The organism is Streptomyces sp. XH2 (genome assembly GCF_049725035.1).
GTDB classification, from domain to species: domain Bacteria; phylum Actinomycetota; class Actinomycetes; order Streptomycetales; family Streptomycetaceae; genus Streptomyces; species Streptomyces roseoverticillatus.
Map to the genome: position 1 here is coordinate 1 of NZ_JBMMMZ010000013.1, position 88,510 is coordinate 88,510.

Annotated in this window: 80 protein-coding genes and 1 rRNA gene; 59 read left to right on the top strand and 22 right to left on the bottom strand. The window is 71.7% G+C overall.

Annotation, left to right across the window (positions count from 1 at the left end; genetic code table 11):
• The 7 genes from rrf to ACOTKD_RS25515 all read left to right on the top strand — a co-directional run.
• A 5S ribosomal RNA gene (rrf, locus tag ACOTKD_RS25485) occupies nucleotides 1-75 on the top strand; the annotation flags it as partial.
• An 83-nt stretch (nucleotides 76-158) separates the two neighbouring features.
• Nucleotides 159-1,331 carry an acetoin utilization protein AcuC gene (locus ACOTKD_RS25490; protein ID WP_424891354.1) on the top strand — a complete coding sequence of 391 codons (1,173 nt, stop codon included), beginning with the start codon at nucleotides 159-161 and terminating at the stop codon, nucleotides 1,329-1,331.
• Nucleotides 1,332-1,433: 102 nt separating this feature from the next.
• Nucleotides 1,434-2,324 (top strand): phosphatase, encoded by an 891-nt coding sequence (locus ACOTKD_RS25495; RefSeq protein WP_424891355.1) that lies wholly within the window; start codon nucleotides 1,434-1,436, stop codon nucleotides 2,322-2,324.
• A 128-nt stretch (nucleotides 2,325-2,452) separates the two neighbouring features.
• Nucleotides 2,453-2,662: a helix-turn-helix domain-containing protein gene (locus tag ACOTKD_RS25500; protein WP_123975194.1), complete on the top strand. Its 210-nt coding sequence runs from the start codon at nucleotides 2,453-2,455 to the stop codon at nucleotides 2,660-2,662.
• Between the two features lie 110 nt (nucleotides 2,663-2,772).
• Complete coding sequence (locus ACOTKD_RS25505) at nucleotides 2,773-2,871, top strand: 30S ribosomal protein bS22 (protein ID WP_003948845.1); 99 nt, start codon at nucleotides 2,773-2,775, stop codon at nucleotides 2,869-2,871.
• A gap of 226 nt (nucleotides 2,872-3,097) precedes the next feature.
• The gene (locus tag ACOTKD_RS25510; RefSeq protein ID WP_424891356.1) at nucleotides 3,098-4,144 is read left to right on the top strand and encodes an NAD-dependent epimerase/dehydratase family protein; all 1,047 of its coding nucleotides are present in this window, start codon (nucleotides 3,098-3,100) and stop codon (nucleotides 4,142-4,144) included.
• Between the two features lie 14 nt (nucleotides 4,145-4,158).
• Nucleotides 4,159-5,223 carry a lysophospholipid acyltransferase family protein gene (locus ACOTKD_RS25515; RefSeq protein ID WP_424891357.1) on the top strand — a complete coding sequence of 355 codons (1,065 nt, stop codon included), beginning with the start codon at nucleotides 4,159-4,161 and terminating at the stop codon, nucleotides 5,221-5,223.
• 201 nt (nucleotides 5,224-5,424) lie between these two features.
• Here ACOTKD_RS25515 and ACOTKD_RS25520 read toward each other — a convergent pair whose 3' ends face one another.
• From ACOTKD_RS25520 to ACOTKD_RS25535, 4 genes are all read right to left on the bottom strand, one after another.
• Nucleotides 5,425-6,633: a DUF5667 domain-containing protein gene (locus ACOTKD_RS25520; RefSeq protein WP_424891358.1), complete on the bottom strand. Its 1,209-nt coding sequence runs from the start codon at nucleotides 6,631-6,633 to the stop codon at nucleotides 5,425-5,427.
• Between the two features lie 205 nt (nucleotides 6,634-6,838).
• A complete protein-coding gene (locus ACOTKD_RS25525; RefSeq protein ID WP_424891359.1) occupies nucleotides 6,839-7,675 on the bottom strand; it encodes an ECF subfamily RNA polymerase sigma factor, BldN family in 837 nt (278 codons plus the stop codon).
• A gap of 534 nt (nucleotides 7,676-8,209) precedes the next feature.
• The gene (locus ACOTKD_RS25530; protein WP_424891360.1) at nucleotides 8,210-9,148 is read right to left on the bottom strand and encodes an HAD family hydrolase; all 939 of its coding nucleotides are present in this window, start codon (nucleotides 9,146-9,148) and stop codon (nucleotides 8,210-8,212) included.
• 164 nt (nucleotides 9,149-9,312) lie between these two features.
• The gene (locus ACOTKD_RS25535; protein ID WP_424891361.1) at nucleotides 9,313-9,591 is read right to left on the bottom strand and encodes a glutaredoxin family protein; all 279 of its coding nucleotides are present in this window, start codon (nucleotides 9,589-9,591) and stop codon (nucleotides 9,313-9,315) included.
• 472 nt (nucleotides 9,592-10,063) lie between these two features.
• On the opposite strand from ACOTKD_RS25535, the gene ACOTKD_RS25540 reads away from it, so the two are divergent.
• The 6 genes from ACOTKD_RS25540 (at nucleotide 10,064) to ACOTKD_RS25565 (ending at nucleotide 16,567) form a co-directional block, all read left to right on the top strand.
• Nucleotides 10,064-10,858 (top strand): redox-sensing transcriptional repressor Rex, encoded by a 795-nt coding sequence (locus ACOTKD_RS25540; RefSeq protein ID WP_424891362.1) that lies wholly within the window; start codon nucleotides 10,064-10,066, stop codon nucleotides 10,856-10,858.
• A complete protein-coding gene (locus ACOTKD_RS25545; RefSeq protein ID WP_424891363.1) occupies nucleotides 10,855-12,369 on the top strand; it encodes a glutamyl-tRNA reductase in 1,515 nt (504 codons plus the stop codon). The genes ACOTKD_RS25540 and ACOTKD_RS25545 overlap by 4 nt, the downstream gene beginning before the upstream one ends.
• On the top strand, nucleotides 12,366-13,343 hold the full coding sequence (gene hemC, locus ACOTKD_RS25550; RefSeq protein ID WP_424891364.1) for a hydroxymethylbilane synthase: 978 nt from the start codon (nucleotides 12,366-12,368) through the stop codon (nucleotides 13,341-13,343). Before ACOTKD_RS25545 ends, hemC begins: the two co-directional genes overlap by 4 nt.
• Complete coding sequence (locus ACOTKD_RS25555; RefSeq protein ID WP_424891365.1) at nucleotides 13,340-14,989, top strand: uroporphyrinogen-III synthase; 1,650 nt, start codon at nucleotides 13,340-13,342, stop codon at nucleotides 14,987-14,989. The genes hemC and ACOTKD_RS25555 overlap by 4 nt, the downstream gene beginning before the upstream one ends.
• Entirely contained in the window at nucleotides 14,986-15,978 is a 993-nt protein-coding gene (gene hemB, locus ACOTKD_RS25560; RefSeq protein ID WP_424891366.1) for a porphobilinogen synthase, read from the top strand. The genes ACOTKD_RS25555 and hemB overlap by 4 nt, the downstream gene beginning before the upstream one ends.
• 121 nt (nucleotides 15,979-16,099) lie before the next feature.
• Nucleotides 16,100-16,567, top strand: a complete 468-nt coding sequence (locus ACOTKD_RS25565; protein ID WP_424891367.1) for an ATP-binding protein — start codon at nucleotides 16,100-16,102, stop codon at nucleotides 16,565-16,567.
• Nucleotides 16,568-16,600: 33 nt separating this feature from the next.
• On the opposite strand, the gene argS is transcribed toward ACOTKD_RS25565, so the two are convergent.
• Nucleotides 16,601-18,361: an arginine--tRNA ligase gene (gene argS, locus ACOTKD_RS25570; protein WP_424891368.1), complete on the bottom strand. Its 1,761-nt coding sequence runs from the start codon at nucleotides 18,359-18,361 to the stop codon at nucleotides 16,601-16,603.
• A 161-nt stretch (nucleotides 18,362-18,522) separates the two neighbouring features.
• On the opposite strand from argS, the gene lysS reads away from it, so the two are divergent.
• Nucleotides 18,523-20,271 carry a lysine--tRNA ligase gene (gene lysS / locus ACOTKD_RS25575; protein ID WP_424891369.1) on the top strand — a complete coding sequence of 583 codons (1,749 nt, stop codon included), beginning with the start codon at nucleotides 18,523-18,525 and terminating at the stop codon, nucleotides 20,269-20,271.
• Between the two features lie 81 nt (nucleotides 20,272-20,352).
• Here lysS and ACOTKD_RS25580 read toward each other — a convergent pair whose 3' ends face one another.
• Together ACOTKD_RS25580 and ACOTKD_RS25585 are read right to left on the bottom strand one after the other, a co-directional pair.
• Nucleotides 20,353-21,069: a hypothetical protein gene (locus tag ACOTKD_RS25580; protein WP_424891370.1), complete on the bottom strand. Its 717-nt coding sequence runs from the start codon at nucleotides 21,067-21,069 to the stop codon at nucleotides 20,353-20,355.
• 163 nt (nucleotides 21,070-21,232) lie between these two features.
• On the bottom strand, nucleotides 21,233-22,102 hold the full coding sequence (locus ACOTKD_RS25585; protein ID WP_424891371.1) for a hypothetical protein: 870 nt from the start codon (nucleotides 22,100-22,102) through the stop codon (nucleotides 21,233-21,235).
• Between the two features lie 187 nt (nucleotides 22,103-22,289).
• Here ACOTKD_RS25585 and ACOTKD_RS25590 point away from each other — a divergent pair, with 187 nt between their 5' ends.
• Nucleotides 22,290-23,483 carry an RtcB family protein gene (locus ACOTKD_RS25590; RefSeq protein ID WP_424891372.1) on the top strand — a complete coding sequence of 398 codons (1,194 nt, stop codon included), beginning with the start codon at nucleotides 22,290-22,292 and terminating at the stop codon, nucleotides 23,481-23,483.
• Nucleotides 23,484-23,633: 150 nt separating this feature from the next.
• On the opposite strand, the gene ACOTKD_RS25595 is transcribed toward ACOTKD_RS25590, so the two are convergent.
• The 4 genes from ACOTKD_RS25595 to ACOTKD_RS25610 all read right to left on the bottom strand — a co-directional run bounded on the left by ACOTKD_RS25595 (nucleotide 23,634) and on the right by ACOTKD_RS25610 (nucleotide 25,939).
• A complete protein-coding gene (locus ACOTKD_RS25595) occupies nucleotides 23,634-24,029 on the bottom strand; it encodes a VOC family protein (protein ID WP_424891373.1) in 396 nt (131 codons plus the stop codon).
• Nucleotides 24,030-24,140: 111 nt separating this feature from the next.
• A complete protein-coding gene (locus ACOTKD_RS25600) occupies nucleotides 24,141-24,884 on the bottom strand; it encodes an SDR family NAD(P)-dependent oxidoreductase (RefSeq protein ID WP_424891374.1) in 744 nt (247 codons plus the stop codon).
• 44 nt (nucleotides 24,885-24,928) lie between these two features.
• The gene (locus tag ACOTKD_RS25605; protein WP_424891375.1) at nucleotides 24,929-25,270 is read right to left on the bottom strand and encodes a YnfA family protein; all 342 of its coding nucleotides are present in this window, start codon (nucleotides 25,268-25,270) and stop codon (nucleotides 24,929-24,931) included.
• Between the two features lie 36 nt (nucleotides 25,271-25,306).
• Nucleotides 25,307-25,939, bottom strand: coding sequence for a hypothetical protein (locus ACOTKD_RS25610; RefSeq protein WP_424891376.1), 633 nt, complete (start codon nucleotides 25,937-25,939; stop codon nucleotides 25,307-25,309).
• 129 nt (nucleotides 25,940-26,068) lie between these two features.
• On the opposite strand from ACOTKD_RS25610, the gene hemL reads away from it, so the two are divergent.
• The 8 genes from hemL (at nucleotide 26,069) to ACOTKD_RS25650 (ending at nucleotide 34,567) form a co-directional block, all read left to right on the top strand.
• Nucleotides 26,069-27,397 (top strand): glutamate-1-semialdehyde 2,1-aminomutase, encoded by a 1,329-nt coding sequence (hemL, locus tag ACOTKD_RS25615; protein ID WP_424891377.1) that lies wholly within the window; start codon nucleotides 26,069-26,071, stop codon nucleotides 27,395-27,397.
• Nucleotides 27,398-27,450: 53 nt separating this feature from the next.
• A complete protein-coding gene (locus tag ACOTKD_RS25620) occupies nucleotides 27,451-28,098 on the top strand; it encodes a histidine phosphatase family protein (RefSeq protein WP_424891583.1) in 648 nt (215 codons plus the stop codon).
• Between the two features lie 178 nt (nucleotides 28,099-28,276).
• Nucleotides 28,277-29,488 (top strand): hypothetical protein, encoded by a 1,212-nt coding sequence (locus tag ACOTKD_RS25625; protein ID WP_424891378.1) that lies wholly within the window; start codon nucleotides 28,277-28,279, stop codon nucleotides 29,486-29,488.
• A 97-nt stretch (nucleotides 29,489-29,585) separates the two neighbouring features.
• The gene (locus tag ACOTKD_RS25630; RefSeq protein WP_424891379.1) at nucleotides 29,586-30,209 is read left to right on the top strand and encodes a TlpA family protein disulfide reductase; all 624 of its coding nucleotides are present in this window, start codon (nucleotides 29,586-29,588) and stop codon (nucleotides 30,207-30,209) included.
• A 49-nt stretch (nucleotides 30,210-30,258) separates the two neighbouring features.
• Entirely contained in the window at nucleotides 30,259-30,996 is a 738-nt protein-coding gene (locus ACOTKD_RS25635) for a cytochrome c biogenesis CcdA family protein (RefSeq protein WP_106677460.1), read from the top strand.
• Nucleotides 30,997-31,001: 5 nt separating this feature from the next.
• Nucleotides 31,002-32,777 (top strand): cytochrome c biogenesis protein ResB, encoded by a 1,776-nt coding sequence (gene resB, locus ACOTKD_RS25640; protein ID WP_424891380.1) that lies wholly within the window; start codon nucleotides 31,002-31,004, stop codon nucleotides 32,775-32,777.
• The gene (ccsB, locus tag ACOTKD_RS25645) at nucleotides 32,777-33,928 is read left to right on the top strand and encodes a c-type cytochrome biogenesis protein CcsB (RefSeq protein ID WP_424891584.1); all 1,152 of its coding nucleotides are present in this window, start codon (nucleotides 32,777-32,779) and stop codon (nucleotides 33,926-33,928) included. Before resB ends, ccsB begins: the two co-directional genes overlap by 1 nt.
• Before the next feature lie 81 nt (nucleotides 33,929-34,009).
• Entirely contained in the window at nucleotides 34,010-34,567 is a 558-nt protein-coding gene (locus tag ACOTKD_RS25650; protein ID WP_424891381.1) for an SRPBCC domain-containing protein, read from the top strand.
• Between the two features lie 19 nt (nucleotides 34,568-34,586).
• Here the strand turns inward: ACOTKD_RS25650 and ACOTKD_RS25655 are convergent, their stop codons facing one another.
• Both ACOTKD_RS25655 and ACOTKD_RS25660 read right to left on the bottom strand, forming a co-directional pair.
• Nucleotides 34,587-36,011 carry a phosphocholine-specific phospholipase C gene (locus ACOTKD_RS25655; protein ID WP_424891382.1) on the bottom strand — a complete coding sequence of 475 codons (1,425 nt, stop codon included), beginning with the start codon at nucleotides 36,009-36,011 and terminating at the stop codon, nucleotides 34,587-34,589.
• Between the two features lie 298 nt (nucleotides 36,012-36,309).
• The gene (locus tag ACOTKD_RS25660) at nucleotides 36,310-36,603 is read right to left on the bottom strand and encodes a PLD nuclease N-terminal domain-containing protein (protein WP_424891383.1); all 294 of its coding nucleotides are present in this window, start codon (nucleotides 36,601-36,603) and stop codon (nucleotides 36,310-36,312) included.
• A gap of 86 nt (nucleotides 36,604-36,689) precedes the next feature.
• Between ACOTKD_RS25660 and ACOTKD_RS25665 the strand changes: the two genes are divergently transcribed.
• The 3 genes from ACOTKD_RS25665 to ACOTKD_RS25675 are packed head-to-tail and all read left to right on the top strand — an operon-like array spanning nucleotide 36,690 to nucleotide 39,805.
• Nucleotides 36,690-38,141, top strand: a complete 1,452-nt coding sequence (locus ACOTKD_RS25665) for a menaquinone biosynthesis decarboxylase (RefSeq protein ID WP_424891384.1) — start codon at nucleotides 36,690-36,692, stop codon at nucleotides 38,139-38,141.
• Entirely contained in the window at nucleotides 38,138-39,058 is a 921-nt protein-coding gene (gene mqnP / locus ACOTKD_RS25670; RefSeq protein WP_424891385.1) for a menaquinone biosynthesis prenyltransferase MqnP, read from the top strand. The genes ACOTKD_RS25665 and mqnP overlap by 4 nt, the downstream gene beginning before the upstream one ends.
• A gap of 51 nt (nucleotides 39,059-39,109) precedes the next feature.
• Nucleotides 39,110-39,805 carry a UbiX family flavin prenyltransferase gene (locus ACOTKD_RS25675; RefSeq protein ID WP_424891386.1) on the top strand — a complete coding sequence of 232 codons (696 nt, stop codon included), beginning with the start codon at nucleotides 39,110-39,112 and terminating at the stop codon, nucleotides 39,803-39,805.
• On the opposite strand, the gene ACOTKD_RS25680 is transcribed toward ACOTKD_RS25675, so the two are convergent.
• On the bottom strand, nucleotides 39,802-39,948 hold the full coding sequence (locus ACOTKD_RS25680) for a hypothetical protein (RefSeq protein ID WP_424891387.1): 147 nt from the start codon (nucleotides 39,946-39,948) through the stop codon (nucleotides 39,802-39,804). The genes ACOTKD_RS25675 and ACOTKD_RS25680 overlap by 4 nt on opposite strands.
• A gap of 132 nt (nucleotides 39,949-40,080) precedes the next feature.
• Here ACOTKD_RS25680 and ACOTKD_RS25685 point away from each other — a divergent pair, with 132 nt between their 5' ends.
• From ACOTKD_RS25685 to ACOTKD_RS25710, 6 genes are all read left to right on the top strand, one after another.
• Nucleotides 40,081-40,536 (top strand): Lrp/AsnC family transcriptional regulator, encoded by a 456-nt coding sequence (locus tag ACOTKD_RS25685; protein ID WP_302861992.1) that lies wholly within the window; start codon nucleotides 40,081-40,083, stop codon nucleotides 40,534-40,536.
• Between the two features lie 51 nt (nucleotides 40,537-40,587).
• Nucleotides 40,588-41,751 carry an aminofutalosine synthase MqnE gene (gene mqnE, locus ACOTKD_RS25690; RefSeq protein ID WP_424891388.1) on the top strand — a complete coding sequence of 388 codons (1,164 nt, stop codon included), beginning with the start codon at nucleotides 40,588-40,590 and terminating at the stop codon, nucleotides 41,749-41,751.
• Nucleotides 41,752-41,848: 97 nt separating this feature from the next.
• Nucleotides 41,849-42,136 (top strand): DUF4229 domain-containing protein, encoded by a 288-nt coding sequence (locus tag ACOTKD_RS25695; RefSeq protein ID WP_106677464.1) that lies wholly within the window; start codon nucleotides 41,849-41,851, stop codon nucleotides 42,134-42,136.
• Between the two features lie 393 nt (nucleotides 42,137-42,529).
• Complete coding sequence (locus ACOTKD_RS25700) at nucleotides 42,530-43,813, top strand: dicarboxylate/amino acid:cation symporter (protein ID WP_424891585.1); 1,284 nt, start codon at nucleotides 42,530-42,532, stop codon at nucleotides 43,811-43,813.
• 133 nt (nucleotides 43,814-43,946) lie between these two features.
• Complete coding sequence (locus ACOTKD_RS25705; RefSeq protein WP_424891389.1) at nucleotides 43,947-44,630, top strand: TetR/AcrR family transcriptional regulator; 684 nt, start codon at nucleotides 43,947-43,949, stop codon at nucleotides 44,628-44,630.
• 473 nt (nucleotides 44,631-45,103) lie between these two features.
• Entirely contained in the window at nucleotides 45,104-46,987 is a 1,884-nt protein-coding gene (locus ACOTKD_RS25710) for an AMP-dependent synthetase/ligase (protein ID WP_424891390.1), read from the top strand.
• 33 nt (nucleotides 46,988-47,020) lie between these two features.
• On the opposite strand, the gene ACOTKD_RS25715 is transcribed toward ACOTKD_RS25710, so the two are convergent.
• The gene (locus ACOTKD_RS25715; RefSeq protein WP_424891391.1) at nucleotides 47,021-48,214 is read right to left on the bottom strand and encodes a lipase family protein; all 1,194 of its coding nucleotides are present in this window, start codon (nucleotides 48,212-48,214) and stop codon (nucleotides 47,021-47,023) included.
• Nucleotides 48,215-48,501: 287 nt separating this feature from the next.
• Complete coding sequence (locus ACOTKD_RS25720; protein WP_003984261.1) at nucleotides 48,502-48,705, bottom strand: cold-shock protein; 204 nt, start codon at nucleotides 48,703-48,705, stop codon at nucleotides 48,502-48,504.
• A 292-nt stretch (nucleotides 48,706-48,997) separates the two neighbouring features.
• Between ACOTKD_RS25720 and ACOTKD_RS25725 the strand changes: the two genes are divergently transcribed.
• The gene (locus ACOTKD_RS25725; protein ID WP_424891586.1) at nucleotides 48,998-49,894 is read left to right on the top strand and encodes a menaquinone biosynthetic enzyme MqnA/MqnD family protein; all 897 of its coding nucleotides are present in this window, start codon (nucleotides 48,998-49,000) and stop codon (nucleotides 49,892-49,894) included.
• A 49-nt stretch (nucleotides 49,895-49,943) separates the two neighbouring features.
• Here the strand turns inward: ACOTKD_RS25725 and ACOTKD_RS25730 are convergent, their stop codons facing one another.
• Nucleotides 49,944-50,972 (bottom strand): alpha/beta hydrolase, encoded by a 1,029-nt coding sequence (locus ACOTKD_RS25730; protein ID WP_424891587.1) that lies wholly within the window; start codon nucleotides 50,970-50,972, stop codon nucleotides 49,944-49,946.
• A 261-nt stretch (nucleotides 50,973-51,233) separates the two neighbouring features.
• On the opposite strand from ACOTKD_RS25730, the gene ACOTKD_RS25735 reads away from it, so the two are divergent.
• The 6 genes from ACOTKD_RS25735 (at nucleotide 51,234) to ACOTKD_RS25760 (ending at nucleotide 58,281) form a co-directional block, all read left to right on the top strand.
• A complete protein-coding gene (locus tag ACOTKD_RS25735) occupies nucleotides 51,234-52,850 on the top strand; it encodes a protein kinase domain-containing protein (protein WP_424891392.1) in 1,617 nt (538 codons plus the stop codon).
• A gap of 103 nt (nucleotides 52,851-52,953) precedes the next feature.
• Nucleotides 52,954-54,138 (top strand): cyclic dehypoxanthinyl futalosine synthase, encoded by a 1,185-nt coding sequence (mqnC, locus tag ACOTKD_RS25740; RefSeq protein WP_169748841.1) that lies wholly within the window; start codon nucleotides 52,954-52,956, stop codon nucleotides 54,136-54,138.
• 7 nt (nucleotides 54,139-54,145) lie between these two features.
• On the top strand, nucleotides 54,146-54,805 hold the full coding sequence (locus tag ACOTKD_RS25745) for an amidohydrolase family protein (RefSeq protein WP_424891393.1): 660 nt from the start codon (nucleotides 54,146-54,148) through the stop codon (nucleotides 54,803-54,805).
• 357 nt (nucleotides 54,806-55,162) lie between these two features.
• Nucleotides 55,163-55,861, top strand: coding sequence for a demethylmenaquinone methyltransferase (locus ACOTKD_RS25750; RefSeq protein WP_424891394.1), 699 nt, complete (start codon nucleotides 55,163-55,165; stop codon nucleotides 55,859-55,861).
• A 142-nt stretch (nucleotides 55,862-56,003) separates the two neighbouring features.
• Complete coding sequence (locus ACOTKD_RS25755) at nucleotides 56,004-56,909, top strand: hypothetical protein (RefSeq protein ID WP_424891395.1); 906 nt, start codon at nucleotides 56,004-56,006, stop codon at nucleotides 56,907-56,909.
• Nucleotides 56,910-57,003: 94 nt separating this feature from the next.
• On the top strand, nucleotides 57,004-58,281 hold the full coding sequence (locus ACOTKD_RS25760) for a geranylgeranyl reductase family protein (protein ID WP_424891396.1): 1,278 nt from the start codon (nucleotides 57,004-57,006) through the stop codon (nucleotides 58,279-58,281).
• A 127-nt stretch (nucleotides 58,282-58,408) separates the two neighbouring features.
• Here ACOTKD_RS25760 and ACOTKD_RS25765 read toward each other — a convergent pair whose 3' ends face one another.
• Together ACOTKD_RS25765 and ACOTKD_RS25770 are read right to left on the bottom strand one after the other, a co-directional pair.
• Entirely contained in the window at nucleotides 58,409-59,437 is a 1,029-nt protein-coding gene (locus ACOTKD_RS25765) for an ArsR/SmtB family transcription factor (protein ID WP_424891397.1), read from the bottom strand.
• 360 nt (nucleotides 59,438-59,797) lie between these two features.
• Entirely contained in the window at nucleotides 59,798-60,640 is an 843-nt protein-coding gene (locus ACOTKD_RS25770) for a C40 family peptidase (RefSeq protein ID WP_424891398.1), read from the bottom strand.
• Between the two features lie 716 nt (nucleotides 60,641-61,356).
• Between ACOTKD_RS25770 and ACOTKD_RS25775 the strand changes: the two genes are divergently transcribed.
• Genes ACOTKD_RS25775 through nuoN form a run of 14 tightly spaced genes read left to right on the top strand, consistent with a single transcriptional unit; the run spans nucleotide 61,357 to nucleotide 77,291 of the window.
• Nucleotides 61,357-61,716: an NADH-quinone oxidoreductase subunit A gene (locus tag ACOTKD_RS25775; protein WP_030368484.1), complete on the top strand. Its 360-nt coding sequence runs from the start codon at nucleotides 61,357-61,359 to the stop codon at nucleotides 61,714-61,716.
• A gap of 10 nt (nucleotides 61,717-61,726) precedes the next feature.
• Entirely contained in the window at nucleotides 61,727-62,281 is a 555-nt protein-coding gene (locus ACOTKD_RS25780) for a NuoB/complex I 20 kDa subunit family protein (RefSeq protein ID WP_030368483.1), read from the top strand.
• A complete protein-coding gene (locus ACOTKD_RS25785) occupies nucleotides 62,278-63,036 on the top strand; it encodes an NADH-quinone oxidoreductase subunit C (RefSeq protein ID WP_424891399.1) in 759 nt (252 codons plus the stop codon). The genes ACOTKD_RS25780 and ACOTKD_RS25785 overlap by 4 nt, the downstream gene beginning before the upstream one ends.
• Entirely contained in the window at nucleotides 63,036-64,358 is a 1,323-nt protein-coding gene (locus tag ACOTKD_RS25790; protein ID WP_424891400.1) for an NADH-quinone oxidoreductase subunit D, read from the top strand. Before ACOTKD_RS25785 ends, ACOTKD_RS25790 begins: the two co-directional genes overlap by 1 nt.
• A 20-nt stretch (nucleotides 64,359-64,378) precedes the next feature.
• Nucleotides 64,379-65,119 (top strand): NADH-quinone oxidoreductase subunit NuoE, encoded by a 741-nt coding sequence (nuoE, locus tag ACOTKD_RS25795; protein ID WP_424891588.1) that lies wholly within the window; start codon nucleotides 64,379-64,381, stop codon nucleotides 65,117-65,119.
• Nucleotides 65,116-66,477, top strand: coding sequence for an NADH-quinone oxidoreductase subunit NuoF (nuoF, locus tag ACOTKD_RS25800; RefSeq protein WP_424891401.1), 1,362 nt, complete (start codon nucleotides 65,116-65,118; stop codon nucleotides 66,475-66,477). The genes nuoE and nuoF overlap by 4 nt, the downstream gene beginning before the upstream one ends.
• Entirely contained in the window at nucleotides 66,474-68,981 is a 2,508-nt protein-coding gene (locus ACOTKD_RS25805; protein WP_424891402.1) for an NADH-quinone oxidoreductase subunit G, read from the top strand. The genes nuoF and ACOTKD_RS25805 overlap by 4 nt, the downstream gene beginning before the upstream one ends.
• Nucleotides 68,981-70,348 carry an NADH-quinone oxidoreductase subunit NuoH gene (gene nuoH, locus ACOTKD_RS25810; RefSeq protein ID WP_424891403.1) on the top strand — a complete coding sequence of 456 codons (1,368 nt, stop codon included), beginning with the start codon at nucleotides 68,981-68,983 and terminating at the stop codon, nucleotides 70,346-70,348. The genes ACOTKD_RS25805 and nuoH overlap by 1 nt, the downstream gene beginning before the upstream one ends.
• A 5-nt stretch (nucleotides 70,349-70,353) precedes the next feature.
• On the top strand, nucleotides 70,354-70,962 hold the full coding sequence (gene nuoI / locus ACOTKD_RS25815) for an NADH-quinone oxidoreductase subunit NuoI (protein ID WP_424891404.1): 609 nt from the start codon (nucleotides 70,354-70,356) through the stop codon (nucleotides 70,960-70,962).
• Nucleotides 70,963-70,973: 11 nt separating this feature from the next.
• Nucleotides 70,974-71,810 (top strand): NADH-quinone oxidoreductase subunit J, encoded by an 837-nt coding sequence (locus ACOTKD_RS25820; protein ID WP_424891589.1) that lies wholly within the window; start codon nucleotides 70,974-70,976, stop codon nucleotides 71,808-71,810.
• On the top strand, nucleotides 71,807-72,106 hold the full coding sequence (gene nuoK, locus ACOTKD_RS25825; protein WP_030368474.1) for an NADH-quinone oxidoreductase subunit NuoK: 300 nt from the start codon (nucleotides 71,807-71,809) through the stop codon (nucleotides 72,104-72,106). The genes ACOTKD_RS25820 and nuoK overlap by 4 nt, the downstream gene beginning before the upstream one ends.
• A gap of 12 nt (nucleotides 72,107-72,118) precedes the next feature.
• A complete protein-coding gene (nuoL, locus tag ACOTKD_RS25830) occupies nucleotides 72,119-74,014 on the top strand; it encodes an NADH-quinone oxidoreductase subunit L (protein WP_424891405.1) in 1,896 nt (631 codons plus the stop codon).
• A 2-nt stretch (nucleotides 74,015-74,016) separates the two neighbouring features.
• The gene (locus ACOTKD_RS25835; RefSeq protein WP_424891406.1) at nucleotides 74,017-75,642 is read left to right on the top strand and encodes an NADH-quinone oxidoreductase subunit M; all 1,626 of its coding nucleotides are present in this window, start codon (nucleotides 74,017-74,019) and stop codon (nucleotides 75,640-75,642) included.
• Nucleotides 75,639-77,291 (top strand): NADH-quinone oxidoreductase subunit NuoN, encoded by a 1,653-nt coding sequence (gene nuoN / locus ACOTKD_RS25840; RefSeq protein WP_424891407.1) that lies wholly within the window; start codon nucleotides 75,639-75,641, stop codon nucleotides 77,289-77,291. The genes ACOTKD_RS25835 and nuoN overlap by 4 nt, the downstream gene beginning before the upstream one ends.
• Before the next feature lie 97 nt (nucleotides 77,292-77,388).
• Here the strand turns inward: nuoN and ACOTKD_RS25845 are convergent, their stop codons facing one another.
• From ACOTKD_RS25845 to fahA, 3 genes are all read right to left on the bottom strand, one after another.
• Nucleotides 77,389-77,919 carry a hypothetical protein gene (locus tag ACOTKD_RS25845; RefSeq protein WP_424891408.1) on the bottom strand — a complete coding sequence of 177 codons (531 nt, stop codon included), beginning with the start codon at nucleotides 77,917-77,919 and terminating at the stop codon, nucleotides 77,389-77,391.
• A 66-nt stretch (nucleotides 77,920-77,985) separates the two neighbouring features.
• A complete protein-coding gene (locus ACOTKD_RS25850) occupies nucleotides 77,986-78,642 on the bottom strand; it encodes a GOLPH3/VPS74 family protein (RefSeq protein ID WP_424891409.1) in 657 nt (218 codons plus the stop codon).
• Between the two features lie 4 nt (nucleotides 78,643-78,646).
• Entirely contained in the window at nucleotides 78,647-79,816 is a 1,170-nt protein-coding gene (fahA, locus tag ACOTKD_RS25855; protein WP_424891410.1) for a fumarylacetoacetase, read from the bottom strand.
• 333 nt (nucleotides 79,817-80,149) lie between these two features.
• On the opposite strand from fahA, the gene ACOTKD_RS25860 reads away from it, so the two are divergent.
• The 6 genes from ACOTKD_RS25860 (at nucleotide 80,150) to ACOTKD_RS25885 (ending at nucleotide 88,288) form a co-directional block, all read left to right on the top strand.
• Nucleotides 80,150-81,412 (top strand): ATP-grasp domain-containing protein, encoded by a 1,263-nt coding sequence (locus tag ACOTKD_RS25860; protein ID WP_424891411.1) that lies wholly within the window; start codon nucleotides 80,150-80,152, stop codon nucleotides 81,410-81,412.
• A gap of 107 nt (nucleotides 81,413-81,519) precedes the next feature.
• Nucleotides 81,520-82,722, top strand: coding sequence for an FAD-dependent oxidoreductase (locus ACOTKD_RS25865; RefSeq protein ID WP_424891412.1), 1,203 nt, complete (start codon nucleotides 81,520-81,522; stop codon nucleotides 82,720-82,722).
• 950 nt (nucleotides 82,723-83,672) lie between these two features.
• On the top strand, nucleotides 83,673-84,683 hold the full coding sequence (locus ACOTKD_RS25870; protein ID WP_424891413.1) for a polyprenyl synthetase family protein: 1,011 nt from the start codon (nucleotides 83,673-83,675) through the stop codon (nucleotides 84,681-84,683).
• A 440-nt stretch (nucleotides 84,684-85,123) separates the two neighbouring features.
• Nucleotides 85,124-86,374 (top strand): LolA family protein, encoded by a 1,251-nt coding sequence (locus tag ACOTKD_RS25875; RefSeq protein ID WP_424891414.1) that lies wholly within the window; start codon nucleotides 85,124-85,126, stop codon nucleotides 86,372-86,374.
• Between the two features lie 83 nt (nucleotides 86,375-86,457).
• On the top strand, nucleotides 86,458-87,417 hold the full coding sequence (locus ACOTKD_RS25880; protein ID WP_424891415.1) for an ABC transporter ATP-binding protein: 960 nt from the start codon (nucleotides 86,458-86,460) through the stop codon (nucleotides 87,415-87,417).
• Nucleotides 87,404-88,288, top strand: a complete 885-nt coding sequence (locus tag ACOTKD_RS25885; protein WP_424891416.1) for an ABC transporter permease — start codon at nucleotides 87,404-87,406, stop codon at nucleotides 88,286-88,288. Before ACOTKD_RS25880 ends, ACOTKD_RS25885 begins: the two co-directional genes overlap by 14 nt.
• The last annotated feature ends 222 nt before the right edge of the window (nucleotides 88,289-88,510 follow it).

Here is an 88,510-nt window from a genome sequence, read left to right on the forward strand (position 1 = left end):
AACCCGGAAGCTAAGCCTTTCAGCGCCGATGGTACTGCATGGGGGACCGTGTGGGAGAGTAGGACGCCGCCGAACAATTTTTAGAGAAAGCCCTGGTGGGAACCTTGAGTTCCCACCAGGGCTTTTTTGCATTCCCGGCCCCTAGTAGCGTGGCGCCCATGAGCGGCCGTGCGCAGTTGATGTGGGACGAGGCAGTAACGGGCTACGACTTCGGGCCCGGTCACCCCATGGACCCCGTACGGCTCGCCCTCACCATGCGGCTGGTCGAAGCCCTTGCCCTGGACCGGGCGCTCCGCGTCACCGCCGCCCGGCCCGCCGGCGAATCCACGCTGCGGCTGGTGCACCGCGAGGACTACATCGCCGCCGTCCGTGCCGCTTCTGCCGATCCGGCCTCCGCTGACGGCTCGTACGGGATCGGGACGGCCGACGTGCCGGCCTTTCCCGCCATGCACGAGGCGTCGGCCCTCATCGCCGGACAGTCGGTGGCTGCCGCCGAAGCCGTATGGAGCGGCGAGGTCCAGCACGCGGTGAACTTCGCCGGCGGGCTGCACCACGCGATGCCCGGCGCGGCCTCGGGGTTCTGCGTCTACAACGACGCCGCCCTCGCCGTCGCCCGGCTCCTGGAGCTCGGCGCCGAACGGATCGTGTACGTCGACGTGGACGTCCACCACGGCGACGGCGTCCAGGCGGCGTTCTGGGAGGACCCGCGCGTCCTCACCATCTCCCTGCACGAGCACCCCAGCACCCTCTTCCCCCAGACCGGATGGCCCGAGGAGACCGGGGGCCCGTCCGCGGAGGGCGGCGCCGTCAACGTGGCCCTGCCGGCGGGCACGGGCGACGCGGGCTGGTTGCGGGCCTTCCACGCCGTGGTGCCCGAGCTGGTGGCGGCCTTCCGGCCGCAGGTGCTCGTGACCCAGCACGGGGCGGACACCCACTTCGAGGATCCGCTGGCCCACCTCGCCGTCTCGCTCGACGCCCAGCGCCTGATCGCCGACGCCTGCCATTCCCTCTCGCACGAGCACGCGGACGGGCGCTGGGTCGCACTGGGCGGCGGCGGGTACGCCGTCGTGGATGTCGTACCCCGCTCCTGGGCCCACCTGGTGGCGATCGCCGCAGGGGCCCCCGTGGCCCCCGAGACGGCTGTGCCGGAGGAGTGGCGGGCCGAAGTGTACCGGCGGACCCGGCAGTTGGGGCCGCAGCGGATGACGGACGGGGCCCGGCCCGAGTGGAAGCACTTCGTGGATGCCGGTTACGACCCGGCGGACCGGCTGGACCAGGCGATCCTCGCCACCCGGCGCGCGGTCTTCCCGGCCCACGGCCTCCTGCCATAGCCCGGCGGGGCCGGAGAGAGCCCCGGAGCCCCGTTAGGCCGACCGTGGGATCCCCGCACGAACCCACCCCGTCCCACGCCGACTTACGTCAGCATCGGAAGCGTGCTGCCGACCCGGCCGAGTGCTCCGTGTTCCACCGACCCCACCGACCCCACTGACTTCGCCGACCCCGCTGACTTCACCCACCCCGCCTCCCTCCGCTCCCACCTCCTCCGCTCCGGTCTCGCCGGCGTCGTATCGACCACCAGGGAAAGGAGTCTGAGCCGGTATCGGATGTTCGTGGCCGGGGATCCCCGGGCACGGCTCGGGCTGGAGCCCGAACGGGACTGGCTGCTGGGGGACTTGTTGCACCTGATGGCCCGTAAGTGCGGGGTTTCGGCCGATCCCGCCCACGCTTCGGGGCAGGATGTCATCGACCCCGACCGTACGATCGTGGCACTGGGTGCCTTTGCCGGCCGGCTGGCAGCCGTGGCCGAAGCCGGGGCTCCGGTGCTGATCGGGACCGGCCATCCGCACCGGCTCCTGGACTTCTACGCCTCCTTGGCCGCTGCCCTCTCGGCGGCGGGATGTCCTGTCCTCAGTCCGGCGCAGGGTCGAAGTGTCGACATAACGACCCGGTTCGGGGTACGTACCTACAACCTGGACTACGTTCGAGGCGTCGCGCTGGTGCGTGAACCCGGCGCGCGTGGGTGCGCAAGTGAGCCGGGCGTACATACGCATTCTCCGCTCCCGCTTCGGCTGGCCCTGGGGGCGGCGATGGACGGTGACGGACCGCTGCCGGCGATGGTCATCGGGGACCACGGCTGGCTCTGCGGGGCAGGTCAGCTGGGTGTTGAGGCCATCGGCCCGGCCGACGCGGACGACCCCGCGCCGTTCGTCGGACAGGCGGAGGGGCGGGTGTCCGTCGTCGTTCCGCTTGATGACACTGTGCGGTCTGATTACTACCGACCGCTTACTCGCTATGTACTCAATCGAGCGTGTCTGTCACAGTAGGCGGCCGATGGCTGCTCCTCTTCCCCACTCGCATCACCCGCCCCTAACCTGGGGAGTGAGCGCGCAGCGACGAGGAGTCACCGGAGGGGAAGCCGGTGCGCGTCATGTGCGGAAGGTTCAGGTGTGTCATGGCTGCTGACCAGAGGCCTCTCAACGAGGTCGTGTTCCTGACCGTGGCGGAGGTCGCCGCGGTGATGCGAGTGTCCAAGATGACCGTGTACCGGCTGGTGCACAGCGGTCATCTGCCGGCGATCAGGGTGGGCAGGTCGTTCCGGGTCCCGGAGCAAGCGGTGCACGAGTACCTCCGAGAGTCCTACGTGGGGGTGGAAACAGCCTGACGGGGGCCCTGGATTACGCTGATCGCCCGGTGCCGGGTAGGCTGGCCCGATGTAGGTCGTGTGGGCTCGGACGCCCCGCACCGAGTGAATCGATGTAAGCGAGGGTAGTCGTGGGCTCTGTTATCAAGAAGCGGCGTAAGCGGATGGCCAAGAAGAAGCACCGCAAGCTGCTCAAGCGCACGCGCGTTCAGCGTCGCAACAAGAAGTAAGCAGCACGCCGCTGTGCTCGTCCCGCAGCCCTTCCACCGATCATGGTGGGAGGGCTGCGGTGCATTGCGGCCGCGTTGCGGTGAGTAAAGCTTCGGCTACGGCTTGAAATGTAGCTCCGCGCATCGGCCGGTCATCACAGCGCAACAACGACCCGCTACGGTGGCCGCGGCAGCACCACTCATGGGTTGGGTCCTGGGCGATCGTGGGCAGAGGAAGGCGCTGATCTTGGGCAAGGTCGTGCTCGTCACCGGAGTCGCACGGCAGCTGGGCGGGCGGTTCGTCCGCCGTGTCCAGCGCGAGCCCGATGTGGACCGGGTGATCGGGGTGGACGCGGTGCCACCCGGGCACCATCTCGGCGGGGCCGATTTCATACGGGCGGACATCCGCCATCCCAGGATCGCGCGGGTTCTGGCCGAACACGGTGTGGACACGGTGGTCCACATGGATGTGAACGGCACTCCGCTGGGCAAGCGCGGCAGCCGGACGACGGTCAAGGAGACCAACGTCATCGGCACGATGCAGCTGCTCGGCGCCTGCCAGAAGACGCCGTCGGTGAAGCGGCTGGTGGTCAAGTCCAGTACGAATGTCTACGGATCCGCGCCACGCGATCCGGCGATCTTCACCGAGACCACGCCGCCCAAGTCGCTGCCCAGCGGTGGCTTCGCCAAGGACGTGGTCGAGGTCGAGGGGTACGTGCGCGGCTTCGCCCGCCGCCGGCCCGACGTGGCGGTGTGCGTGCTGCGCTTCGCGAACATCCTCGGGCCGTGCGCCGACTCGCCGCTCGCGGAGTACTTCGCGCTGCCCGTGCTGCCCACGGTCCTCGGCTTCGACCCGCGGCTGCAGTTCGTCCACGAGGACGACGTGATCGAGGTGCTCCGGATCGCCTCCGGCGAGCCGCGCAGGGGCACGCTCAACAGCGGCACGTTCAACGTCGCGGGCGACGGGGTGCTGCTGCTCTCCCAGGCGGCGCGCCGCCTCGGGCGCCCCACCCTCCCCTTCTTCCTGCCGACCGTCACCTGGGTCGGCTCCGCACTGCGTTCGGTCGGCGTGACGGACTTCTCGCCCGAGCAGATCCGGCTCCTCACCCACGGGCGGGTCGTCCGGACCACCCAGATGCGCGAGACCCTCGGCTTCGACCCGCGCTACACCACGGCGGGGGCCTTCGAGGACTACGCGCGCAGCCGGGGCCCCGGGCTGCTGCCGCCCGAGACCCTGGCCCGTACCGTCGACCGGATCGCCGCGGCACTGCCTGCCGGCCGCGGCCAGAAGTGAGGAGCGCACCCACCATGGCGGACGCGAAGGTCATCCCGTTCGGCGGCGAGGAGCCGCGGTCCAAGCGCGGCAAGGGCAAGCGGCCGGGGCGGGCCCGTACGAGCCGGATGTCGTCCTCCCTCGCGCCCGTGCCGCCGCAGCGGCACCTGGACCGGGCCGAGGACGCCCGGGCCGCGTCCGAGGAGCACGCGGCCGCGGTGGAGGGCGTGGAGGGGCAGGCGGCGGAGGCCGCGCCGTCCGGCGGCTGGGACCGGAAGCTGGCGCACGGGCTGAGCTTCCTGCGGCGGCGGATCACCGGCGAGTACGAGGTCGACGAGTTCGGCTACGACGAGGAGCTCACGGACCAGGTCCTGATGTCCGCGCTGCGGCCCTTCTACGAGAAGTACTTCCGGGTCGAGGTGAAGGGCATCGAGAACATCCCGGACAAGGGCGCGGCCCTGGTCGTCGCCAACCACTCCGGCACGCTGCCGGTGGACGGGCTGATGCTGCAGGTCGCGGTCCACGACAACCACCCGGCGGACCGGCACATCCGGATGCTCGCCGCGGACCTGGTCTTCATGCTGCCGGGCGTCAACGAGATCTCCCGGAAGCTCGGGCACACGCTCGCCTGCGCGGAGGACGCCCAGCAGCTGCTGGAGCGGGGCGAGGTGGTCGGCGTGATGCCGGAGGGGTTCAAGGGGATCGGGAAGCCGTTCTCGGAGCGGTACAAACTGCAGCGGTTCGGCCGGGGCGGCTTCGTGTCGACGGCACTGCGTGCCGGGGCGCCGATCGTGCCGTGCTCGATCGTGGGGGCCGAGGAGATCTATCCGATGCTCGGCAACTCGCGGACGATGGCCCGGCTGCTGGGGATCCCGTACTTCCCGCTGACGCCGTCGTGGCCCTGGCTGGGTCCGCTGGGGCTGGTGCCGCTGCCGACGAAGTGGACGATCCAGTTCGGGGAGCCGATCCCGACGGACGGGTATCCGGCGGAGGCGGCGGACGACCCGATGCTGATGTTCAACCTCACCGACCAGGTGCGAGAAACGATTCAGCACACGCTCTACAAGCTGCTCGTGCAGCGACGCTCGGTGTTCTTCTGAGCGATCCGCCACCGGCGGGCGGGGCTCCGGTGCGGTCATCCGAAGCCTGCGGAGCCGGGGGTCCCTCTCGGACGGATCCGGGGGGAGCGAGGGTGACGATGAGGAGGGGCCGAGCTGCTCGTGCAGCGACGCTCGGTGTTCTTCTGAGCCCGGAATCACCGGAAGTCTCAGCAGAACACCGAGCGCCCTGGTCCCGCGGCCCTACTTCGGGTCCTCGCCGCCCTGGATCCCCAGCCCGGGGATGATCTGCGGCAGCACCGGCGGGATGTCGATGCTCGGCTGCTTGGCCGGCTTGCTGTCCTTGCTGCGGGGCGTGCCGCCCGGGGTGGCGCTGCCGGGGGGCGAGGGGGGCTTGAGCAGCCCCGTGCCGCCGAGGAGGCCCTCGTGCTCCTCATGGACGCCCGGGGACGCCGGCTGCTGCTTGCTGCCGCCCGCGTGCTTGCCGCCGCCGCTGGCCGAGGCGGACGGCTGCGGGGTGTGGCGGGCGGTGCGCCCGGACGTGCCGGCCCGGTCCGTGTCGGACTGGGCGGGGGAGCCGTGCTTGCCGTGGTGCGCGGGGGGCAGCAGGGACTGCAGCGAGCCGACCTCATCGTCTATGGCCGAGAGGACCGAGCTCACCTCGGCGCCCACATCGGCCAGTTGGACCGGGAGCTTCTCGCGGAGCTGGCTCCAGCTCTCGCGGTGCGAGGCCGCGAAGCTGGAGAGCCGCTGGATCGGCCCGATCGAGCGGTCGTGCTTGTAGGCGGTGTGGAGCAGGCGGTGGCCTTCGGAGGCGTCCTGGCGCATGCCGGAGAGGGTCCTGCGGATCTCGCCGAGGACCTCGTGATCCAGATTGCCGCCCAGCTTGCCGCGCTCCATCAGGCGGCGGGCCTCCTGCAGGCGGGTCGAGGCCCGGTCGAGCAGCAGGCTGCCGCGGTCGGAGTCGTCGTCGGCCATGCCGAGGCGGAAATCCTCCATGCCGCGCTTGAGCGGATAGAGCGCCTCGCCGGGCAGGGCATTGGAGCTGGCCGCTGCCACGCCGCCGAACGCGCCCGCTGCCACGCCCACGGTCAGGCCGCCCGCCGCGAGCCCCTTGGACCAGCGGGAGCGCGGCCGGAGCCGGCCCAGGGCGCGATGGGCTCCGCGGCCCGAGCGGCGGGTCTTCTGCTCGGGGATCGCTGCGGAGTCACCTCCCGCGAACTGGGCCTCCATGGCAGCGATGAGCTGTGCCCGCTGCACGGTCCTGGTCTCGGGGTCGAGACCGGGCCGGGGCAGTTCTCCGAGCCGGCCCGTCAGGGCCAGCAGCCTGCCCTGCTCGGCGCCTTCGGCCGGCGGATCGGGCTCTGTGGCCGCCGTGCCCTGGACTTCCTGATGCTCCAGGGACTGGGCGAAGGCGTTCGCCCGCCGGTGCGCCGATACGTTCGCGATCACAGGCGGCACCTCCTCTCGTCATGACGGTCGACTCCTCTGAACACCTGGAGGGTTGCACGCCGTGATGAGCATCCACTCGATCGAGTGAGTGGCTGCGGGCATGGCGTGACCGCAGGGAGTCTGCATCCCGCACAACGACGGGCGCATCGGGCGGGTTACGCGTCCCGGACGATGTGACCGCTGGTGAGTGAACGCTTGCAAATGGTTAACGCGCGTCGTCGGGCAGGAGGCGGGCCAGGGTGCGGACCGCCCGGTACTGGAGGGTCTTGATGGCGCCCTCGTTCTTGCCCATGACGCGGGCGGTCTCGGCGACGGAGAGCCCCTGCAGGAAGCGCAGGGTGACGCACTCCTGCTGCTGGGGATTGAGCTTGCGCACCGCCTCCAGCAGCGCGGCGTTGGACAGGGACTCCAGGACGGAGTCCTCCGGGCTGCGCTCGACCTCGTTGGCGTCGAGCATCTCGCCGGTGGTCACCTCGAGCCGGAACCTCGACGACTTGAAGTGGTCGGCGACCAGATTGCGGGCGATCGTCACGAGCCAGGCGCCGAAGTCGCGCCCCTGCCACGTGAAGGTGCCGATGCGGCGCAGGGCGCGCAGGAACGTCTCGCTGGTGAGGTCCTCCGCGGTGGCCCGGCCGCCCACCCGGTAGTAGATGTAGCGGTAGACCGTATCGGCGTACTGGTCGTAGAGGCGGCCGAAGGCCTCGGCCTCCCCGGCCTGGGCGCGCTCGACCAGGTCGAGCATGCGGGCGCTGTCGCTGTCCGCGCTGGGGCGGCGCGTTGACGTGGCGGAGCCGGAGGACGCGGCGGAGGGCGCGGTGGCCGCACCGCCGCGGCGGGCGGTTCGTCTGCCCACCGCCGCGCTGCTTTCGGCGAGGGCGTAGCAGGGGCCGGCGTGACCGGCGCGGCCGCCTCCTGCGGCAGGGGCGAGCGTGGCGAGGGCGGGGACGGCGTACGCGGTGGGGACGAAGCCGCGCAAGCGGTCTAGGACCGTAGCGCGAAGCGTAGCCAGGCCCGAGGCGTCAACCCCGACGTGTGGGTACACGGGACTCCCAGAGGCAGAGCTTCCATCACGTGCAGTACGGAACCGTTCACTCGTCGTAGGGACAAGGGGGTACCGGTTTGCGTCTGAGGAGAATAACGCTTCGTACAGGCAGCGCTACACCGAGTTGCTCAAATCATCGTTTCCGTTCGATCTCTTACCGGTTCGAGATCGATCAAATATCGAACTATGAAAGGAGGTTGAACAGATTTGGTCATGGTGTGGCCGAATGGGCGGCGTGTTGTGGCAATCCGGGCGCGGAAGGACTGGGGGGAAGGATGTGAGGGTATGAAGACAGGATTGCCTGAGAGTGACGGTCGGCTACGCGCTGTTGCCGAACCCCTGGGGTGACCGCGAGGGTGGTGGCGCGAAGTGGACGGCGTGCCGCCGTGACAGAGCCGCACCGGAGTCGCTAAAGCGCCGTCCGGGAGCCGCGCAGACGCCGTCGTGGAGCCGCCGAGACGCCGCCCCGGAGCCGCTGGGGTGCGGCTGCCGGGGCGGAGGAGAAGGAGTGCGGAAGAGAAGGAGCGGAGCGCGTCAGCGCCTGCGCCGGTGCAGGGCGACCGCCGCGGCCGCGCCGCCCGCCAGCGCGCCCACGCCGGCCGCCGCCGGGATGCCGACCTTGGCCGCCTTGCGGCCCGTACGGTAGTCGCGCAGCCGCCAGCCGTGCTCGCGGGCGTGCTTGCGCAGCCGGCCGTCGGGGTTGACGGCGTAGGGGTGTCCCACGAGGGACAGCATCGGGATGTCGTTGGCGGAGTCGCTGTACGCCGCGCAGCGGTCCAGCTCCAGGCCCTCGGCCGCGGCCAGGGCGCGGACGGCCTCGGCCTTCGCCGGGCCGTGCAGCGGCTCGCCGACGAGCTTGCCGGTGTAGACGCCGCCGATCGACTCGGCGACGGTGCCGAGCGCGCCGGTCAGGCCGAGGCGCCGGGCGATGATCGTCGCGGCCTCGACGGGCGCGGCGGTGACGAGCCAGACCTTCTGGCCGGCGTCGAGGTGGGCCTGGGCGAGCGCGCGGGTGCCGGGCCAGATCCGCTCGGCCATGTACTCGTCGTAGATCTCCTCGCCGATGGTCATCAGCTCGGAGACGCGGTGGCCCTTGACGATGGACAGGGCGCTGTCGCGGGCGTCCTGCATGTGCTCGGCGTCCTCGCCGGCCAGCCGGAACCACACCTGCTGCCAGGCGAAGCGGGCGAGCTCGCGCTTCTGGAAGAAGCGCCGCTTGTACAGGCCGCGCCCGAAGTGGAAGAGGGAGGCGCCCTGCATGACGGTGTTGTCGAGGTCGAAGAAGGCGGCGGCCCGCACATCGCCGACGACCGGGAAGTCCGGCTCGGCCGGCTCCTGCGCGCCCTCCAGGGCGCTCTCGGCGGCGCTCTCCTGAGCGGTTTTGCGGGCTGCCTCCGCCGCGGCCTCGCCTGCCAGCACGCTGCGTGCCGTGGCAGAGCGCCTGCGCGGAGTGATCCATCCCAGTGCGGCCATGGCCCGAGCATAGCCAGTTTGTTCGGGGTAACCGGAGTCGGGATGATTCCGCGGCGTGAACTTCCCTTGACGCTCCGGTTACGCCCGGCGGGGCGGCGTGCGCCGGAGCGGAGAAGGGGTGGGGAAGGGGCGGAGGAGGAGCCGCCCCGGGGGGCGGGTGCGGGTCAGCCCGTCAGGGCCTTGCGCAGCCGGTCGGGGTCCACGCGCCAGAAGTCGTGCTGGGCGCCGTCGACGAGGATCACGGGGATCTGCTCCCAGTACTTGCGGTGGAGCTCCTCGTCCTGGGTGATGTCCTTCTTCTCCCAGCGGGCACCCAGTTCGCCGCAGACGCCGGCGATGACGGCCTCGGCGGCGTCGCACAGGTGGCAGCCGGGCTTGCCGATCAGGGTGACCGTGCTGTCGGCGGGGTTCTTGCGGGGGCGGCGGCGCAGCAGGGGGGTCATGTCCGCCATTGTGCCCGCACCCCGTGTGCCTCTGTGTGCTTCTGTGCGCGCCTGTATGCAATGACGAGCTCCCGGCTCGCTCAAACGTGCTGGATGGGTGCCTGAGTCGACTACCATCATGTGGCGATTTGTTGGTGTCCGGGGTCTTTCCGGCCGGGAATCCGGGGGTTTGCCCCTCCGGAAAGTGCACAGTGAGCACGCAGTGAGTCAGGAGTGAGCGCCCGTGTCCGCGTCGACGCTCCCCCGGGTCGCGTGTGGCAGGAGTGGCTGCTGTGACGGCGTGGCCGGTCGTCCCCCGAAGGGGCCGAATGGTTCCCGCTCAGGGCCGAAAGGCCGCGTGACACCGGTCACTTTGACCGGGCAAAACGGACACCATCTTTGTGCACGCGTTCACAAAGGCATAGCCTGCGTTCGACGGGGCGGTCCTGGGACGAGGCGCCGCCCGCAGCCCCGCTCTACCCGCAGGAGCACCGTGGCAACTGGCCGAACTCACCGACCGGCGACCCGAAGCCGAGGGATCCCCGAGGCCACCGTCGCCCGGCTTCCGCTGTACCTGCGCGCACTGACCGCGCTCTCCGAGCGCTCGGTGCCCACGGTCTCCTCCGAGGAGCTCGCGACCGCGGCGGGCGTCAACTCCGCCAAGCTCCGCAAGGACTTCAGCTACCTCGGCTCGTACGGCACCCGCGGGGTCGGCTACGACGTCGAGTACCTCGTCTACCAGATCTCCCGCGAGCTCGGCCTGACCCAGGACTGGCCGGTCGTCATCGTCGGCATCGGCAACCTCGGCGCGGCCCTCGCCAACTACGGCGGCTTCGCCTCCCGCGGCTTCCGCGTCGCGGCTCTGATCGACGCGGACCCCGCGATGGCCGGCAAGCCGGTCGCCGGGCTGCCCGTGCGCCACACCGACGAGCTCGAATCGATCATCACCGACAACGACGTCTCGATCGGTGTCATCGCCACCCCGGCCGGCGCGGCCCAGCAGGTCTGCGACCGGCTCGTGGCCGCCGGCGTCACCTCGATCCTCAACTTCGCGCCGACCGTGCTCTCCGTGCCCGAGGGCGTGGACGTCCGCAAGGTCGACCTGTCGATCGAGCTGCAGATCCTCGCCTTCCACGAGCAGCGCAAGGCCGGCGAGGAGACCACCTCCGCGCAGGAGCCCGCCGCCGCCGTGCAGTCCCGCTCAGGCGCGGCCGTGCGCACGCCCGCGGCCGGCCGGGCGGCAGGAAAGGGACCGGACGGGGACGTCCCCGCCGTGATGCCGGCATGAGCCTCCTCGTCGTCGGACTGAGCCACCGCAGCGCGCCGGTGAGCGTGCTGGAGCGCGCCGCCCTCGCGCGCGAGGCGCAGGCGAAGCTGCTGCAGGACACCCTCGCGGCCGAGCCCGCCACCGAAGCGGCCGTGCTCGCCACGTGCAACCGCATCGAGCTCTACGCCGACGTGGACAAGTTCCACGCCGGCGTGGCCGAGCTGTCCACGCTCCTCGCCCAGCACACGGGCGTCGGACTGGACGAGCTCACTCCGTACCTCTACGTGCACTACGAGGACCGGGCCGTCCACCACCTCTTCTCGGTGGCGTGCGGGCTGGACTCGATGGTCGTCGGCGAGGGCCAGATCCTCGGCCAGATCAAGGATGCCCTCGCCCTCGGCCAGGAGCTGCACACCGCCGGCCGGCTGCTGAACGACCTGTTCCAGCAGGCCCTGCGGGTCGGCAAGCGCGCCCACAGCGAGACCGGCATCGACCGGGCGGGCCAGTCCCTGGTCACCTTCGGCCTGGAGCGCCTCGCCGAGGGCGCGCCGCTCGGCGACTGGGCCGGCGGCAAGCGGGCCCTCGTCATCGGCGCCGGCTCGATGTCCTCCCTCGCCGCGGCGACGCTCGCGCGCGCGGGCGTGGCCCACGTGGCCGTCGCCAACCGCACGCTCGCCCGCGCGGTGCGCCTGGTGGAGATCCTCCAGGAGCCGGGCGCCCGGTCCGCCGCCGGCTTCACGGCCTCGGCCGTGGAGATGTCGGCCGTCCCGGACGAGCTCGCGCTCGCGGACGTCGTGGTCAGCTGCACCGGCGCCATGGGCGTCGTGCTCACGGCCGAGGCCATACGCGCCGCCCTGGCGGCCCGTACGGATGAGGCCGGCGCCGCCGGCGCTGCCGCTGGGGCCGGCCGTACGGACGCGGCTGCCGCGTCCGGGCCGGCCGGCCGTACGGATCACGGCGGTACGGACCACGTCTGTGCCCTCGACGCCACGTGCGCCGTCGGCGCCCGTGCCGGCGTCCGCCTCGCCCTCCTCGACCTCGCCATGCCGCGCGACATCGACGCCGCCGTGCACCGTCTGGACGGCGCCCGGCTCGTCGACATCGAGTCGCTCGCCGAGGCCTCCGCGGACGCGCCCATGGCCGCCGACGTCGGCCAGGTGCGCACCATCGTCTCCGACGAGGTCGCCGCCTTCGGCGCCGCCCAGCGCGCCGCCCACATCACCCCCACCGTGGTCGCCCTGCGCACCATGGCCGCGGACGTCGTCGCGAGCGAGATCGCCCGGCTCGACGGCCGCCTGCCCGACCTGGACGACAAGCAGCGCGCGGAGATCACCCAGACCGTGCGCCGTGTCGTCGACAAGCTCCTCCACGCGCCGACCGTGCGCGTCAAGGAGCTGGCCTCCACCCCCGGCGGCGCCGGCTACGCCGACGCGCTGCGAGAGCTCTTCGACCTCGACCCGCAGGCGGTCGCCGCCGTCAGCCGGGCCGACTCGCAGGCCGGTACGCACAACACGGCACGGGAGCCGGCATGAACGACACCTCGACGCGGCCGCTGCGTCTCGGCACGCGCCGCAGCAAGCTCGCCATGGCCCAGTCCGGGCAGGTGGCGGAGGCCGTGCGGCAGCTGACCGGCCGCCCGGTCGAACTGGTGGAGATCACCACCTACGGCGACGTCTCGCGCGAGTCCCTCGCGCAGATCGGCGGCACCGGCGTCTTCGTCTCCGCGCTGCGCGACGCGCTGCTCGCGGGCGAGATCGACTTCGCCGTGCACTCCCTCAAGGACCTGCCGACCGCGCAGCCCGACGAGCTGGCCCTCGCGGCGATCCCGCCGCGCGAGGACCCGCGCGACGTGCTGATCGCCCGCGACGGCCTGACCTTCGACGCCCTCGCGGCACAGTCGACGGTTGCCCGCATCGGCACCGGCTCCCCGCGTCGCATGGCCCAGCTCAACGCCTGGGCCCGCGAGCTCGGCAAGGAGATCGAGACCGTGCCCATCCGCGGCAACATCGACACCCGCATCGGCTACGTCACCAGCGGCGAGCTCGATGCCGTGGTGCTCGCCGCCGCGGGCCTCGCGCGGATCGGCCGCAGCGCCGAGGTCACCCAGTTCCTGGAGACCGACGCAGTTTTGCCCGCCCCCGGCCAGGGGGCCCTGGCGATCGAGTGCGCCATGACCAACGCACCCCTCGCCGCGACGCTCGCCGAGCTCGACGACCCGTTCACCCGGGCCGCCGTCACGGCCGAGCGTTCCCTGCTCGCCGCCCTGGAGGCCGGCTGCTCCGCACCCGTGGGTGCGCTGGCCGACCTGCTGGTTGATGAGCAGGTTGTCACTGAAATGCGCCTGCGGGGTGTCGTCGGTACGACCGACGGCAAGACGCTGGTGCAGCTGTCCACCACCGGCCCCGTGCCGTCGTCCAGCGAAGAGGCCGTGGCCATGGGCCGCGAGCTCGCCGCTGCGATGCTCGACAAGGGTGCGGCCGGTCTTATGGGGGAGCGAGCACTTTGAACCCCACCGCCCCGAACCACCCCGTGCACGGGCACGTCACCTTCCTCGGTGCCGGCCCCGGAGACCCGGGACTGCTGACGCTCCGCGCCGTGGAGGCGCTCGCGGCCGCGGACGTCCTGATCGCCGATCCGCAGGTGCTCGACGTGGTGCGCACGCATGCGCGCGCCCATGTGGACATGCCTGCCCAGACGGTTACTGACGAGGCATCAAAAACCGCGGACGTCCCTGTCCTTAGGGACACCGCCAATCTTGTCATGACGGCCGCGCGCAGCGGCAAGCGGGTCGTCCGTGCGGTGCTCGGCGACCCCGGCCTCGACGGCAACGCCGCCGACGAGATGCTCGCCTGCGCCGCCGAGGGCATCACCTTCGAGGTGGTCCCCGGCGTCGCCACGGCCGTCGGCGTGCCCGCCTACGCCGGTGTCCCGCTGCGCGACGGCAAGGGCGCCGACGTGCGCTTCGTCGACGCCCGCACCGCCTCGGCCACCTGCTGGTCCGAGGTCGGCGCGAGCACGGTCACCGCGGTCGTCTCCACGACCCTCGACTCCGTCGTCTCCGCCGCCGGCGAACTGGTCTCCGCCGGCCGCGGCCCCGACACCCCGATGACCGTCACGGTCGCCGGCACCACCACCCGCCAGCGCACCTGGACCGCCACCCTCGGCAGCGTCGCCCAGGTGCTCAAGGCCGCCAAGGTGCTGCCGTCCGCCGACGGCGCCCAGCCCGTCATAGCCGTGGTCGGCGAGCGCAGCGCTGCCGAGCAGCGCGACCGGCTCTCCTGGTTCGAGTCCAAGCCGCTCTTCGGCTGGAACGTCCTCGTGCCGCGTACCAAGGAGCAGTCCGCGTCGCTCTCCGACCAGCTCCGCTCCTACGGCGCCGTGCCGAGCGAGGTCCCGACCATCGCCGTCGAGCCGCCGCGCACCCCCCAGCAGATGGAGCGCGCGGTCAAGGGCCTGGTCACCGGCCGCTACGAGTGGATCGCCTTCACCTCCGTGAACGCCGTCAAGGCGGTGCGCGAGAAGTTCGAGGAGTACGGGCTCGACGCGCGCGCCTTCGCCGGCATCAAGGTCGCGGCCGTCGGCGAGCAGACCGCCAAGTCGCTGATCGAGTTCGGCGTGAAGCCCGACCTCGTGCCGTCCGGCGAGCAGTCCGCCGCCGGCCTGCTGGAGGACTGGCCGCCCTACGACCCGGTCTTCGACCCGATCGACCGCGTCTTCCTGCCGCGCGCCGACATCGCCACCGAGACCCTGGTCGCCGGCCTGATCGACCTGGGCTGGGAGGTCGACGACGTCACCGCGTACCGCACCGTACGGGCCTCGCCGCCGCCGGCCGAGACCCGCGAGGCGATCAAGGGCGGCGGCTTCGACGCCGTGCTCTTCACCTCGTCGAGCACGGTCCGCAACCTCGTCGGCATCGCCGGCAAGCCCCACAATGTCACCGTCATCGCCTGCATCGGCCCGGCCACCGCGAAGACCGCGGAGGAGCACGGCCTGCGGGTGGACGTGCTGTCGCCCGAGCCCTCGGTGCTCAAGCTCGCCGAGGCGCTCGCGGAGTTCGGCGCGGCCCGCCGCGACGCCGCCCTGGAGGCCGGCGACCCGGTCACCCGCCCGAGCGAGCGACGTCCCGGATCGCGTAGAAGGGCACGGAGTTGAGCACCACGTACGGCACGTTCCCGGGGTCCCGGCCCCGGCGACTGCGCACCACCCCGGCCATGCGCCGCATGGTCGCCGAGACCCGGCTGCACCCGGCCGACCTGATCCTCCCCGCCTTCGTGCGGGAGGGCATCAGCACCCCGGCGCCGATCTCCGCCATGCCGGGGGTCGTCCAGCACACCCGCGACACCCTGCGGAAGGCCGCCGTCGAGGCGCTGGAGGCCGGCGTCTCCGGGATCATGCTCTTCGGCGTGCCCGAGGAGGCCAAGAAGGACGCCGCCGGCACCGCCGGCACCGACCCGGACGGCATCCTCCAGGTCGCCATCCGCGACGTGAAGGCCGAGGTCGGCGACGAGCTCGTCATCATGTCCGACCTGTGCCTGGACGAGTTCACCGACCACGGTCACTGCGGCGTCCTCGACGCCTCCGGCCGCGTCGACAACGACGCCACGCTGGAGCGCTACGCCGAGATGGCCCAGGTGCAGGCCGACGCCGGCGCCCACGTCGTGGGCCCCAGCGGCATGATGGACGGCCAGGTCGGCGTCATCCGCGACGCCCTCGACCAGACCGGCCACGAGGACGTCTCCGTCCTCGCCTACACCGCCAAGTACGCGTCCGCGTTCTACGGGCCCTTCCGGGAGGCCGTCGGCTCCTCCCTGCAGGGCGACCGCAAGACCTACCAGCAGGACCCGGCCAACTCCCGCGAGTCGATGCGCGAGCTCGCCCTCGACCTCGCCGAGGGCGCCGACATGGTCATGGTCAAGCCGGCCATGCCCTGCCTGGACATCCTCGCCCAGGTCGCCGGCGCCGTCGACGTGCCCGTCGCCGCGTACCAGATCAGCGGCGAGTACGCGATGGTCGAGGCCGCCGCCGCCAACGGCTGGATCGACCGCGACCGCGCCATCATGGAGACCCTCACCGGCATCAAGCGCGCCGGCGCCCAGATGATCCTCACCTACTGGGCGACCGAGGTCGCACGACAGCTCTGACGGCACCGTCCGAGAACGTCAAGGGGCCGGTGCCCGGGGGAATTCCGCCGAAACAGTGGAAAGCCCCCGGGCGCCGGCCCTAGCTTGTGGCGCACACCGCCCCCTCCGCGGAGACGCGCCCATGAGCACCGACCCAGGGCTCCCCGAGAGCTGGGAATACACCCTCCAGGTCCCCTCCGACCCGCTCGCGCCCTGCATCGCCCGCCGCACCCTCCGCACGATCTTCGAGGAACACGGCTTCGCGCGCGTCGCCGAGACCGCCGAACTGCTCACCTCGGAGCTGGTCACCAACTCCTACCGGCACTCCGACGGGCCCGCCTCCGTACGCGTCAGGCGCGAGGGCAAGGGCAGCGCGGTGCGCGTGACCGTGTGGGACACCAACCCCGCCCTGCCCGGACTGCAGGTCACCGCCCTGCCCCGCGAGGACGCCGAGGAAGGACGCGGGCTCGCGCTCGTCATGCGCTGCGCCGACAGCTGGGGAGGATTCGCGCTGCGCCGGCAGCCCCAGGGGCTCACCGGCAAGCTCGTCTGGTTCGAACTGGGCGGGGACGGAGACGAAGGCGGGGGCGGGGGCGGTGAAGCCGCCTGACCCCGCCCCCGCCCCCGCCCCCGCAACCAGGAACTACAGGCGCTCGGGCGTCCGGATGCCCAGCAGCTCCATGCCCTGCCGCAGCGTGCGGGCCGTCAGGTCGCACAGGAAGAGGCGGTTCTCCACCTGGGCCTCCTCCTCGGCCTTCAGCACCGGGCACTGGTCGTAGAACGTCGTGTAGAGCGAGGCCAGCTGGTAGAGGTAACCGGCCAGCTTGTGCGGCGCGAACTCCCCGGCGGCCTCCGCCACCGTCGCCGCGAACTGGTCCAGGTGCAGGCCCAGCGCCCGCTCGGCCGGAGCCAGCGCCAGCTCCGGGCGCGCCGCCGGAACGGCCTCCCCCGCCTTGCGCAGGATCGACTGGATACGGGCGAACGCGTACTGCAGGTAGACCGACGTGTCGCCGTTGAGGGACACCATCTGGTCCAGGTCGAACTTGTAGTCGCGGGCCGCCGACGTCGACAGGTCCGCGTACTTCACGGCGCCGATGCCCACCTGGGCACCCCGCTCCGCGATCTCCTCCTCCGTGAGGTCCTGCGCCTTCTCGCGGACGATCGCCGACGCGCGGTCGATGGCCTCGTCCAGCAGGTCCACCAGCCGGACCGTCTCGCCCTCACGCGTCTTGAACGGCTTGCCGTCCTTGCCCAGGACCGTGCCGAAGCCGAGCTGCACGGCCTTGACGTCGTCCGTCAGCCAGCCTGCCCGGCGGGCCGTCTCGAAGACCATCTTGAAGTGCAGCGACTGACGGACGTCCACCACGTACAGCAGGGTGTCGGCCTTCAGGTTGAAGACGCGGTCGCGGATCGCGGAGAGGTCGGTGGCCGCGTAGCCGAAGCCGCCGTCCGACTTCTGCACGATCAGCGGGACCGGATTGCCGTCCGGGCCCTTCACGTCGTCGAAGAACACGCACAGCGCGCCCTCGGAGCGCACCGCGACACCGGACTCCTCCAGCATCCGGCAGGTCTCCGCCAGCATGTCGTTGTAGCCGGACTCGCCGACGATGTCCTCGTCACGGATCTCGACGTCCAGCTTGTCGAAGACCGAGTAGAAGTAGATCTTCGACTCGTCGACGAACCGCTGCCAGAGCGCGAGGGTCCCCTCGTCGCCCGCCTGGAGGTCCACCACCCGGCGCCGGGCGCGCGCCTTGAACTCCTCGTCCGCGTCGAAGAGCGCGCGCGACGCCTTGTACAGGCGGTTGAGGTTGGACATGGCCTCCTCGCCGGAGACCTCGCCCCCGGCCTTGTGGTCCAGCTCGTGCGGGTGCTCGATCAGGTACTGGATCAGCATGCCGAACTGGGTGCCCCAGTCGCCGATGTGGTGGCGGCTGATCACCTTCTCGCCGGTGAACTCCAGGAGCCGGACGACCGCATTGCCGATCACCGAATTGCGCAGGTGGCCGACGTGCATCTCCTTGGCCACGTTCGGCTGGGCCCAGTCGATGACGGTCGTGCCGGGGTGCTCCGCGAGCGGGGCGCCGAGCCGCTCGTCCGCGGCGCGCGCGGCGAGGGTCTTCGTGATTGCCTCGTCCGTGATCGTGACGTTCAGGAAGCCGGGGCCCGAGACCTCGACCTCCTTGATCAGATCACCGGCCGGAAGGCCCTCGACGACCTTGCCCGCCAGCTCGCGCGGGTTGCCCCCCAGCTTCTTGGCCAGCGCCAGCATCCCGTTGGCCTGGAAGTCGGCCCGGTCGCTTCGGCGCAGCAGCGGATCGGCGGCACCGGCCTCCGGCAGGGCTGCCGAGAGGGCGTCCGCGATGCGCTGGTGGAGCGAGGAAGCGAGGGAGGGAACCGAAGCCATGGGATGGGTGCCATTCCGGTAGGCGGCATGTGATGGTCCCCCCGATTATCCCATGCGCCTACCACGGCCCCCGCGGTAATTTCACCGGAGCCGGGCAACCCCGGAGCCACCCCTCCCGTCTGGGACAATGGTCATGCCAGGACCGTAAGGAAGGAAGTGCCGTGGCTCAGGCTCAGAGCACCGAGGCCGACTGGGTCTCCCGTTTCGCCGACGAGGTCATTGCCGAAGCGGAGCGCCGGGCCCCCGGCAAACCGATCGTCGTCGCCTCGGGCCTGTCGCCCTCCGGCCCGATCCACCTCGGCAATCTGCGCGAGGTCATGACGCCCCACCTCGTCGCCGACGAGATCCGCCGCCGCGGCCACCAGGTCCGCCACGTCCTCTCCTGGGACGACTACGACCGCTACCGCAAGGTGCCGAACGGCGTCCCGGGCATCGACGAGTCCTGGGCCGCCCACATCGGCAAGCCCCTGACCTCCGTCCCGGCCCCCGCCGGCTCGGCGTACCCGAACTGGGCCGAGCACTTCAAGGCCGCCATGGTCGCCTCGCTCGCCGAGCTCGGCATCGAGTACGACCCGATCAGCCAGACCGAGCAGTACACCTCCGGCGTCTACCGCGAGCAGATCCTGCACGCGATGAAGCACCGCGCCGACATCGACGCGATCCTCGACCAGTACCGGACGAAGGACAAGGCGACCGGCCAGCCGAAGAAGCAGGGCCAGAAGCAGCAGCAGAAGCCCGTCGACGAGGCCGAGCTGGAGGCCGCCGAGGGCTCCGGCGCCGCAGCCGAGGACGACGGCAGCGGCTCCGGCGCGGGCTACTTCCCGTACAAGCCCTACTGCGGCGTCTGCGAGCGCGACCTGACGACCGTCACCGCGTACGACGACGAGACCACCGAGCTCGCCTACACCTGCGTGTGCGGCAACGCAGAGACCGTCCTGCTCAGCGAGTTCAACCGCGGCAAGCTGGTCTGGAAGGTCGACTGGCCCATGCGCTGGGCCTACGAGGGCGTCATCTTCGAGCCCTCCGGCGTGGACCACTCCTCCCCGGGCTCGTCCTTCGTCGTCGGCGGCCAGATCGTCCGCAAGGTCTTCGGCGGCGAGCAGCCCATCGGCCCGATGTACGCCTTCGTCGGCATCAGCGGCATGGCCAAGATGTCCTCCTCCAAGGGCGGCGTGCCCACCCCCGGCGACGCCCTGAAGATCATGGAGGCGCCGCTGCTGCGCTGGCTCTACGCCCGCCGCAAGCCCAACCAGTCCTTCAAGATCGCCTTCGACCAGGAGATCCAGCGGCTCTACGACGAGTGGGACAAGCTGGAGGCCAAGGTCGCCGACGGCACCGTCCTGCCCGCCGACGCCGCCGCGCACTCCCGCGCCGCGCGCACGGCCGCCGGCGAGCTGCCCCGCACGCCCCGGCCGCTGCCGTACCGCACGCTCGCCTCCGTCGTCGACATCACCGCCGGCCACGACGAGCAGACGGTCCGCATCCTCAGCGACCTCGACCCGGCCAACCCGGTCGCCGACCTCGACGAGGTCCGCCCGCGCCTGGACCGTGCCGAGCACTGGATCAACACCCAGGTCCCCGCCGAGTCCCGCACGATCGTCCGCTCCGAGCCCGACACCGAGCTCCTCGGCTCGCTCGACGAGCAGAGCCGCGAGTCCCTGCGGCTGCTCCTGGACGGCCTGGACGACCACTGGTCGCTCGACGGCCTGACCACGCTCGTCTACGGCGTGCCCAAGGTCCAGGCCGGCCTCACGCCCGACGCCAAGCCGACCCCGGAGCTGAAGGTCGCCCAGCGGTCCTTCTTCGCCCTGCTCTACCACCTGCTGGTGAGCCGCGACACCGGCCCGCGCCTGCCCACGCTGCTGCTCGCGGTGGGGGCGGACCGGGTCCGCAAGCTCCTGGGCTCGTAACTCCCGGCCGCACGAAGACGCCGGGCCGGCTCGATCGGAATCGAGCCGGCCCGGCGTCTTCGCGTGCGGTGCGGTGCGGTGCTACTTGTTCGCCGCGGCGACCGCCGCCACCGCCTCCTTGGCCGCCTCCTGCGCGCCCTTGGCGATGTCCTCCGCAGCCGGGTTCTTCGCGCCCTGGAAGCCGGCACCGCTGTACTTCACGGTGACGACGACATTGCCCGTACGGGCCACGACCGTCGCGTTGCGGTAGTCGTCGTCGTCCTTCTTGGTGTCCGTGGCCACCAGGCTCGCGCCGTCGCCGATGCCCTCGGCCTTGCCGGTCTTCGCGTCCTTCGCGCCGTCCGCCGTGGTCGCCTTCGTCACCTGCTGCTCGGCGAACTTCTCGGCGCGCTTCTCACCCGAACCGAGCGTCGGGTCGGAGGCCAGCCGCTTGTAGGAGACCGTCAGCGAACGGAACTGCAGGTCCTTGACGTCCTCGTCGTTCAGGCCGTTCCAGAAGCAGCTCGCCGAGTCGTTGGCGTCGCTGGTGGGGAGGGCCTCGCCCTCCTTCTTCTTCGCCTTCGGCACCAGCGAGTCGATCGTCTTCTCGGAGATCGTCTTGCAGACCTCCGGCGGCAGCTTGGCGAACGTGGCCGCCTTCACCGAGGGCGACGCGCTGGGAGCCGACGCCGGGGCGGAGGGGGACGACGACTTCTTCTTGGCGCCGCCGTCGTCGTCCGAGCAGCCGGTGGCGACGAGCATCACCGGTACTGCGGCGCAGGCGAGGAGTCGGGCGAGTCGCGGGGCTGTTCGGTGCATGGGTCCTTCGCTCGTTCGGTGTCGAGGGGCCGGCCTTGCGGTCGGCCCTCCTGGTCGGCCTTTACTGGATCGGCCTTGCTGGTCGGCTGTGCTGGTCGGCACGGTACGCGGCCGATGCGGGCCGGTGGCCGTATTGAGGTGTTACTCGCCGGGCCGGGTCGGGCTAATTGCCGAAGTGCCCCGCTTCGAGCTCGCGGGCCAGGGACTGGGCCTTGCCCTGGAGGTCCTCGCTGGCGGGCACGTGCAGCTTGTCCACCGACCACTGGTCGTAGGCGATGGTGACGATCACGTTCGCCGCCCGGAAGACGATGTTGATGTCCCGGTGCACGCCGGAGCCCGAGTTGATCAGCTTGTCGTCGATGAAGGCGTCGTCGCCGAGGTCGTCGAGGACGCGCGGCGCGAGCGACGCGCCGCCGGCCGGGGAGCCGGAGGCGGACGGCGCGCCCGTCCGGGAGGCGGACGGGGACGGCGAGCCGCTCGCCGCGCCGCCCTGCGGGTGCGGGCCGGAGCTCGCGCCCTTCGACGCCCCCGCGGAGGCCGCGGGCGACGAGCCGGACGCCGAGGGGGAGGCCGAGGAGACCGGGATGTGCGCGGCGGCCGCCTGCCGGCCGTAGAGCTGCTCCGCGCGCTGCTCGTCGCTGACGCCGGGCTGGTACGACACGACGCGCTCGAAGTCCACCGCCAGGTGCCGGGTGCCCTGCGGGGTCTCCAGCTTCCAGCGGCAGCCGACGCGGCGGTCGGTGTCGTAGGTGATCGCGGCCTGTCCCTTGTAGAGCTTCGCGGTGTCGCGGCCGTCCTCGTCGTCGCCCGTGGCGGGCAGGAGGCGGCGCAGGGTGTCGCGGTTCACGTAGCCGCAGGGCTCGGGGAGGCTGTGGTACTTGCCCGGCTGCGCGGCGGGCGCGGTGGACCCGGCGCGGCCGGGCTTGGAGTCGTCGCCGCCGTCGGCGCCGGCCCCGCCGCTGCAGGCGGTGAGCACCGCGGCGAGCAGGGCGGCGGCCAGTGCGGCGGCCGGTGCGTGAGCCCTTCGCTGCACTGTCCGTGGCTCCTTCCACCGGCTGCGGGCCGCATCCCGTGCCGGAAAACGTGTTGCCGCCGCGGAGGCGGCGGCTGGACAGTATGTCTACCGCAAGCGCCGCCGCGTCTGCCGGTCCGCTGTCGCGAATCGTGAGATATGTCCGGCTTTTGCGTTATCTTGCTTTTACGGGGTTATGAGGAAAACCATGTCCTACACCGAGGTGCCCGGCGCCCGGGTTCCGATCCGCATGTGGACCGATCCGGCCACGGTCGAGGACGTCGCCATGCAGCAGCTGCGCAACGTCTCCACCCTGCCATGGATCAAGGGACTCGCGGTCATGCCGGACGTCCACTTCGGCAAGGGCGCCACGGTCGGCTCGGTGATCGCCATGCAGGGCGCGGTGTGCCCGGCGGCGGTCGGCGTCGACATCGGCTGCGGGATGTCCGCGGTGAAGACGTCCCTGACGGCCAACGACCTGCCCGGTGATCTCTCGCGGCTGCGGTCGAAGATCGAGGAAGCCATTCCGGTGGGCTTCTCGATGCATGACGACCCGGTCGACCCGCGACGGCTGCACGGGCTGCCGACGGCAGGGTGGGACGATTTTTGGGGGCGGTTCGACGGGGTCGCGGAAGCGGTCAAATTCCGTCAGGGTCGGGCTCTGAAGCAGATGGGATCGCTCGGAGGCGGAAATCATTTCATTGAATTCTGTCTCGATGAGTCGGGTTCGGTCTGGCTGATGCTCCACTCCGGCTCCCGCAACATCGGCAAGGAACTGGCCGAGTACCACATCGGCGAGGCCCGGAAGCTCTCGCACAACCAGAACCTGGTCGACCGCGACCTCGCGGTCTTCATCGCGGACACCCCGCAGATGGCCGCCTACCGGCACGACCTGTTCTGGGCCCAGGAGTACGCGCGGCACAACCGCGAGATCATGATGGCGCTCTTCAAGGACGTGGTCCGCAAGGAGTTCAAGAAGGCCAAGCCCCTGTTCGAGCCGACGATCTCCTGCCACCACAACTACGTCTCGGAAGAGCAGTACGAAGGCATGGACCTGCTGGTCACCCGCAAGGGCGCGATCCGCGCCGGCGGCGGCGAGTACGGCATCATCCCGGGCTCGATGGGCACCGGCTCGTACATCGTCCGCGGCCTGGGCAACGAGGCGTCGTTCAACTCGGCCTCGCACGGCGCCGGCCGGCGGATGAGCCGCAATCAGGCGAAGAAGCGATTCTCCGAGCGGGACCTGGCGGAGCAGACGCGGGGCGTCGAGTGCCGCAAGGACCGCGGCGTCGTCGACGAGATCCCGGCCGCGTACAAGCCGATCGAGCAGGTCATGGACCAGCAGCGGGATCTCGTCGAGGTCGTGGCCAAGCTCAAGCAGGTCGTCTGTGTGAAGGGCTGACCGCCCCGCCACGCACCGCCTTGCCGTCCGGGCATCGTGGACATGGCCGCCTGCCCTCCCCGTCGGTCCCACTGCGGTGGGAGCCACTCCGGCGGGGAGGGGCGGCCGGCGCGCTGGGGCCGGGCCCCGGACCGGGGTGTCGCCAGGCCCCTAGGCGCGTACGTCCTGCGGGTACCAGCGCAGCTCGACCGTGTTGCCGTCCGGGTCCAGGACGTAGAGGGACTCCGCGTTGCCGCGGGCGCCGAAGCGCCGGCCCGGGCCGTCGACGACGGTGAAGACGCCGGAGTCGATCACGGTCTGCCAGTCGAGGGGCTCGACCGCGAGGCAGATGTGGTCGACGTTGGAGGCGGCCGCGTCGCCGCGGTCGCGCTCCACCAGGTCGATGATCGCGGTGGGGGAGATGCGCACGGACGGGAACGGCGCCCGGCCGGCGCGCCACTCGTCGACGCGGACGGGGTCGAGACCGAGCGGCCCGGTGTAGAAGGCGAGGGACCGCTCGACGTCGGCGACGTTGAGGACGAGGTGGTCGAAGGCTATGACGCGCATGTGCTTCCCTTTCGTGCCGGGCCGTCCCCCCGGACGGCCGCTCCATGAACGTAGCCGTTGGAGATCATCCGCGCGATCTTTCGCCGGCCTCCGTTTCCGCGCGCCGCGGTCTCAGGCCCCGCGGTGGACCTTGTAGTTGCTGGCCTGCGCGCGGGGGCGGACGACGAGCAGGTCGATGTTCACGTGCGGGGGCCGGGTGACGGCCCAGCCGATGGTGTCGGCGACGTCCTCGGCGGTGAGGGGCTCGGCGACGCCCGCGTAGACGGCGTCGGCCTTGGCCCGGTCGCCGCGGAAGCGGGTGAGGGCGAACTCGTCGGTGCGCACCATGCCGGGGGCGATCTCGATGACGCGGACGGGCTGTCCGCACAGCTCCAGGCGGAGGGTCTCGGCGACGGCGTGGGCGCCGTGCTTGGCGGCGGCGTAACCGCTGCCGCCCTCGTAGGTGCCGAGGGCCGCGGTGGAGGAGAGGATCAGGACCGTGCCGTCGCCGCTCGCGGTGAGGGCGGGGAGCAGGGCCTGGGTCATGTGGAGCACGCCGAGGACGTTGACCTCGTACATGGTGCGCCAGTCCGCGGGGTCGGCGGTGGCGACGGGGTCGGCGCCGTGGGCGCCGCCGGCGTTGTTGATCAGGACGTCGACGCGGTCGAGGGTCGCGGCGAAGGCGTCGACGGCGGCGCGGTCGGTGACGTCGAGGGCGTGGGCGCGGGCGCCGGGGAGCTCTTTGGCGAGGGCCTCGATGCGGTCGGCGCGGCGGGCGGTGAGGATGACGCGGTAGCCCTCGGCGGCGAGCCGGCGGGCGGTGGCGGCGCCGATGCCGCTGCTCGCGCCGGTGATGACGGCAGTGCGGGTGCTCATGGTGGTGCCTCCTGAGGCGCGCGGGGTGTCCCCGGGCAGGATATTCAGCGGCCGCGTGGCACGTACATGATGATCGCCACGCCGATGAGGCAGACGAGTGCGCCGAGGACGTCGTAGCGGTCGGGCCGGTAGCCGTCGGCGGCCATGCCCCAGGCGAGGGAGCCGGCGACGAAGATCCCGCCGTAGGCGGCGAGGATGCGGCCGAAGTGGGCGTCGGGCTGGAGGGTGGCGACGAATCCGTAGGCCCCGAGGGCGGCGATGCCGGCGCCGATCCAGGCCCATCCGGGTGCCCGGTGCTCGCGCACGCCCTGCCAGACCAGCCAGGCTCCGCCGATCTCCAGGAGCGCGGCGAGGAGGAAGAGGGCGATGGAGCGGGCGATCAGCATGATCGCAGCGTACGGCGGTGCGGTGCGGGCGTGGGGTTACGGCCAGACGAGGCAGTAGGGCTGGTGGCCGTTCTCGTGGAGGCGGTGGGAGAAGTCCTGCCACTCGCGCAGGAGCTGGTAGACGCCGAAGGCGTCGCGGGGGCCGCCGCGGTCGGGGACCGTGGACCAGATGAAGGCGGCGGCGCCGACGGACTCCTCGCCGATGCCGCGCAGCGGGTCGACGACGGTCATGGGCAGTTTGACGACGGCGTAGTCGGGGTGGAGGACGACCAGTTCGAGCGGGGGGACCTTGTGCAGGGGTATGCCTTCGATGCCGGTGAGCACCATGGCGGCCACGGTCTCCGGCTTGATGCGGGTGAACATGCCGCCCATGCCGAGCTCGTCGCCGCCGAGCTCCTCGGGGCGCATGGAGATCGGGACGTTCGCCGCGGCCGCGCTGCTGGGTGCCCCGAAGTACTTGTAGGTCACCCCCACGCGGCCGCTCCTGTTTCCCGTGCTGTTCGTCTTGCCCGTGCTGCTGCTCGTGCTGCTCGTGTTGTTGTCCGTGCTGTCCGTGAGGTGTTCCTCGCGCCGGTCGCGCCGGCCCCTGTGGCGCCCCCTGCGGGACTGCCGGGCGCGCTCGGGGCCCAGGTCACCGGTGCCCTCACCCAGTCCGCCACCGCGCTGCATATCTCCACCTGACCGCTTTTTCCTACGCAGCACTGCCCCCGCCGCGCAACCCGATCATCGTCTCAGAGACCTCCCCCGTGCAGAGCGTGCGAAACGCCCGGAGCCTAGTCCGGGTGAGGCTCTGAGACTATGGCTAGCGTGAGCTACCCATTTGATGCCCCAGTCTCGCAGGTCCTGTTCGACCGCGCCGCTGTCGTGACGCCCGGCGGCGTGAACTCCCCGGTCCGGGCTTTCCGGGCCGTGGGGGGTACGCCCCGGTTCATGGTGTCCGGCACCGGTCCGTACCTCACCGATGCCGATGGCCGGGAGTACGTCGACCTCGTGTGCTCGTGGGGGCCGATGATCCTCGGGCACGCGCACCCCGAGGTGATCGCGGCCGTCCAGGAGGCGGTGGCCCGGGGGACGTCCTTCGGTACGCCGGGTGAGGGGGAGGTCGCGCTCGCCGAGGAGATCGTCGCGCGCATCGAGCCCGTGGAGCAGGTGCGCCTGGTGTCGTCGGGCACCGAGGCGACGATGTCGGCGATCCGGCTGGCGCGCGGGTTCACCGGCCGCGCCAAGGTGATCAAGTTCGCGGGCTGCTACCACGGTCACGTGGACGCGCTGCTGGCGGCGGCGGGCTCGGGCGTGGCCACGTTCGGGCTGCCGGACACGCCGGGCGTCACGGGCGCGCAGGCCGGGGACACCATCGTGCTGCCGTACAACGACCTGGAGGCGGTGCACGAGGCGTTCCACGCGTTCCCCGGGGAGATCGCCTGTGTGATCACGGAGGCGTCGCCGGGCAACATGGGCGTGGTGCCGCCGCTGCCGGGCTTCAACCAGGGGCTGAAGGACGCGTGCGCCAAGAACGGCGCGCTGTTCATCTCGGACGAGGTGATGACCGGTTTCCGCACGTCGAAGGCGGGCTGGTACGGCGTCGACGGCGTGAAGCCGGACCTGATGACGTTCGGCAAGGTGATGGGCGGCGGCTTCCCGGCGGCGGCGTTCGGCGGCCGGGCCGATGTGATGGCGCACCTGGCTCCGGCGGGCCCGGTCTACCAGGCGGGCACGCTGTCGGGTAACCCGGTGGCGACGGCGGCGGGTCTGGCGCAGCTGCGGCTGCTGGACGACGCGGCGTACGCGAAGGTCGACGCGGTGTCCGCGGAGATCAGCGGTCTGGTGAGCGAGGCGCTGACCAAGCAGGGCGTGGTGCACCGCCTGCAGACGGCGAGCAACATGTTCTCGGTGTTCTTCACCGGGCGCGAGGTGCGGAACTACGACGACGCGAGGGCGCAGGAGTCGTTCCGTTTCAACGCCTTCTTCCACTCGATGCTGTCGCAGGGCGTGTACCTGCCGCCGTCGGCGTTCGAGTCGTGGTTCGTCTCGACGGCGCACGACGAGGCGGCGGTGGAGCGGATCGCGGCGGCGCTGCCGGCGGCGGCGCGTGCGGCGGCCGAGGCGACCGAGGGGGAGGCCAAGTGAGTTCGGCGAAGGACGCGGCGCGGGGGCGGGACGACATCACGGTCGTGCACCTGATGCGCCATGGTGAGGTCCACAACCCGGAGGGCGTGCTCTACGGGCGGCGGGCCGGTTACCACCTGTCGGACCTGGGCCGCCGGATGGCGGACCGGGTGGCGGAGCACCTGGCGGGGCGGGACATCACCCATGTGGTGGCCTCGCCGCTGGAGCGGGCGCAGGAGACGGCTTCGCCGATCGCCAAGACGCACGGGCTGGATCTTGCGACGGACGAGCGGCTGATCGAGGCGGCGAACGTCTTCGAGGGCAAGACGTTCGGGGTCGGTGACGGCGCGCTGAAGAAGCCGGCGAACTGGAAGTACCTGACGAATCCTTTCCGCCCGTCGTGGGGCGAGCCGTACGTCGAGCAGGTCGTGCGGATGATGAGTGCGCTGGACGCGGCGAAGGACGCGGCGCGCGGTCACGAGGCGGTGTGCGTGAGCCACCAGCTGCCGATCTGGATCGTGCGGAGCTTCGTGGAGCGGCGGCGGCTGTGGCACGACCCGCGGAGGCGGGAGTGCACCCTGGCGAGCCTGACGACGTTCACCTATCGGGGGGACAGGATCGTGTCGGTGGGGTACAGCGAGCCGGCCCGGGATCTGGTGCCGGCGCATCTCCTTGCGGGGGCCAAGCCGGTGAAGGGCGGGTCCAAGGCGTTCGGCGCCTGAAACCCTTTCGGCGGAGTCCGGGTTGCTCCGTAAGGCGGCTCCGGCTGCGTAAATGCGGGGCAACTCCGTAAAGACGGGGGAAACTGCGCAACCGCCGTACTCGACGCGCCCTCTCACGCAATGTCGTTTTATATGGACGACAACGGCGTGGGGCACGGCGAGTACGGACGGAGTCGACATGCGCGACATCAGCCGACGGGGTCTCCTCGGGTGGGGTGTGGGAGCGGCCGCGGCGCTGGGCGGCGTCGCCGGCTGCTCGTCCACGGCGGCCCCGGAACGACGCAGCGGTCCGGCGGCGAAGGCCGTCGAGCGGGCGAAGGCCAGGCCGATCGGGGACGGTTCGACGGCGGACGCGGGGCCGCAGCCCAACCAGCCGCCGGAGCCCGAGCGGCTGGAGCCGGGGCAGCGGCCGCCGCAGTTCGTGATCTTCTCGTGGGACGGGGCGGGCGAGGTCGGCAACGGGCTCTTCCCGCGCTTCCGGAAGCTGGCGCAGGACCACAACGCGCGGATGACGTTCTTCCTGTCCGGGCTGTACCTGCTGCCCGAGGCGAAGCGGCACCACTACAAGCCGCCGAACAACCCGGTCGGCGCCTCCGACATCGGCTACCTCACCGACGACCACGTCCGGGCGACGCTTGCGAACGTGCGGGAGGCGTGGCTGGAGGGGCACGAGATCGGCACCCACTTCAACGGCCACTTCTGCTCCGGCGAGGGGTCGGTCGGCAAGTGGGAGGGGGAGGACTGGGAGTCGGAGATCGAGCAGGCGGTCTCCTTCGTCACGGAGTGGCGGACGAACACCGGGTTCGATGATCTGGAGCCGTTGCCGTTCGACTACCGCAAGGAGCTCGTGGGCGCCCGGACGCCGTGTCTGCTGGGGCAGGACAACCTGCTGCCGACGGCGGCGAAGCTCGGCTGGCGCTATGACGCGAGTTCTCCGGGCGGGACGCAGGTGTGGCCGTCGAAGAAGCACGGTCTGTGGGATCTCCCGCTGCAGCAGATTCCCTTTCCCGGGCATTCGTTCGAAGTCCTGTCGATGGACTACAACATCCTCGCCAATCAGTCGAAGAACACCACGCGCGGCCCTTCGGTGCACTATCCGGAATGGCGGCAGCAGGCCCTGGACGCCTATCTCGCCGGATTCGAGCGGGCGTACGAGACGAACAGGGCTCCGTTCTTCATCGGCAACCACTTCGAGGAGTGGAACGGCGGCATTTATATGGATGCGGTGGAGGAAGCTCTGAAACGCATCGCCGACGATCGGTACAAGGACGTGCGGCTGGTCTCCTTCCGCCAGTTCGTGGACTGGCTGGACGCCCAGGACCCGGCCGTGCTGAGCGCGCTGCGCCGGCTGGAGGTCGGCGAGAAGTGGCACGCCAGGGTGGCTGCCTGACCGCCCGCGCGGTCGCGTTCCCGGGCCCCGCCGGGCGCCGGCTCACGTCACAGGGGGGCGCGGAAGATCCCTAAACGGACCATGCGAAACTTTTCACATGAGTGCCTGCCGCGCCCTTCGACGCCCCGGACCACGCCGGCGTATCACCATGCCGGCCATCCTCGCCGCCGCCGCGGCCCTGTCCCTGACCGCCTGCGGCTCGGGCGACAACCCCAAGAGCGGCGGCCAGACCCAGTTCGTGCAGGGCACGGGCGGCGTGAGCGTCGTCAGCGACAAGGGCGGGCGGCAGGACGCGCCCGACCTCTCCGGCAAGACGCTGGAGGGCAAGGAGCTCGACATCGCCAAGGACTACAAGGGCAAGATCGTCGTCCTTAACGTCTGGGGCTCGTGGTGCTCCCCGTGCCGCGCCGAGGCCAAGAACCTCGTCAACGTCGCCAACGACTACAAGGACAAGGGCGTCCAGTTCGTCGGGCTCAACACCCGCGACTCCGACCCCGCCCCGGCGATCAAGTTCGAGAAGGAGTTCGAGGTCCCGTACCCGAGCCTCTACGACTCGGCCGGCAAGCTCCTGCTGCGCTTCCCTGCGGGCAGCCTCAACCCGCAGTCCATCCCCTCCACCGTCTTCATCGACCGCGACGGGAAGATCGCCGCTCGGGCGATCAAGGCGCTGACCGAGGAAGAGCTGCGCAAGACGCTCGACCCGCTGGTCGCGGAGAAGTGACCCCGTGACCCCCGCCACCTCCGCCGCCGTCACGGTCGCCGTCGGCGAGATGAACCAGACGGTGCTCTCCGGGGCGCTGCTGCTGGCCCTGCCCGTCGCCCTGTTCGGCGGGCTGGTCTCGTTCTTCTCGCCGTGCGTGCTGCCGCTCGTCCCCGGCTACCTCTCCTACGTGACGGGGGTCAGCGGCGCGGATCTGGCGGAGTCCCGCAAGGGCCGGATGCTCGCCGGCTCCACCCTCTTCGTGCTCGGCTTCACCTTCGTCTTCGTCTCCATGGGCACGCTCTTCGGCTGGGTCGGCCGGGCGCTGCTGGTCCACCAGGAGACGATCACCAAGGTGATGGGGGTCCTCACCATCGCGATGGGCCTCGCCTTCATGGGTCTGCTGAACAGATTCGGGCAGCGCGAGTTCCGCTTCCACACCCGGCCCACCATGGGCCTGGTGGGGGCGCCGCTGCTGGGCGCGCTCTTCGGGCTCGGCTGGGCCCCGTGCATCGGCCCGACGCTCGCCTCCGTCCTCTCCCTCTCCTCCACCCAGGCCAGCGCCGGGCGCGGCGCGCTGCTGACCGTCGCCTACTGCCTCGGCCTGGGCCTGCCGTTCATCCTCAGCGCGGTGGCCTTCCGGCGCGCGCTGGGTGCGTTCGGCTGGGTCAAGCGGCACTATGCATGGGTCATGCGCGCCGGCGGGCTGATGCTGGTCGTGGTCGGCGTGCTCCTCGTCACGGGGGTGTGGGACAGCATGATCCGCGAACTGCAGACGTGGTCCAGCTCTTTCTCCCCCGAGGTCTGATGTAAATGGGCACGACAGAGACACCCCCCGCCGCCGACGGCGCGGCCGACGAGACGGACGCCGCTGCCGGCTCGCAGCTGTCCACGGCCCCCGAGGAGGAGCGCGGCCAGGCCGTGCCCGGCTCCTTCGGCGGCGTCCGCAAGCCCGGAGCGCTTGGGTACGTGGCCTGGACCGCCCGCGAGGCGATCGGCTGGGCCCGCTGGTTCTGGCGGCAGCTGACCTCCATGCGGGTCGCCCTGATCCTGCTGTTCCTGCTCTCGCTGGCGACCGTCCCCGGCTCGCTCGTCCCGCAGACCGGCGTGGACGCGGTCAAGGCCGAGGAGTGGCGCAAGACCCACGAGACGCTCGGGCCGCTCTACGACAAGCTCGGCCTCTTCCACGTCTACAGCTCGGTGTGGTTCTCCGCGATCTACATCCTGCTGTTCACGTCCCTCGTCGGCTGCATCATCCCGCGCACCTGGCAGTTCGCCGGGCAGCTCCGCGGCCGCCCGCCGGCCGCCCCCCGCAACCTCAAGCGGCTGCCGGCCCACACCACGTGGCGCACGGACGCCGAGCCCGAGCAGGTCCTGGCCGCGGCCCGCGCGCTGCTGAAGAAGCGCCGCTTCCGCACCGAGCGGGGCAGCGACTCCGTGGCCTCCGAGAAGGGCTACCTGCGCGAGGCCGGCAACCTCGTCTTCCACATCGCGCTCATCGTGCTGCTCATCGCCTTCGCCTCCGGGCAGCTGTGGAAGTCCGAGGGTCAGAAGCTGATCGTCGAGGGCGACGGCTTCGCCAACACGCTCGTCCAGTACGACGACTTCAAGTCCGGCTCGCTGTTCACGGCCGACGACCTCAAGCCCTTCAGCTTCTACCTCGACGACTTCGAGGCGACGTACGAGCGCACCGGCCCCCAGCGCGGCACCCCGCGCACCTACGAGGCCCACGTCACCTACCACGAGGGCGCCGACGGGCCCGGCCGCAAGGCCACGGTCAAGGTCAACGAGCCGCTGGAGACCTCCGACTCGAAGGTCTACCTGATCGGCCACGGCTACGCGCCCGTCGTCACCGTCCGCGACGGTCAGGGCGACGTCGCCTTCCGCGGCGGCATCCCGTCCCTGCCGATCGACAACAACATCACCGAGTCGACCGTCCTCAAGGTCGGCGACTACCGCACCAAGGACGGCACGAAGGACCAGATCGGCTTCAAGGGCAACTTCGTGCCCACCTTGGACCTGAAGACCGGCACCATGCTGTCCCAGTTCCCCGACCTGGACAATCCGCGCCTCGTCCTCACCGCCTACCACGGCAGCCTCGGCACCGACAGCGGCACACCGCAGAACGTCTACCAGCTCGACGTGTCCAAGATGAAGCAGTTCAAGGACAAGGACGGCAACCCCTTCGCGCAGGCCCTCAAGGTCGGCGACACCATGACGCTGCCCGACGGCGGCACCCTGAAGTTCGAGGGCATCAAGCCCTGGGCCACCTTCCAGATCTCCCAGCAGCCCGGCAACGCCACCGCCCTCGCCGGCGCGGTCGCCGCCCTCGCCGGCGTCGCCGGCTCCCTGTTCATCCAGCGCCGCCGCGTCTGGGTGCGGGCCGTCCGCGGCAAGGACGGGCACACCGTCGTCGAGCTGGCCGGCCTCGGCCGCAGCGAGTCCGCGAAGCTCCCCGAGGAGCTCGCCGACCTCGCCGGCGCCCTGCAGGCCGACGCCCCGCCCGTGACCGCCACGGACGCCCCCGACCCCGCGGAGTCCGCAGAGTCCGCGGATTCCTCCGCAGCATCCGAAGGAGCGCGCGCGTGATCGCCATCGCTGCCGCAGCCAACGAGAACCTGGCCCACATCAGCAACGTGCTGATCTATTCGGCCATGGCCGTCTACACCCTGGCCTTCCTCGCCCACATCGCCGAGTGGGTGTTCGGCAGCCGGAGCGCCGTCGGCCGCACCGCCGCCGCGATCACCACCGAGGCCGGGGCCGCGCGCGCCGCCGCGGCCGGAGCGAGCGCCCAGGGCGGCGGCACCGCCGTCCTGGAGCGCCCCAAGGTCGTCACCCGCGCCGCCACCGGCAGCCGCGACGTGCCCGACGGCCCCGGCGCCGCCGGCACCAGCGAGAAGGGCGACGTCTACGGCCGCATCGCCGTCTCGCTGACCGTGCTGTCCTTCCTGCTGCACGCCGGCTCGGTGCTCACCCGGGCGCTGTCCGTGCAGCGGGCCCCCTGGGGCAACATGTACGAGTTCTCCACGACCTTCGGCATGACGGTCGTCGGCGTCTACCTCGGCCTGCTGGCCTTCAAGAAGAACGTGCGCTGGCTCGGCCTGCCGCTGACCACCACGATCCTCCTCGACCTCGGCCTCGCCGTCTCCGTGCTCTACACCGAGAGCGACCAGCTCGTCCCGGCCCTCCACTCGTACTGGCTGTGGATCCACGTCTCCACCGCGATCCTGTGCGGCGCCGCGTTCTGGGTCGGCGCCTGCTCCACCCTGCTCTACCTCTTCCGCGACGGCTACGAGGCCCGCCTCGTCGAGGGCCGCACCGGCGCCGGCCTGCGCCGCTACCTGGACGAGCTGCCGCAGGACCGCCGTTACGCCCGCTTCAAGGCCAAGCTCGCGCTGCGCACCGACAACCCCATGTCGCGCCTGCCCGCCGCCGCCACCCTCGACAAGCTGGGCTACCGCATCAACGCGACGGTCTTCCCGCTGTGGACCTTCACGATCATCGCCGGCGCCATCTGGGCCGAGGCCGCCTGGGGCCGCTACTGGGGCTGGGACCCCAAGGAGGTCTGGTCCTTCATCACCTGGGTCGCCTACGCCTGCTTCCTGCACGCCCGCGCGACCGCCGGCTGGAAGGGCCGCAAGGCCGCCTACATCGCCCTGGCCGCCTTCGCCTGCTACATCTTCAACTACTACGGCGTGAACATCTTCGTCACCGGCAAGCACTCGTACGCCGGCGTCTGACCGCCGCGCGTCCCCCCGTACGGCCCGTTTCCCGCGCTTCCCGGAGCGCGGGAGGCGGGCCGCGGTGGTAGAGCTGGGGGTATGGAGATCCCCTCCCTCTACGGGAAGTCCGAGCCGCGAGGTGAGGACAGCCACCTCCTGCGCTACGAGCTGTCGCTGCCCTACCCGCTGCCCGAGGTGTGGATGGCCGTCGCCACCCCCGAGGGCCTGCCGACGTGGCTGGCCGCGGCCGAGCCGTTCGAGCAGCGGGAGGGCGGGGCCATCACGCTGCGCTGGCTGAACACCGACGCCGCCGGGAAGTCCACCGTGGCCCCCGGCCGCGTCACCGCCTGGCAGCCGCGGCGGCTGGCCGAGTACACCGTCGAGATCCACGGCCGGATCCGCTTCGAGCTGGAGGAGGCCCCGGCCGCCGTCGGCGGGACGCTGCTGCACTTCACCAACGAGTTCACCGGCCCCGACACCGTCCGCCTGGACTGCCTGGCGGGCTGGCACCACCACTTCGAGTACCTGCTGGAGGCCCTCGCCGGCCGGCCCGCGGACTGGTCGGGATGGACCCTCGAACGGTGGCGGAAGCTGCGCGCCGAGTACGAGCTGCGCGGCACCGGCGACCCCGGCGCACCGCCCGCGGGCGGCTCCTGAGGGCGCCTCCTGAGGGCCGTCAGCGCCTGGGCCGCCTGCCCTTCTCCTGCTCCGGCGGGGTCTGGCGGGCGCCCGGCAGCGTGGGCTTGGGCAGGTGGGTCACGTCCCACCGGGCCTGCTCCAGCAGCTGCGCGGTGTCCGAGGGCAGCCGCGGCGGGCGCGTGGCCCGGTCGGTGAACCCGAACGCCGAGGTCAGGTCGCCGAAGGCGCGCCGCCGCCAGGCGCTGATGTTCGGCTCCCGCACCCCCGTCCACACCTCCAGGAAGCGCAGCACCGAGGTGTGGTCGAAGGCGTCGCCCGCGGCCCAGCCGCCCACCGTCCACGGCGACACGATCAGGCACGGCACCCGGAAGCCGCCGCCGATCGGCAGCTTCCCCACGAACTCGTCCGCCGTGCCCGCCGGCGGCACCGGCGGCGGCACGTGGTCGAAGAGGCCGTCGTTCTCGTCGTAGTTCAGGATGAAGACCGTCTTCGCCCACACGTCGGGGTTGTCCGCGATGGCCTCGATCTTCCGGGCCACGTAGTCCGCGCCCGCGGCCGGCAGGTAGCGCGGGTGCTCCGACTGCGCCGCCGTCGGGATGATCCAGGAGACGGCCGGCAGCCTGCCGTTGCGGGCGTCCTCCTCGAAGGCGTCCGCGGGCAGCTTGCGCATGCCCCGCTCGTACAGCGGATCGCCCGGCTTCGCGTCCTTGAACTGCTGGAACTGCTCCAGCAGGTTGCAGCCGTAGTTGTCCTCCTCCTGGTACACGCGCCAGCTGACCCCCGCCGCCTGCAGCCGCTCCGCGTACGTCGTCCAGCGGTACGGCTCGGGGGCGGTGTTGTCGATGACGGGGCCGCCGCGGGTGCCGGCCGGGTCGATGGTGCCCGTCATCCAGTACAGCCGGTTGGGCCAGGTGGGGCCCATGACGGAGCAGAAGTAGTTGTCGCAGAGGGTGAAGGCCTCGGCCAGGGCGAACTGGAAGGGGATGTCCTCGCGCGTGTGGTAGCCCATCACGTACGGGCCGTTCGCGCCGTCCGCCTTGCGGTGCGCCGGCATCCAGCGGTCCATCTTCCCGCCGTTCCACGCCTCGTGCTGCACGGACCAGGCGTGGCTGGTGGACGGGATGGCCTGGGCGCTCGACTTGTGCGTGTCGAGGTGGAAGGGCAGCAGGTGGCCCGCGGGGTTCTTCTCGTCGGGCTGGTGGAAGACGTCCTTGCCGTCCGGCAGCTTGATGGCGTCCGGGTCGCCGAAGCCCCGCACGCCCTTGAGGGTGCCGAAGTAGTGGTCGAACGACCGGTTCTCCTGCATGAGCAGGACCACGTGCTCGATGTCGCGCAGCGAGCCGCGCCGGGCCGGGCCGGTGGCGACGGCCCGCTGCACGCTCGGCGGCAGCAGCGACAGTGCGGCGCCGCCGACGGCACCCGCGGCGGAGCCGAGGAGTCTGCGTCGGGTCATGTCGGGCATGGCGTGTGCCCCTCTCCCTGGAGTCGCGTGAGGCCTCAGTGTGGCCTCTCGGACTCTCCCGGCACGGGTGCGTCAAGGGCAGGAGAGGGTGTGTGAACGGGGTGCCAAATGGCTGTGAAGAGGAGCGAGTTGATCCGGTGGGCGGTGCACAGGGGCCGGAATCTGCTTTTCTTATGACCCGATCGGGGGATGACCTGCTACGCCGTACGGCGGGTGACGTGCGGAAGGCCGGGTGACGGCCGGTCGGGCGAATCGTCTGACGAGACGTCAGCTCGCGTCCGGGCCGGCAGGGGCGGGCTCAGCCCGCGGGCGGCGGGTCGCCCTGGTCGCGCCGGAGCGACTTCAGGAACTCGGGGTTGTCGTCGGGCGCGACCCACTTCCGCTCGCCGCCGCGCGCCGCGGCCGCGGCCCGCGGGCGCCCCGCGATCAGCCAGGCGACCGGCCCGATCAGCACCTCGCCGAAGAGCAGGATGACGATCACCCAGGCGAGCTTCGGCAGGCCGCGGACCTCGTTCTCCGGGGTGTTGAGGCAGTCGACGAAGGCGTAGATCCACAGCGCCAGGATCAGCAGGAACGGCAGATACCTGAGCATGTCGGACGGCTCCCCGGAGACGGCGGTACGGGCCGCGCGCGGCCCCGATACGTAGCCAGCGTAGTGCGTGCTTGATACTGGAACGCATGGCTTACGACGACCTTCGCTCGTTCCTCCGGGCGCTGGAGCGCGACGGCGACCTCAAGCGCATCAAGGCGGAAGTCGATCCGTACCTGGAAATCGGCGAGATCACGGACCGGGTGAACAAGGCGGGCGGCCCCGCCCTCCTCTTCGAGAACGTCAAGGGCTCGGCCATGCCGCTGGCCATGAACGTCTTCGGCACCGACCGCCGGCTGCTCAAGGCGCTCGGCCTGACGTCCTACGACGAGATCAGCGACAAGATCGGCGGCCTGCTCAAGCCCGAGCTGCCGCAGGGCTTCACCGGGATGCGCGAGGCGTTCGGCAAGCTCGGCTCGATGGCGCACGTCCCGCCGCGGAAGATCAAGGACGCCCCGGTCCAGGAGGTCGTCCTCACCGGCGACGACGTCGACCTCGACCGGCTGCCGGCGCTCTTCACCTGGCCCGAGGACGGCGGCTCCTTCTTCAACCTGGGCCTCACCCACACCAAGCACCCGGAGACGGGCGTACGGAACCTGGGCCTCTACCGCCTGCAGCGCCACGACAAGCGCACCATCGGCATGCACTGGCAGATCCACAAGGACAGCCGCAACCACTACCAGGTCGCCGCCAAGCGCGGTGAGCGGCTGCCGGTCGCCATCGCCTTCGGCTGCCCGCCGGCCGTGACGTACGCCTCCACGGCGCCGCTGCCCGGCGACATCGACGAGTACCTGTTCGCCGGCTTCATCTCCGGCAAGCGCGTCGAGATGGTCGACTGCAAGACCGTTCCGCTGCAGGTGCCGGCCAACGCCGAGGTCGTCATCGAGGGCTGGCTGGAGCCGGGCGAGATGCTCCCCGAGGGCCCCTTCGGCGACCACACCGGCTTCTACACGCCGCAGGAGCCGTTCCCGGCGCTGACGATCGACTGCGTGACGATGCGGAAGCGGCCGCTGCTGCAGTCCATCGTCGTCGGCCGCCCGCCGACGGAGGACGGCCCGCTGGGCCGGGCCACGGAGCGGTTCTTCCTGCCCCTGCTGAAGATCATCATCCCGGACATCGTGGACTACCACCTGCCGGAGTCCGGCGGCTTCCACAACTGCGCGATCGTCTCGATCGACAAGAAGTACCCCAAGCACGCGCAGAAGGTCATGCACGCCATCTGGGGCGCGCACATGATGTCGCTGACCAAGCTGATCATCGTGGTGGACGCGGACTGCGACGTGCACGACCTCCACGAGGTGTCGTGGCGGGCGCTGGGCAACACCGACTACGCGCGCGACCTGACGGTCGTCGAGGGCCCGGTCGACCACCTCGACCACGCCTCGTACCAGCAGTTCTGGGGCGGCAAGGCGGGCATCGACGCGACGGCGAAGTGGCCCGAGGAGGGCTACACGCGCGACGGGGGCTGGCCGCGGATGGTCGAGTCCGACCCGGAGACGGCGGCGAAGGTCGACCGCCGGTGGAAGGAGTACGGGCTGTGACGTCTGCTGCCGAGGGGGTCCTCAACCCCGGCCCCGCGCCGTCGAGCGGCAAGGTCAAGGCGTTCCTGCGGCTCGTGATGATCGAGCACTCGGTCTTCGCGCTGCCCTTCGCCTACATCGCCACCCTCACCGCGATGTTCAAGACCTACGGCAACGTCCACTGGACGCGGCTGCTGCTGGTCACCGTCGCGATGGTCGGCCTGCGCACGTTCGCGATGGCCTGCAACCGCATCATCGACCGCGAGATCGACGCCCGGAACCCGCGCACGGCGAACCGCGAGATCGTCACCGGCGCGGTGTCCGTGCGCTCGGCGTGGACCGGCGCCGGCATCGCCGTCTTCTTCTTCCTCGGCGCGGCCGCGCTGCTGAACCCGCTGTGCCTGGCGCTGGCCCCGATCGCGGTCGTCCCGATGGTGGTCTATCCGTACGGGAAACGATTCACCGACTTCCCGCACGCGATCCTGGGCCTGGCCCAGGCGATGGGCCCGGTCGGCGCGTGGCTCGCGGTGACGGGGGAGTGGTCGTGGGAGGCGGTGATCCTGGGCCTCGCGGTGGGCGTGTGGATCGGCGGCTTCGACCTGATCTTCGCCTGCCAGGACGTGATGGCGGACCGGGCGCACGGCGTGAAGTCGACCCCGGCGCGCTTCGGCGTCCCGGCGGCACTGCACGGTGCCCGCGTGTGCCACGTGATCACGACGGGGCTGCTGGCCTGGTACGGGGCGGTCACGGACGCGGGGGCGTTCTTCTGGGTGGGGCTGGCCGTGGTGGCCGGTGCCTTCCTCTATGAGCACACGATCGTCAAGCCGCACGACCTGTCCCGCCTGAACAGGGCATTTTTCACGGTCAACGGGTTCATCGGCATTGCGCTTTTCGTGTGCGCCCTGCTGGATCTGGTGGCGCGGGGGCTCGGCGTCTAGCCGGGGCCGCCTCGCGCGGGCGCTCCCGGGCCTGCGGCTAGGCTCGGGGGCGTGGAGCCGTACGAACGTATAACGCAGCGCCCGGAGCGGCGGCCGTGGGTGGTCGGCGTGTCCGGCGCGTCCGGCACGCCCTACGCCGCCGCCGTGGTGCGGGGGCTGCTGGCGGCCGGTGAGGCCGTCGACCTGGTGGTGAGCCGCGCGTCGCGGCTGACGCTGCTGGACGAGACCGGGATCAAGTTCCGTGACGCCCACTGGCAGGAGGACCTGCGCGAGTGGCTGGCGCTGGGTGCCGACGGGAAGCCGCACTTCGCGGAGGCCGCTTTGGAGGACGTCCGGTACTGGCCCGCGGGCGATCTCGCCGCGGGCCCGTCGTCCGGCTCGTATCCGGCGAAGGGGATGCTGATCGTCCCGGCGAGCACGGCGTGCGTGGCCGGGGTGGCGCTGGGGCTGTCGAAGGACCTGCTGCAGCGGGTGGCGAGCGTGACGCTCAAGGAGCGGCGGCCGCTGGTGGTCGCCGTGCGGGAGACCCCGCTGAGCGGGCAGTCGCTGAAGCAGCTGGTGGCGCTGGACGAGGCGGGCGCCGTGGTGCTGCCCGCCTCTCCGGCGTTCTACGCGGGTGCGACGCACATCCAGGATCTGGTGGACTTCGTCGCGGGGCGGGTGCTGGATGCGGCGGGCGTGCCGCACCGGCTGTACCGCCGGTGGAAGGGAGAGCTGGGTGAGGCGCGCTCCCGGGAGGGGGACTAGCGCTTCTTCGCGCGAGCGGCCCGGCTGGTGGCGCGCTCGGCCTTGGCCTCGGCGCGGCGCTCGGCGGACTGGTGGGCACGCGAGCGGTTGGCCAGGTCCTGCATCTCACGCATGCGGGCGTAGGCCATCTCGATCGTGTACACGGTTACGTCACTCCTGAAGGATCGTCGTTGATCTAGCGAGTTGAGCGAAGATTTGCGGGCTGTGAAGCCCTGCATGCCTTAGATTCTACATGAAACGCGGCGAGTTCGCCGATTATTGAAAGGTGCCAGGTTATGGACGCGGTGGACAGGCAGCTCATCCAGGCCCTCCGGGAGAACGGCCGGGCCTCGTACGCGGAGCTGGGCCGGCTGGTCGGCCTCTCCGGGCCGAGCGTCACCGACCGGATCAACCGCCTGGAGGCGGCCGGCGTCATCACGGGCTACCGCGCGACCGTGAACGCCGCGTCGCTCGGCCTGGGCGTCACCGCCCTGATCGGCCTTCAGCTCTCGGACTCCGCCGACCACGAGGACGTCGCCCGCCGGCTGCGCGACCTGGAGGAGATCGAGGACTGCTGGTTCATCGCCGGCGACGACTCGTACATGCTCAAGGTCCGCGTCAGCGACGTGGACGGCCTGGAGCGCACCATCCGCCGGCTGTCCGGCACCAAGGGCGTGGCCCGCACCCGTACCACGATCGTGCTCTCCACGAAGTGGGAGAACCGGGTCGGCGAACTGCCCGACGAGGCGTAGGGATACGCTCGGGAGGGTTCGTAAAGCGGAAGTATCGGAGAGGCGGACGTCATGGACGCGGGGCTCAAGCGCGAGCTGGAGGAGAAGGTCCTCGCCGGGGAGCGGCTGACCCGTGAGGACGGCATCGCCCTCTACGAGTCCGACGACCTGGCCTGGCTGGGCGGGCTCGCCCACCACGTCCGCACGCAGAAGAACGGCGACGTCGTCCACTTCAACGTCAACCGTCACCTGAACATGACGAACGTGTGCACGGCGTCGTGCGCGTACTGCTCGTTCCAGCGCAAGCCGGGCGAGAAGGACGCGTACACGATGCGCATCGAGGAGGCCGTCCGCCTCGCCAAGGCGATGGAGAGCGAGAACCTCACCGAGCTGCACATCGTCAACGGCCTCCACCCGACGCTGCCCTGGCGCTACTACCCGCGCTCGCTGAAGGCCCTCAAGGAGGCGCTGCCGAACGTCTCGCTGAAGGCCTTCACCGCCACCGAGATCCAGCACTTCGAGAAGATCTCCGGCCTGCCGGCCGACGAGATCCTCGACGAGCTGATCGACGCCGGCCTGGAGTCGCTGACCGGCGGCGGCGCGGAGATCTTCGACTGGGAGGTCCGCCAGCACATCGTCGACCACGACACCCACTGGGAGGACTGGTCGCGCATCCACCGCCTGGCGCACTCCAAGGGCCTCAAGGGCCCGGCGACGATGCTCTACGGCCACATCGAGGAGCCGCGCCACCGCGTCGACCACGTCCTGCGGCTGCGCGAGCTGCAGGACGAGACCGGCGGCTTCCACGTCTTCATCCCGCTGCGCTACCAGCACGACTTCGTGGACATGAAGGACGGCAAGATCCGCAACCGCCTCCAGGCCCGCACGACGATGGCGTCGGGCGCCGAGGCGCTGAAGACCTTCGCGGTCTCGCGGCTGCTGTTCGACAACGTCCCGCACGTCAAGGTGTTCTGGGTGATGCACGGCGTGCAGACCGCGCAGCTCGCGCTGCAGCACGGTGCGGACGACATGGACGGCTCGGTCGTCGAGTACAAGATCACGCACGACGCCGACAACTACGGCACGCCCAACAAGCTCACCCGTGACGACCTGCTGGAGCTGATCCGCGAGGCCGGCTTCCGCCCGGTGGAGCGCAACACCCGCTACGAGGTCATCCGCGAGTACCCGGGCCCGGACGCCTCGCTGCGCGAGTCGCCGCAGGCGATGCGCCTCTGAGATCCACTTCGGGGCGTGCTGTACTGGTTTGACTGCTGTGCTGATTTGACTGAAGTACGTGCCCCTTTCGGTCGTCGTCGAGAAGAAGGTCCCGTCCGTGAGTAGCCAGAAGTACGCGTCGCTCCGCTACACCGCCCTGCGATTCGGCCTGCTCATCGGCTGCTTCGCCGTCGTCTACGTGCTCTGCTACGCGCACGTCATCCCGCTGGGCGTGGGCAGCTCGAACCTCATGTGGATGGTGCTGCTCTCGCTGATCCTGTCCGCGCCGCTGAGCTGGGTGCTGCTGCGCAAGCAGCGCGACGCGATGTCCGTGCAGATCGTGGAGCGCGTGGACCGTGCGAAGGCGGCGATCAACGCCAACGCCGGCCAGGAGGACGGGGTGTAAGCCTCGTCACGTTTGCCCGATTTTTCGCCGGTGCCCCGGCGTGGAGCCACCCGCTCCACGCCGGGGCACCGGCGTTTCCGGCGGGGTTCCGGTGTCCCGCGGACCCAAAGAAGACCTTTGGGCTCCTCAAAGTCCGGGTGTTAACGTGTTGGACATGAAGACAGCAGCAGCGCACCAGTTCCCCACGGGCCCCGTGCTCGTGGCGCGCCTGCACGTCGATCTTTGCCGCTGTGTCACCGCGGCCTGTTGTCGCCGCTGACGCATGTCCACCGCGGCCGGAGATCCTGCGCAAACGGATTTCCTCGGCGCCTCACGCCCTTTTTCTTCCGTCTGTAACCGGAGATTCCGTTGTCATCGACACCCCCGTCCCCCACGGCGTCCGTCCGCGGGCGCATGCCCAAGGTCCCGTTCTGGGCCCAGATCCTGCTCGGTCTCGTCGTCGGCGCGCTGCTCGGCTGGGCCGCCAAGAGCGGTGACATCTCCTGGCTGTCCACCACGCTGGGCAAGATCGGCGACATCTTCGTTCAGCTGCTGATGCTGGTCATCGCGCCGCTGGTGTTCTTCGCGATCCTGGTCTCGATCACCAACCTGCGGAACGTCTCCAACGCCGCCCGGCTGGCCACCCGCACCCTGATGTGGTTCATGATCACGTCGCTGATCGCGGTCGTGATCGGCCTGGGCATCGGCCTGCTCACCGACCCGGGCGCGGGCACCGGCCTGACCGCCGCCGACGGCGCCGAGCCCAAGAAGCACGGCTCCTGGCTGGACTTCCTCACCGGCATCATCCCGACCGACGTCGTCACGCCCTTCACCCAGCTCAAGGTCCTGCAGATCGTCTTCATGGCCGTGGTCGTGGGCATCGCGATCCTGAAGACCGGCGAGAAGGCGAAGCCGGTCCTCACCCTCAGCCACTCCGTGCTGGAGCTGCTGCAGAAGGCCCTGTGGTGGGTCATCAAGCTCGCCCCGCTGGGCACGCTGGGCCTCGTCGGCACGGCCATCTCCACGTACGGCTGGAACCTGCTCAGCAAGTACGCGACGTTCACCGCGGACATCTACGTCGGCTGCGCCCTCGTCCTGTTCGTGGTCTACCCGCTGCTGCTGGCCGGCGTCGGCAAGGTCAACCCGCTGCAGTTCTTCCGGGGCGCCTGGCCCGCCATCCAGCTGGCCTTCGTCTCCCGCTCCTCGGTGGGCACGATGCCGCTGACGCAGAAGGTCACCGAGCGCCTGGGCGTGCCCAAGGAGTACGCGTCCTTCGCCGTGCCGTTCGGCTCGACGACCAAGATGGACGGCTGCGCCTCGATCTACCCGGCCATCGCCGCGATCTTCGTCGCGCAGGTCTTCGACGTGCCGCTGGAGGTCAAGGACTACATCCTGATCGCCTTCGTCTCGGTGATCGGCTCGGCCGCGACCGCCGGCCTGACCGGCGCGACGGTGATGCTGACCCTGACGCTGTCGACGCTGGGCCTGCCGATGGCGGGTGTGGGTCTGCTCCTGGCGATAGACCCGATCGTGGACATGATGCGTACGGCAACGAATGTCGCCGGCCAATCCGTCGTCCCGATCCTGGTGGCCTCCCGCGAGGGCATCCTGGACCGCGAGGCGTACGCGACGGCCGACGGCTCCCGCCTGGACGACGAGCCCCGTGCGGAGGCCGCGCCGCAGCCCGTGGCGGCCTGACGGACGGCGTGCGAGGGCCGCTGCTGACGGGATCTTGACTGACCCGTCCGTAGGTAAGGCCCGAACGGCCCTACCCCGCATCCCTCCGCCCCGTAACATTACCTGCCGGTAACGTGACGACGGGGGCGGAGGGATGTTTGTCGTGACTGCTGCTGCACAGACCAGGCCCAAGCGCATGCCGCGGGAGGTGCGCGAGCGCCAGATGCTCGACGCCGCCGTGGCCGTCTTCGCCCGGCGCGGGTACCGGGCCGCGTCGATGGACGAGATAGCCGAGCTCGCCGGGGCGTCGAAGCCCCTGGTCTACCTCTACCTGAACTCGAAGGAAGACCTCTTCAGCGCCTGCATCCGGCGCGAGGCCGAGGCGCTCATGGCGGCCGTGCGGGCCGCCGTGGACCCGGGGGCGCCGGCCGACCGGCGGCTGTGGAACGGGCTGCGCGGGTTCTTCGCCCACACGGCCGCCCACCCCGACGGCTGGGCCGTCCTGCACTGCCAGGCGCGCACCCACGGCGAACCGTTCGCCCTGGAGGTGGGCGCCCTGCGGCAGCAGCTCGTCGACGTGGTCACCCAGCTGATCACCGAGACGGCCGCGGACGGCGGCTGCACCGTGCCGCTGCCCGAGACCGAGGTCGCCGGCCTCGCCCACGCCCTGGTGGGCGCGGCCGAGTCGCTCGCCGGCTGGTCCAACGAACGCGACGGCGCCCCCTCCGAGCAGGAGACGGCGGCGACGCTGATGAACTTCGCGTGGACCGGGCTGGAGAACCTGGCCCACGGGCGGCGCTGGGCGCCCGTCGCCGCGGGCGGCGGTGCGCGGACGTAGTGCGGACGTAGTGCCACCGGCAGGCGGCCAGTCCGCCGGACCCTTGCCGTCGCGGTTGCGCGCCGCTGCGGCGGGGGTTCTCGCTGGTGCGGGCTCTCTCTTTCCGCGCGGGGCTCGCGGGGCGGAGCCTTCGGCGCGGGCGGTCCTTTTCCGCCGCTGCGGCGGGGCACTCCGACGGTGAGTTCCGGCGGTGCCGGACCGGCCCGCGGGGTGTTCCGCCGAACCCTCGCCGCGGGGGTGTCTTGCCGTTGCGGCGGGGGTTCTTGCTGCCGAAGGCGCTTCTCTTTCCGCCGCGGCGGAAAGACGCTGCGGCGGTGCGTTCCGGCGGTGCCGGGCCGGCCCGCGCCCCGCGCAGCGGAGCGGCGTTCGGCGAATAACGGCCGTCCAGGCCCTCCCGCGGTCTTCAAAAGCGTGGCTCCCCGGGCGTAGATTGCCGCCACTTACCGACTGGTAGCCCCCGTAGGGAGCCGCACGTGTCCATTCCGTACACCGCAGCCCCACCCCGCATCACCTTCGTCGACGGCGTCGTCCGCGAAGCGTCCCTCCCTCCGCTCGTCCCGCCCGTGGCGCGGGGCTCGCTCGGCGACCTGCCCTTCGACAACGCCGCCGAGGCCCCCGCCGACCCCGTCCTCAGCCGCAAGCAGCCCGACGGCACCTGGCGCGACGTCAGCGCCGCAGCCTTCGCGGCCGAGGTGCTCGCCACCGCCAAGGGCCTGATCGCCCACGGGCTGCGGCCCGGCGACCGGCTCGCCATCATGGCCCGCACCCGCTACGAGTGGACGCTGCTGGACTTCGCCGCCTGGGCCGCCGGGCTGGTCACCGTCCCCGTCTACCCCACCTCCTCCGCCTCCCAGGTCCGCTGGATCCTGCAGGACTCCGGGGCCGCCGCCTGCGCCGTCGAGGGCCCGGACCACACGCGCCTGGTGGAGGGGGAGCGCGCCGTGCTCCCGGGCCTCGCCCACCTGTGGGAGTTCGACGCCGGCGCCGTCCCCCGCCTGGTGGCGGCCGGGCGCGGCCTGCCCGACGACGCCGTGGCCGAGGCCCGCGCCGCCCGCGGCCCCGGCGACGTCGCCACCCTCATCTACACCTCGGGCACCACCGGCCGCCCCAAGGGCTGCGTCCTCACCCACGCCAACTTCTTCGCCGAGGCCGACAACTCCACCGAGCTGCTGCACCCCGTCTTCAAGGCGGTCAGCAAGGAGCCCGCCGCCACCCTCCTCTTCCTGCCGCTCTCGCACGTCTTCGGCCGGACCGTCGCCGTCGGCTGCATGCGCGCCCGCGTCCGCGTGGGCCACGCCCCGTCCCTGCGCACCGAGGACCTGCTGGCGGACCTCGCCGGCTTCCGGCCCACGTTCCTGCTGGTCATCCCGTACGTGCTGGAGAAGGTCTACAACACCGGCCGCGCGACCGCCGAGAAGCTGGGCCGCGCCGCCTCCTTCGACCGCGCCGCCCGCGTCGCCCGCCGCTACGGCGAGGCGGAACTGGCCCGCCGGCACGGCAGCGGCCCCGGGCCCGGCCCCGGCCTGCGGATCGCCCGGGCGCTGTACGACCCGCTGGTCTACCGCCGGATCCGGGCCGCCCTCGGCGGCGGGGTCCGCTACGTGATCAGCGGCGGCTCCCCGCTCGGCGAGCGCCTCGCGGCTTTCTGCGTGGGCGCGGGCATCGACGTCTTCGAGGGCTACGGGCTCACCGAGACCACGGCCGCCGCGACCCTCACCCCGCCGCACCGCCCCCGCCTGGGCACCGTCGGCTGGCCGCTGCCGGGCGGCGCCGTGCGGATCGCGGAGGACGGCGAGGTGCTGCTGCGCGGCGGGCACGTCTTCGCCGGCTACTGGGACGGCGAGCGCGGGGAGGCGGTGCCCGCGGCGCCGGGGGAGTGGTTCCCCACCGGGGACCTGGGCGCGCTGGACGCGGACGGCTACCTCACCATCACCGGCCGCAAGAAGGAGCTGCTGGTCACCTCCGCCGGCAAGAACGTCGCCCCCGCGCCGCTGGAGGACCGGCTGCGCGCGCATCCGCTCGTCGGCCAGTGCATGGTGGTCGGCGACGACCGCCCGTACGTCACGGCCCTGCTGACCCTGGAGCCCGACGGGATCGCCCACTGGGTGCGCATGCACCGCAAGGAGGGGCTGGCGCCGGAGGAGCTGGTGCGGGACGGGGAGCTGCTCGCGGAGCTGCAGACGGCGGTGGACGACGCGAACGCGACGGTCTCGCGGGCGGAGTCGATACGGCGCTTCGCCGTCCTGACCGTCGACTTCACGGAGGACGCCGGCCACCTCACGCCGTCCCTGAAGCTCAAACGCGCGGTGATAGCCCGGGACTTCGCGGACGAGGTGGAGCGGCTGTACGAGCGCTGAGCGGGGACGGCCCGGCGCTCGCACCGCGAGCCGTCAGCAGTTGCCCGCCGCCGGTTCGCCGGCGAACCGGTCCGCGAGCCAGTTCGCCGCCGGCACCGACTCGGCGGCCAGGCTGGAGCCGTGCGCGCCCTGCGGCAGGGCTTTCCAGTCCACCACGGCGCCCTTCGCGCACCAGCCGGCGCGCAGCAGCGCGGCGCTGTCGTAGGGGACGATCTCGTCCTGCGTCCCGTGGTAGAGGTGCACGGGCCGGTCGGGGGCGTGCGTGCCGAGGTCGGAGGAGCGCAGGGCGCGCTGCCAGTCCGGCTGCTGCAGCGGGTTGCGGACGGTCACGTCGGAGATCCTGCTGAACAGGTTCGCGGCGGTGCCGGCCGTCACGCAGTGCGCTGTGAGGAAGGCGGCCTTGGCCCGGCCCTTGTCGTTGAGGTACGAGGCGAGGTCCAGCTCGGGGAAGGCGGCGTCCTGCCCGATCGCGGCCATGAGGATCAGGCCCGCGCCGATGCGGCCGTCGTTGAACTCGGCGGCCTTGATGAGGTCGGCGGGGACGCCGCCGGCCGCCGTCCCCTTGACGTTCAGCTCGGGCGCGTACGCGTCGTGCAGCTCGGCCGCCCAGCCGGCGGCCTGGCCGCCCTGCGAGTAGCCCATGATGCCGACGGGGCCGTCCGGGGTCAGGCCCGTGCCGGGCAGCCGCTGCGCGGCGCGGGCGGCGTCGAGGACGGCGTGGCCCTCGGAGCGGCCGACGGTGTACGTGTGGGTGCCGGGCGTCCCGAGGCCCTCGTAGTCGGTGACGGCCACAGCCCAGCCGCGCAGGGTGAGCAGCTGGATGAGGTTGCCCTCCACGGTCGTCCCGTACGGGAAGCCGGCCGAGGGGGCGCACTGGTCGGCGAGGCCCACGGTGCCGACGGCGTAGGTGACGAGCGGGCGCGGCCCGGTTCTGCCGTCCTGGGGGACGATCACGGTGCCGGAGACGACGTCCGGGGCGCCCGTGGCGGTGGTGGAGCGGTAGGTGATGTGCCACGCCTTGGTGCGGGTGGGCTGGCCCGGCAGGGGGTGGAAGGAGGTGGGGGCGGAGGTGACGATCTCGCCCGGGGCGGGGGCGGGCCAGGCGCCCGCGGTGCCCGCGGTGCCCGCGAGGCCGAGGGAGACGGCGAGGGCGCCGGCGGCGGCCCACGTTTTCGCGCGGAGCTGCTTCGTACGGAGGTGCCAACGCAGGTGCGTGCGCAAGTGCATGCGGCTCTCCTGACTGTTCAGTTGTGTCCGGTCACTCATGTCTCGTCGCGAAACCCTCGGACGAAACTCCGAAACGCCCGTACCTCCGTGATCGCCCGCGGGTGATCGGAATCCCCGCCCGAACGAAAGAAAACGAAAAAAACTGATCGATAAGAAGTCGCTAAGAGTTCATGAACGATCGGGAAAAGGCAGGAGCCCGGCACCTCCGCCGAAGCGGAAGGCCGGGCTCCTTGGGTACGGCGCGTCGACCGCGATCGGTCGAGGCGTCACACCGGAGGATCCGAAGATCAGACCGGGGTGACGTTCTCCGCCTGCGGGCCCTTCGGGCCCTGCGTGACGTCGAAGTTGACCTGCTGGTTCTCCTCGAGGGAGCGGAAGCCAGAGGCGTTGATCGCGGAGTAGTGAACGAAGACGTCGGGGCCCCCGCCGTCCTGGGCGATGAAGCCAAAGCCCTTTTCAGCGTTGAACCACTTCACGGTTCCGGTAGCCATAAAGCCCTCCTTGGGCCCAAAGGGTTGCCCTGCTCCAGAACCTGCGAGAAGTCTGAAAACTACAAAAGCCTGCGGGTCACATGCTCCGCAGGCTCTGTACTGCAAGGGAAACCAAACTGCAACTTGCGGCGAGCCTAGCACGCGAGGTTCTCTCGCGGAAGGAGTTGAAGATCACGCTGTCGGATGGTTTTCCCGGTGTTCCGGACGGAAAAGATCCCCGGTCGGGCACCCGGCCGGAGCACCCCCCGGCCCCATCGGTCCGGCGGTCCGGGACTAGCCTCCCGATGTGGACATTTCAGCCTCGGCCGTAACGACCGACCCCGATGCCGGCTCTCCCGCAGGTGACCTTCGGCGCAGCCGTCCGCGCGTGGGTCACATCCAGTTCCTGAACTGCCTGCCCCTCTACTGGGGCCTCGCCCGCACGGGCAGCCTGCTGGACCTGGACCTGACCAAGGACACCCCCGAGAAGCTCAGCCGGCAGCTGATCGAGGGCGAGCTGGACATCGCCCCGGTCACCCTCGTCGAGTTCCTGCGCAACGCGGACGACCTGGTCGCCCTCAAGGACATCGCCGTCGGCTGCGACGGCCCGGTGATGTCCTGCGTGATCGTCTCGCAGGTGCCGCTGAGCGAGCTGGACGGCGCCCGCGTCGCGCTGGGGTCCACCTCTCGTACGTCCGTGCGCCTGGCGCAGCTCCTGCTGGCGGACCAGTACGGCGTGCGCCCGGACTACTACACCTGCCCGCCGGACCTGGGCCTGATGATGCGCGAGGCGGACGCCGCCGTGCTGATCGGCGACGCGGCGCTGCGGGCCTCCCTGCACGACGCCCCGCGGCTGGGCCTTGCGGTCCACGACCTCGGGCGGATGTGGAAGGACTGGACGGGCCTGCCGTTCGTCTTCGCGGTGTGGGCCGTGCGCAAGGACTACCTGGCGCGCGAGCCGGAGATCGTCGCCAAGGTCCACGAGGCCTTCCTCGCGTCCCGGGACGTGTCCCTGGAGGAGGTCGCGAAGGTGGCCGAGCAGGCGGCGCGGTGGGAGGCCTTCGACGCCGGGCTGCTGGAGCGCTACTTCACGACGCTGGACTTCCGCTTCGGGCCGGAGCAGCTCGCGGGCGTGACCGAGTTCGCCCGCCGCACGGGCCCCACGACCGGCTTCCCGGCCGACGTGCGGGTGGAACTGCTGGAGCCCTGACCCCCGGGGAGGGGATCAGGGCTCCGGGCAGGAACGAACCGCAGCGGGCCTACGGGGCGACGGGGCCCACCATCTGCTCGCTGATCCACTGCATGCTGCCCATGTCCATGCCCTGGATGTAGGTCACGGCGTTGTGCTTGCCGCCCTCGATCTTCTGCAGGCGGGTGTGGACCGGGCCCTTGTTGCCGTAGGTGGCGATGAACTTGTCCACGTGCGGGATGACGCTGGACTCCTTCGTCCCGTACTGGAACGCGAGGTAGACGTCGGTCCCGGGCTTGTTCGCGGCGATCAGCTGCTTGGCCAGCACCTCGGGGTTGTTCTCGGCCTTCTCCTTCTCGTGGCCGTTCCACAGCCGCGAGTCCGGGACGATGTCCGGGCCGGACGCGATCACGGCCTTGAACTTGTCCGGGTGCTTCAGGACGGCCTTCAGGCCCGCGAAGGCGCCGGAGGAGGAGCCCATGAACGCCCAGCCGTCGCGCGACTTCACCGTGCGGAAGTTGGCCTTGATCAGGTCCGGGACGTCCTCGGTCAGCCAGGTGCCCATCTTCGGCTGGCCCGGGATGTCACTGCCGTCCCAGTAGAGGCCGCCGGTGTCCGGCTGCGGGTTGAGGACCGGCATCGCCAGGATGAACGGCTTGCCCTTGCCCTCGTTGTACCACTTGGTGACGGACGACTCGAGGTGCAGGCCCCCGTCGTCCATCCAGTAGTTGTTCGGGAAGCCGGGGCCGCCCGGGAGCGCGATCAGGACCGGGAAACCGTGGTCCTTGAACTTCGGGTCCTTGTACGCCTTGGGCGCCCAGACCCACACCTTGCCCTTGAAGCCGGACTTCTTGCCGTCCAGGGTGGTCACGGCCACCTGGGTGCCGTCGGAGAGGGTGCTGGTGTTCTTGAACTCGGCCGCCGGGCCCGTCGGCATCAGCACCGGGGAGTCCGGCTTCGCGGCGTTCGCGCCGCCGGCCTGGCCGCCGCCGTTGCCCGGCTGCTCCTGGCCGAAGCTGACCGGCTTGCCCTTGTCCGAGAACGGGCCGATCTTGAAGTAGTTCAGGATGCCGGCGGCTATGAGGCCCACCACGGCTATGGACGCCACGATGATCGTCCATTTCTTGCCACGGGATCCGCGGCCGTGGCCGCAGGGGTGGCCGCAGGACCGGCAGATCCCTTGTTGCTGGTGCGTCATCGCGTCGCTCCGGACGTTGCTGCTGCCCCGAAGGACATGGCGGTTTGTTCCGTCCGTGTGGATGGGGAAACCGCCCTGGGGGGTTCCTGAGGCACCCCGTGAATTGAGTCATAGGCCGAGACCGGGGTCCGCAGGCCCCCGCCGGGGGAGGCGAAAGGCCCGATGGAGCCCTTGCAGGCGGAAGACCCGCAGGTCATCGGCGTGTACCGGCTGCTGGGGCGGCTGGGCGCGGGCGGTATGGGAAGGGTGTACCTGGGTCGCAGCGCCGGCGGCCGCACCGTGGCCGTCAAGGTGGTGCATCCCCATTTTGCCCTGGATGACCAATTTCGCGCGCGTTTTCGACGCGAGGTGGCCGCGGCCCGCCGCGTGGGCGGGGCGTGGACCGCGCCCGTCCTGGACGCCGACCCGGACGCCCCGCTGCCCTGGGTCGCCACGGGCTACGTGGCCGGCCCGTCCCTCACCGAGGCCGTCCTCGCCACCGGGCCCCAGCCGGAGCGGACCGTACGGGCCCTCGGAGCGGGGCTCGCGCAGGCCCTCGCGGCCGTCCACGCGCTCGGCCTGGTCCACCGCGACGTCAAGCCGTCCAACGTGCTGCTCGCCGTCGACGGGCCCCGGCTGATCGACTTCGGCATCGCCCGGGCCACGGAGGGCACGGCGTCACTGACCGCGACCGGCGTCTCCGTCGGCTCGCCGGGCTACATGGCGCCGGAACAGATCCTCGGGCACGCGGTGACGGGGGCCGCGGACGTCTTCTCCCTCGGGGCGGTGCTCGCCTACGCGGCGACGGGCGGGCCGCCGTTCCCCGGCGACAACGCGGCGGTCCTGCTCTACAAGGTCGTCCACGAGGCGCCGGTCCTCGGGCCCGCCCTGGCGGGCGGCCTGCGCTCCCTGGTGGAGTCCTGCCTGGCCAAGGACCCGGCGGCGCGGCCCGCCCCGCGGGAGATCGCCGCCGCTCTGGCCCCGGACGGCGCGGACGCCCCGGCGGGCGCGGGCTGGCTGCCGGGAAGCCTCGTCGAGGAGGCGGCCCACCGGGCGGTGGAACTGCTGGCCCTGGAAGCGACCGCGCCGGGGGCGCCGCCGGGAGAGTACGGGCCGCGCCCGGAGGCCGTGCCGCCCGTGCGGCGCGGCGCGCCCGCGGTGCAGCCGGGCGCAGCGGGCACACTCGCGCCGCCGGGGGCCGCGGACGGCGGGCCTGCGACGGAGGCGGCTGCGCCTGCAGAGGCGGGTGTGCCTGAGGAGAGAGCGCCTGCGGAGGCGGGCGGGGCGCGCCGGTTCCGCCGGGGGCGGGTACTGGCCGGTGCAGTGCTCCTGCCGGCGGTGCCGGCGGCCGTCCTGCTCTACCTGTTCGGCGTGATCCCTCCGTCCGGCGGCGGTGGCGAGGAGCCTCCGGCCGCCACGCGCTCCGCCCGCCCGGACGCCGGGCCGGCTGCCGTGCCGCCGGGCTTCACCGGCACCTGGAGCGGCAGTGTCGTCACGGGCAACGGCCTCGCCAACGGCACCATGTCCAGCGTGATCGCCGGCGGCGGCAAGGGCGACTACGTGATCCGTACGACCTATGACGTGCTCGGGACCGTGCAGTGCCACAGCAAGGCGAAGCTCCTCTCCTCGACCGCCGACCGGCTCGTGCTGGAGGAGAGCACGGACGGGGAGCGGGGTGCCCTCTGCACGAGCGCGACCGCCACGGTCACCTACCGGCTCGCCCCGGACGGGAAGATCCGCTTCGCTTCCGACGACGCCGGGGGCGGCAGACCCACCGCGACGCTCGCCCGCACCGGTTGACCGCCCACCCCCCGGCCCGTCAGGGCCCTGGCGTAGGCTGACGGTCGTGTCAAACCCCCTCCGAAGGGACGCCCCGGTGAGCGAGAAGGCCGAACTCACGCCCATGGATGTGACCGCGGTCCTCGACCGTGCCGCCGCCGGTGGCCGCATCACCCCGGAGGAGGCGCTCGACCTCTACCGGCACGCTCCGCTGCACGCCCTGGGAGCCGCCGCGGACGCCGCCCGGCGCCGCCGCTACGCGGGCATCGAGCACATCGCCACGTACATCATCGAGCGCAACATCAACTACACGAACTCGTGCGTCACGGCGTGCAAGTTCTGCGCCTTCTACGCCCCGCCGAAGAGCGACAAGGTCTGGACGCGCCCCCTCGACGACATCCTGCGCCGCTGCGCGGAGACCGTGGAGCTCGGCGGCACGCAGATCATGTTCCAGGGCGGCCACCACCCGGACTACGGCGTGGAGTACTACGAGGAGCACTTCTCGGCCATCAAGAAGGAGTTCCCGCAGCTGGTGATCCACTCCCTCGGCGCGTCCGAGGTGGAGCACATGTCGCGGATCTCCGGCGTGAGCGCCGAGGAGGCGATCCGCCGCATCCACGCCGCCGGCCTGGACTCCTTCGCGGGCGCCGGCGCCGAACTCCTGCCGGCGCGGCCGCGCAAGGCCATCGCGCCGCTGAAGGAGTCCGGCGAGCGCTGGCTGGAGATCATGGAGCTGGCGCACACCCTGGGTGTCGAGTCGACCTCCACCATGCTCATGGGCACCGGCGAGACGAACGCCGAGCGCATCGAGCACCTGCGCATGATCCGTGACGTGCAGGACCGCACGGGCGGCTTCCGCGCCTTCATCCCGTACACCTACCAGCCGCAGAACAACGTGCTGAAGGGCCGTACGCAGGCGACCGTCTTCGAGTACCTGCGGATGATCGCCGTCGCCCGGCTCTTCCTCGACAACGTCGCCCACATCCAGGGCTCCTGGCTGACCGTCGGCAAGGAGGCGGGCCAGCTGTCGCTGCACTACGGCGCGGACGACCTGGGCTCGGTGATGCTGGAGGAGAACGTCGTCTCCTCGGCCGGCGCCAAGCACCGCTCCAACCGCATGGAGCTCATCGACCTGATCCGCAAGGCGGGCCGGGTCCCGGCGCAGCGCGCCACGACGTACGAGCACCTGGTCGTGCACGACGACCCGGCGAACGACCCGGTCGACGACCGCGTCGTCTCGCACCTGTCGTCGACGGCGATCGAGGGCGGCACGGCGCACCCCGAGCTGAAGCTCATCGACGCGGGCTGACGCCGCCGTGCTGACGCTGCACACGGCCGGCCTGCTGCTGACCGCCGCCCCGGGCGCGGCTCCCGTGCCCGGCGGCGCCGTGGCCGTGGACGGTGACACGGTCGCGGCCGTCGGCCCGTACGAGGACGTGGCCGCGGCCTTCCCGCAGGCGCGCGTGCGGCGCTGGCCGGGGGTGCTGACGCCCGGGCTGCGGCAGTGGCACGCGGTGCGGCTGCTGAGCGAGGCCTACTACCCGGATCCGCGCGAGTACGACCAGCTCGGGGACCGCCCGCTCACCGGCGAGCGGCGGGCGGCGCTGGAGATGACCGAGACCCGCAGGGCGGGCAGTGTCCGGCGAGGGCTGCAGCAGATGCTGCGGCACGGCACGACGGCGGTGGCCGCGATGGGCGGCTTCAAGGACCCCGTGGTGTCGGCGGCCGTGGCCCGGTCGGGGCTGCGGGTCGTGCCGGCCCTGCTCGCGCCGGGGATCCTGACCGGCGAGCCGGATCTCGACCCCTTGCAAGAGGGCAGGGACCTGCCCGGTTCGGTCGAAGCGCCCCTCGCCGTCGGCGGACCGGCCGACTTCGCCGTCTTCGACGTGCCCGACGAGGCCGCCCTGCTGAAGGCGGGCGCGGCCACGTGCGTCGCGACGGTGCTCGCCGGCCGGCTGGTGTACCGGAGCCGCTGAGCGGATGCGGCGGACGCGGCCCGTCAGTGATCCGTAAGGACGGCCGTGCCGCACATCAGGGCACCGTCAATGCGGAGGGCCGCGGTCCGTTCCGCGGGGCAGGATGAGTGACGCGGGGACGGCCGCTACGGGCGTCCCGCGGTGTCACTGTGGAGGGCCCTGGCAACGGTTTCGGCACGCCGGGCCGCAAGGGCGCGCAACGCCGGGCGGGGGGTCCGGCGGTCCCGGGGAGCGGGGGCTCCCGGGACGAGCGCAGTCGGCACCGCAGGACGGCCGGTCCTTCCCGGGCGGGCCGTCCCCGACCAAGCCTCCCGCCCCTCTGCGTTCCCGCCCGCCCCGGGGGTGAACAATGGGGGCGTGACCCGAGCATCCCTGGACAAGCAGCCGCACGAAGTCGCCGCGATGTTCGACGACGTGGCGGCCAAATACGACCTCACCAACGACGTGCTGTCGCTCGGCCAGGCCCGTCTGTGGCGCAAGGCCGTCGCCCGGGCCGTCGACGCCCGCCCGGGGGAGAAGGTGCTGGACCTCGCGGCCGGCACGGGCACCTCGTCGCTGCCGTTCGTCGTCGACGGGGCGTACGTCGTCCCCTGCGACTTCTCCGTCGGCATGCTGCGCGAGGGCAAGAAGCGCAACCCCTGGATGCCGCTGACCGCCGGCGACGCGACGCGCCTGCCCTTCGCGGACGGCGTGTTCGACGCCGTCACGATCTCCTTCGGGCTGCGCAACGTGCAGGACACCGGTGCGGCGCTGCGCGAGATGCTGCGGGTCACCCGCCCCGGCGGCCGCGTGGTGATCTGCGAGTTCTCGACGCCCACCTGGGCGCCGTTCCGCACGGTCTACAGCGAGTACCTGATGCGCGCCCTGCCGCCCGTCGCGCGGGCCGTCAGCAGCAGCCCCGACGCGTACGTGTACCTCGCCGAGTCGATCCGCGCCTGGCCGGACCAGCCGGCGCTCGCCGGGCTGCTGCAGGAGGCGGGCTGGTCGAAGGTCGCGTGGCGCAACCTGACCGGTGGCGTCGTCGCCCTGCACCGGGGGACCAGGGCGGCGGGCTGAGCCCTCCCCTCCGGGGGTGACCGGCGGGGCCCGCTCCGGGGCCCCGCCGGCCTTCGACGGTTTGTCATGGGCAGGGCGCCCACGGTCGATACGATCAAGATCGTCCGCCTCCGCACGACCGTCCCGAGCCCCGGAGCGCCTCATGCCTGTCTGTCTTCACTGCGGTACCCCGTTCGTCCGGGAGGAGGCGCACTTCTGCATGAAGTGCGGGCGGCCGCGGACGCACGCGGGGGCCGCTCCCGGGCAGTTCAACGCCTACGGGTTCCCCGCCGCCCCCCGCCGTTCCGGCGTGCTCAAGTGGGTGGGGGTCGGGCTGGCCGTCTGCGTGCTCGGCGGGGCCGTGGTGGGCGGCGTGCTGCTGTCGAACGGCAAGAAGGACGGCGGCAAGCAGCACACCCTCGGCGTCGACGACGAGACGCCCGCCGCACAGGCCGCGCCCCCGGCGGCGCCGAGCGCGCCGGCCGGCCCGTCGCCCTCCGCGTCCGCGTCGCCGTCCGGGTCTCCGTCCGCCTCCGCGCCGGCCTCCGCGTCGCCGTCGCCTTCCGAGTCCGTGTCCGCCTCCCCGTCGGCGTCCGGCCCGGAGTCCGCGGAGCCCGTTCCCGGCGGCTACGAGAAGGTGACCGCTCCGGAGGGGTTCGCGCTCGCGGTGCCCAAGGGATGGCGCCGGGAGGACAAGGGGAGCGGCCAGATCGACTACACGGGCAGCACCGGCCCCGAGCACCTGCGGATCGGCATCGTGCGCGACACGAAGCAGGCGCCGTACGAGCACTTCCAGGAGCTGGAGAAGGGCGGGGAGGGGCAGAACGGCTACCGGCGCGTGTCGATGACGCGGAACACCTTCCAGGGCCGGCCGGGCGCCCTGTGGGAGTGGACCTGGACCGAGAAGTCCACCGGCCGCACCATGCACGCCTACAACCAGGCGTACGTGGACGCCTCGGGCACCGAGTACGCCATCATGTTCGCCGGCCGGGACGAGGGGGACGCGACCCGGAAGCCCTTCGACACCGCGCTCGGCTCCTGGCAGGCCGGCTCGCGGGCTTCCGGCTGAAGCTCCGCGGGGCATGGGTGGCCCCCACCCGGGGGCGGGCGGGCGGCTCATAGACTCGGGTGACCAGTCCTCAGCCGAACCGGGAGAGCCGACCGTGACCGATACCGAACACTCCGCGGATGTGATCGTCGTCGGGGCCGGCCCGGCCGGGTCGACCACCGCGTACTACCTCGCCAAGGCCGGACTGGACGTCCTCCTGCTGGAGAAGACGGCGTTCCCGCGCGAGAAGGTGTGCGGCGACGGCCTGACCCCGCGCGCCACCAAGCAGCTCGTGTCGATGGGCATCGACATCTCCGAGGAGGCGGGCTGGCTGCGCAACAAGGGCCTGCGCATCATCGGCGGCGGCGTCCGGCTGCAGCTCGACTGGCCGGACCTCGCGTCCTTCCCGGACTACGGACTGGTCCGCAAGCGCGACGACTTCGACGAGCAGCTGGCCCGCAACGCGGTGAAGGCCGGCGCCCGGATGTACGAGCGCTGCAACGTGGGCGCCCCCGTCATCGACGACCGCACGGGCCGCATCGTGGGCGTCGAGGCGAAGCTCGGCGAGGAGAAGACGCCGGTCACCTTCCGCGCCCCGCTCGTCGTCGCCGCCGACGGCAACTCCTCCCGGCTCTCGCTGGGCATGGGCCTGCACCGCCGCGAGGACCGCCCGATGGGCGTCGCCGTGCGGACGTACTTCACCTCCCCGCGCCACGAGGACGACTACCTGGAGTCCTGGCTGGAGCTGTGGGACCGGCGCGGCCCGAAGGACCGGCTGCTGCCCGGCTACGGCTGGATCTTCGGCATGGGCGACGGCACGAGCAACGTCGGCCTCGGCGTCCTCAACACCTCGGAGTCCTTCAAGGAGCTGGACTGGCGCGAGGTCCTCAAGGCCTGGTGCGCCTCGATGCCCGAGGACTGGGGCTACACCCCGGAGAACATGACCGGCCCGATCCGCGGCGCCGCCCTCCCCATGGCCTTCAACCGCCAGCCGCACTACACGCGCGGCCTGCTGCTGGTCGGCGACGCCGGCGGGCTCGTGAACCCGTTCAACGGCGAGGGCATCGCGTACGCCATGGAGTCCGGGCAGATCGCCGCGGACGTCATCGTGCAGGCGCACGCGCGCGCCTCGTACGCGCAGCGCGAGCTGGCCCTGCAGCGCTACCCGAAGGTCCTCAAGGACACCTACGGCGGCTACTACACGCTCGGCCGGGCGTTCGTGAAGCTCATCGGCAACCCGAAGATCATGAAGATCGGTGCCCAGCACGGCCTGACGCACCCGCTGCTGATGAAGTTCACGCTGAAGATGCTGGCGAACCTCACGGACCCGACGGGCGGCGACGCGATGGACCGCATCATCAACGGCCTGAGCAAGGTGGCGCCGAAGGCGTGACGGGGGGTCCGTCCTTCGGGTGACTTCCGGGAACGGGCCACCCGGCAAGGGCCCTGTGGCGAGCCCCTATGGAGATCCCCTGCGGAGATGTCCTATGGAGATCCCTGCGGAGATCCCCTGTGGAGAACTACGCCACTCCGTTCAGCAGCGCCAGCCCCAGCGGCGTCAGCGTGTGGTGCACGGACGGCCCGTTGCGGCGGGTGGTCAGCAGCCCCGCTTCCCGCAGCACGGTCGCGTGCTCGCTCGCCGAGGCCGGGGAGACCCCGGCGCGGCGGGCGAGCTGCGCGGTGCTGCCGCCGTCCGCCGCCGCGTCCAGCACGCGGGCGCGGGTGCGCCCGAGCAGTGCGGTCAGCCGCGCGAGGTCTCCGGAGCCGCTCCCGGCGGGGCCGGTGAGCACCGTCTGGTAGGCGGTGAGGTCGAGGGCGACGGGGTAGCAGAGGTCGATGGGCGCCTCGTCGTCCGCGCTGTGGGCCCGCGCCGTGGGGTGCGGCCAGAAGAACGAGGGCGTGAGGGTCAGGCCCCGGCCCGCCAGGTGCACGTCGTGGAAGTCCCGGTGGAAGCCCTCGTTGTGCATGCAGGGCACGTGCAGCACGGGCGACTCCCAGCGCACCGTGGGGTGCAGGGTGGCCAGGAGGTGCTCGACGCCCTGCTCCGCGGCGGTGCGGATGCGGCGCGTGCGGTCGGCCCGCACGCAGGCGGTCACCTGCGACCAGTAGGGCGCGAGGGCCGTGTCGTAGTACGAGCGGAAGGCCTGGTCGACGGTGCGGGCGGCCGGCCGGTCGGCGGTGTGCAGGTCGCCGAACCACTGTGGCACGGGGCGGTGGTCCAGCGCGCACTCCAGCTCGGCCGTCCAGACCTTCTGCGGCAGGGCCCACACGGACTCCAGGCTCTCCCCGAGCGTGGTGGCGCCGTCCTCGGCGTGCAGGAACGCCTCCGGGAGGTACTCGCCCATGTCCGCCGGGGCGAGCTCCAGCAGGGGCCGCATGAGGGGGCTCAGGCCGCGCTGGGTGCGCTGCCGCCAGCCGTCGAGGGCGATCCCGCCCATCCAGCGGTTCTGCAGCACGGGCAGGCTCAGCGCCGCCTCCGCCAGGGGGTCCGGGCCGGGCGTGAGGCGCACCCTGCCGAGGTCGTCCGGGCCGAAGTGGATGCGGAGCACGACGACCGACGGTAGCGCGACGGCGCCCGCGCGGGGAACCTCCGCGCAGGGCTTCGCGCGGATTCGCCCGGGACCCCGCGCGCGTCCGGATTCGGCTCCCGCCGAAGGGCTTTGTCCCGCCGGTGACGGTGCTTGCAGACTTCACATACCGGGACGGGCGCTTCTCCAGCGGCTCGGAGTGCCCGTTCCGGTACGGGGGAGGCCGGGGACGCGTCCTGTGGGTGACGGGGGTCGCAGGGCGTCCGGCCGGCAGCCGCGCCGCGGGCCGTGCGGGGGACACGGCCGCCGGCGGGCATGCCGAAGGGCCGCCGTCCCGAGCGGTGGGACGGCGGCCCTTCGTACGTCTTCCGGCGTCCTGGGTTACAGGACGCGGACCGCGCCGGTGGGCGGGTCGTAGTTCATGTTGCGCTCGACGATGCCCGTGCTCGGGTTCTGCGCGCCGATGAACTTGCCGCCGCCGACGTACACGGCCACGTGGTACGCGCTGCCCGCGGGGCCCCAGTACAGGATGTCGCCGACCTGCAGGTTGCTCAGCGAGACCGCGGTGCCGGCCGTCGACTGGTCCTGCGAGACGCGCGGCAGGCTGATGCCGATCTGGTTGTAGGCGGCCTGGACCAGGCCGGAGCAGTCGTAGGAGGACGGGCCGGTGGAGCCCATCACGTACGCCTTGCCGAGCTGGGCCTCCAGGAAGGACACCAGGGTGGAGGTGGAGCCCGTGGCGCCCTTGGAGGAGGACGAGGCGGCCGTGGCCGCGTCCTCGGAGGTCTGGGCGGCGGACTTGGTGCTGAGGCTCGTGCGCTCGGTGGCGCGGGAGGCGCGCTCGGCCTCCTCCTTCTCGCGCTTCTCCTTGGCGGCGGCGGCCTTGCGCTCCGCCTCCGCCTTGCGCTCGGCCTCGTCAGCGGCCTTCTTGGCGGCGGCCTCGACCTTGCTGGTCGCCTCGTCCTGCTGCGCGCGGTCCTGGAAGTCGAAGGACGTCTGCTGGGTGGCCGCCGCGCTCTGCGCGATGGACGTGGCCAGGGCCGCGTTGACCGCGGGCATCTCGACGGTCGCCTCGACGGGCTTCTCGGCGGCGGTGGCGGAACCGGCGCCGGCCACGGCCAGGGTGCTGAGGACGCCACCGGCAACACCAGTGCGGACGACCCACGACTGGGTGGCCGTACGACGGGGCTTCCGGTGGCTGGTTATGTGCGCGTTGGGGGACATGGGACAACGGACTATCAGTCCGCGCAGGTTGAGTTCAATAAAGGTGACGTGCGTCACAATTGACGTGTGCACACTCAGAATTCGGGCATTTGATCACGGGAACATCACGGTGATCGATCGCCCGTGAACCCCTATCAGCCGCCTCAGCATGGGGTTTTGGCCACCGGTCATGATCGGCGATGGTCATATCACCATCACGGCTCGCGTGTCGAGGCTACCCACGAAATCCAGCCCGCGAACCTCCTGGCGCGTGGCGCAGCTCACGTCCCGGCCGCCCCGTGCGGGCTCTCGTGAACGAAGGCACCAGGAGTGCGCCGCGGGCGATGCCGGGTCAGCAGGAGGCCGCCCCATATCAGTTGACGGCGGCCCGTGCCAATTTGCCCGCACGGCGTGCTTCTTGATAGTGCACCACCCCTCCGACCAGGTGCAGGGCGGCCGAATGTCACCCCTCGTGATCACTTGTGCGCTTCGTGTACGAAGATCGCCGCTCATCCGACTTGGTGATCGTTCGTCAGGTGGTGGAGATCACAAACGCGGGTGTGTACCCCGTGTCGCAGATCACAGACCGACGGGCATAGGATGCAATCGACCCGGGCTTGTGAACTGCCTCACATATCGGCGATCTTCGCGGTGATCTCCGGTGGCCCGCAGGGGCGGTCCGCCCGGCCGGGTTGGTTGAGCCGGCAGTCAGCGTCGACTGGAAGGAGCGAGGAGCGGTGAACGCCTACGCGCCCATCCTCGTACTGGGAGCCCTCGGGGCAGGCTTCGCGATCTTCTCCGTGGTCATGGCCTCGATCGTCGGGCCCAAGAGGTACAACCGCGCCAAGCTCGAGGCCTACGAGTGCGGTATCGAGCCCACCCCGCAGCCCGCGGGCGGCGGGCGCTTCCCGATCAAGTACTACCTGACGGCGATGCTCTTCATCGTCTTCGACATCGAGATCGTCTTCCTCTACCCCTGGGCCGTCACCTTCGACGCCCTGGGTCTGTTCGGGCTCGTGGAGATGCTGCTCTTCGTGCTCACCGTCTTCGTCGCCTACGCCTATGTCTGGCGCCGCGGCGGCCTGGAATGGGACTAGGGGGCACCACATGGGACTCGAGGAGAAGCTGCCCAGCGGCTTCGCGCTGACCACCGTCGAACAGGCCGCCGGCTGGGTCCGCAAGTCGTCCGTCTTCCCGGCGACCTTCGGCCTGGCCTGCTGCGCCATCGAGATGATGACCACCGGCGCCGGCCGCTACGACCTGGCCCGCTTCGGCATGGAGGTCTTCCGCGGCTCGCCCCGCCAGGCCGATCTGATGATCGTCGCCGGCCGGGTCAGCCAGAAGATGGCCCCCGTCCTGCGCCAGGTCTACGACCAGATGCCCAACCCGAAGTGGGTGATCTCCATGGGTGTCTGCGCCTCCAGCGGAGGCATGTTCAACAACTACGCGATCGTCCAGGGCGTCGACCACATCGTGCCGGTCGACATCTACCTGCCCGGCTGCCCGCCGCGCCCCGAGATGCTGATGGACGCGATCTTGAAGCTGCACAAGAAGATCCAGGGCGAGAAGCTCGGGCCGCACCGCGAGAAGGCCGAGCGCGAGGCGGAGGACGCCGCCCTGAAGGCCCTGCCCCTGATCGAGATGAAGGGGCTGCTGCGATGAGCGGACCCGCGGCCGGCGGCGAGCCGAACGCCAACGGCGTGAACCCCGACAAGGACCTGAACGCCCAGAACCTCCCGGGCCAGCGCGGCGAGCACGGCGAGGAGATCCGCGTCCAGCGCGGCATGTTCGGTGCCCGCAACGGCGGCGACACCTCCGGCTACGGCGGCCTGGTGCGCACCGTACGGCTGCCGGGCGAGGCCACCCGCCCCTACGGCGGCTACTTCGACGAGGTGGCGGACGAGCTGGAGGGCGCCCTGGAGGAGCAGGGCCTCCTCCCGGAGAGCGCCGTCGAGAAGACCGTCGTCGACCGCGGCGAGCTCACGTTCCACATCGCCCGCGAGCACCTCCCGCGCGTCGCCCGCACCCTCCGCGACGACCCCGCGCTCCGCTTCGAGCTGTGCACGGGCGTGAGCGGAGTGCACTTCCCCGGGGACAAGGGCCGCGAGCTGCACGCGGTCTACCACCTGCGCTCGATCACCCACAACCGGCTGATCCGGCTGGAGGTGAGCGTCCCCGACGACGACCCGCACCTGCCGTCGCTCGTGGACGTCTACCCCACCAACGACTGGCACGAGCGCGAGACCTACGACTTCTTCGGCCTCGTCTTCGACGGCCACCCCGCGCTCACGCGGATCATGATGCCGGACGACTGGCAGGGCTTCCCGCAGCGCAAGGACTACCCCCTCGGCGGCATCCCCGTCGAGTACAAGGGCGCCCGGATCCCGGCTCCGGACGAGCGGAGGTCGTACAGCTGATGAGCGCATCACAGGCAAGCCCGCGCGAGACCACGGAAGGCACCGTCTACACCGTCACCGGCGGCGACTGGGACGAGCTGGCGGCAGAGGCGAAACAGGCCGACGACGAGCGCATCATCGTCAACATGGGCCCGCAGCACCCGTCCACCCACGGAGTGCTCCGCCTGATCCTGGAGATCGACGGCGAGACCGTCACCGAGGCCCGCTGCGGCATCGGCTACCTCCACACCGGCATCGAGAAGAACCTCGAATACCGGACGTGGACGCAGGGCACCACCTTCGTCACGCGCATGGACTACCTGACCCCGTTCTTCAACGAGGCGGCGTACTGCCTGGGCGTGGAGAAGCTGCTGGGCATCGAGGACCAGATCCCCGACCGCGCCTCGGTCATCCGCGTCCTGCTGATGGAGCTGAACCGAATCTCCTCGCACCTGGTGTGCATCGCCACCGGCGGCATGGAGCTCGGCGCCACCACGATCATGATCTACGGCTTCCGGGACCGCGAGCTCGTCCTCGACATCTACGAGCTGATCACCGGCCTGCGCATGAACCACGCCTACGTCCGCCCCGGCGGCCTCGCGCAGGACCTGCCGCCCGGCGCCGTGGACCAGGTGCGCGCCTTCGTGAAGAAGATGCGCAAGAACCTGCCGGAGTACGACAAGCTCGCCACCGGCAACCCGATCTTCAAGGGCCGCCTCCAGGACATCGGCCACCTCGACCTGGCCGGCTGCATGGCCCTCGGCGCGACCGGTCCCATCCTGCGGGCCACGGGCCTCCCGCACGACCTGCGCAAGTCCCAGCCGTACTGCGGCTACGACACCTACGACTTCGAGGTGCCGACCGCCGACACCTGCGACGCGTACGGGCGCTTCCTCATCCGCATCGAGGAGATGCACCAGTCCCTGCGGATCATCGAGCAGTGCCTGGACCGGCTGGCGCCCGGCCCGGTCATGGTCGCGGACAAGAAGATCGCCTGGCCCGCGCAGCTGGCCCTCGGCCCCGACGGCCTCGGCAACTCCCTCGACCACATCAAGAAGATCATGGGCACCTCCATGGAGGCCCTGATCCACCACTTCAAGCTGGTCACGGAGGGCTTCCGGGTGCCGCCCGGCCAGGTCTACGCCGCGGTCGAGTCGCCCAAGGGCGAGCTGGGCGTGCACGTCGTCAGCGACGGCGGCACGCGCCCGTACCGCGTCCACTTCCGCGATCCGTCCTTCACCAACCTGCAGTCCATGGCGGCGATGTGCGAGGGCGGCCAGGTGGCCGACGTGATCGTCGCGGTGGCGTCCATCGATCCCGTGATGGGAGGCGTCGACCGGTGAGCCATGACGTACAGCTGGGGATGCCTTCGCTCCCCGCGCCGGACTATCCCGCGGAGGTGCGGGAGCGGCTGGCGGCCGACGCGAAGGAGGTGATCGACCGCTACCCCGACAGCCGGAGCGCCCTGCTGCCGCTGCTCCACCTCGTCCAGGCCGAGGAGGGGCACGTCACCCGGACCGGCATGCGCTTCTGCGCCGAGGTGCTCGGCCTGACCATCGCCGAGGTCACGGCGGTCGCCACCTTCTACACGATGTACCGGCGCGAGCCGGGCGGCGAGTACCAGGTGGGGGTGTGCACCAACACCCTGTGCGCGGTCATGGGCGGCGACGCGATCTTCGAGGGCCTGCGCCGGCACCTCGGCGTCGACAACGGCGGCACCACCCCCGACGGCAAGATCACCCTTGAGCACGTCGAGTGCAACGCCGCCTGCGACTTCGCGCCCGTCGTGATGGTCAACTGGGAGTTCTTCGACAACCAGACCGTCGAGAGCGCCAAGGCCCTCGTCGACGAGCTGCGCGCGGGCCGCCCCGCCGAGCCGACCCGCGGCGCCCCGCTCTGCACCTTCCGGGAGACCTCCCGGATCCTCGCGGGCTTCTCCGACCCCCGCCCCGGCGCGGTCGAGGCGAGCGGCGGCGCGGGCCCGGCCTCCCTGGCGGGGCTGCGGCTGGCCAAGGGCGAGCACGCGCCCCGCGTCGGCCCGCCCCGCAGCGCTCCGGCACAGGACGAGGGCCCCGCACCGCACCACGAGGAGGGGGAGGGATGACCATGGCACCAGCGATGGGGGAGACGAGCCCGGAGAAGCTGCTCGCCCCCGTGCTCTCCGCGTTCTGGGACGAGCCGCGCTCGTGGACGCTGGAGACCTACCTGCGCCACGACGGCTACCAGGGCGCGCGCAAGGCCCTCGCGATGGCCCCCGACGACGTGATCTCCTATGTGAAGGACTCGGGCCTGCGCGGCCGCGGCGGCGCGGGCTTCCCGACGGGCATGAAGTGGCAGTTCATCCCGCAGGGCGACGGCAAGCCGCACTACCTCGTGGTCAACGCGGACGAGTCCGAGCCGGGCGCCTGCAAGGACATCCCGCTGCTCTTCGCCGCGCCGCACACCCTCATCGAGGGCATCGTGATCGCCTGCCACGCGATCCGCTCCAACCGGGCCTTCATCTACCTGCGCGGCGAGGTCGTCCCCGTGCTGCGCCGGCTGCACGAGGCCGTGCGCGAGGCCTACGCCGCGGGCTACCTCGGCACGAACGTCCTCGGCTCCGGGCTGGACCTGGAGCTGACCGTGCACGCGGGCGCGGGCGCGTACATCTGCGGCGAGGAGACCGCCCTCCTCGACTCGCTCGAAGGCCGCCGCGGCCAGCCCCGGCTCCGGCCCCCCTTCCCCGCGGTCGCCGGCCTCTACGCCTGCCCCACTGTCGTGAACAACGTCGAGTCCATCGCGTCGGTTCCCGCGATCCTCCACCGGGGCAAGGAGTGGTTCCGCTCGATGGGCACCGACAAGTGCCCCGGCTTCACGCTCTACTCGCTCTCCGGGCACGTCGCGAACCCCGGCCAGTACGAGGGCCCCATGGGCATCACGCTGCGCCAGCTGCTCGACATGAGCGGCGGCATGCGGCGCGGCCACCGGCTGAAGTTCTGGACGCCGGGCGGCTCGTCCAGCCCCATGTTCACCCCCGAACACCTCGACGTGCCGCTGGACTTCGACAGCGTGGGTGCGGCCGGCTCGCTGCTGGGCACCAAGTCGCTGCAGTGCTTCGACGAGACGACGTGCGTGGTGCGCGCGGTCACCCGCTGGACGGAGTTCTACGCGCACGAGTCGTGCGGGAAGTGCACGCCCTGCCGCGAGGGCACGTACTGGCTCGTCCAGCTGCTGCGCGACATCGAGGCCGGCAAGGGCCGCAAGGCCGACCTCGACAAGCTCGCCGACATCTCCGACAACATCAACGGCAAGTCCTTCTGCGCCCTCGGCGACGGCGCCGCGGCGCCCATCCTCTCCTCGCTGCAGCACTTCCGCGCGGAGTACGAGCAGCACATCACGGGCAAGGGCTGCCCCTTCGACCCGTCGAAGTCGACCCTGTGGGCCGACGGCCCGCAGAACTTCCCCCTGGAGGTGAACGCGTGACGGTCACGACGTCTGCCCCCTCCGGAGGAGGGGGCGTCGAGCCGCCGCCGGAGGACCTCGTCTCCCTCACCATCGACGGCGCCGCGATCTCCGTCCCCAAGGGGACGCTGGTCATCCGCGCCGCGGAGCTGCTGGGCATCGAGATCCCCCGCTTCTGCGACCATCCGCTGCTCGATCCGGCCGGCGCCTGCCGGCAGTGCATCGTGGAGGTGGAGGGCCAGCGCAAGCCGATGGCGTCCTGCACCATCACCTGCACCGACGGCATGGTCGTCCGGACGCAGCTGACCTCGCCCGTCGCGGAGAAGGCGCAGCGCGGCGTGATGGAGCTGCTGCTGATCAACCACCCGCTGGACTGCCCGGTCTGCGACAAGGGCGGCGAGTGCCCCCTGCAGAACCAGGCGATGACGGCGGGGCAGGCGGACAGCCGCTTCGAGGGCCGCAAGCGGACCTTCGAGAAGCCGGTGCCCATCTCCCCGCAGGTGCTGCTGGACCGCGAGCGGTGCGTGCTGTGCGCGCGCTGCACCCGTTTCTCGCAGCAGATCGCGGGCGACCCGATGATCGAGCTGCTGGAGCGCGGTGCGCTGCAGCAGGTCGGCACGGGCGAGGGCGTGCCCTTCGAGTCGTACTTCTCGGGCAACACCATCCAGATCTGCCCGGTGGGGGCGCTGACCTCGGCGGCGTACCGCTTCCGCTCGCGCCCCTTCGACCTGGTGTCGTCGCCGGCGGTGTGCGAGCACTGCGCGGGCGGCTGCGCGCTGCGCACGGACCACCGGCGCGGCAAGGTGATGCGCCGCCTGGCCGCCGACGACCCGGAGGTCAACGAGGAGTGGGTGTGCGACAAGGGCCGCTTCGCGTTCCGCTACGCGCAGCGGCCGGAGCGCTTCGCCCACCCGCTCGTGCGGAACGCGGACGGCGTGCTCGCGCCCGCGAGCTGGCCGGAGGCGCTGGAGGCCGCGGGGCGCGGGCTGGCGGCGGCGCGCGGCAGGGCGGGCGTCCTGACCGGCGGCCGGCTGACGGTCGAGGACGCGTACGCGTACGCCAAGTTCGCGCGCGTGGCGCTCGACACGCACGACGTCGACTTCCGGGCCCGGGTGCACAGCGGTGAGGAGGCCGACTTCCTGGCCGCCCGCGTGGCGGGCCGGGGCCGGGATCTCGACGGCAGCGGGGTGACGTACGCGGCGCTGGAGAAGGCCCCGGCGGTGCTGCTCGTGGGCTTCGAGGCGGAGGAGGAGGCGCCCGGCGTCTTCCTGAGGCTGCGCAAGGCCTGGCGCAAGCACGGGCAGCGCGTCTTCGCGCTCGGCGCGGTCGCCACCCGTGGTCTGGAGAAGGCCGGGGGCACGCTGCTGCCGGCCGCGCCCGGCACCGAGACCGCGTGGCTGCGGGCGCTGGCCGACGCGGCCGGCCTGGACGCCCCGGGGCAGGCCGCGGGCGACGCCCTGCGCGCCGACGGGGCCGTGATCGTCGTCGGCGAGCGGCTCGCGGGCGTGCCCGGCGCGCTGACGGCCGCCGTCGCCGCGGCTTCGGCGACCGGCGCGCGGCTGGTGTGGATCCCGCGCCGGGCCGGCGAGCGCGGCGCGGTCGAGGCGGGGGCCCTGCCGGGGCTGCTGCCCGGCGGCCGCCCGGCCACCGACCCGCGGGCGCGCGAGGAGACCGCGGCCGCCTGGGGCGTGTCCGGCCTGCCGCGCAGCCCCGGCCGGGACACCGGCCAGATCGTGGAGGCGGCCGCGCGGGGCGAGCTGGGTGCCCTGCTCGTGGGCGGCGTCGAGGTCGCGGACCTGCCCGACCCGGCCCGCGCGCGGGAGGCCCTGGACGCCGTCGGCTTCCTGGTCAGCCTGGAGCAGCGGCCGAGCGAGGTGTCCGACCGGGCGGACGTCGTCCTGCCGGTGGCGGCCGTCGCCGAGAAGGCGGGCACGTTCCTCAACTGGGAGGGCCGGGCCCGGCCGTTCGGGGTCGCGATCAAGCCCGACCAGCTGCCGCGCCGCCACGTGCCCGCCGACGCCCGCGTGCTGCACATGCTGGCCGACGCCATGGGCATCGGCCTCGGCCTGCCCGACACCGACGCCGTGCGCGCGGAGCTGCGCCGCCTCGGCCCGTGGGACGGGGAGCACGCCGCGGACCCGGCGGAGACCGCCCGGCCGCTGCCGCAGCCGGGCGCGGGCGAGGCGGTCCTCGCGGGCCACCGGATGCTGCTGGACCGGGGCCGCCTGCAGGACGGCGACGACGCCCTCGCCGGCACGCGGCACGCGGCGCTCGCCCGCCTGTCGCCCGCGACCGCCGCCGAGGCGGGCGTGCGCGACGGAGAGGTGCTGGCGGTGACGGGCCCCGCCGGAACGGTACGGCTGCCGCTGCGCGTGACGGCCATGCCGGACCGCGTGGTGTGGCTGCCGCTGAACTCGGCGGGCGGCGGTGTCGCCGGGGACACGGGCGCGCGCCCCGGCGAGCTCGTACGGATCGGGGCGGATTCCGGTGAGGGCACCGGGACCGGGACACCGGAGGCGCGGTAGTGAAGACTGTGGAGGCTTACCGCCTGAGCGAGCTGGCCGCCGGGGACCTGTCGGTGTTCGGCCGGGACCCGTGGTGGCTGATCGTCGTCAAGGCGGTCTTCTGCTTCGCGTTCGTCATGCTGACCGTGCTGTTCTCGATCGTCTGGGAACGCAAGGTCGTCGCGTGGATGCAGCTGCGGATCGGCCCCAACCGGCACGGCCCGTGGGGCATGCTGCAGTCCCTCGCGGACGGCATCAAGCTGATGCTGAAAGAGGACGTGATCGTCAAGCGGGCGGACAAGGCGGTCTACCTGCTGGCCCCCGTCGTGGCGGCCGTCCCCGCGTTCATGGCGATCGCCGTGATCCCCTTCGGCCCCGCCGGCAACGAGATCTCCGTCTTCGGGCACCGCACCACGATGCAGCTGACGGACCTGCCGATCGGCGTGCTCTACATCCTCGCCACGGCCTCGGTCGGCATCTACGGCATCGTGCTCGCGGGCTGGTCGTCCGGCTCGACGTACCCGCTGCTGGGCGGCCTGCGCTCGTGCGCCCAGATGATCTCGTACGAGATCGCGATGGGCGTCTCCTTCGCCGCCGTCTTCCTCTACTCCGGGTCGATGTCGACCTCGGCGATCGTGGAGGCCCAGCACGACCGCTGGTACGTGCTGCTGCTGCCGGTGTCCTTCCTCGTCTACATCGTGGCGATGGTGGGGGAGACCAACCGGGCGCCGTTCGACCTGCCGGAGTCCGAGGGCGACCTGGTCGGCGGTTTCAACACCGAGTACTCCTCCATCAAGTTCGCGATGTTCATGCTGGCCGAGTACGTCAACATGGTCACCGTCTCGGCGGTGGCCGTGACGCTGTTCCTCGGCGGCTGGCGCGCCCCCTACCCGGTCTCGGCGTTCTGGGAGGGCGCGAACCACGGCTGGTGGCCGCTCCTGTGGTTCGTGATCAAGCTGCAGCTGCTGCTGTTCTTCTTCATCTGGCTGCGCGGCACGCTGCCGCGGCTGCGCTACGACCAGTTCATGAAGCTGGGGTGGAAGGTCCTTATCCCGGTCTCGATGGTGTGGCTGATGCTCGTCGCCTCGGTGCGGGCGCTGCGGAACGAGAACTACGACTTCCAGCGGATCGTGCTGTACGTCGGCGGCGCCGTCGTGGCGGTCCTGCTGCTCTCCTTCGTCGCGGACATCTTCCGCAAGGGCGAGCGCGGCCAGGGGGACGGGGAGGCCGCGCCGGAGCGGGAGTTCGACCCGACGGGCGGCGGATTCCCCGTGCCGCCGCTGCCCGGGCAGACGCCGCCGCCGGTGCCGCGCCGCCGACCGCGCCGTGACGGAGAGCTCATTGTCAGTGGTGGGCCCGATACTGTGCGTGACGGAAAGGAGGGCTGACGGCAGTGGCTACCGACCCCGGGGGCGAAGCGTCCCGCGACACCCCCCGCAATCCCGTGGCCGGCTTCGGCGTGACCTTCAAGGCCATGTTCAAGAAGCGGCTGACCGAGCAGTACCCGGAGTACAAGAAGCCGACGGCCCCCCGCTTCCACGGCCGCCACCAGCTCAACCGGCACCCGGACGGCCTGGAGAAGTGCATCGGCTGCGAGCTGTGCGCCTGGGCCTGCCCCGCCGACGCCATCTACGTGGAGGGCGCGGACAACAAGGACGAGGAGCGCTATTCGCCGGGCGAGCGCTACGGCCGCGTCTACCAGATCAACTACCTCCGCTGCATCCTGTGCGGCCTGTGCGTCGAGGCGTGCCCCACGCGCGCCCTCACCATGACCAACGAGTACGAACTGGCCGACAGCAGCCGCGAGTCGCTCATCTACACCAAGGAGGAGCTGCTCGCGGGCCTGGAGGAGGGCATGGTCGACTCGCCGCACGCGATCTTCCCCGGCATGACCGAACAGGACTACTACCGCGGGCTGGTGACGGAGGCCGCGCCGGGCACGGTCCGCCAGGTCGCGACCTCGAAGGGCGAGAAGCCGCACGAGGAAGGGGCCGACGCGTGAACGCCTCTTCCCTGGCGGCTTCGGCCGCCGCCACGACCTCGACCGGTGAGGCCGTCCAGTTCTGGATCCTGGCCGTCGTCGCCGTCCTCGGGGCGCTGGGCGCCGTCTTCATGAAGAAGGCCGTGCACAGCGCCCTCTCACTCGCCGGCACCATGATCGTGCTGGCGGTGTTCTACCTCGCCAACGGCGCCTACTTCCTGGGCGTCGTCCAGATCGTCGTCTACACCGGCGCGATCATGATGCTCTTCCTCTTCGTCGTCATGCTCGTGGGCGTCACCGCCGCCGACTCCCTCAAGGAGACCATCAGGGGCCAGCGGTGGCTGGCCGGGCTGTGCGTGCTCGGCTTCGGCATCCTGCTCATGGCCGGCATCGCCAACGCCTCCCTGAAGGAGTGGAACGGCGTCGGCCGGGCCAACGCCGGCGGCAATGTGGAGGGCCTCGCCGCCCTCGTCTTCACCAAGTACGTCTTCGCGTTCGAGATCACCGGCGCCCTGCTGATCACCGCGGCCGTCGGCGCGATGGTGCTCACCCACCGCGAGCGCACCGAGCGCGCCGCGACCCAGCGCGAGCGCGCCGAACAGCGCGTCCGCGAGGGCAATCAGATCACCCCGCTTCCCGCCCCGGGCGTCTACGCCCGGCACAACGCCGTGGACATCCCCGGCCTCCTGCCCGACGGCACCGCCTCCGACCTCACCGTCAGCCCCACCCTGCGCGCCCGGGGCCAGGTCCGCGACGTCTCGGGCGAGGCCCTCCAGGACCTCAAGGCCCTGGAGCAGCGCTCCAGCGACTGGCTGGAGCGCGGCCGCAGCGAGGACGCCGACGCGAACGCGAAGGGGGCGGGCAAGTGAACCCGGTCAACTACCTCTACCTGGCGGCCCTGTTGTTCACCATCGGGGCGGCCGGCGTGCTCATCCGGCGGAACGCGATCGTCATCTTCATGTGCGTCGAGCTGATGCTGAACGCCTGCAACCTGGCGTTCGTCACCTTCGCCCGGCTGCACGGCAATCTCGACGGCCAGATCATCGCCTTCTTCACGATGGTCGTGGCCGCGGCCGAGGTCGTGGTGGGCCTCGCCATCATCGTGACGATCTTCCGCTCCCGGCACTCGGCCTCGGTGGACGACGCCGGCCTGCTGAAGCTGTAAGGGGACGCTGACGTGGAGAACCTCATCGGATTGCTCGTCCTCGCGCCCCTGCTGGGTGCGGGCGTGCTGCTGTGCGGCGGGCGCAGGCTCGACCGGAGCGGCCCCTGGCTGGGCACCCTGCTCGCGGCCGTGTCCTTCGCGCTCGGCGCCGTGCTCTTCGCCGACATGCTCGGCAAGAGCGGCGAGGAGCGCGCCCTGGACGTCACGGTCTTCCAGTGGGTGCCCGTCGGCGGCTTCCGCGCGGACGTCGGCTTCCACCTCGACCAGCTGTCGATGACCTTCGTCCTGCTGATCACGGGCGTGGGCTCGCTCATCCACCTGTACTCGGTGGGCTACATGGCCCACGACGAGCGCAAGCGGCGCTTCTTCGGCTATCTCAACCTCTTCCTCGCCGCGATGCTGCTGCTCGTCCTCGCCGACAACTACCTGCTCCTGTACGTGGGCTGGGAGGGCGTCGGCCTCGCCTCGTACCTGCTGATCGGCTTCTGGCAGCACAAGCCGAGCGCGGCCACCGCCGCCAAGAAGGCGTTCCTGGTCAACCGCGTCGGCGACATGGGGCTGTCGATCGCGATCATGCTGCTGTTCACCACGTTCGGCACCTTCGCCTTCGACCCCGTCCTGGAGCGGGCGACCGGCGCGGGGGAGGGCAGGCTGACGGCCGTGGCGCTGATGCTGCTGCTCGCCGCGTGCGGCAAGTCCGCCCAGGTGCCGCTGCAGTCCTGGCTCGGGGACGCGATGGAGGGCCCGACGCCGGTCTCGGCCCTCATCCACGCCGCGACGATGGTGACCGCCGGCGTCTACCTGATCACCCGCTCCGGAGCGATCTTCGACGCGGCGCCGGACGCACAGACGGCGGTCGTCACGGTCGGCGCGGTCACGCTCCTCTTCGGTGCGATCGTCGGTTGCGCCAAGGACGACATCAAGAAGGCCCTGGCCGGCTCCACCATGTCCCAGATCGGGTACATGATCCTCGCCGCCGGGCTGGGCCCCGTCGGCTACGTCTTCGCGATCATGCACCTGGTGACCCACGGCTTCTTCAAGGCCGGGCTCTTCCTCGGCGCCGGGTCCGTCATGCACGGCATGAACGACGAGGTCGACATGCGCCGCTACGGCGGCCTGCGGACCTACATGCCGGTCACGTTCGTCACCTTCGGCCTCGGCTACCTCGCCATCATCGGCTTCCCGGGGCTGTCCGGCTTCTTCTCCAAGGACAAGATCATTGAGGCCGCCTTCGCCAAGGGCGGCACCGAGGGCTGGATCCTGGGAGGCGCGGCCCTGCTCGGCGCGGCCATCACCGCGTACTACATGACCAGGGTGATGCTGCTGACCTTCTTCGGCGAGAAGCGCTGGCAGCCCGACGATCACGGCGAGCTCCCGCACCCCCACGAGTCGCCGCGGACGATGACCGTCCCGATGATCGTGCTCGCCTTCGGATCGGTCTTCGCCGGCGGCCTGTTCAGCATCAACGACACCTTCCTGAAGTGGCTGGAGCCGGTCACCGGGCACGAGGAGGGCCACTCGCCCGTCAGCGCCCTCACCGTCACCGCCGCCACCATGGTCGTGCTCGTGATCGGCGTGGCGATCGCCTGGGCGCAGTACGGGCGCCGGCCCGTGCCCGTCACGGCCCCCCGCGGCAGCCTCCTCACCCGGGCCGCCCGGCGGGACCTGCTGCAGGACGACTTCAACCACGTCGTGCTGGTCCGCGGCGGCGAGCACCTCACCCGCAGCCTGGTCTACGTCGACCACACCCTGGTCGACGGCGTCGTCAACGGCACCGCCGCCTCGGTGGGCGGCCTGTCGGGCCGGATGCGCAAGCTGCAGAACGGCTACGCCCGTTCGTACGCGGTCTCGATGTTCGGCGGTGCGGCGGTGCTCATCGCCGCCACCCTGCTGATGAGGGCGGTTTGATCATGGCCTTTCCCCTGCTGACGCTCACGGCCGCGGTCCCCGCGGTCGGTGCGGTCGCCACCGCGGCCGTGCCGGCCGGGCGGCGCACCGCCGCCAAGTGGCTCGCGCTCGCCTTCTCGCTCGCCACGCTCGCCCTGGCGGCCGTGCAGCTCGTGCGCTTCGACCCCGGCACCAAGGGGCCCTTCCAGCTCACCGAGTCGCACGCCTGGATCGCGGACTTCGGGGTCCGCTACGAGCTGGGCGTGGACGGCATCGCGGTGGTCCTCATCGGCCTGGCCGCCCTGCTGATCCCCTTCATCATGCTGGCCGGCTGGCACGACGCCGACCCCCGGGCCGCGTCCGACAGCGGCTCCGCCGCGGACGGCTCCTCGCGCTGGCGCCCCGTCCAGGGCTTCTTCGCGCTGATCCTCATGGTCGAGGCGATGGTGGTGATCTCCTTCGAGGCCACCGACGTCTTCCTCTTCTACATCTTCTTTGAAGCCATGCTGATCCCGATGTACTTCCTCATCGGCGGCTTCGGGGACGGCGCGGCCGGGCAGGGTGACGCGGGCGCGGCGGCCCAGCGCTCGTACGCCGCCGTGAAGTTCCTCCTCTACAACCTCGTCGGCGGGCTGATCATGCTGGCCGCCGTCATCGGGCTGTACGCGGTCACCGCCGACCAGCTCGGCGCGGGCACCTTCTCCCTCCAGGAGATCGTCCAGGCCCGCGCGGCCGGCAAGCTCGACATCGCGACCACCACCGAACGCGCCCTGTTCCTCGGCTTCTTCTTCGCCTTCGCCGTGAAGGCCCCGCTGTGGCCGCTGCACACCTGGCTGCCCAACGCCATGGGCGAGGCCACCGCCCCCGTCGCCGTGCTGATCACCGCCGTGGTCGACAAGGTCGGCACGTTCGCGATGCTCCGCTTCTGCCTCCAGCTCTTCCCGGAGGCCTCGAAGTGGGCCACCCCCGTCATCGTGGTGCTGTCCCTGATCAGCATCCTGTACGGGGCGCTGCTCGCGGTCGGGCAGCGGGACATCAAGCGGCTGGTCGCGTACGCCTCGATCTCGCACTTCGGCTTCATCGTGCTCGGCATCTTCGCGATGACCAGCCAGGGCCAGAGCGGCGCGACGCTCTACATGGTCAACCACGGCGTCTCCACGGCCGCGCTGATGCTCGTCGCCGGCTTCCTGATCTCCCGCCGGGGCTCGCGGCTCATCGCGGACTACGGCGGCGTGCAGAAGGTCGCCCCGGTCCTCGCCGGCACCTTCCTGGTCGGCGGCCTCGCGACGCTGTCGCTGCCCGGCCTCGCGCCGTTCGTCTCCGAGTTCCTCGTCCTCGTCGGCACGTTCAGCCGCTATCCGGTCGCCGGCGGGATCGCCACGCTCGGGATCGTGCTCGCCGCGCTGTACATCCTGGTGCTCTACCAGCGCACCATGACCGGGCCGGTGAAGGCGGAGGTGCGGGGCATGCCCGACCTCAGGGCGCGCGAGCTGGCCGTCGTGGCCCCGCTGATCGCCGTCCTGCTCTTCCTCGGCGTCTACCCGAAGCCGCTGACGGAGATCCTCGACCCGGCGGTCAGGCACACGATGTCGCAGGTGCACCAGGCCGACCCCAAGCCCGATGTGAACGATGTGGAGGCCGCGAAGTGAGCCACGCAGCATCCGTCCACAGCCTGTGGACGATGTCGGCGGACGCGCCGCAGAAGATCCCGGCACCGCACATCGAGTACGCCCAGCTGTCCCCGACGCTGATCGTGCTCGGCGCCGCGGTCCTCGGCATCCTCGTGGAGGCGTTCCTCCCGCGGCGCACCCGCCACCCCGCCCAGCTGCTGCTGACGTGCGTCGCGCTGGCCGCGGCCTTCGCCGCCGTCGTCGCCCTCGCGGCCGGCGGCTACGGCACGGGCAAGGCGCACGCCGCTGCGATGGGCGCCGTCGCCGTGGACGGCCCCGCGCTGTTCCTGCAGGGCACCATTCTCCTCGTCTCCCTCGTCGCGGTGTTCACCTTCGCCGAGCGGCGCCTGGACCCGGCGGCGCACGGCCGGCCCGTCGACTCCTTCGCCGCCCAGGGTGCCGCCGTGCCCGGCGGCCGGGCGGAGCAGGACGCGGTCAAGGCGGGCTTCACCACCACCGAGGTGTTCCCGCTCATGCTCTTCGCGGTGGGCGGCATGCTCGTCTTCCCCGCCGCGGACGACCTGCTGACGCTCTTCGTCGCCCTGGAGGTCTTCTCCCTCCCGCTGTACGTGCTGTGCGCGCTGGCCCGCCGCAAGCGGCTCCTGTCCCAGGAGTCGGCCGTCAAGTACTTCCTGCTCGGCGCCTTCTCCTCGGCCTTCCTGCTCTTCGGCGTCGCCCTGCTCTACGGCTACGCCGGCACGGTCACCTACTCCGGCATCGCCGACGTCGTGAACGGCTCCGTCCGGATGCTCGACCCGGCCCTCGCCGCGACCACCGGCAACGACGCCCTGCTGCTGATCGGCGGCGCGCTCGTCCTGGTGGGCCTGCTCTTCAAGGTCGGCGCGGTGCCCTTCCACATGTGGACGCCGGACGTCTACCAGGGCGCCCCCACACCCGTCACGGGCTTCATGGCCGCCGCCACCAAGGTCGCCGGCTTCGGCGCGCTGCTGCGGCTGCTGTACGTGGTCCTGCCGGGGCTGCGCTGGGACTGGCGGCCGGTGATGTGGGGCGTCGCGATCGTCACCATGCTGGTGGGCGCGATCGTGGCCGTCACCCAGACCGACGTGAAGCGGCTGCTGGCCTACTCCTCCATCGCCCACGCCGGCTTCATCCTCGCCGGCGTCGTCGCCACGTCGCCCGACGGGGTGTCGTCCGTGCTGTTCTACCTGGGCGCGTACTCGTTCGTCACGCTCGGCGCGTTCTCGGTCGTGACGCTGGTGCGCGACGCGGGCGGCGAGGCCACGCACCTGTCCAAGTGGGCGGGGCTGGGCCGCCGTTCGCCGCTCACGGCGGCGACGTTCTCGGTGTTCCTGCTGGCCTTCGCGGGCATTCCGCTGACGAGCGGGTTCGCGGGGAAGTTCGCGGTGTTCAAGGCGGCGGCGCAGGGCGGGGCGGGGCCGCTGGTCATCGTCGGTGTCGTGTCCTCGGCGATCGCCGCGTTCTTCTACATCCGGGTGATCGTGCTGATGTTCTTCAGCGAGCCGAAGGCCGACGGGCCGACGGTCGCCGTCCCGAGCCCGCTGACGTCTTCGGCGATCGCGATCGGGGTGGCGGTGACGCTGGCGCTGGGCGTGGCGCCGCAGTACTTCCTCGACCTGGCGGGCCAGGCTGGGGTCTTCGTGCGGTGACGCCGGCCGGCGGGGCCGTCCGCGCGGGCCCGTCTCGTCCACGTGCCGCTGCCCGGCAACCCTCCCCGGTTGCCGGGCAGCGGCACGCGTACGGGGTTCAGCTCTTCGGCTTGGTGGGCAGGCCGCCCGCGATGCCGCCGGGGACGCCGGCCGGCTTGCCGTCGGAGCCGACGGTCTTGCTCATCTTGTCCTGCTTGCCGGAGGCCCAGGCGACGGTGAAGGACTTGCCGTCGAAGTCCTTGATGGTGCCCGTGGCGTAGTCCGTGCTGTTGTCCTGGCAGTGCTTGATCGTGATCGTCGCAGGCTGCGAGGTGGTGACGAGCGTGCCCGAGCAGGCGGTCTTCCCGCTGAGCGTCACCGTGTTCTGGGTGAACACCAGGATGAGGAGGCTCTGGTCGGCGAGCTTGCCGTTGTTCGACCAGCCGCCCGCGAGGGTGGCCGCCGACGCGCGCTGCCCGCCGGCGTCCGTGGCCGGCGAGGACGGCTGCTCCGCCGGGGCCTGGGAGGTCGGCGTGGCGCCGCCGACCGGCTTGTCGTCCTTCTTGCCGCCGTCGCTCGAACTGCTGCAACCGGTCATCAGCACAGCGGCGCAGAGCGCCGCCCCCGTGATCTGTACTGCCTTGCGCACGTCTCTCCTTAAGCCTGGTTCAGGGCATGACAAGTTAGCAGCCCTGAACCCGCACTCCGAGGTGGCTCAGCCGCCCCCGCCCCCGCCGTCCGCGCTATCGCTCATCACATTTTTGTGCACGGCCCGCGCCACCCAGTCCGCACGCATGAGCCGGCGCATGGCCTGCCGCTCGGGCCGGCGGTCCCAGCCGGGGCAGAGCGCCCCCGATATGCCGATGGCGGACGCCAGCGCGGCGAGCGCGCGGGCCCGCGGATCGGCGAAGCCCCCGCGCCGGGCCAGCTCGAAGCGTTCCCGCGCCGCCGTCGTCAGGTCCACCGGGCCCATGGAGCAGTGTTTGTACGGGATGACGCCGAGGAAGCGGCGGGGCTCCACGCGCAGCGCGTCCCTCTCCGCGAGCCGCGCCAGCCACGCCTCTTCGAGGTGCCGCGACGCGCTCCGCACCCAGCGGGCCGTCCGCGGCCCGCCGTCGCCCTTGCCGGGCTGCTGCAGGCTCGCCATCGCCATGGCCAGCAGCGGGTCGTCCGGCGGCAGCGGGTTCGTGACCTGCACCCGGCCGCGCACCTCCACGACCCGCCCGGCGAGCCGCAGTTCGGTCAGCGCCGCCCCGGCCACGCCGTAGCCCGAGGACTGGCCGGCGCGCATCAGCTTGCGCCCGCTCACCGGGTCGAAGCAGAGCAGCAGCAGTTCCTCGGGGAGCGTCAGGCGCGGGGCGGCGGCGGTCACGGCGTCACGCCTCGCGGGCCGGGAGGATGCGGCCGGTGACCTCGCCGAGGCCGATCCGGGCCCCGCCGGGGCCGGGCGCCCAGGCCGTGATCGTGACCTCGTCTCCGTCCTCCAGCCACGGGCCCTTGCCCGCGGTCAGTTCGAGCAGGCAGCCCAGCTGGTCCGGCTCGGGGCCGCTGACCGTGCCGGAGGCGTAGAAGTCGCCGGTGCGCAGGGTGGCGCCGTTGACCGTCATGTGCGCCAGCTGCTGCGCCGCGGTCCAGTACATGGCGGAGAACGGCGGCCGGGAGACCGTCTCGCCGTTGATCTTCACCTCGATGCGCAGGTCGAGGCCGCCCGGCTCGGCCGCGGAGTCGTCGAGGTAGGGCAGGAGCGGGTGGGTGCGCTCCGGCGGGGCCGTGCGGGCCTCGTCGAAGGCGTCGAGCGGGGTGATCCAGGCCGAGGCCGAGGTGGCGAAGGACTTGCCGAGGAACGGGCCGAGGGGCACGTACTCCCACGCCTGCAGGTCGCGCGCGGACCAGTCGTTGACGAGGCAGACGCCGAAGACGTGCTCGCGGAAGTCCGCGAGGCCCACGGGCGCGTCGGCGGGGGCGCCGACCACGAAGCCGACCTCGGCCTCGATGTCGAGGCGGCGCGAGGGGCCGAAGGAGGGGAGCGCGTCGGCGGGCGCCTTGCGCTGGCCCTGGGGGCGCACGACGTCGGTGCCGCTGACGACGACGGTGCCGGCGCGGCCGTGGTAGCCGATCGGCAGGTGCTTCCAGTTCGGCGTGAGCGGCTCGTCGTTCGGCCGGAAGATGCGGCCGACGTTGGTGGCGTGGTGCTCGCTGGAGTAGAAGTCGACGTAGTCGGCGACCTCGAACGGCAGGTGCAGCGTCACCTCGGAGAGCGGGTGGAAGGGCCCGTCGGCCAGCCAGGAGCGGATCTCGGCGCGCACGGCGCGCCAGACGGGCCGGCCGGCGGCCAGGAGGGGGTTCAGCGTCGGGGCCTCCAGCAGGGCGGCGTGCGCGGAGCCGTGCGCGGCGGCCGCGGCCGCCGCGTCCAGGACGGACTCGCCGTAGCGGACGCCGATGCGGGGCCGGTCCGGGGCGTCGGCGGTGGTGAAGACGCCGTACGGGAGGGTGTCCGCGCCGAAGGGGTCGCCTTCGGGCAGCTCGCGGGGGCTGTGCTGGGGCATGGAACGCTGCCTCGCTCTCTCCTGGAAGCTCCGGGAAGCCGGTGGGCCCGGGTGGGGGTCCGCGGCCCACATTACGTGCTGGTGGCCGCCAGACAAGGGGTGTCAGGAGGGTCCCTGCGCGGGGGGCCGGGGACGCCCTCGCGCGGTGCCCCGAACGGCTGCCCGCAGCCCACGCGGACCGGCCTCCGAACCGCTGTCCGAACCACCGTCCGGCCTTCGGCTAAAGAGCGCGCAATATCCGGTAATTCCTTGCTGGAAGCGGCGATTCCGAAGTAGCGTCCTTAATCGGGCCAAGCACAGTGGGGGGCCGCTGCGGCTGAGGGGCCGAGGGGGATGCTGGTGGCGAGCAGGAGCACGCCCATCGCGGCGGACCGGTCCGTTCCAGGACTGATCGTGAAGATCGGCGACTATCCCCTGCACCACGGCGGGGTGGGCGCGATCCGCAGCCTCGGCAGACTCGGCGTGCCCATGTACGCGATCACGGAGGACCGCTGGACGCCGGCCGCCGTCTCCCGCTATCTGCGCGGCGGCTTCGTCTGGCGGACGACGGGCACCGAGCAGCCCGCCGAGCTGGTCGAGGGCCTGCTGCGGATCGGCCGCGGGATCGGCCGGCCGGCCGTGCTGATCCCCACCGACGAAGAGGCCGCGGTGCTCATCGCCGAGCACTCCGCGGAGCTCTGCGGCAGCTTCCTCTTCCCGCGGGTGGAGCCGGAGTTGCCGCGACGGCTGGCGAGCAAGCAGGGGCTGCACGAGCTCTGCGTGGAGCACGGCGTGCCGTCGCCGGAGGCCCTGTTCCCGGCCTCGTTCGAGGAGATCGAGGAGTTCGCGGAGCGCGCCCGCTTCCCCCTCGTCGCCAAGAACCGGGAGGCGTTCGAGCGCCGCCGCAAGCCCGCCGTGCACGGCACCACCCGGATCCACGGCCCGCGCGAGCTGCTGCAGCTGGCGCAGGGCTGGGGCCCGTCGCCCGGAGTGATCCTCCAGGAGTACCTGCCCCGCGAGCAGGCGGAGGACTGGATCGTCCACGCGTACTTCGACGCCGAGAGCACGCCGCTGGCGATGTTCACGGGCGTGAAGGTGCGTTCCTGGCCGCCGCACGCCGGCATGACCGCCAACGCCTACGTCGTGGACAATCCCGAACTGGCCGATATGACGGCCCAGTTCATCAAGCAGGTGGGCTTCAGCGGCATCGTCGACCTGGACTGGCGCTTCGACCGCCGCGACGGGCGGTACAAGCTGCTGGACTTCAACCCCCGGATGGGCGCGCAGTTCCGGCTCTTCGAGAGCGAGACGGGCGTGGACGTCGTCCGGGCGCAGCACCTGGACCTGACCGGGCGCAGGGTTCCCGAGGGCGAGCAGCCGGCGGGGCGGCGGTTCGTCGTGGAGAACATCGACCTGCCCGCGTTCGCCGCGTACCGCCGCAGCGGCTACACCACCCCGCACGCGCCCGCGCGCGCCAGCAGCACGGAGCTGGCCTGGGTCGCGCGGGACGACATGAAGCCGTTCTTCACCATGCTCGCCCGGTTCGTGCGGCCGGGCGTGCGGCACCTGTGGCAGATGTGGCGCTCCAGGCGGGCCGCCGCGTCCGTCCCGAAGTGAGCCGGGCCCGCGGATCCGGCGGCCCTTGCCGACCGGTGATCGGCGCGTAACGAGCAACGAGTGAACGAGCACGAGCAGCCAGCAGTGAACGCCCTGGGAGGGGACTCGTGACACTTCCCGTAGCAGTCATCGGGGCCGGCCCGTACGGTCTGTCGACCGCCGCCCATCTGCGGGCCCGCGGGATAGGGACCCGCGTCTTCGGCTCGCCGATGGTGAGCTGGCGCGAGAACATGCCCGCCGGGATGATTCTCAAATCCACCCCCTCTGCCTCCAGCATCGACGCCCCGCAGCCCGGGCACACCCTGCTCGACTTCTGCCGGGAGACCGGCGAGCGGCGCTTCGAATCGGACTGGGACACCATCCCGGTCGAGACCTTCTCGCGCTACGGCCTGTGGTTTCAGGAGCGGCTGGTGCCGGAGCTGGAGCAGGTGCGTGTGGTGTCCGTGGACCGGCGGGCCGCGGACTTCGAGCTGAAGCTCGACTCCGGGGAGCAGTTCGCCGCCCGCGCGGTGGTGATCGCCAGCGGTCTCAGCGGGCTGGCCCAGCTCCCGCCCCAGCTGGCCGCGGCCGTCCCGGACGGCCCGTCCGCCGCGGGCCCGGTCTCGCACAGCTCCCAGCACCGGGACCTGACGCCGTTCGCGGGGCGCGAGGTCGTGGTCGTCGGGGCCGGGCAGTCGGCGCTGGAGACGGCCGTGCTGCTGGCCGATGCCGGGGCGGCTTCGGTACGGGTGGTCGCCCGCCGGAAGGGCGCGGTCCGTTTCGGTGCGGCGCCGGACGGGCAGCCGCGGCTGAAGCCGGACACGCCGTTCGGCCGGGCCTGGTCGCTCTACGCGTTCTCGTATCACGCCGATGGATTCCGCCATCTTCCGGCGCCGGCCCGCCGGTTCCTGGTGGGGCGTGTGCTCGGCCCCCTCGGCGCCTGGTGGCTGCGGGACCGTTTCATCGGCCGGGTGCACGTCTCGGAGGGCACGCGGATCGGCTCGGCCCGGGTCGAACAGGGCCGCCCCGTCCTCGACCTCATCGGCCCGGACGGCACCAGCGCGGGCGAGCTCGCCGCCGACCACGTCATCGCGGCGACCGGCTACCGCGTCGACCTCGCGGCCATGGACTTCCTCGGCCACGGCCTGCGCACCAGGCTCGCCGTCGGCGCGGGCGGTCCCCGCCTCGGCCCCGGCTACCGCGCCTCGGTACCGGGGCTGTTCTTCACGGGCCTGCCGGCCGCGGCCAGCTACGGCCCGGTCATGCGGTTCGTCTGCGGCACGGAGTACGCCTCGCCGCGGCTGGCACGGGCGGTCGCGGCACTGCCGTAACCCCGGCCCGGCCCCGGCCCGCCCACTGCCGTAACCCGAAGGGGTGGGGCAGCGGGCGGGCCGCCGCCCGCTCTGCGGGGCGGCACGGCGCCGTGGCCCCTTGCCGCGGGGCAAGGAATCTCCGCCGCGACGGCGATCGGCCCTCACGGATGTGGCCGGCGGTGCCGGACCGGCCTGGGCCCGGGGTCGGCACCGCCGGGTGCGTTGTGGGTGGTTGCGAGGCGTGGCGGCGGGGTTTTCTTGGCTGTGGCAAGAGGCGGGGCAGCCCTGGGGGGCGGTGCCTTGCCGCTGGGCAAGGAATCTCCGCCGGGATGGCGATCGGCCCTCACGGATGTGGCCGGCGGTGCCGGACCTGCCCGAGGCTCGGTTCGGCACCGCCGGGTTTCTTGCGGGTGGTTGCTCGCCGTGGCGGCGGGCTTTTCTTGCCCAGCGGCAACGCACCGAGCCGCGCACAAGGCCGGCAGCCGGCCATGGACGCTCCGTCGCGGCGGCGAGCAACCACATCCGACCCGACCGGCGGTGCCGGACTCACCCGGCCCCCGGATCGGCACCGCCGGGCACGCCGCCGGTGGTTGCGCCACCGTGGCGGGAAGGACGGCCGGCTCCGGCCGGAGCCGGCCCCGCGGTGCGAACCGCCCCGCCCGCCCGCGGATGGCCGAAATCCACGGCCCCGAGCCCGCCCGGCAGGGGCCCCCATGGGGTGACCAAGGCCGCCACGGGGCACACGTCAGGTCGCACCCGCGTCGTACACCTGCACGCTCCCCAGGCCGGCGCAACGGGCCCCGAAGGCCCCGCACACCGGCCGGGACGGGGGCCCGCGCAGGGTCCTCGGCAGCGCAACCCGGACGGGTGGCCACGGTGATCCAGAGCCGACCGGATACGCTGACTTTCGGTGGAGACAGCGACACATCGACAAACCCCGTGTTCGCAGGCAGACAGGAGTACCCCTCGTGACCGTCGTCGGGCCTTTCGGGCTGAGCGTGCGGGACCAGGCTCTTGAAGCCGATGTCCAGGCGGGACTGGCCGCTGTCGAGGAGGGCCTCCTCGAGGCCACCAAGAGCGACGTGCCCTTCATCACCGAGGCCGCGCAGCACCTCGTGCGCGCCGGGGGGAAGCGTTTCCGGCCACTGCTGGTGATGCTCGCCGCCCAGTTCGGTGACCCCTACGCCCCCGGCGTCGTGCCGTCCGCCGTCGTCGTCGAGCTCACGCACCTGGCCACGCTGTACCACGACGACGTCATGGACGAGGCCGAGAAGCGGCGCGGCGTCGACAGCGCCAACGTCCGCTGGGGCAACTCCGTGGCGGTCCTCACCGGCGACTTCCTCTTCGCCCGCGCCTCGCACATCCTGGCCGACCTCGGCCCCGAGGCCGTCCGCATCCAGGCCGAGGCCTTCGAGCGGCTGGTCACCGGCCAGATCCTGGAGACCGCCGGCCCCCGCGACGGCCGCGACCCCATCGAGCACTACCTGGACGTCCTCGCCGGCAAGACCGGCTCGCTGGTCGCCGTCTCCGGCCGGTACGGCGCGATGATGTCCGGCGCCGACGAGCGCACGGTCGACATCCTCACCCACTACGGGGAGCGCCTCGGCATCGCCTTCCAGCTCGCCGACGACGTCCTCGACATCGCCAGCGACTCCCACGAGTCCGGCAAGACGCCCGGCACCGACCTGCGCGAGGGCATCGCCACCCTGCCGGTCCTGCACCTGCGCGCCCAGGCCGCCGCGACCGGCTCGGCCGCCGACCTCGAACTGTGCGAGATGCTCGACGGCGACCTCACCGACGACGCCCTCCACGCCGAGGTGCTGCGCCGGCTGCGCGCCCACCCCGCGCTGGAGCAGGCCCGCCGCGACACCGTGCGGTACGCGGAGGAGGCGCGGGCCACGCTGGCCCCGCTGCCGGACTGCTACGCGAAGGCCGCGCTGGAGAACCTCTGCGACGCGGTGGTCCACCGGGCCGGCTAGCGCCGGGCTTTTGCCGCACGCGCGGGTTCCGGCCGTTCTGTCGTCCGCCGGGCCCTCGCCGTGGGGGCTCGGTGCCGTGGCGGCGGGCATGTTTGTCGTGGCTCCGCCGCAGGTCCCGGGGCCCCGCCGGGAGTCGGGCCGCTTCAGCCGGAAGACGTGTCGCTCCCGCCGGAAGCCGGGCCACCCCAGCCGGAAGGCGTCCCCGCTCCACCCGAAAGTCGGTCTCCCCGTAAGGGATGTCCTACCCAAGAGGTACGCGGACTTGATCCCGTCGTCTGATGACCTGACAGGCGGGGTCTGGTGGAATCGAAGTGTCTCGAGGCAGGGGAATTCCTCCGGATTCCCCGCTCCACCACCGAGCGGCCGGGCTCACAATGAGCCGTGGGGGGTGGCGAGTGCACGACAGGTCGAGACCGCCGCCGACGACGGAGGTAGAGGACATGGCACGCATCGAACCGACCCACGGCACCGACGGGGCGGCCGACGCCGGAGAAGGCGCCCGGCGGGCGCACGGCCGCCGCAAGGCCGTCCGCTACGCCGTCCCGGTCGCGGTGGCCGGAGTCGCCGCGGCGTCGATCGGCATCGGCACCGCGCTCGCGAGCAGCGGTGACCCGGATCTGCCCAAGATCAGCGCGCAGGACCTGATAGCCAAGGCGGCGCAGTCGGACACGCAGCAGCTGTCCGGCACCGTCAAGGTCACCACCGACCTGGGCCTGCCCTCGCTGCCGTCCGGGCTCTCACTGGGCGACGCCCCGGCCGGCGGCAAGGCGGGCCACGGCTCCGGCGGCAAGGACGCGGGGGCGGACACCTCCCCGCAGGCCAAGCTCACCGAGCTCGCTTCCGGTACGCACACGCTGCGCGTGGCCGCCGACGGCCCGGACAAGCAGCGGCTGTCGATCGTGGAACGCGCCGCGGAGTACAGCATGATCCGCAACGGCGACCAGGTCTGGGCGTACGACAGCAAGAGCAACACCGTCCACCACTCCACGGCCCCCAAGGGTGCGCACGGCGGCAAGGAGGCCCCGCAGGAGCTGCGCGGCGCCTCGCCGCAGGAGCTCGCCAAGAAGACGCTCGCCGCGGTCGGCGACTCCACGTCGGTGACGGTCGACGGCACGGCCAAGGTCGCCGGTCGCGACGCCTACCAGCTGGTCCTCAAGCCCAAGGCGGCCGAGACGACGGTCGGCGCGGTGCGCATCGCGGTGGACGCGAAGACCGGTGTGCCGCTGAAGTTCACGCTCAGCCCGAAGGGCGGTGGCAAGGCCGTCGTGGACGCGGCGTTCACCAAGGTCGACTTCGGGAAGCCGGGCGCGGACACCTTCGACTTCAAGCCGCCGAAGGGCGCGAAGGTCACCGAGGACAAGGCGGACGGCCAGGGCGGCAAGGAGCACAAGGCCGGTCCGGGCAAGGACGCGGGCGCGCCCGACCTCTCCGGCATGAACGTGCTGGGCAAGAGCTGGACGTCGATCGCCGAGCTCAAGGCGCCCGGCGGCATGGGCGCGGGCGCGAAGGGCGCCAAGGACGCCGGCCCGGCCGGTGCCCTGATCGACGGCCTCGGCAGCAAGGTCTCGGGCTCCTTCGGCTCGGGCCACGTCTTCAGCACCCGCCTGGTCAACGCCCTGGTCACCGACGACGGCAAGGTGTACGTGGGCGCCGTCACCAAGGACGCGCTGATCAAGGCCGCGTCGAAGTAGCCCGCGAAGCACACGGCGCCCGCGAAGCACACGGCGCCCGCGACGCACACGGCAAGGGAAAGCACACCGCAAGGGGAGGCCCGATGGAGGAGCTGTCCGCCGCCGGGGAACCGGCGATAGCCACCCACGCGCTCACCAAGCGCTACCGGGGCGGGCAGCTCGCCGTCGACCGGCTCGACCTCGTCGTGCCGCGCGGCAGCGTCTTCGGCTTCCTCGGCCCCAACGGCTCCGGCAAGACCACGACGATCCGCATGCTCATGGGGCTGATCGAGCCGACCTCCGGCACCGCCCGCGTCCTCGGCGAGGAGATGCCGCGGGCCGGGCGGCGCGTGCTGCCCCGGGTGGGCGCCCTGATCGAGGGGCCCGCCCTCTACGGCTTCCTCACCGGCCGTGACAACCTCCTGCGGTTCGACGCGGCCGACCCGACGGCCGACCCGCGCACCCGGCGGGCCCGGGTGGACGCCGCCCTGGACCGGGTGGGGCTGGTCGCCGCGGCGGGCAAGAAGGCCCGTGCGTACTCCCTCGGCATGAAGCAGCGCCTGGGCCTGGCCGCGGCCCTCCTGCAGCCCCGCGAGCTGCTCGTCCTCGACGAGCCGACCAACGGCCTCGACCCGCAGGGCATGCGCGAGATCCGCACCCTGGTGCGCGGCCTCGCCTCCGAGGGCACCACGGTCTTCCTCTCCTCGCACCTGCTCGACGAGATCGAGCAGGTGTGCACGCACGCCGCCGTGATGGCCCAGGGCCGCCTCCTGACCCAGGGCACGGTGGCCGGGCTGGCCTCCTCCGCCCGCGGCAGGCTGACCGTCACCACGCCCGACACGGCGGAGGCCGTCCGCGTGCTCAAGGAGCACGGCCTGAACGACCTCACCGTCGACGACGACCGCGTCACCGGCGAACTGCCCGCCGTGGTCCGCGAGCTCGCCGACCTCAACGCCGCCCTGGTGCGGGCCGGGGTCCGCGTCCGCTCCTTCGGCACCGCCCGCGCCTCCCTGGAGGACGCCTTCGTCGCACTCACCGGAGAGGGATTCGATGTCGCAGGCTGAGGTCACCACGGCGGCCGCCGCGCGGCCCGCTCCGAGCCCGCTGTGGGCCCTGTCGCTCTTCCGCAGCGAAGTGGGGACGGTCTTCCGGCGGTGGCGCACGATCGCGCTGCTGGGCGTCCTGACGGCCGTTCCCGTCCTGGTCGGCATCGCCGTGAAGATGGAGACGGGCGACGGCGGCGCGGCCGGGCGCGGGGGAGCGGGGCCGGCGTTCATCAGCCAGGTCACCAACAACGGCCTCTTCCTGGTCTTCACCTCCCTCGCCGCGACCCTGCCCTTCTTCCTGCCGATGGCCGTCGGCGTGGTCGCGGGCGACTCGGTGGCGGGCGAGGCGAGCTCCGGCACCCTGCGCTACCTCCTCGTCGCCCCCGCGGGCCGCACCCGGCTGCTGCTCGCCAAGTTCACGGCGACGCTCGCCTTCTGCTGCGCGGCGACCCTGACGGTCGCGGCCTCCGCGCTCGCCGTCGGCGCGCTCCTCTTCCCGCTCGGCGACGTGACCCTGATCAGCGGGGTGACGGTCTCCTTCGGGGAGGGGCTGCTGCGGGCGCTGGCGGTCGCGGGGGCGGTGGTGCTGTCGCTGGTGGGCATCGCGGCGCTCGGGCTGTTCGTGTCCACACTCACCAACAGCGGGATCGCGGCGATGGCCACCACGGTGGGGCTGCTGATCACGGCGCAGATCGTCGACCAGTTCCCGCAGCTGCACGCGGTCCAGCCGTATCTCTTCCCGCACTACTGGCTGAGCTTCGCGGACCTGCTGCGCGCCCCGGTCTACTGGGACCAGCTGCTGGACAACCTGGGCCTGCAGGCGCTGTACGCGGCGGTGTTCGGCTCGGCGGCGTGGGCGCGGTTCACGGCGAAGGACGTGACGGCCTAGCGGCCGGGCCCAGCCGTACGCGCCCATGCGGGCGCCACGCATTCCGCCGGACCCTCGTCGCGGTGGCGGAGTGCCGTTGCGGCGGGGTCCTTTTAGCCTGCGGCGGCGCTTCCTTCCACCCGGCTTCCATCCGGCGGCCGGCCGGGCACCGAAAAGGTGCGGGCCCGGGAGGCCGGTCAAGGGCGCCCCGGCCCCCAGCGGGGGTGTGCCCACCGGGGGGCC

What these genes read in the sequence shown, in the direction of transcription:
- ACOTKD_RS25490 (WP_424891354.1), top strand. Translation starts at nt 159, where the DNA reads ATGAGCGGCCGTGCGCAGTTGATGTGGGACGAGGCAGTAACGGGCTAC.
- ACOTKD_RS25500 (WP_123975194.1), top strand. Translation starts at nt 2,453, where the DNA reads ATGGCTGCTGACCAGAGGCCTCTCAACGAGGTCGTGTTCCTGACCGTG.
- ACOTKD_RS25515 (WP_424891357.1), top strand. Translation starts at nt 4,159, where the DNA reads ATGGCGGACGCGAAGGTCATCCCGTTCGGCGGCGAGGAGCCGCGGTCC.
- ACOTKD_RS25530 (WP_424891360.1), bottom strand. Translation starts at nt 9,148, where the DNA reads ATGGCCGCACTGGGATGGATCACTCCGCGCAGGCGCTCTGCCACGGCA.
- ACOTKD_RS25535 (WP_424891361.1), bottom strand. Translation starts at nt 9,591, where the DNA reads ATGACCCCCCTGCTGCGCCGCCGCCCCCGCAAGAACCCCGCCGACAGC.
- ACOTKD_RS25545 (WP_424891363.1), top strand. Translation starts at nt 10,855, where the DNA reads ATGAGCCTCCTCGTCGTCGGACTGAGCCACCGCAGCGCGCCGGTGAGC.
- hemC (WP_424891364.1), top strand. Translation starts at nt 12,366, where the DNA reads ATGAACGACACCTCGACGCGGCCGCTGCGTCTCGGCACGCGCCGCAGC.
- ACOTKD_RS25565 (WP_424891367.1), top strand. Translation starts at nt 16,100, where the DNA reads ATGAGCACCGACCCAGGGCTCCCCGAGAGCTGGGAATACACCCTCCAG.
- argS (WP_424891368.1), bottom strand. Translation starts at nt 18,361, where the DNA reads ATGGCTTCGGTTCCCTCCCTCGCTTCCTCGCTCCACCAGCGCATCGCG.
- ACOTKD_RS25580 (WP_424891370.1), bottom strand. Translation starts at nt 21,069, where the DNA reads ATGCACCGAACAGCCCCGCGACTCGCCCGACTCCTCGCCTGCGCCGCA.
- ACOTKD_RS25590 (WP_424891372.1), top strand. Translation starts at nt 22,290, where the DNA reads ATGTCCTACACCGAGGTGCCCGGCGCCCGGGTTCCGATCCGCATGTGG.
- ACOTKD_RS25595 (WP_424891373.1), bottom strand. Translation starts at nt 24,029, where the DNA reads ATGCGCGTCATAGCCTTCGACCACCTCGTCCTCAACGTCGCCGACGTC.
- ACOTKD_RS25600 (WP_424891374.1), bottom strand. Translation starts at nt 24,884, where the DNA reads ATGAGCACCCGCACTGCCGTCATCACCGGCGCGAGCAGCGGCATCGGC.
- ACOTKD_RS25605 (WP_424891375.1), bottom strand. Translation starts at nt 25,270, where the DNA reads ATGCTGATCGCCCGCTCCATCGCCCTCTTCCTCCTCGCCGCGCTCCTG.
- ACOTKD_RS25610 (WP_424891376.1), bottom strand. Translation starts at nt 25,939, where the DNA reads ATGCAGCGCGGTGGCGGACTGGGTGAGGGCACCGGTGACCTGGGCCCC.
- hemL (WP_424891377.1), top strand. Translation starts at nt 26,069, where the DNA reads ATGGCTAGCGTGAGCTACCCATTTGATGCCCCAGTCTCGCAGGTCCTG.
- ACOTKD_RS25620 (WP_424891583.1), top strand. Translation starts at nt 27,451, where the DNA reads ATGCGCCATGGTGAGGTCCACAACCCGGAGGGCGTGCTCTACGGGCGG.
- ACOTKD_RS25625 (WP_424891378.1), top strand. Translation starts at nt 28,277, where the DNA reads ATGCGCGACATCAGCCGACGGGGTCTCCTCGGGTGGGGTGTGGGAGCG.
- ACOTKD_RS25630 (WP_424891379.1), top strand. Translation starts at nt 29,586, where the DNA reads ATGAGTGCCTGCCGCGCCCTTCGACGCCCCGGACCACGCCGGCGTATC.
- ACOTKD_RS25635 (WP_106677460.1), top strand. Translation starts at nt 30,259, where the DNA reads ATGAACCAGACGGTGCTCTCCGGGGCGCTGCTGCTGGCCCTGCCCGTC.
- resB (WP_424891380.1), top strand. Translation starts at nt 31,002, where the DNA reads ATGGGCACGACAGAGACACCCCCCGCCGCCGACGGCGCGGCCGACGAG.
- ACOTKD_RS25650 (WP_424891381.1), top strand. Translation starts at nt 34,010, where the DNA reads ATGGAGATCCCCTCCCTCTACGGGAAGTCCGAGCCGCGAGGTGAGGAC.
- ACOTKD_RS25655 (WP_424891382.1), bottom strand. Translation starts at nt 36,011, where the DNA reads ATGCCCGACATGACCCGACGCAGACTCCTCGGCTCCGCCGCGGGTGCC.
- ACOTKD_RS25660 (WP_424891383.1), bottom strand. Translation starts at nt 36,603, where the DNA reads ATGCTCAGGTATCTGCCGTTCCTGCTGATCCTGGCGCTGTGGATCTAC.
- ACOTKD_RS25665 (WP_424891384.1), top strand. Translation starts at nt 36,690, where the DNA reads ATGGCTTACGACGACCTTCGCTCGTTCCTCCGGGCGCTGGAGCGCGAC.
- ACOTKD_RS25685 (WP_302861992.1), top strand. Translation starts at nt 40,081, where the DNA reads ATGGACGCGGTGGACAGGCAGCTCATCCAGGCCCTCCGGGAGAACGGC.
- mqnE (WP_424891388.1), top strand. Translation starts at nt 40,588, where the DNA reads ATGGACGCGGGGCTCAAGCGCGAGCTGGAGGAGAAGGTCCTCGCCGGG.
- ACOTKD_RS25700 (WP_424891585.1), top strand. Translation starts at nt 42,530, where the DNA reads ATGCCCAAGGTCCCGTTCTGGGCCCAGATCCTGCTCGGTCTCGTCGTC.
- ACOTKD_RS25705 (WP_424891389.1), top strand. Translation starts at nt 43,947, where the DNA reads ATGTTTGTCGTGACTGCTGCTGCACAGACCAGGCCCAAGCGCATGCCG.
- ACOTKD_RS25715 (WP_424891391.1), bottom strand. Translation starts at nt 48,214, where the DNA reads ATGCACTTGCGCACGCACCTGCGTTGGCACCTCCGTACGAAGCAGCTC.
- ACOTKD_RS25720 (WP_003984261.1), bottom strand. Translation starts at nt 48,705, where the DNA reads ATGGCTACCGGAACCGTGAAGTGGTTCAACGCTGAAAAGGGCTTTGGC.
- ACOTKD_RS25735 (WP_424891392.1), top strand. Translation starts at nt 51,234, where the DNA reads ATGGAGCCCTTGCAGGCGGAAGACCCGCAGGTCATCGGCGTGTACCGG.
- mqnC (WP_169748841.1), top strand. Translation starts at nt 52,954, where the DNA reads ATGGATGTGACCGCGGTCCTCGACCGTGCCGCCGCCGGTGGCCGCATC.
- ACOTKD_RS25755 (WP_424891395.1), top strand. Translation starts at nt 56,004, where the DNA reads ATGCCTGTCTGTCTTCACTGCGGTACCCCGTTCGTCCGGGAGGAGGCG.
- ACOTKD_RS25770 (WP_424891398.1), bottom strand. Translation starts at nt 60,640, where the DNA reads ATGTCCCCCAACGCGCACATAACCAGCCACCGGAAGCCCCGTCGTACG.
- ACOTKD_RS25780 (WP_030368483.1), top strand. Translation starts at nt 61,727, where the DNA reads ATGGGACTCGAGGAGAAGCTGCCCAGCGGCTTCGCGCTGACCACCGTC.
- ACOTKD_RS25785 (WP_424891399.1), top strand. Translation starts at nt 62,278, where the DNA reads ATGAGCGGACCCGCGGCCGGCGGCGAGCCGAACGCCAACGGCGTGAAC.
- ACOTKD_RS25790 (WP_424891400.1), top strand. Translation starts at nt 63,036, where the DNA reads ATGAGCGCATCACAGGCAAGCCCGCGCGAGACCACGGAAGGCACCGTC.
- nuoE (WP_424891588.1), top strand. Translation starts at nt 64,379, where the DNA reads ATGCCTTCGCTCCCCGCGCCGGACTATCCCGCGGAGGTGCGGGAGCGG.
- nuoF (WP_424891401.1), top strand. Translation starts at nt 65,116, where the DNA reads ATGACCATGGCACCAGCGATGGGGGAGACGAGCCCGGAGAAGCTGCTC.
- ACOTKD_RS25835 (WP_424891406.1), top strand. Translation starts at nt 74,017, where the DNA reads ATGGCCTTTCCCCTGCTGACGCTCACGGCCGCGGTCCCCGCGGTCGGT.
- fahA (WP_424891410.1), bottom strand. Translation starts at nt 79,816, where the DNA reads ATGCCCCAGCACAGCCCCCGCGAGCTGCCCGAAGGCGACCCCTTCGGC.
- ACOTKD_RS25860 (WP_424891411.1), top strand. Translation starts at nt 80,150, where the DNA reads ATGCTGGTGGCGAGCAGGAGCACGCCCATCGCGGCGGACCGGTCCGTT.
- ACOTKD_RS25875 (WP_424891414.1), top strand. Translation starts at nt 85,124, where the DNA reads ATGGCACGCATCGAACCGACCCACGGCACCGACGGGGCGGCCGACGCC.
- ACOTKD_RS25880 (WP_424891415.1), top strand. Translation starts at nt 86,458, where the DNA reads ATGGAGGAGCTGTCCGCCGCCGGGGAACCGGCGATAGCCACCCACGCG.
- ACOTKD_RS25885 (WP_424891416.1), top strand. Translation starts at nt 87,404, where the DNA reads ATGTCGCAGGCTGAGGTCACCACGGCGGCCGCCGCGCGGCCCGCTCCG.